This window comes from Rhizobium leguminosarum (genome assembly GCF_019798305.1).
GTDB classification, from domain to species: domain Bacteria; phylum Pseudomonadota; class Alphaproteobacteria; order Rhizobiales; family Rhizobiaceae; genus Rhizobium; species Rhizobium leguminosarum_U.
Genome location: NZ_JAAXDD010000003.1, coordinates 113607 through 228949 on the forward strand (window position 1 = coordinate 113607; position 115343 = coordinate 228949).

The 115343-nt window shown below is 61.7% G+C and carries 99 protein-coding genes and 1 pseudogene (2 of these 100 cut by a window edge); 35 read left to right on the forward strand and 65 right to left on the reverse strand.

Annotated elements, in window-relative coordinates:
* From HFO99_RS06475 to HFO99_RS06520, 10 genes are all read right to left on the reverse strand, one after another.
* A protein-coding gene (locus HFO99_RS06475; RefSeq protein ID WP_003553391.1) for a hypothetical protein crosses the window boundary here: on the reverse strand, positions 1–59 show its 5' portion. Its footprint begins 85 nt before the window's first position; the window shows 59 of its 144 coding nt (coding positions 1–59); the start codon lies at positions 57–59; its stop codon lies off the left edge, out of view.
* 106 nt (positions 60–165) lie between these two features.
* Entirely contained in the window at positions 166–2157 is a 1992-nt protein-coding gene (locus HFO99_RS06480; RefSeq protein ID WP_222360413.1) for a BTAD domain-containing putative transcriptional regulator, read from the reverse strand.
* Between the two features lie 188 nt (positions 2158–2345).
* Positions 2346–3269, reverse strand: a complete 924-nt coding sequence (nadC, locus tag HFO99_RS06485) for a carboxylating nicotinate-nucleotide diphosphorylase (protein WP_222360039.1) — start codon at positions 3267–3269, stop codon at positions 2346–2348.
* Positions 3247–4788: an L-aspartate oxidase gene (locus HFO99_RS06490; RefSeq protein WP_222360041.1), complete on the reverse strand. Its 1542-nt coding sequence runs from the start codon at positions 4786–4788 to the stop codon at positions 3247–3249. The genes nadC and HFO99_RS06490 overlap by 23 nt, the downstream gene beginning before the upstream one ends.
* The gene (nadA, locus tag HFO99_RS06495) at positions 4785–5756 is read right to left on the reverse strand and encodes a quinolinate synthase NadA (protein WP_222360043.1); all 972 of its coding nucleotides are present in this window, start codon (positions 5754–5756) and stop codon (positions 4785–4787) included. Before nadA ends, HFO99_RS06490 begins: the two co-directional genes overlap by 4 nt.
* A 64-nt stretch (positions 5757–5820) precedes the next feature.
* The gene (locus HFO99_RS06500; RefSeq protein WP_222360045.1) at positions 5821–6819 is read right to left on the reverse strand and encodes an NUDIX hydrolase; all 999 of its coding nucleotides are present in this window, start codon (positions 6817–6819) and stop codon (positions 5821–5823) included.
* A 29-nt stretch (positions 6820–6848) separates the two neighbouring features.
* On the reverse strand, positions 6849–7664 hold the full coding sequence (locus tag HFO99_RS06505; protein WP_222360047.1) for a 3-methyl-2-oxobutanoate hydroxymethyltransferase: 816 nt from the start codon (positions 7662–7664) through the stop codon (positions 6849–6851).
* Positions 7665–7689: 25 nt separating this feature from the next.
* Positions 7690–8916 (reverse strand): NAD(P)/FAD-dependent oxidoreductase, encoded by a 1227-nt coding sequence (locus tag HFO99_RS06510; RefSeq protein WP_222360049.1) that lies wholly within the window; start codon positions 8914–8916, stop codon positions 7690–7692.
* Positions 8917–8927: 11 nt separating this feature from the next.
* A complete protein-coding gene (locus HFO99_RS06515; RefSeq protein WP_003548266.1) occupies positions 8928–9242 on the reverse strand; it encodes a MocE family 2Fe-2S type ferredoxin in 315 nt (104 codons plus the stop codon).
* Positions 9243–9263: 21 nt separating this feature from the next.
* Complete coding sequence (locus HFO99_RS06520; RefSeq protein ID WP_222360051.1) at positions 9264–10352, reverse strand: fatty acid desaturase family protein; 1089 nt, start codon at positions 10350–10352, stop codon at positions 9264–9266.
* Between the two features lie 132 nt (positions 10353–10484).
* Between HFO99_RS06520 and HFO99_RS06525 the strand changes: the two genes are divergently transcribed.
* Positions 10485–11513: a LacI family DNA-binding transcriptional regulator gene (locus HFO99_RS06525; protein ID WP_222360054.1), complete on the forward strand. Its 1029-nt coding sequence runs from the start codon at positions 10485–10487 to the stop codon at positions 11511–11513.
* A gap of 161 nt (positions 11514–11674) precedes the next feature.
* Complete coding sequence (locus HFO99_RS06530; RefSeq protein ID WP_222360056.1) at positions 11675–12487, forward strand: TIM barrel protein; 813 nt, start codon at positions 11675–11677, stop codon at positions 12485–12487.
* Between the two features lie 21 nt (positions 12488–12508).
* Here the strand turns inward: HFO99_RS06530 and cobM are convergent, their stop codons facing one another.
* Positions 12509–13267: a precorrin-4 C(11)-methyltransferase gene (gene cobM / locus HFO99_RS06535; RefSeq protein WP_222360058.1), complete on the reverse strand. Its 759-nt coding sequence runs from the start codon at positions 13265–13267 to the stop codon at positions 12509–12511.
* 4 nt (positions 13268–13271) lie between these two features.
* Complete coding sequence (cbiE, locus tag HFO99_RS06540) at positions 13272–14504, reverse strand: precorrin-6y C5,15-methyltransferase (decarboxylating) subunit CbiE (RefSeq protein ID WP_222360060.1); 1233 nt, start codon at positions 14502–14504, stop codon at positions 13272–13274.
* On the opposite strand from cbiE, the gene HFO99_RS06545 reads away from it, so the two are divergent.
* Positions 14503–15273, forward strand: a complete 771-nt coding sequence (locus tag HFO99_RS06545) for a cobalt-precorrin-6A reductase (RefSeq protein ID WP_222360062.1) — start codon at positions 14503–14505, stop codon at positions 15271–15273. The two genes, cbiE and HFO99_RS06545, sit on opposite strands and share 2 nt — an antisense overlap.
* On the opposite strand, the gene HFO99_RS06550 is transcribed toward HFO99_RS06545, so the two are convergent.
* The 5 genes from HFO99_RS06550 to cobF form a co-directional block, all read right to left on the reverse strand.
* The gene (locus HFO99_RS06550) at positions 15237–16001 is read right to left on the reverse strand and encodes a precorrin-3B C(17)-methyltransferase (RefSeq protein ID WP_222360064.1); all 765 of its coding nucleotides are present in this window, start codon (positions 15999–16001) and stop codon (positions 15237–15239) included. The two genes, HFO99_RS06545 and HFO99_RS06550, sit on opposite strands and share 37 nt — an antisense overlap.
* The gene (locus HFO99_RS06555) at positions 15998–16729 is read right to left on the reverse strand and encodes a precorrin-2 C(20)-methyltransferase (RefSeq protein WP_222360066.1); all 732 of its coding nucleotides are present in this window, start codon (positions 16727–16729) and stop codon (positions 15998–16000) included. The genes HFO99_RS06550 and HFO99_RS06555 overlap by 4 nt, the downstream gene beginning before the upstream one ends.
* Positions 16726–17358, reverse strand: coding sequence for a precorrin-8X methylmutase (locus tag HFO99_RS06560; RefSeq protein ID WP_163880975.1), 633 nt, complete (start codon positions 17356–17358; stop codon positions 16726–16728). The genes HFO99_RS06555 and HFO99_RS06560 overlap by 4 nt, the downstream gene beginning before the upstream one ends.
* Positions 17359–17360: 2 nt before the next feature.
* Entirely contained in the window at positions 17361–18740 is a 1380-nt protein-coding gene (gene cobG / locus HFO99_RS06565) for a precorrin-3B synthase (RefSeq protein WP_222360068.1), read from the reverse strand.
* Between the two features lie 71 nt (positions 18741–18811).
* A complete protein-coding gene (cobF, locus tag HFO99_RS06570; protein ID WP_222333825.1) occupies positions 18812–19576 on the reverse strand; it encodes a precorrin-6A synthase (deacetylating) in 765 nt (254 codons plus the stop codon).
* 202 nt (positions 19577–19778) lie between these two features.
* On the opposite strand from cobF, the gene repA reads away from it, so the two are divergent.
* From repA to HFO99_RS06590, 4 genes are all read left to right on the forward strand, one after another.
* Entirely contained in the window at positions 19779–20975 is a 1197-nt protein-coding gene (gene repA / locus HFO99_RS06575) for a plasmid partitioning protein RepA (protein ID WP_222360070.1), read from the forward strand.
* Complete coding sequence (gene repB / locus HFO99_RS06580) at positions 20972–21967, forward strand: plasmid partitioning protein RepB (RefSeq protein ID WP_222333824.1); 996 nt, start codon at positions 20972–20974, stop codon at positions 21965–21967. Before repA ends, repB begins: the two co-directional genes overlap by 4 nt.
* A 154-nt stretch (positions 21968–22121) precedes the next feature.
* Complete coding sequence (repC, locus tag HFO99_RS06585; protein ID WP_222360072.1) at positions 22122–23336, forward strand: plasmid replication protein RepC; 1215 nt, start codon at positions 22122–22124, stop codon at positions 23334–23336.
* 180 nt (positions 23337–23516) lie between these two features.
* Positions 23517–24650 carry an RHE_PE00001 family protein gene (locus HFO99_RS06590; protein WP_222360074.1) on the forward strand — a complete coding sequence of 378 codons (1134 nt, stop codon included), beginning with the start codon at positions 23517–23519 and terminating at the stop codon, positions 24648–24650.
* Between the two features lie 120 nt (positions 24651–24770).
* Here the strand turns inward: HFO99_RS06590 and HFO99_RS06595 are convergent, their stop codons facing one another.
* The 3 genes from HFO99_RS06595 to HFO99_RS06605 are packed head-to-tail and all read right to left on the reverse strand — an operon-like array spanning position 24771 to position 26795.
* Positions 24771–25481: a Bax inhibitor-1/YccA family protein gene (locus tag HFO99_RS06595; RefSeq protein WP_222333820.1), complete on the reverse strand. Its 711-nt coding sequence runs from the start codon at positions 25479–25481 to the stop codon at positions 24771–24773.
* A 20-nt stretch (positions 25482–25501) separates the two neighbouring features.
* Positions 25502–26269: an anti-sigma factor family protein gene (locus HFO99_RS06600; RefSeq protein WP_222360076.1), complete on the reverse strand. Its 768-nt coding sequence runs from the start codon at positions 26267–26269 to the stop codon at positions 25502–25504.
* Positions 26256–26795 carry a sigma-70 family RNA polymerase sigma factor gene (locus HFO99_RS06605; protein ID WP_128412070.1) on the reverse strand — a complete coding sequence of 180 codons (540 nt, stop codon included), beginning with the start codon at positions 26793–26795 and terminating at the stop codon, positions 26256–26258. The genes HFO99_RS06600 and HFO99_RS06605 overlap by 14 nt, the downstream gene beginning before the upstream one ends.
* Before the next feature lie 186 nt (positions 26796–26981).
* Between HFO99_RS06605 and HFO99_RS06610 the strand changes: the two genes are divergently transcribed.
* On the forward strand, positions 26982–27290 hold the full coding sequence (locus HFO99_RS06610; RefSeq protein ID WP_128403586.1) for a hypothetical protein: 309 nt from the start codon (positions 26982–26984) through the stop codon (positions 27288–27290).
* 19 nt (positions 27291–27309) lie between these two features.
* On the opposite strand, the gene cueR is transcribed toward HFO99_RS06610, so the two are convergent.
* The 5 genes from cueR to HFO99_RS06635 all read right to left on the reverse strand — a co-directional run bounded on the left by cueR (position 27310) and on the right by HFO99_RS06635 (position 40597).
* On the reverse strand, positions 27310–27699 hold the full coding sequence (cueR, locus tag HFO99_RS06615; RefSeq protein ID WP_222300661.1) for a Cu(I)-responsive transcriptional regulator: 390 nt from the start codon (positions 27697–27699) through the stop codon (positions 27310–27312).
* Between the two features lie 9 nt (positions 27700–27708).
* A complete protein-coding gene (locus HFO99_RS06620) occupies positions 27709–30234 on the reverse strand; it encodes a heavy metal translocating P-type ATPase (protein WP_222360078.1) in 2526 nt (841 codons plus the stop codon).
* Positions 30235–30339: 105 nt separating this feature from the next.
* The gene (gene treY, locus HFO99_RS06625; RefSeq protein WP_222360080.1) at positions 30340–32949 is read right to left on the reverse strand and encodes a malto-oligosyltrehalose synthase; all 2610 of its coding nucleotides are present in this window, start codon (positions 32947–32949) and stop codon (positions 30340–30342) included.
* Positions 32950–33053: 104 nt separating this feature from the next.
* Positions 33054–35132 carry a penicillin-binding protein 1C gene (pbpC, locus tag HFO99_RS06630; protein WP_222360082.1) on the reverse strand — a complete coding sequence of 693 codons (2079 nt, stop codon included), beginning with the start codon at positions 35130–35132 and terminating at the stop codon, positions 33054–33056.
* Entirely contained in the window at positions 35132–40597 is a 5466-nt protein-coding gene (locus tag HFO99_RS06635; RefSeq protein ID WP_222360084.1) for an alpha-2-macroglobulin family protein, read from the reverse strand. Before HFO99_RS06635 ends, pbpC begins: the two co-directional genes overlap by 1 nt.
* Before the next feature lie 199 nt (positions 40598–40796).
* Between HFO99_RS06635 and msrA the strand changes: the two genes are divergently transcribed.
* Positions 40797–41501 (forward strand): peptide-methionine (S)-S-oxide reductase MsrA, encoded by a 705-nt coding sequence (gene msrA / locus HFO99_RS06640; RefSeq protein WP_222360086.1) that lies wholly within the window; start codon positions 40797–40799, stop codon positions 41499–41501.
* Positions 41502–41732: 231 nt separating this feature from the next.
* Positions 41733–42173, forward strand: coding sequence for a response regulator (locus HFO99_RS06645; RefSeq protein ID WP_222360088.1), 441 nt, complete (start codon positions 41733–41735; stop codon positions 42171–42173).
* A 32-nt stretch (positions 42174–42205) separates the two neighbouring features.
* Here HFO99_RS06645 and HFO99_RS06650 read toward each other — a convergent pair whose 3' ends face one another.
* Positions 42206–42946 (reverse strand): TetR/AcrR family transcriptional regulator, encoded by a 741-nt coding sequence (locus tag HFO99_RS06650; RefSeq protein ID WP_222333807.1) that lies wholly within the window; start codon positions 42944–42946, stop codon positions 42206–42208.
* 268 nt (positions 42947–43214) lie between these two features.
* Between HFO99_RS06650 and HFO99_RS06655 the strand changes: the two genes are divergently transcribed.
* Entirely contained in the window at positions 43215–44414 is a 1200-nt protein-coding gene (locus HFO99_RS06655; protein ID WP_222360090.1) for a multidrug effflux MFS transporter, read from the forward strand.
* 141 nt (positions 44415–44555) lie between these two features.
* Positions 44556–45848 (forward strand): MFS transporter, encoded by a 1293-nt coding sequence (locus HFO99_RS06660; RefSeq protein WP_222360091.1) that lies wholly within the window; start codon positions 44556–44558, stop codon positions 45846–45848.
* A 33-nt stretch (positions 45849–45881) separates the two neighbouring features.
* Here the strand turns inward: HFO99_RS06660 and HFO99_RS06665 are convergent, their stop codons facing one another.
* The 4 genes from HFO99_RS06665 to HFO99_RS06680 all read right to left on the reverse strand — a co-directional run bounded on the left by HFO99_RS06665 (position 45882) and on the right by HFO99_RS06680 (position 51410).
* Positions 45882–46919, reverse strand: coding sequence for a LacI family DNA-binding transcriptional regulator (locus HFO99_RS06665; protein ID WP_222300644.1), 1038 nt, complete (start codon positions 46917–46919; stop codon positions 45882–45884).
* 215 nt (positions 46920–47134) lie between these two features.
* The gene (locus HFO99_RS06670; RefSeq protein WP_222250635.1) at positions 47135–47431 is read right to left on the reverse strand and encodes a hypothetical protein; all 297 of its coding nucleotides are present in this window, start codon (positions 47429–47431) and stop codon (positions 47135–47137) included.
* 178 nt (positions 47432–47609) lie between these two features.
* Positions 47610–49508, reverse strand: a complete 1899-nt coding sequence (locus tag HFO99_RS06675; RefSeq protein ID WP_222300642.1) for an ABC transporter ATP-binding protein — start codon at positions 49506–49508, stop codon at positions 47610–47612.
* Between the two features lie 102 nt (positions 49509–49610).
* Positions 49611–51410: an ABC transporter ATP-binding protein gene (locus HFO99_RS06680; protein ID WP_222300855.1), complete on the reverse strand. Its 1800-nt coding sequence runs from the start codon at positions 51408–51410 to the stop codon at positions 49611–49613.
* Between the two features lie 275 nt (positions 51411–51685).
* Between HFO99_RS06680 and HFO99_RS06685 the strand changes: the two genes are divergently transcribed.
* From HFO99_RS06685 to HFO99_RS06695, 3 genes are all read left to right on the forward strand, one after another.
* Positions 51686–52303 carry a flavodoxin family protein gene (locus HFO99_RS06685; protein ID WP_222360093.1) on the forward strand — a complete coding sequence of 206 codons (618 nt, stop codon included), beginning with the start codon at positions 51686–51688 and terminating at the stop codon, positions 52301–52303.
* 352 nt (positions 52304–52655) lie between these two features.
* Complete coding sequence (locus tag HFO99_RS06690) at positions 52656–54062, forward strand: FAD/NAD(P)-binding protein (protein ID WP_222360096.1); 1407 nt, start codon at positions 52656–52658, stop codon at positions 54060–54062.
* Positions 54063–54132: 70 nt separating this feature from the next.
* On the forward strand, positions 54133–56061 hold the full coding sequence (locus HFO99_RS06695) for a PAS domain-containing sensor histidine kinase (RefSeq protein WP_222360098.1): 1929 nt from the start codon (positions 54133–54135) through the stop codon (positions 56059–56061).
* A 41-nt stretch (positions 56062–56102) separates the two neighbouring features.
* Here the strand turns inward: HFO99_RS06695 and HFO99_RS06700 are convergent.
* From HFO99_RS06700 to cyoA, 5 genes and pseudogenes are all read right to left on the reverse strand, one after another.
* Positions 56103–56902 (reverse strand): annotated as a pseudogene (locus HFO99_RS06700) (SURF1 family protein).
* A complete protein-coding gene (gene cyoD, locus HFO99_RS06705; RefSeq protein WP_164575592.1) occupies positions 56899–57300 on the reverse strand; it encodes a cytochrome o ubiquinol oxidase subunit IV in 402 nt (133 codons plus the stop codon). Before cyoD ends, HFO99_RS06700 begins: the two are co-directional and overlap by 4 nt.
* Positions 57297–57917 (reverse strand): cytochrome o ubiquinol oxidase subunit III, encoded by a 621-nt coding sequence (gene cyoC, locus HFO99_RS06710; RefSeq protein ID WP_222360100.1) that lies wholly within the window; start codon positions 57915–57917, stop codon positions 57297–57299. The genes cyoD and cyoC overlap by 4 nt, the downstream gene beginning before the upstream one ends.
* A 5-nt stretch (positions 57918–57922) precedes the next feature.
* Positions 57923–59926, reverse strand: a complete 2004-nt coding sequence (gene cyoB / locus HFO99_RS06715) for a cytochrome o ubiquinol oxidase subunit I (protein WP_222300633.1) — start codon at positions 59924–59926, stop codon at positions 57923–57925.
* 42 nt (positions 59927–59968) lie between these two features.
* Positions 59969–61153, reverse strand: a complete 1185-nt coding sequence (gene cyoA, locus HFO99_RS06720; protein ID WP_222360102.1) for a ubiquinol oxidase subunit II — start codon at positions 61151–61153, stop codon at positions 59969–59971.
* Positions 61154–61531: 378 nt separating this feature from the next.
* On the opposite strand from cyoA, the gene HFO99_RS06725 reads away from it, so the two are divergent.
* From HFO99_RS06725 to HFO99_RS06735, 3 genes are all read left to right on the forward strand, one after another.
* Positions 61532–62863 carry an MFS transporter gene (locus HFO99_RS06725; RefSeq protein ID WP_017968195.1) on the forward strand — a complete coding sequence of 444 codons (1332 nt, stop codon included), beginning with the start codon at positions 61532–61534 and terminating at the stop codon, positions 62861–62863.
* Between the two features lie 132 nt (positions 62864–62995).
* Entirely contained in the window at positions 62996–63460 is a 465-nt protein-coding gene (locus HFO99_RS06730; RefSeq protein WP_164575596.1) for a hypothetical protein, read from the forward strand.
* Positions 63457–63747 carry a type II toxin-antitoxin system RelE/ParE family toxin gene (locus HFO99_RS06735; RefSeq protein ID WP_222360104.1) on the forward strand — a complete coding sequence of 97 codons (291 nt, stop codon included), beginning with the start codon at positions 63457–63459 and terminating at the stop codon, positions 63745–63747. The genes HFO99_RS06730 and HFO99_RS06735 overlap by 4 nt, the downstream gene beginning before the upstream one ends.
* 7 nt (positions 63748–63754) lie before the next feature.
* Here HFO99_RS06735 and HFO99_RS06740 read toward each other — a convergent pair whose 3' ends face one another.
* From HFO99_RS06740 to HFO99_RS06785, 10 genes are all read right to left on the reverse strand, one after another.
* Positions 63755–64222: a cyclic nucleotide-binding domain-containing protein gene (locus tag HFO99_RS06740; protein WP_027687699.1), complete on the reverse strand. Its 468-nt coding sequence runs from the start codon at positions 64220–64222 to the stop codon at positions 63755–63757.
* Positions 64223–64324: 102 nt separating this feature from the next.
* Positions 64325–67039 (reverse strand): ABC transporter transmembrane domain-containing protein, encoded by a 2715-nt coding sequence (locus HFO99_RS06745; RefSeq protein ID WP_222300625.1) that lies wholly within the window; start codon positions 67037–67039, stop codon positions 64325–64327.
* A gap of 182 nt (positions 67040–67221) precedes the next feature.
* Positions 67222–68367: a glycosyltransferase family protein gene (locus tag HFO99_RS06750; protein ID WP_261316480.1), complete on the reverse strand. Its 1146-nt coding sequence runs from the start codon at positions 68365–68367 to the stop codon at positions 67222–67224.
* Positions 68364–69611, reverse strand: coding sequence for a glycosyltransferase family 4 protein (locus tag HFO99_RS06755; protein ID WP_222300621.1), 1248 nt, complete (start codon positions 69609–69611; stop codon positions 68364–68366). Before HFO99_RS06755 ends, HFO99_RS06750 begins: the two co-directional genes overlap by 4 nt.
* A gap of 8 nt (positions 69612–69619) precedes the next feature.
* Positions 69620–70828: a glycosyltransferase family protein gene (locus HFO99_RS06760; RefSeq protein ID WP_222360106.1), complete on the reverse strand. Its 1209-nt coding sequence runs from the start codon at positions 70826–70828 to the stop codon at positions 69620–69622.
* A gap of 96 nt (positions 70829–70924) precedes the next feature.
* On the reverse strand, positions 70925–72097 hold the full coding sequence (locus HFO99_RS06765) for an ABC transporter permease (RefSeq protein WP_222360108.1): 1173 nt from the start codon (positions 72095–72097) through the stop codon (positions 70925–70927).
* Positions 72097–73095: an ABC transporter permease gene (locus HFO99_RS06770; RefSeq protein ID WP_222300615.1), complete on the reverse strand. Its 999-nt coding sequence runs from the start codon at positions 73093–73095 to the stop codon at positions 72097–72099. The genes HFO99_RS06765 and HFO99_RS06770 overlap by 1 nt, the downstream gene beginning before the upstream one ends.
* A gap of 3 nt (positions 73096–73098) precedes the next feature.
* Entirely contained in the window at positions 73099–75006 is a 1908-nt protein-coding gene (locus HFO99_RS06775) for an ABC transporter substrate-binding protein (RefSeq protein WP_222360110.1), read from the reverse strand.
* Positions 75006–76895: an ABC transporter ATP-binding protein gene (locus HFO99_RS06780; RefSeq protein ID WP_064246781.1), complete on the reverse strand. Its 1890-nt coding sequence runs from the start codon at positions 76893–76895 to the stop codon at positions 75006–75008. Before HFO99_RS06780 ends, HFO99_RS06775 begins: the two co-directional genes overlap by 1 nt.
* A gap of 155 nt (positions 76896–77050) precedes the next feature.
* Positions 77051–78394: an adenylate/guanylate cyclase domain-containing protein gene (locus HFO99_RS06785; RefSeq protein WP_222250666.1), complete on the reverse strand. Its 1344-nt coding sequence runs from the start codon at positions 78392–78394 to the stop codon at positions 77051–77053.
* Positions 78395–78901: 507 nt separating this feature from the next.
* On the opposite strand from HFO99_RS06785, the gene HFO99_RS06790 reads away from it, so the two are divergent.
* A complete protein-coding gene (locus HFO99_RS06790; protein ID WP_222360112.1) occupies positions 78902–80239 on the forward strand; it encodes a nucleotide sugar dehydrogenase in 1338 nt (445 codons plus the stop codon).
* Here the strand turns inward: HFO99_RS06790 and HFO99_RS06795 are convergent.
* Positions 80229–81455 (reverse strand): DUF3095 domain-containing protein, encoded by a 1227-nt coding sequence (locus HFO99_RS06795; protein WP_222360114.1) that lies wholly within the window; start codon positions 81453–81455, stop codon positions 80229–80231. The two genes, HFO99_RS06790 and HFO99_RS06795, sit on opposite strands and share 11 nt — an antisense overlap.
* A gap of 176 nt (positions 81456–81631) precedes the next feature.
* Between HFO99_RS06795 and HFO99_RS06800 the strand changes: the two genes are divergently transcribed.
* Complete coding sequence (locus tag HFO99_RS06800) at positions 81632–82111, forward strand: class I SAM-dependent methyltransferase (RefSeq protein ID WP_222360116.1); 480 nt, start codon at positions 81632–81634, stop codon at positions 82109–82111.
* Between the two features lie 128 nt (positions 82112–82239).
* Here the strand turns inward: HFO99_RS06800 and HFO99_RS06805 are convergent, their stop codons facing one another.
* Both HFO99_RS06805 and HFO99_RS06810 read right to left on the reverse strand, forming a co-directional pair.
* Positions 82240–84030, reverse strand: a complete 1791-nt coding sequence (locus HFO99_RS06805) for an ABC transporter ATP-binding protein (RefSeq protein WP_222360118.1) — start codon at positions 84028–84030, stop codon at positions 82240–82242.
* Between the two features lie 480 nt (positions 84031–84510).
* Positions 84511–84966, reverse strand: a complete 456-nt coding sequence (locus HFO99_RS06810) for an Rrf2 family transcriptional regulator (protein ID WP_064246786.1) — start codon at positions 84964–84966, stop codon at positions 84511–84513.
* Between the two features lie 130 nt (positions 84967–85096).
* On the opposite strand from HFO99_RS06810, the gene HFO99_RS06815 reads away from it, so the two are divergent.
* From HFO99_RS06815 to HFO99_RS06850, 8 genes are all read left to right on the forward strand, one after another.
* On the forward strand, positions 85097–86002 hold the full coding sequence (locus tag HFO99_RS06815) for an NAD(P)/FAD-dependent oxidoreductase (protein ID WP_222360120.1): 906 nt from the start codon (positions 85097–85099) through the stop codon (positions 86000–86002).
* Between the two features lie 250 nt (positions 86003–86252).
* The gene (locus HFO99_RS06820; protein ID WP_222360121.1) at positions 86253–86699 is read left to right on the forward strand and encodes a DUF805 domain-containing protein; all 447 of its coding nucleotides are present in this window, start codon (positions 86253–86255) and stop codon (positions 86697–86699) included.
* Between the two features lie 4 nt (positions 86700–86703).
* On the forward strand, positions 86704–87459 hold the full coding sequence (locus tag HFO99_RS06825) for a hypothetical protein (protein WP_222360415.1): 756 nt from the start codon (positions 86704–86706) through the stop codon (positions 87457–87459).
* The gene (locus HFO99_RS06830; RefSeq protein ID WP_222360123.1) at positions 87452–88738 is read left to right on the forward strand and encodes a hypothetical protein; all 1287 of its coding nucleotides are present in this window, start codon (positions 87452–87454) and stop codon (positions 88736–88738) included. The genes HFO99_RS06825 and HFO99_RS06830 overlap by 8 nt, the downstream gene beginning before the upstream one ends.
* 87 nt (positions 88739–88825) lie before the next feature.
* A complete protein-coding gene (locus HFO99_RS06835) occupies positions 88826–89782 on the forward strand; it encodes an AAA family ATPase (protein WP_222360125.1) in 957 nt (318 codons plus the stop codon).
* Positions 89783–91102, forward strand: coding sequence for a DUF58 domain-containing protein (locus HFO99_RS06840; protein WP_222360127.1), 1320 nt, complete (start codon positions 89783–89785; stop codon positions 91100–91102).
* Positions 91102–92178 carry a stage II sporulation protein M gene (locus HFO99_RS06845; protein WP_222360129.1) on the forward strand — a complete coding sequence of 359 codons (1077 nt, stop codon included), beginning with the start codon at positions 91102–91104 and terminating at the stop codon, positions 92176–92178. The genes HFO99_RS06840 and HFO99_RS06845 overlap by 1 nt, the downstream gene beginning before the upstream one ends.
* A complete protein-coding gene (locus HFO99_RS06850; protein ID WP_222360131.1) occupies positions 92175–93074 on the forward strand; it encodes an RDD family protein in 900 nt (299 codons plus the stop codon). Before HFO99_RS06845 ends, HFO99_RS06850 begins: the two co-directional genes overlap by 4 nt.
* A 159-nt stretch (positions 93075–93233) precedes the next feature.
* Here HFO99_RS06850 and HFO99_RS06855 read toward each other — a convergent pair whose 3' ends face one another.
* From HFO99_RS06855 to HFO99_RS06865, 3 genes are all read right to left on the reverse strand, one after another.
* Positions 93234–94298 carry an acyltransferase family protein gene (locus HFO99_RS06855; protein ID WP_222360133.1) on the reverse strand — a complete coding sequence of 355 codons (1065 nt, stop codon included), beginning with the start codon at positions 94296–94298 and terminating at the stop codon, positions 93234–93236.
* 140 nt (positions 94299–94438) lie between these two features.
* A complete protein-coding gene (locus tag HFO99_RS06860) occupies positions 94439–95317 on the reverse strand; it encodes an FkbM family methyltransferase (protein ID WP_222360135.1) in 879 nt (292 codons plus the stop codon).
* On the reverse strand, positions 95317–97035 hold the full coding sequence (locus tag HFO99_RS06865) for an adenylate/guanylate cyclase domain-containing protein (RefSeq protein WP_222360136.1): 1719 nt from the start codon (positions 97033–97035) through the stop codon (positions 95317–95319). Before HFO99_RS06865 ends, HFO99_RS06860 begins: the two co-directional genes overlap by 1 nt.
* A 183-nt stretch (positions 97036–97218) precedes the next feature.
* Here HFO99_RS06865 and HFO99_RS06870 point away from each other — a divergent pair, with 183 nt between their 5' ends.
* Positions 97219–98307: a glycosyltransferase family 4 protein gene (locus HFO99_RS06870; RefSeq protein WP_222360138.1), complete on the forward strand. Its 1089-nt coding sequence runs from the start codon at positions 97219–97221 to the stop codon at positions 98305–98307.
* Positions 98307–99065: a polysaccharide deacetylase family protein gene (locus tag HFO99_RS06875; protein WP_222360140.1), complete on the forward strand. Its 759-nt coding sequence runs from the start codon at positions 98307–98309 to the stop codon at positions 99063–99065. Before HFO99_RS06870 ends, HFO99_RS06875 begins: the two co-directional genes overlap by 1 nt.
* A gap of 107 nt (positions 99066–99172) precedes the next feature.
* On the opposite strand, the gene HFO99_RS06880 is transcribed toward HFO99_RS06875, so the two are convergent.
* The 4 genes from HFO99_RS06880 to HFO99_RS06895 all read right to left on the reverse strand — a co-directional run bounded on the left by HFO99_RS06880 (position 99173) and on the right by HFO99_RS06895 (position 101842).
* Positions 99173–100042 (reverse strand): alpha/beta fold hydrolase, encoded by an 870-nt coding sequence (locus HFO99_RS06880; protein ID WP_222360142.1) that lies wholly within the window; start codon positions 100040–100042, stop codon positions 99173–99175.
* Positions 100043–100066: 24 nt separating this feature from the next.
* Positions 100067–100441 carry a GFA family protein gene (locus HFO99_RS06885; RefSeq protein ID WP_222360144.1) on the reverse strand — a complete coding sequence of 125 codons (375 nt, stop codon included), beginning with the start codon at positions 100439–100441 and terminating at the stop codon, positions 100067–100069.
* Positions 100442–100599: 158 nt separating this feature from the next.
* A complete protein-coding gene (locus HFO99_RS06890) occupies positions 100600–101430 on the reverse strand; it encodes an MBL fold metallo-hydrolase (protein ID WP_222360146.1) in 831 nt (276 codons plus the stop codon).
* 109 nt (positions 101431–101539) lie between these two features.
* Positions 101540–101842: a hypothetical protein gene (locus HFO99_RS06895; RefSeq protein WP_222360148.1), complete on the reverse strand. Its 303-nt coding sequence runs from the start codon at positions 101840–101842 to the stop codon at positions 101540–101542.
* A gap of 97 nt (positions 101843–101939) precedes the next feature.
* Between HFO99_RS06895 and HFO99_RS06900 the strand changes: the two genes are divergently transcribed.
* On the forward strand, positions 101940–102608 hold the full coding sequence (locus tag HFO99_RS06900; protein WP_222333981.1) for a GntR family transcriptional regulator: 669 nt from the start codon (positions 101940–101942) through the stop codon (positions 102606–102608).
* Between the two features lie 75 nt (positions 102609–102683).
* Entirely contained in the window at positions 102684–103358 is a 675-nt protein-coding gene (locus HFO99_RS06905; protein WP_222360150.1) for a GntR family transcriptional regulator, read from the forward strand.
* Positions 103359–103561: 203 nt separating this feature from the next.
* On the opposite strand, the gene HFO99_RS06910 is transcribed toward HFO99_RS06905, so the two are convergent.
* The 10 genes from HFO99_RS06910 to HFO99_RS06955 all read right to left on the reverse strand — a co-directional run bounded on the left by HFO99_RS06910 (position 103562) and on the right by HFO99_RS06955 (position 113023).
* Positions 103562–103873: a hypothetical protein gene (locus HFO99_RS06910; protein ID WP_222333748.1), complete on the reverse strand. Its 312-nt coding sequence runs from the start codon at positions 103871–103873 to the stop codon at positions 103562–103564.
* A gap of 35 nt (positions 103874–103908) precedes the next feature.
* The gene (gene ccoS / locus HFO99_RS06915; RefSeq protein ID WP_003546179.1) at positions 103909–104067 is read right to left on the reverse strand and encodes a cbb3-type cytochrome oxidase assembly protein CcoS; all 159 of its coding nucleotides are present in this window, start codon (positions 104065–104067) and stop codon (positions 103909–103911) included.
* Positions 104064–106334 carry a heavy metal translocating P-type ATPase gene (locus tag HFO99_RS06920; RefSeq protein WP_222360152.1) on the reverse strand — a complete coding sequence of 757 codons (2271 nt, stop codon included), beginning with the start codon at positions 106332–106334 and terminating at the stop codon, positions 104064–104066. Before HFO99_RS06920 ends, ccoS begins: the two co-directional genes overlap by 4 nt.
* Before the next feature lie 13 nt (positions 106335–106347).
* A complete protein-coding gene (locus tag HFO99_RS06925; RefSeq protein WP_222360154.1) occupies positions 106348–107154 on the reverse strand; it encodes a DUF2189 domain-containing protein in 807 nt (268 codons plus the stop codon).
* Positions 107155–107172: 18 nt separating this feature from the next.
* Complete coding sequence (locus tag HFO99_RS06930) at positions 107173–107364, reverse strand: hypothetical protein (protein WP_128400892.1); 192 nt, start codon at positions 107362–107364, stop codon at positions 107173–107175.
* Positions 107364–108242, reverse strand: a complete 879-nt coding sequence (gene ccoP / locus HFO99_RS06935) for a cytochrome-c oxidase, cbb3-type subunit III (protein WP_222360156.1) — start codon at positions 108240–108242, stop codon at positions 107364–107366. Before ccoP ends, HFO99_RS06930 begins: the two co-directional genes overlap by 1 nt.
* A complete protein-coding gene (locus HFO99_RS06940) occupies positions 108233–108403 on the reverse strand; it encodes a cbb3-type cytochrome c oxidase subunit 3 (protein WP_222360158.1) in 171 nt (56 codons plus the stop codon). Before HFO99_RS06940 ends, ccoP begins: the two co-directional genes overlap by 10 nt.
* 18 nt (positions 108404–108421) lie before the next feature.
* On the reverse strand, positions 108422–109174 hold the full coding sequence (gene ccoO, locus HFO99_RS06945) for a cytochrome-c oxidase, cbb3-type subunit II (protein WP_222360160.1): 753 nt from the start codon (positions 109172–109174) through the stop codon (positions 108422–108424).
* Between the two features lie 3 nt (positions 109175–109177).
* Positions 109178–110821, reverse strand: coding sequence for a cytochrome-c oxidase, cbb3-type subunit I (gene ccoN, locus HFO99_RS06950; protein WP_222360162.1), 1644 nt, complete (start codon positions 110819–110821; stop codon positions 109178–109180).
* 306 nt (positions 110822–111127) lie between these two features.
* The gene (locus HFO99_RS06955; protein ID WP_222360164.1) at positions 111128–113023 is read right to left on the reverse strand and encodes a bifunctional sugar phosphate isomerase/epimerase/4-hydroxyphenylpyruvate dioxygenase family protein; all 1896 of its coding nucleotides are present in this window, start codon (positions 113021–113023) and stop codon (positions 111128–111130) included.
* Between the two features lie 248 nt (positions 113024–113271).
* Between HFO99_RS06955 and HFO99_RS06960 the strand changes: the two genes are divergently transcribed.
* The 3 genes from HFO99_RS06960 to HFO99_RS06970 form a co-directional block, all read left to right on the forward strand.
* Entirely contained in the window at positions 113272–114102 is an 831-nt protein-coding gene (locus HFO99_RS06960) for a transporter substrate-binding domain-containing protein (protein WP_222333734.1), read from the forward strand.
* A 322-nt stretch (positions 114103–114424) separates the two neighbouring features.
* On the forward strand, positions 114425–114868 hold the full coding sequence (locus HFO99_RS06965) for a type II 3-dehydroquinate dehydratase (protein ID WP_222300557.1): 444 nt from the start codon (positions 114425–114427) through the stop codon (positions 114866–114868).
* Positions 114869–114899: 31 nt separating this feature from the next.
* Positions 114900–115343 carry the 5' portion of an amino acid ABC transporter permease gene (locus HFO99_RS06970; RefSeq protein WP_017991876.1) on the forward strand. 225 nt of this gene lie beyond the right edge of the window, so the window shows 444 of its 669 coding nt (coding positions 1–444); the start codon lies at positions 114900–114902; its stop codon lies off the right edge, out of view.

Consider the following 115343-nt stretch of genomic DNA (forward strand, 5'->3'; position numbering starts at 1 on the left):
GCAGCAGAAAAGCGCAGCGACTGTGTCTGAGCTGCAGTGGTTTCAGCATTCGTCTTCATGTTCCATCTCCGATTGGTTGGGCAGCGCCTTGCTGCCGTTAACCATCGGAAAGAAACATTGCCTCCGTCATTTAAGCGTTACAGGCTTCGTTAAAAGGCCGTGCAATCAGGGAAGACCAGCAAGTTGCAGGCCTTTTATCAGCGGTTCCGTATAGGCGGGATCGCGATCGGGGACGAAATGACGGATATCCTCGCTGCGGAAATCGGGGAAGTTTTCCAGCACCACCCTGGCGTAATTCCTGGCTTTGCCCGTATCGCCTGCCATGGCATGCGAGGCGGCGAGCAGTCGGGCTGTTGCCTGCTTCGCCTTCACCGGCTCCAGCGCCTCGATCGCCATTTCATATTCTTCGCGCATGAAGTGGATGCCGCCGAGGTTCCAGTAATAATAGTCCGGCGGCAGCGGATTGAGTTTGAAGGCCGCGCGGCTGAGCTCCAGCGCTCGATCGAAATCGCCATCATGGGAAAGGGCATCGGCGAAATCGGCGAGGATGTCGGCGTCGTTGGGATTGAGATCCTGGGCCTGCTGGAAATATTCGAGGCTTTCGTCGAAACGGCGGCGATAAAGCGCCACGAAGCCGAGCTCGCGGTAGGCCCGGCCGCTGTTTGGGTCGGACTGCTGGGCCTGCCGGGCAGCACCGTTCGCCTCGTCGAGCAGTTCCTTGTCCCGCATGCCGCGGATCAGCCATTCCATGCCGAGCGCGCGCGACATGCCGGCATGGGCGGCAGAGAAATGTTCGTAACGATTGAGCGAGGATTTGAACCATTTGCGCGCCTGGCGCAGATGCTGCAGATCGGTCTGGGCAATCAGCCGTTTGCCTTCAAGGTAGAGACGGTAGGCGGACGGCGGCGCCTCGCCGATCGGCATGGCCAGCTCGTGGCGTTCGATCGTGTCGGCGAGCGAGGAGACGATCCGGCGCGTCAGATGCGCGAAGGATTCGCTGATCTTCTGCATGACCAGCGGCAGTTCGATGGCCCAGATTACCTCCGATGTCGTTGTCCGCGTCAGCCGGCAGGTCGCAAAGACATCCTCGTCGCGGCCCTGGATGGTGACGTAGACCGCATAGTCGAAGCTGAGGTCGAGCGGACCGGGCACTGCACGCGACGGATCGATCGAACGGCTGAGGATCTCCAGGCTCGTATGCGCCGCGATTACCTTGAAGCCGCGCTGCTGGCTAAGGCCGATGGTGACGTCTTCGAGAAGGGCCCTTCCGACGCGCTCCATCAGCGGATCGGTGAAGATGCTTTCGGGCGGCAGAATGATGATGCGCGGCTGGCCGACCGGATTGACGGAAAGGTTAAGCGCCGACTGTGGATGTCCCGACGTCGCCTGTGCTGCCGGCGCCAGGTTGAGTTCGCGGGCAAGAGCAGTGGTGCTTTCTTCCGGCTCGGTGTCGAAGTCGTCCTTCAGCTGGCTCTTGCACTTCAGATAGGCCTGACGCGCCGCTGCCGGGTCGTTCATCCTGACATAGGTGCGCATCAAGGCGCGATAGGCTGTCTCGCTGGCAGGGTCGAGTTCCAGCAGGCGCCTGGCAAGCGTGACCTGCTCTTCATCCGATCTTTCTTCTGATGTCTCGACCAGCCGGGTGAGATGGGCGGAGCGCAGTTCATCGACACGCTGGCGCTCAAAGGTCAGCCAGTCCTCGGCGCCCTGCGTCGGCGATTTGACGCCTTCGAGCAATTCGCCGTTCAGGAGGCCACCGTCTTCGGGTGCGAGCGGCCCTTTCTGTTTCAGTATATGAACGTCGACCTCCCAGCCATCAGCAAGGCCGATATGGGTACGGGTCGCGGCAAGCAGCTGTGGAAGGCCAGCGGGAACGCTCTGCTCGATGCGCGCGAGCAGCTGGCGCAGGCTGCCGGCCCGTTTTTCCGGCAGCTCCGATTGCCAGAGCTGTCGCCTGACGGTTTCGCGGTCAAGTTCGAAATTGGGTTCGGCGGCGAGCATGGCGAGGAGAAAATAAGACTTCTCCGGCAAGGGGAGTTCCTTCCCCGCCGCCAGCAATCGCGGTCTTCCGAGCAGGCACAACCTGTTCGTCAGCATCTGCCGGATGTCCGTCGCATCTCGGTTCTCACCCCTGAAAGCCAAGGCGCACAAGCGCACGGCCAATCAAAATCATGTTAGAGCTATAAGAGCCCGGCGCATAGCGGCTTTGCTTAAAAAAGAAGAAATTTCATCGAATATTTGCATATTCGCGCCGCACACGGGCAGGTAATGCTTTGTCAACACTTGCTTGAGGCGCGGTTTTCGTTCGGCCGAAGGCTATTTACGCCGTGAATAGGCCTGAGGGGTCAAAGCACCTGTGCAATCCGTCTCGGGCTTACTTCCGTAGCGGTTGTGGCCTCTACGAAATCAAGCCCGATATCCAGAACCGGCGCGCTGTGTGTCAGCCAGCCGACGGAAATGAGATCGACACCGGAAGCCGCGATGGCCGCGGCCGTTGCCGGAGTGACGCGGCCGGACGCTTCGGTGATGGCCCGGCCGGCGACGATGGCGACGGCCTCGCGCAGCTGATCCGGTGTCATATTGTCGAGCAGCACGCCATCGACGCCGGTCTCCATCGCTTCACGCAGCTGATCGAGGGTGTCCACTTCGACCTCAATCTTCACCATATGGCCGACGCCAGCCCGCGCCCGACGGATCGCTTCAGCGACCCCACCGGCGATGGCGACGTGATTATCCTTGATCAGCACCGCGTCATAAAGCGCGAAACGGTGGTTCATACCGCCACCGGCCCGCACTGCATATTTTTCCAGCGCCCTCAGCCCTGGCGTCGTCTTGCGCGTGCAGGCGACGGAAGCCCTGGTGCCGCGGATGGCGGCGGCAATCTCAGCCGTCACAGTCGCAATGCCGGAGAGGTGGCCGACGAAATTCAGCGCGGTGCGCTCGCCGCTCAGCAGGCCACGTGACGGACCTTCGATGGTGGCGATCACATCGCCGGGCTTGACCGCATCGCCATCCTGGAGGTGGCGGCGCATGACGATCTCGGGATCGACGAGGGCGAAAGCGAGTTCGGCGGCATCGAGACCGGCGATCACGCCCGGCTGGCGGGCCGCCATCACCACCGTCGAACGGTGATCGCGAGGAATGACCGAGGCCGAGGTGATGTCACCGGCAAGACCCAGATCTTCGAGCAGGGCGGCCCGCACCAAAGGTTCGACGATCAGGCGCGGAAGGGGAACGAGGCTCATCTCAGGCACTCCTTGCAAGGGCATAGGGCGGCGTCGCGCGGGCGATCTCCAGAACATCGGAAAGGCACATCCGGCGCCGGTTGGCATTGGCGAGCTTCAGCGGAAAATCGGTGCGGGCTTGGGCGCCGCGCGATTCCATCCGCAGGCTGGCAAAGACGGCGATCAGCAGCGCGACGATGGCCGGATCGGCGGCAGGGCCGTTGCCTTCGGCAAGCGGCAGCAGTGCGGCGATCGCGCCCTGAATGGCGCCGGCATTGCGCAGCACGCCGAGATGGCGCGAGACGATCGGTCGGACGAGCGATGCATCGGCCGGCGCCGGCAGTCTCTCGGCGAAGACGGTGCCGGTACCACTCGCCGGCATACCTGATATGTCGCGTGCCGCCCGCATGCCCATGACAGCCGCCTCCAGCAGCGAATTGCTGGCAAGCCGGTTTGCGCCGTGCAGGCCGGTCGAGGCCGCCTCACCGGCGACCCAGAGGCCGGGAACCGAGCTGCGGCCATTTGCATCCGTGGCGACACCGCCCATGTGATAGTGAACGGCCGGGCGCACAGGAATGAGGTCTTTCGCCGGATCGATGCCGGCTTCACCGCAAAGGCTCGAGATGACAGGAAAACGGGCGGCGAAGCGGCTGCCCAGAGCAGCGCGGGCATCGAGGAAGACCCTGCAGCCGCGGGCGATTTCGGCGCTGATCGCCCGCGCCACCACGTCACGCGCTGCAAGTTCGGCGCCTGATATGCGGGCCATGAACCGTTCGCCGCGTTCGTTGACGAGCAAAGCCCCCTCGCCGCGCACCGCCTCGCTGATGAGCGCCAGCGGCCTGCGGCGTGAATCGAGCGCCGTTGGATGGAACTGCACGAATTCCATATCGGCGAGCGCGGCGCCGGCCCTTGCCGCGAGCGCGATCCCCTGGCCGAAATTGCCGATCGGATTGGTGGTTGCGTCGTAAAGCCCGCCAATGCCGCCGGTGGCGAGCACCACCCTTGAAGTCGGCAGAATGGCGGCGCCATTCGAGGTCGCGCAAAGCAGGCCGGCGACCTGCTCTCCGTCCATCAGAATCCGCCGCGCCTCGAAACCTTCGAGCACTGATATAGCTGGCGTTTCCATCACCGCCTTGATCAGCGCGGCGATGATCGCAGCACCCGAGCCATCGCCTTCGGCGTGGACGATACGACGGCGATTATGGGCTGCTTCCAGCCCGAGCGAGAGGTCTCCTGCGGCATTCCTGTCGAAGCGGACGCCGGCTTGCTCCAGCGCGGCGATCGCCGCCGGCGCCTCGGCGATGATGCCGGCGGCAATGGCCGGATCGCAGAGCCCGTCGCCGGCCGCAAGCGTATCGGCAAGATGCAGCGCTGCGCTGTCGTCGGCGCCCATGCTGGCGGCGATGCCACCCTGCGCCCAGGCGCTCGATGTCTCCGCGCCAATGGCCGCGCGGGTGACGATGATGGAGGGTTCAGGCGCCAGGGTCAGCGCGGTCATCAGCCCCGCAAGTCCGCTACCGACGATCACCGTGCGCCCAGTGAGATGTTCGAGAATCTTGGTCATATCGCCAACATCCTCTCGACGGCGCGGCGCGCGGCCACGGCAATTGCCGGATCGATGGTGACCTCGTGGCGGTTTTCTTCGAGGGCCGCGCGGATATTGGCCAGCGTGATGCGCTTCATATGCGGGCAGAGATTACAGGGGCGAATGAACTCGACATCGGGATGGTGCACGGCGACATTGTCGCTCATCGAGCATTCGGTGAGCAGCACGACACGCGCCGGTTTCTGCCTGCCGACATAATCCGACATGACAGCGGTGGAGCCGGCGAAATCGGCTTCGGCCACCACTTCGGGCGGGCATTCGGGATGGGCGAGTACTGTGACGCCTGGATGGTTTTCACGCAGCTGGCGCACATCCTCGGCGGTGAAGAGTTCGTGCACCTCGCAATGCCCATGCCAGGCGATGATCTCGACGTCAGTCTCGCGGGCGACGTTGCGCGCCAGATATTCGTCCGGGATCATCAGCACCTTCGGCACACCGAGCGATTCCACCACTTGTTTTGCATTGCCCGAGGTGCAGCAGATGTCGGAGGCAGCCTTCACCGCGGCGGACGTATTGACATAAGTGACGATGGGCACGCCGGGGTGGGTCTGGCGCAGCAGCGCGATATCCTCGGGCGTGATCGAATCCGCCAGCGAACAACCAGCGCCGAGATCCGGGATCAATACTGTTTTCTCAGGGTTCAGCAGCTTGGCGGTTTCGGCCATGAAATGCACGCCGGCAAGCACGATGACATCGGCGTCGACCTCGATCGCCTTGCGGGCGAGTGCCAGACTGTCGCCGACAATATCGGCCACGCCATGGAAGATCTCCGGTGTCTGATAGTTATGCGCGAGAATGACGGCGTTGCGGCGGCGCTTGAGTTCGAGGATCGCGTCGACGTCATTCTCGAACGTCATCCATTCGGCTTTGGGAATGACGCGGCTGACGCGCTCGTAGAGCGAGGATGCGGAAACAGGATAATTCATGACCGGCTCCTAATTATGCTCTCTTTGAGCATATCCAAAGAGATATTCTCGCGATGAGCATATGTCAATTGCGGGAGAGCGGTAATTTCGTTCCTGCCAGCGCCCGTTCTTCGAGCACGGTGTGGCGAAAGCGGAAAAGCTTGGCTGGCCGGCCGCCGGTTTCACTTTCGGTTCCGCCGGTTTCCTCGACCAGTTCCTGCTGTTCGATGAGGCGGCGAAAATTCTGCTTGTGCATCGTCAGCCCCGCGAGCGCCTCGATGGTGCGCTGCAGCCTCAGCAGCGTGAAGTTCTCCGGCATCAGCTCGAAGACGACAGGGCGGTATTTGATCTTGGCGCGCAGCCGGGCGATCCCGGTTGCGAGAATCCGGCGGTGATCGGCAAACATCGCGCGGCCGAGATTGGCCTCCGCCACGCATCCGGCTTCCGAGACGAGCCCCGCCTCGTAAAGCAGTTCGTAGCGCTGCAACGCCAGATCCTCGTTCCAGCCGCCACCATCGAGGCCGAAAGTGAAATCCGCCCGGCGATGGCGATGGTCGCGTCTTGCCGGATCCGCGTTGGCCCAGCTCTTCAGACGCGCCATGATCGCGTCAAGCACGGCCGGCCGGCCCTGCCGGTGGTCTTCCCAGGGGAAATATTCGTACCAGCCATGCCATCCCGGCCGGCCGGCGCCCGACTGCTCGTTGACGAGGCCAAGATAGCTGATCGAGATCGTCCGCCCGCCAGGGATGTCGTTGTTCCGGTCGCGGTCGGCGAAGGTATAGAGCTGTTCGAGATAGCCGACGGGATGTTCCGTCTGCTCCTGCACCCATTCGCGCAGGCCCGATTGCAGGGTGCGATGCCCCATTTCGAAGGGGCCCGACGGCAGCGCGTTGCCGGAGCGGATGGTCATCACGCGCGGTTCGTCCCCCGTCACCGCGACGAGCACCGCAATCAATTCCGCATGCGCAAAGCCGATCGTCACAGGGGACCGAATACTCCGTTCCGAATGAATCGAACGGATAATTCCTGACACAGGCCGGCACGGAAGCCAATGGAGAGGAAGCGCCTTTGCGGCGCTTCCCACATCATCGAAGCAATAGCGCGCGGTTGCTCTCAGCTATTGCCTGTCTCGCTTTTCAGCCGCTGCAGGAAGATTTCCAGTTCAACGTCGTCGATACCGACGAGATGGCGCTTTTCCGGATAGGCGCCGGTCCTGACATCCTCGGCAAATTCGGTGAAGGCGGCAATGCGCTCGCGCTGCAGCCGGTCGTGTTCGGCGGCGAAGTCGCGATAGATCTTGGCGTGGCGCGGATAGTGGTCGCGATTGGCGCCGAGCACGTCGTCGGCGAAGAGATATTGGGCGTCGCAGCCGCTGCCTGCTCCCATGGAGATCATCAGCATCGATGTGTTGCTGCTGATGGCGGCAGCGACGTCCCCCGGGACGACTTCAATTTCCGCGGCGAAGGCGCCGGCCTCTTCCAGCGCCTTGGTCTGCCGCCAGATCTCGGCGGCACTCGCCGCCGTCTTGCCGACGGCGCGGAAGCCGCCGGTCCATGTCGCCTTCGAAGGGATCAGCCCGAGATGGCCGCAGACCGGGATGCCTTCATCGCGCATGCGCCGGATCGTCTGCAGGCTTGCGGCGCAATAGACCGCATCACCCCCTGCCTTCAGCGCTGCGAAGGCCGCACGCAGATAGTCCTCGGCCGAGACATGATCGCCATATTCGAGCCCCGGAATGGCAAAGGGAGTGGGGGCGATCTCGCGAAAGACTGGCCCGAGCAGCGAGGGCGGCACGGAGACGATGTCGATCCCCGCTTTTTCGGCGGCGTCCGCCTCCTCCAGCGAGGTGACGCGCAGCATTGTGAGCTGGCGCTTGCCTTTTTCCGAAAGCAGATCGGCGACGGTTGCGCGTCTATGTTTTTTCATCATCAATTCCTTTGAAAATATCGGCAGCTCAGGCGGCCAGCAGGGATTTCAGCTTGATCTCGCTGGCTGCCAGCGCTGCCGGGTTCGGATGGGCGCGCGCTGCGATCAGCATTTCGGCGAGCCTGATGTCGCGTGCCACCGCATTGCCCGGCCCGATGCCGCTTGCGGCGATCAATCGACCGTCGGCGTCGAGATGGAAGAGAATGAAGGCGCCTGGGCCGAGATCGCGGCGCTGATGCGTGGCGGCCCCTTCGGCAAGGCCCGATATTTGCAGCGTCAAGTCGTATTGGTCCGACCAGAACCATGGCACTGATGAAACGGCTTGGTTGAGGCCGAGCATGTTGGCCGCGGCCAATGTGCCCTGCTCCTGGGCATTGCGCCAGGATTCGAGCCGCACCCGCCGACCGCCATAGATCGCCAGCGGAAAGGAGCAGCAATCACCAGCCGCGAAGACATCGGGTGCGGAGGTCTGGAGATGGGTGTCGACGGCGATGCCATTGTCGATTGCGAGGCCCGCTCTTTCGGCGATCTCGACATTCGGCCGTGCACCGATGCCGACGAGGACGAGATCGGCTTCGATGACCTCGCCGGTCGACAATTTGATCTGGGCTTTGCCGTTTTCCGCAGTCAGCCCCTCGATGGAGACGCCGCAGCGGATATCGACGCCTTCAGCGCGGTGGCGCGCGGTGAGCAGATGGGCGATCTCCTCCGGTACACCGCGCTTCAGTACGCGTTCCAGCCCCTCGATGACGGTGACATCGGCGCCGAGCAGCCGCGCCGTTGCCGCAAGTTCCAGTCCGATGAAGCCGCCACCAACGATGGCGATATGCCGGCCAGGCTTCATTGCATCGCGCAGCGCCGCCGCATCATGATGCGTCCTCAGCGAGCGAATATGCCGGCTGCCCTCTGGCGCACCGGGGAGCGAACGCGCGGCCGCACCGGTTGCAAGCAGAAGCTTGTGGTAGGAGAGCGCCGTCCCGTCCGAAAGCGTGACAGTCCTGGATGCGGGATCGAAATCCCTGGCCTCGAGGCCGGTCAGCAGCCGGATTCCGTTTTCGATATATTTTTCCGCAGCGGCGATGAATTTCGGATCGCTGGCATCGGCGGGACCGGTCTTCGAAAGCGGCGGCCGCTCGTAAGGGGCAAGGGGCTCGGCGCCAACCAGCGTTACCTCGCCGGCAAAGCCCTTTTCCCGCAGGGCGAAGGCGGCGCGCGCACCGCATTCGCCCGCACCCAGGATGACGAAATGAACCACGCCGGCCTCCCTCAGAGCGAGATGAAGACGGCACCGTCTTCGATCTTGACAGGATAGGTCTTGAGGTTGACGCAGACAGGCGCCCCCTTGGCTTCGCCCGTCTTGTAGTTGAAGCGGCCATTATGCTTTGGACATTCGATGATCTCATCCATGACAAGCCCGTCGGCGAGATGGATATGTTCATGCGTGCAGAGCCCGTCGGTCGCGAAGAACTCGTCGTCCGGGCTGCGATAGACCGCGAAGGTGCGCCCGTCGTGATCGAAGCGGATGACATCTTCTTCGTCGATCTCATCCTTGTCGCAGACCTGGATCCAATTTCCGCTCATCTTGTCCTCCCTGAATTGTAATTATTGCGCGGCCGGGGCCAGCTCGTTGTGGAATTCCTCGCGATAGGGCCGAGCGGTGGCCGGCAGGTCGCGCCTCAGGAAATAATCCTCGTTGCGCAGCTGGCGCAGGAAGGCCGGGATCATCTCGCGATAGCCGGACCAGATGGACGGGTTCGGCGCCGGCAGGTCGTGCTTGATCATCGCGTGCAGCTTGGGCAGCGCGTGGTAGGGCACCATCGGAAACATGTGATGTTCGACGTGATAGTTCATGTTCCAGTAGATGAAGCGGCTGATCGGGTTCATGTAGACCGTGCGGCTGTTCAACCGATGATCGATGACATTGTCGGCAAGGCCGCCATGCTGCAGCAGTCCGGTCAGCACATGGTGCCAGGCGCCGTAGAGGCGCGGCAGGCCGATCAGCATCAGCGGCAGGATCGAGCCCATGGCGATCGCGGTTGCGATCGTCACCAGATAGATCACCAGCCAGATGCGGGCAATGCGGATCGCCTTCGGCTGCTCCATCTCGGGAATGAAAGTCTCTTCCGCCGCGCTGACGACGCCGAAGGCATTGCGCAGCATATCGACGATCGCATGCCAGGCATCGAGGATGCCGAAGAAATTAAGCACCACCCGGAAGAGATCCGGCGGCCGCATCACGGCGATCTCGGGATCACGGCCGACGACGACCGTATCGGTATGATGGCGCGCATGGCTCCAGCGCCATGTCACCGGGTTGCGCATGATCATGAAGCAGGCGATCTGGTAGACGACATCGTTCATCCAGCGTGTCTTGAAGGCGGTGCCGTGACCGCATTCGTGCCAGCGGCTGTCGGTGGCCGAGCCGTAGAGCACGCCATAGGCGAGGAAGAAGGGCACGGCCACCCACGAGCCCCAGAAATAGATGCCAAGCCCGGCAAAGATTGCCATGGCGCCGAGCCAGATGATCGTGTCGCGGATCGCCGGCGCATCGGAGCGCTGCATCAACGCCTTCATCTCCTTGCGCGGAATGTCGGTGTGGTACCATTCGGCTGCCGCAAGCCCCGTCTCGACGGCGGTGCGTCCGCTTTCGCCAAGAAGGTCGTAGTCACGTTTCTTCGTCTGGGTCGCCATTATCCGCTCCCGTTATGCCCTTGCCTGGGAGAATAGGTTGACTTTGGAAGGCGCTCAATGCAGGTTTGATATAATCTATCAAAAGCTATCAAAAATGGCTTGCATTCATGATTGAATCCATCAGGAACGCCGATGCGCCGTCCCACCATATCCGATCTTGCCCGCGCCTCCGGCGTCAGTGTCGCCACCGTCGACCGCGTTCTCAACGCGCGCCACCGGGTGCGCGAGGAGACAGCGCGACGGGTCTATGATGCGGCGCAGTCGATCGGCTATCACGCTGTCGGGCTGATCAAGCAGCGCGTCTTCGAGGATCTGCCGCAATACAGGCTCGCCTTCCTGCTGCAGAAGCCGATGCAACCCTTCTATCAGAGCTTCGTGCGTGAGATCGAAACCGCGGCACGGGCGCTGACGAGCGCGCGCATCCAGACGCAGATCGACTTTCCGTCAGCCGCGACACCGGCTGCCATCGTCGAAAAGATCAAGGCGCTCGGCGCGCGCAACCAGGCCGTTGCTCTCGTTGGCCCGGATTATCCGGCGGTGACGACGGCGGTGGAGGAGTTGAAGGAGCGCGGCATTCCGGTGTTCTCGCTGCTTTCCGATCTCGCCACCGGCGTGCGCGACGCCTATGTCGGCGTCAACAACCGCAAGGTCGGGCGCACCGCCGCCTGGACGATTGCGCGCACGGCCGCCAGGCCCGGAAAGGTCGCCTGTTTCGTCGGCAGCCACCGTTTTCACGGCCATGAGCTCAGAGAAATCGGCTTTCGCTCCTATTTTCGCGAGAATGCGCCTGATTTCGATGTCGTCGACACGCTGATCAATCTCGAGACCGCCGAGATCACCCACGAGGCGACGTTGACGCTGCTGCAGAAACATCCCGATCTCGTCGGCCTCTATGTCTGCGGCGGCGGCATGGAGGGGGCAATTTCGGCATTCCGCGAAGAAGGCGTCGGCGGCAAGATCGTCCTCGTGGTCAACGAACTGACGCCCGACAGCAAAGCCGGTCTTGCCGACGATATCGTCGCCATGGCGATCGGAACCCCCCTGCCCTCCCTCTGTAAGGAGTTGATGGTCTTGATGACGGGCGCCATCGAAAACGGTGAAACGGCTGTTCCCGGGCAACTCTTCCTGCCTTTCGATATCCATATTTCGGAGAACATCTAAGCAATGATGAAATTCCATCATTCCGTTCGAAATTCTCTCAGCAATGAAAGCGGGCGCCGGCGATGACGTATGGATTGCGATGCGAATTCCGATAGAGATTTGCGGACCCATTCACGAGGACCGCTCCGCCCTGATGCGGAGATCAGGAGGAGATGCCGATCATGACTTCGATCCGTTTTGCGCTCAACCATATGGCCGCGCCGTCGCTTGCCATCGGCGATTTCTTCGCGCTGGCCAGATCGCTCGGCATCGATGCCGTCGAGATCCGCAACGACCTTTCCGGCAACGCCATCCTTGATGGCACCAAACCCGAGGTGATCAGGCAAGCGGCCGCCCACCATGGCGTGATGATCATCTCGATCAACGCCCTGCAGCGCTTCAACGAGTGGAACGCGACCCGGGCTGCCGAAGCGCAGGAGCTGATCGATTATGCCAGCGCGTCGGGCGCCAAGGCGCTCGTCCTCGTTCCGAAGAATGACGGCACTGGCTGCGCCGATGGCGAACGGCAGGCCAATCTGCGTCAGTCCCTGGCTGCGCTGAAGCCGATGCTGGAGGAGGCCGGTATTATCGGTCTCGTCGAGCCGCTCGGTTTCGAGATCTGCTCGCTGCGCTCGAAGACCGAGGCGGCCGAGGCCATCAAGGAACTCGGCGCGGAATCGACCTTCAGGCTTGTCCACGACACCTTCCACCATCATCTTGCCGGCGAAGCGGCGACCTTCCCTGAGCTGGCCGGCCTCGTTCACATTTCCGGGGTCAGCGATCCTTCCGTTGCTGTTGCCGATATGCACGATTCTCACCGCGTCCTGGTCGATGCCGACGATCTGCTCGACAATGCCGGGCAGGTCAGGGCGCTGCTGCAGGCGGGTTATGCCGGCCCGGTCTCCTTCGAGCCCTTCGCGGCGGAGGTGCATGCGCTGAAGGATCCGGGCGGCGCGCTGCGCGCCAGCATGGAGTATCTTAGCGCGCGGGTCTAAAAGCCGCGTGGTCGCTTGACGCTACTCTCTGCCTCTGAACCGACGCTGATAGGCCGGATCGTAGAGCGAGCTTTCGCGGAAATCTTCCACTGCCAGTGATGGGCCGACGAAGATGATCGCTGTGCGTTCGATCGGTTCGGCGGCAACCTTTGCCTCGATATCGGCGAGCGTGCCGCGCAGGATGCGCTCGTCCGCCCAGGAGGCCTTGACGACGATTGCGACCGGGCAGTCGGCGCCATAAAGCGGCGTCAATTCTTCGACCACGTGCTTCAGCGCGTGGATGGCCAGATGGATCGCCAGCGTCGCGCCCGTCGCGCCGAACTTCGCCAGTGTCTCGTCGTTCGGCATTGGTGATGCGCGGCCGGAAACGCGGGTCAGCACCAGGCTCTGCGCCACAGCCGGGATCGTCAGCTCTCGACCGAGTGCTGCGGCCGCAGCGGCAAAGGCCGGAACACCAGGCGTCATCGTATAGTCGATGCCATGCTTTTGAAGTCGGCGCACCTGCTCGGCGACTGCACTCCAGACCGAGAGATCGCCGGAATGCAGCCGGGCAACATCCTGGCCGGCCGCGGCGGCGCGAAGATATTCCGCCTCGATCTCGTCGAGCGACATCGGCGCCGTATCGACGATACGTGCGCCCGGCGGACAATATCGCAGCAGTTCGGGCGAGACGATCGAACCGGCATAAAGGCAGACCGGGCATCGGGCGATGAGATCGCGGCCACGCACCGTGATCAGATCTGCAGCACCTGGCCCCGCGCCGATGAAATGCACCGTCATCTCGTCATCCTTTTATCCAGCGCCACTGCGTCACCGGCATCGCCGGCCGCCAGCCGCTCATGCCGCCGACAGGCTGTGCGCGCGATATTTCGATCCGCGTGAGGAAGCCGCCGCGTTTGCCATGTTCGGCGAGCAGCACCGCTTCCATCTCCAGCGTCACGGCATTGGCAACGAGCCGCCCTCCCCGCTTCAGCGCGGCAATCGCGGTATCGACAACACCCGGCTCGCTGCCGCCGCCGCCGAGGAAGATCACATCCGGTTCCGGCAGCGCCTTCAGCGCGAGGGGTGCTGCACCTTCGACGACAGCAAGATGCGGCACGCCGAAGGCGGCTGCGTTGCGGGCGACACGTGCGGCCCGCTCCGGCGATTGTTCGAGGGCGATTGCCTTGAGGCTGGGATCGGCAAGCATCCATTCGATGCCGATCGATCCCGATCCCGCGCCGATATCCCAGAGCAGTTCGCCGTGACGCGGCGCAAGCGCCGAAAGCGTCATCGCCCGGATTTCGCGTTTGGTGATCTGTCCGTCATGCTCGAACAGTTCGTCCTCGAGCCCGGCCGTAAACGGCAGGATGCGAGCCCCCTCCCCTGCCGCGATATCGACGGCGCAGACATTCAGGGGGTCGATGTCCAGGAGGTCGAAATCCGCCGCCGCCACACTTCTTTGCCGTTCCCGAGCGCCGCCAAGCGCCTCGAGCACTGTAAGTCGTGACTGACCGAAGCCAGCGGCAGTCAGCAGCGCAGCCAGGTCGCCGGGCCCCTTCTCGTCCGAAGTCAGCGCCAGGATGCGCCGTCCGGGGTGCAGCTGCGGCCGGATCAGGTCGATCGGCCGTCCATGCAGCGAGATCGTTGCGACCTCCTGCAGCGGCCAGCCAAGGCGGGAGGCAGCAAGGCTGAAGGCCGAGGGTGCGGGGATGGTGCGCATCTCTTCCGCCGCCACATGGCGGGAGAGCGTCGCGCCGACGCCATAGAGGAACGGGTCGCCGGAGGCGAGCACGACAACAGGCGTGCCGCGCCTTTCAAGGACGGCCTCGACCGAGCGCTCGAACGGGCTCTGCCAGGAAAGCCTTTCGCCTGTGATCAGCGAGGCAGCGAGTGCATGATGTCGCGCACCGCCGAAGACGGCGGGTGCAGTCGCGATCAGCCCTTTCGCCTCTTCGCCCAGCCCTTCTGGACCATCTTCGCCGATGCCGATAATAGTCAGCCAGCGCTGGCCGGACGCAGGAGCGACATCAGACATGGGAAGACCCCGCATCCTGATCCTCGGCGGCACCAGCGAGGCGCGGCTGCTGGCCGAGGCGCTGGCGGCGGGTGATGATTGCGATGTTCTGCTGTCGCTTGCCGGCCGCACCGAAAAACCGGCCACGCAGCCTGTTCCGGTTCGCATCGGCGGTTTCGGCGGCGCTGCCGCACTTGCCGATTTCCTGAAGGCCGGCGGATATGACCTGTTGATCGACGCCACACATCCCTTCGCCGAACGGATTTCGGCCAATGCCGCTTTCGCGGCTGAGACCACCGGCATTGCCGCCATCGCTCTGCGCCGTCTCGAATGGCAACGCGTGGCCGGCGATCGCTGGCGGGACGTGCGGAGCATTCCGGCTGCCATCGAAGCGCTCGGCCCCTCCCCCCGCCACGTCTTCCTGGCGACGGGCCGGCAGGGCGCCCATCATGCGGAAGCCGCACCGCAACATCACTATCTCGTCCGCAGCGTCGATCCCGTCGAACCGCCGCTTGCGCTTGATAACGTCGAGTACGTCCTTGATCGGGGCCCGTTCACGCTGGACGGTGAATGCGATCTGCTGAGGCAGCACGACATCGACGTCATCGTCGCCAAGAACAGCGGCGGTGCGGCCACCTATGCGAAGATCGAGGCAGCCCGCCTGCTCGGCATCGAGGTGATGATGGTGACGCGCGCGCCGGCCCCGATCGTCAAGGCGGTCGACACTGTCGAGGCGGCGCTGGCAGTGATCGATCACCTATATCCCCCCGCCATGAAACGCGGCGTATAGACGAGGTCCAGCCGGCCTGGCCGCGTGACGATGCGTGTCTCGGCGGAGCCGATGATGATGCAGGTCGCCATATCGGCAATCGACGCATCTGCCTGCGACAGCTGCTGGACGGCGATACGTTCGTCCGGCCGCCCGGCCGCCCGCCCGAAAATAACCGGCGTTGCTGCAGGCAGATGGTCACGCAACAGCTTGAAGGCCTCGCCGAGCTGCCAGGGCCGCGCCCGGCTGATCGGATTATAAAGCGCGATGACAAAACCCGCCTTTGCCGCCAAGACAAGACGGTTTTCTATTATATTCCAAGGCTTTAGATTGTCAGACAGCGATATGGCGCAGAAGTCGTGGCCAAGCGGAGCGCCTGCTCTTGCCGCTACCGCCAGCATCGCCGTGATGCCGGGCAGGATCATGAGATCGACCGCGCGCCACGCTGCCGGACCGTTCTCGATCGCTTCGCAGACCGCGGCCGCCATGGCGAAGACGCCGGGGTCGCCGCCGGAGACGACGCAGACCTTGGCGCCATCAGCTGCCATGGCGAGTGCTGCCCCTGCTCTGCCGAGCTCCTCGCGATTGTCCGAGGCATGCCGCAGTTGATCGTCGCGGAGCTCCAGCCTGTCGAGATAAGGTCCGTAGCCGAAGAAATCCGTCGCCGCATCGACAGCGGCCAGCGCTTCCGGCGTCATCTGCTCGGGGTTGCCGGGACCGGTGCCGATCACGAAAAGCCTGCCGCTCATCGGCTGCCCTCCCAGCCCGGCACCAGCACGAGCGAAAAATACGGTGCATCGCCGCCGGTCCTGTCGGCAAGCTTTTCCATCGCCGCATTCGCCATGGTGCCGCGCTCGACATAGACGGCTTCCGCAAGCCGGCCGGCGGCCGCCAGTGCCCGGCGGATCTTCGGCAGGTTGCGGCCGACCTTCATGATGACGGCGGCTTGCGTATCGGCAAGGCGGCGCGTCAGCTCGGTCTCGGCCATCGTACCGGGCAGTACGGTAAGCACGTCGTCACCCTGGACGATCGGCATGCCCGCCAGCGACCAGCAGCCCGACATGGCGCTGATGCCTGGGATCACTTCCGTCGAGTAGCGTTTGGAAAGCCTGACATGCAGGTGCATATAGGAGCCGTAGAAGAGCGGATCGCCTTCGCTGAGAACGGCGACAGTCAGCCCGGCATCGAGATGCTCGGCAACAGCTTTGGCAGACAGATCGTAGAATTGGGTGATCAGCCTCTGATAGCGTTCGTCGTTCTTGTCGATTTCGGTCGTCACCGGATAATAGAGCGGCAGCAGCGTCACCCCGGATTTCAGCAGCGGCTCGACGATCGCCTTGCCGTTGCCGCCCCTGCCCTGCTTGGCGAAATAGGCGATCACATCAGCGCCTTCGATGGCGCGGACGGCCTTGATAGTCAGGAGCTCCGGATCGCCGGGACCCGTGCCGACGCCGATGAGACGGCCGCTTGTCATCATAGGCCCGGCCTCGCCAGTGCATTGATGGCGGCTGCGGTCATGGCGCTGCCGCCGAGCCGGCCGCGGACGATGGCAAAGGGGACGCCGTAGGAATTTTCCGCCAATGCATCCTTCGATTCCGCCGCACCGACGAAGCCCACGGGCATGCCGAGGATCGCCGCGGGTTTCGGGGCTCCGTCGCGCAGGAGTTCGAGCAGATGGAAGAGCGCTGTCGGTGCATTGCCGATCGCGACAACGCTTCCGCCGAGCCGATCGAGCCAGAGATGCATGGCGGCGGCCGAGCGCGTATTGCCGGTCTCGCGTGCAAGCTCGGGTGTCGCGGGATCGCGCAGTGTGCAGATCACCTCGTTCTGCGCCGGCAGCCGTGCCCGGGTGACGCCCTGGGATACCATTTCCGCGTCGCAGAAAATCGGCGCGCCACTCTTCAGCGCGTCGCGCGCGGCACTGACGAAATCGGCGGAAAAGACAAAATGCTCCGCCGCCTCGACCAGCCCGCAGGCGTGGATCATGCGCACGGCGATTTCGGCTTGATCGTCGGTGAAGCGCGAAAGATCGGCCTCGGCACGGATAATCGCAAAGGAACGCTCGTAGATCGCATCGCCGCTGCGGATATAATCGTAGTCTGGCATTCCTATTCCTGTCGCAGCGCCTTCGAAACGCCGGTTGCGCCAAGCCGTGTAAGGCAGGCGGCGGTCGATTCGCCAGCGTCTTTGTTGTCTTCGATGGTCCGGGCGAGCCTCTCTATAGCGAAATCGATCCGACCGCCAGAGATCCGTTCGTCCGGCAGATCCGCAGCAAGCCCATTGAGGATGAGGCCATAACCCTCCGCCGAGCCCGTCAGGGTCAGCGCCGGCCGCGCATGAGCGCAGCCCTTAGGACAGCCGGACAGATGCAGTGTCAGCGAACCGTCGAAAAGGGCAGGTGCTACGGCAATGAGCCGGCGCGCCAGGGCTCGCGTCTCGTAAAAGGCGGAGCCGCAGGCGCCGGCGCCGGCGCAGGCGGCGATATGCTCACTGTTCTCGCCGGGCTGGGTGCTGAAGCCATGTCCAGCTGCGGCGATCTGTATAGCCGGCACTGTATCGGCGGAAAGCCCGATGAGGTAGAAACCGCGACCAGGTGCAAGGCGGATGCCGGTTGCGCCACGGGCCTTTGCCAAGTCAAGCAAAGCGACCAGATCGGAGGCTCTCATCTGCCCGAATTCCGGCCTGACGCCGAGTATGGTTTTGCTGTTCTCAAGCCTGTGCAAGCCGGCAAGCGGCCCTGCCGCGCGGGACGCAATGGATCGAATGCCATCCATCGCGGGAAAACGCACCCGCAGAAGCGCCAGATCTATATCCCTTGCCCGCCTGCCCCGCCCGAAGGTCGCCAACAGGCTCAGAATTTCGCCGACGGCCGATATCGCGGCCTCTGCAGGACCGATCGCGACTGGCGTTGCAGTTTCACCGTCGCCATTGATCGCGACAAGCCAATCTGTGTGGGATTGAGCAACGACACGAATATCGGCAGACAGTGCTGACAAGCCGAAGGATCCGCCGCCATCGACGACAAGCGAGAGTTTCGGCGCGAGCCGCGGCGAGGCAAGCAGATCGTGGAGCGTACTGCGCAAGGCCATTTCCATCGCGGCCGGATCGCTTATCTCTTCCGGGTCGATGCCGTGCAGCGGCGATGTCTCGATCGCCGGCCCCTCCGGCACGGTGATCCCGGCGGCATCGATATCGGCGGCAAGCTGTCCGACGGTCTCGGCGCGCAGCCCGCGGATCTGCAGATTGCCGCGCGCGGTGATTTCAAGAATGCCGTTTCCATGGGCCGCGGCCGAGCGAGCAAGGCTTGCGAATTGCGACAGCGTCAACGCGCCATCGGCCGGCCGCAGCCGGACCAGCAAACCGTCGCCGGTCGGCATGGGCGCGGCAAGGGCGGGGCAGGCGCCGCGCCTACGCATCTCCACCACCGGGCGATCATGCAGATCCGCCTCGCCTGTCCTGTCGCTCGCCTTTGCGGCCTTAATGCTCATTTTCGATCCTCTGATCATTTCTTACATGATCGCAGCCGACCCGGCAAAGCTGATGGAAAGGCCTCGAACCGCTATTCCTCGAAATCCCGTCCCTTGCGCAGGAGATAGATGTCCATGATCCAGCCGTGCCGCTGCCTGGCCTCGGTCCTGAGCCTCAGAATGTCGGTGGCGATGTCGCCAAGTCGTCCTGATTTGACGATCTCGTCCTTGGTACCGAGATAGGCGCCCCAGAAGATCTCGGCGTCGGGATCGTCGATCGTCGCAAAAGCCTGTTCGCCGTCAAGCATGACGACAGTGCTGTCGGACAAAAGCCCGTCCCGCGCCAGCCTGCGCCCTGTAGTGATTTCGATCGGTTTGCCGACGAGGTTGACCGGGATTCTGTGGCTGGCCGCCAGTGCCTGAATGCTGGTGATGCCGGGAATGACGCTGTAATTGAAATCCAGGCTGCCTTCCTGGCGGACGCGTTCGATGATGCGGATCGTGCTGTCGTAGAGACTGGGATCACCCCAGACGAGAAAGGCGGCGCTGCCCTCATCCGGGAGACCGGAGATCAGCGCTGCATAGATGCGGGCGATCTCGCCGTGCCAGGCGTCAACGCTTTGCACATAGGTCTTGTCCGCCGTCTGCCTTTGCGGCACCGCGAATTCTGAAATCCTGCCATCCGGCCGCGTGATATAGCGTTCACAGATATCCCGCCGGATCTCGGCGAGCTCTTCCTTGCCGGCGCTCTTGACCGGCAGGAAGACCACGTCGACCGCGTTCATTGCGTTGATCGCCTGTATGGTCAGGTGCTCCGGGTTGCCCGTGCCGATACCGATGATATGGATGTGCTTCAAGCGGATGCTCCCCGGTGAGTCCTGGCGTTTTGCCGAAAAAGCCGGCTCGCCGCAAGGGCGGGACAGGGAGTTGGCCGCGGCCAACCGGGCCGCCCAGCGCACCTTGGGTCCTATTGTTGCTGCAAATCCCGAATCGTGTCACTTTCGATACGCTTTTTGACGCTATGTTGACAGAAAAGCGCATCGAAAAGGATTGGGTGTTTTGGACAACATTAGCGTATCGACGACAGATGTACGGATCGAGCGGCATGCGAACCAGCTTTCGCGGCAACTGAAGCTCCTTCGCGACAAGCTGTTTCCGCCGCTCTCGCAAAAGACGCTACGAACATTCTCCTCCGGCGAGGCGGCCCAGATGATCGGCGTCTCGGACGGCTATCTTCGCCAGCTTTCACTGGATGGCAAGGGACCGCAGCCAGATTTTGCCCAGAATGGCCGGCGTTCCTACACGCTCGGCCAGATCAACGAATTGCGCCAGTATATGGCCAAGCTCAAGCCGAAGGACGCCCTTTCCTATCAGCCTTGGCGTCGCCCTGGTGAAAAGCTGCAGACGGTTGCCGTCACCAATTTCAAGGGCGGCTCAGCCAAGACAACGACGACGCTCTATCTGGCGCAGTATCTGGCGCTGGCGGGTTACCGGGTGCTTGCCATCGATCTCGATCCGCAGGCTTCGCTTTCCTCTATGCTCGGCGTTCAGCCCGAATTCGATCTTTCCGAAGGCGATACGCTCTATGGCGCAATTCGCTATGATGAGGGCCGCAAGCCGCTGAAGGAGATCGTCCGCAAGACCTATTTCGACGGACTGGATCTGGTGCCGGGCAATCTCGAATTGATGGAGTTCGAGCATGAGACGCCACGGGCACTGAACGACCGGCAGCGAGCGGGCGAGCTGTTCTTCCGTCGCGTTGGCGTTGCCATTGCCGAGGTCGAGGCGGATTACGACATCGTGGTGATCGACTGCCCGCCGCAGCTCGGTTACCTCACGCTTGGCGCCGTCTGCGCCGCAACATCGCTGCTCATCACCATCCATCCGCAGATGGTCGACGTCGCTTCCATGTCGCAGTTCCTGCTGATGACTTCGGATCTGCTTTCCGTCGTACGCAAGGCCGGCGGCGACCTGCAGCACGACTTCATCAAATATGTTGTCACTCGTCACGAACCCTTCGATGCGCCGCAGTCGCAGATCGTTGCGCTACTGCGCAGTCTTTTTAGTGATGACGTGTTGACGGCGACCATTCTCAAATCGACGGCGATCGCCGATGTCGGCCTGACCAAGCAGACGCTCTACGAGATCGAGAAGGGGCAGGTGCGCCGCTCGACCTATGACCGGGCGCTGGAATCGGTCAATGCCGCCAACAGCGAGGTTCTCGCCGGTATTCACAAAGCCTGGGGTCGAGCATGAGCAGACGCGATCGCCTGAAAGGTCTTTTCGACGATACGGCGCAGGAGTTGGCCGCGGCCAACTACGAGGAACCATCTTCGCGCGGATCGGCTGGGCCGGTTCGGACGATGGCGCTGACCCTTGGCCGCATGGAGGAAGAGAGCAGGGCGATGCAGGAGGCTTTGCTCTCCGGTGAACGCATCGTCGAGCTCGATCCTGATCTGATCGATTCCTCCTTCGTCCGCGACCGCCTTGTCGACCAGCCCCTCGATATTGAGGACGAGTTGGTGCAGTCGATTGCCGAGAACGGCCAGGAAGTGCCGATCCTCGTTCGCCGCCATCCCAATGATGAGGATCGCTACCAGATCGCCTACGGCCATCGCCGTCTGCAGGCGGTCAAGCTGCTCGGCCTCAAGGTGCAGGCGATCGTCCGCAAGCTCGACGATACCGATGTCGTCATCGCGCAGGGCATCGAGAATTCGGCGCGCCGGAACCTTTCCTATATCGAGCGCGCCGTCTTTGCCCTCAATCTCGAGCTCAAGGGTTTTGAGCGCCCGGTCATCATGAAAGCGCTGTCGACGGACAAGACGGAGCTATCGAAGCTGATATCCGTTGCAAGAGCTATTCCCGCCGAGATCGTCAGGTCGGTCGGAGCCGCACCCGGCATCGGGCGACGCCGGTGGATGGCTCTAGCCCAGGATTGGAATGGGATGACGGCCGCCCGGCTTGCGAAGCTCATTGCCTCGGGAAGTTTCATGGCGGAAGAGAGCGACCGCCGTTTCGAGCTTTTGGTTGCCGAGCTCGCCAAGAAAGAGGCGAAGCCCGAATCCACGGAATTTGACTGGAAGCCGAAGAGCGGCGGCAAGATTGCCGGCCGAATCAAGAGCGCCGGCAATTCCTTCACGATCGCGTTGAAGACCGGCGATGCGCCGGATTTCGGCGCTTACATTTCACGCCGTCTCGATGAGCTTTACGAAGCCTATCGGGCCGGCAAGTTGCAAGCAGGAGAGTAGGCCGCAAAAGAAAAAAGCCTCCGAACGTTGCCGTCGCGGAAGCCTTTCTCATATCTGGACAATCTGAGAATCGCACTTCCTCGAATCACTGTCAAGCGTCTTCGGCATCCCTTTGGGTGGTAGGTTTCTTTTGCCTTGAAAAAAGGTGAGGGACATGGAGCCTCAATATGTATCGACGCCCTTTGGGCGGCGAGCGATGACGCTTGGCATGCTGGCAAGCCAGGAAAACGCCAGCAAGGTCGATCCGGACGCATCGGTCGACAAGTGGAAGATATTTCGTGCGCTCTGCGAAGCAAAGGACATGGTCGGCGTATCGGACCGTGCCCTGGCTGTTCTCAACGCGCTGTTGACCTTCTACCCGAAGAACGAGATTGCCGAGGCCAACGGTTTCGTCGTCTTCCCATCGAATGAGCAGCTGTCGCTGCGTACGCATGGCATGGCCGGCACGACGCTGCGGCGAAACCTGGCGATGCTGGTGGAAGCCGGCCTGATCATCCGGCGAGATAGCCCGAACGGGAAGCGTTTTGCCCGCCGCAATGGCGAGGGCGGGCTTGGTGAGGCCTTTGGCTTCAGCCTGGCGCCGCTCCTGGTGCGCGCTCGCGAGATCGAGGCGCAGGCGGCTCAGGTGATGGCCGCCAAACGCGAATGGAAGCGCCTGAGAGAGCGCCTGACACTTTGCCGGCGTGACATCACCAAGCTCATCGAGATCGCGCTGGAGGAGGAAATTGCCGGCGAATGGATCGACATGCAGAAGCATTTCAATCTGCTTTCCGCTAGCCTGCCGCGCCGCCCGTCGACCGCCGAGATGGAAAGCCTGCTGGCGGATCTCGAAGCTTTCCGGGAATTGATCGTCAAGACGCTGGAATCGAAGTCGAAAACAGAAAAAACAGACGCCAATGATAACCAAAACGGTCGGCACATACATAATTCAAACCCAAACCCCATATCTGAACTTGAACCAAGCTTCGAAACGAAGCAGGGCGCAAAGCTGGAGGAAGAACCGCAGCCGTGGCGGGAGCCGCCGAAATCCTTCCCCCTTGCCATGGTTCTGCAGTCCTGCCCGGAGATCGTCGCTTATGGCCCGGGCGGCGGCATTGGCAGCTGGCGGGATCTGATGGCCGCAGCCGTCCTCGTCCGTTCCACGCTTGGCGTCAGCCCGAGCGCCTATCAACTGGCCTGCGATGTCATGGGGCCGGAAAACGCCGCCACGGTGATCGCCTGCATTCTGGAAAGGGGCGGACATATCAACTCTGCCGGCGGCTACCTGCGTGACCTGACGCGGCGGGCGGAGCGTGGCGAATTCTCGCTCGGCCCGATGCTGATGGCGCTGATGCGGGCAAATGGTCCGACGGCGAGGAAAACCGGATGAACGGCTATGAAAAAGCTTCACGCCAGCTGCGACGGTTAGAAGCATATGCGGCCGGTCGATCAGACGTCTTGACGGCTTCCTTTCCCGCAGTTTTGTTGAACGACACTGTTAACCATGTCATACATGGCGGAAGGAAACATTCGGTTTGCTTCCATTTGTGAAAAACTGTAAAGCTTAACAATGGGCTACGATATTGACAGTGCAATGCTTCAAACCTTGCTTTCAGCCATTGCCGCGGCGGAGGATGCGGTGGCGCGGCTGGACGAACGTGTGTTGCGCTCGCCGGTCGGCGAGGGATTTGCCGAACGCAGCCATTTCTTCGACGCCGCCGGCGCGCTCTGGGTGGCCGGCGAACTCGTTCATGTCGAGGACCTCGTTTTACATGATGCGCATATGGATAGCCGCGCTCCTACCCACGAACTGACGATCGCCCATTCCGTGCTGCGGGCACGTCGGCGCATCTGGACCGGCGAACCCTCCTGGGCACTCGGTGTCGCGGGTCTTGCGACGCTGACTGCGCCCGGCGGGGAAGGGGAGGGGAAAGTGCCAGACGCGACGAGCCCCGCAGGTCCGGTCGACACCGACGAGGAGGGCGAGCATGAAGACGGGCCGCTCGCTGCCGAGATGGCGGAGATCGATGCGCTTCTTGCCCGCTCGCAGAAGCTGCTCGATATCCATACGGGGAAAACGCCGCCAAGCGAGACGGCTGCCCTTACCCCGGCAAGGCGCAACGAAGATCCTCTCGGCTTGCTCGGTGACGACGAGTGGGACGAGGAACAGCGGCTCGCGGAGTGGCGAAGCGTCCAGCCATTGGCCGATAGCTTGCCGCCGGTTCTCGGCGCCATCATCCTCTTCGAAGCCTGGGAAAGGATCGAGCCGTTGCGGCGGCAGCACTGGCTGGGCGGTCTTCTGGTCGCAAGCCATCTACGCGCCCGCGGCAAGGTCGCCTCGCATCTGTTTTCTTTTTACGGCGGGCTGAAGCTGGTGCGCCATGAGCGTCGTCGAGCACGCGATCGCGTCACGCGGCTGCAAGCCTTTCTGGAGGCGATGCACCTGGGCGCTGTGGCCGGCCTCAAGGAAATCGACCGCTTGACCTTGGCGCGCACGCAAATGGAGTTGCGCTTCCGTGGCCGCCGTTCGAACAGCAGCCTGCCGGAACTTGCCGATTTCGTCTTGTCGCGGCCAATGGTCTCGGCGGCGATGATCGCCCGTCATCTGCGCATCACACCGCGCGGTGCGCTGAACCTCGTCAATGAGATCGGCATTCGTGAAATCACCGGCCGGGGGCGCTACCGCGCCTGGGGCATTATTTGAAACGAAAACGGCCGGGCGTTGGCCCGGCCGTTTCCTTTGGGTGAGCACCCAGTCCGCCATCCTGTCACAGACTGCAGACCAGGCGCTCTTGCGCTTCCTTTGCCCCCAGAAGCGCAGTCCCTATTCCCGCTCGCCCGTGAAGTTGAGCAGAAGCTGGAAGATGTTGACGAAGTTCAGGTAGAGCGAGAGCGCACCGAAGACGGCGAGCTTCTGGTTCGATTCCTGATCGTAGTTTTCCGAATACTGTTCCTTGATGTTCTGCGTGTCATAAGCGGTGAGGCCGACGAAGACGACGATGCCGATCACCGAGATCGCAAATTGCAGGGCGCTCGAACCCAGGAAGATGTTGACGACAGCGGCGATGATGACGCCGAAGAGGCCCATCATCAGGAACGAGCCCATGCGCGAGAGATCGCGCTTCGTTGCATAGCCGTAGAGGCTGGTGGCGCCGAACATCGTCGCGGTAATGAAGAAGGTCCGCGCGATGCTCGCCCCGGTGAAGACCAGGAAGACGGAAGCGAGCGACAGGCCCATCACGGCGCAGAAGGCCCAGAAGGTGATCTGGGCGGTGCCGGCCGACATCGTCTGGATCTTGAACGAGAAGAAGAAGACGAAGGCGAGCGGGGCGAGCATCACCACCCACTTCAGCGGAGAGCCGAAGATCGGGACGTAGAGTGCCGGCGTCGAGCCGACGACAAAGGCGACGAGGCCCGTTATGACGAGTCCGAGAGCCATATAGTTGTAGACGCGCAGCATATGCTGGCGCAGGCCTTCGTCGAAGAGGGCCTGGGAGCCGGCGACGGCGCCATAGCGGGGATTGATCGGGTTCATGCTGATCTCCTCGGTTTGAATTAGTAGAGCGAGCGGGCGAGCCGTTCGGCCGCCTGGTCGAGATTGAGGCCGCTATCGTCGGCGATCAGCGCATAAGCGACCTCGCCGATCTGCCAATAGGCGGCTTCTGCTTTTTCCAGCGTGAGATGACTGACCGGCTTGACCTCGAAGGCGCCCGGACGGACGGCAAAAAGCGACAGTTGCTTTCCATCTGCTTGCTCGATCGCCATCTCGACGCTGGGGCCGAAGTCGGACGGGAAGATCTGCACGTCGGCGACCTTCCAATCCCTGGGCAGTTCGGGCATCACGATCGCGGTGGCGGCGCGAATATCGTCGGCGCTATAGGTGGCAGGCGTCTGCGGAGGCATCGATTGGCGGAGAGCCGCGGTCTGATAGGCGCGGACGGCATCCTCGACATAGGCGGGCGCTGGAACCGATGCCGCCACCTCAGTCGCCGAGAAGGCGCCGAAGGAATTGTGCGCCACCCAGCCGGCGGCGATCAGAATGCCGACGGCGGCAACGCGCTGCATCGAATGGAAGATACGGCCATAGGAAAGGCCACGTTCCAGCCGGCGGGCGGCATCGCGGGTCTCGGGGCGGCCAAAGGCACTTTCGCCGGCCAGCGCCAGACGCAGTTCGCCCCTCACGCTGAGGTCGGCCATGACCTTGGCGGCAATCGCCGGATTCTCGGAAAGATAGGATTCCACCTGGATGCGACGGGCGATATCGAGCTCGCCATCGACATAGGCGTTAAGGTCGGCATCGAGGATCGGATCAATTGCTTTCATTGCCGTTCCCTCCGATGATTCTCAGATGCGAAACCCGCGGCGTCTTCTCCTCGAATTCGCGCAGTTGAGCGCGCGCGCGGGAGATGCGCGACATCAGCGTCCCAACAGGAATGCCGAGCGCCTGGGCGGCTTCCTGGTAGGAAAGGTCTTCGATCGCGACGAGATGCAGCGCCTCACGTTGTTCCTCCGGCAGGTCGAAGAAGGCGTTGCGCACCTGCTGCAGGCGCACGGCATGTTCCTGGCCGGCCGGCAGTGACTGCTCGGCTTCGACAGCCGCCTCATCGTGGCGGCGCGTCAGCGATCGGTGCCGGCGAAGACGATCGATATGGGCATTGTGCAGAATGGAGAGCAGCCAGGTGCGCAGGTTGCCGCCGCTGCGGAAGCTCTTTCGCTTTTCGAAGGCGCGCACCAGCGCATCATGCACCAGATCCTCCGCCTCATCCGAATTGCGCACCAGCGAGCGAGCGTAGCGCCTCAGCGCTGCAAGCTGTCCGATGACGTCGAAGGGGCGTTCTTTGCGTTCCATGCTTGAGTATACGCGCGTGCGGCGGGTTTTATTCCCGCGGACGTAAAAAAATCATGCGGGCCGAAGATCTTGGCCGGATCATCATCAAAATAGTCTTCTCAAGCGGCAGGCGCCTCAAATCCCCAATTGTTTATGACAATTACATGACAGATCATGACGCCGCTGATTTGCAGGGGACAATAAAGAATGAAGGAAAAGAAGCGGGTCTACGAAGCTCTCGTGGACGGCGCCATGGAAGGGCTGACGGATGATGCACTTTATGATTTCGTCAAGGCGCGTTGTCCGAAGGCCACCAGCAAGAAGATCGTCCGGGCCTCGCTTCTCGCCCTGATGGATCCTCATCTCAGAGACCGCAATATTCTCGACGTGATCTACGCGCTGGCGATCAAGCATCGGCTGGATGACGGGGTGCTGGACGACGGCGAAGACGAGGAGCCCGACGAGCGGGCTCAACCGGCGCAGGCAGCCAACCAGAACATGCCACAGCTGTCCTGATGCAGGTCGCCTGAAATGGTCAGCCGCCGTCCGAAAGCTCTTCGAGGATCGGACAGTCCGGCCTGTCGTTGCCGTGACAGGCATGCACGAGGTGCTCCAGCGTCCGGCGCAGTTCCGTCAGCTCGCGGATCTTGCGGTCGATCTCGGTAAGCTTTGTCTGAGCGATATCCTTGACGTCGGCACTCGCCCGGTCCTTGTCCTCATAAAGCGCCAGCAATTGCCGGCATTCTTCGACGGAAAAGCCGAGACCGCGCGAGCGCTGCAGGAAGCGCAGCTTGTGGACGTCGGTTGCGGCATAGTCGCGATAGCCGTTTCCGCCCCTTTCGGGGCGGATGAGGCCGATATCCTCGTAGTAGCGGATGGTCTTCGAAGGCAGGCCGGACCGTTCCGATGCTTCGCCAATATTCATCGCCATCTCCTATAATTTTGCAAAGCGCAGTCTCAGCGCATTTGATATGACCGAAACGGACGAGAGGCTCATTGCTGCTGCGGCGATCATCGGCGAAAGCAGCAGCCCGAAGATCGGATAGAGCACGCCGGCCGCGATCGGCACGCCGAGCGCATTATAGCCGAAGGCGAAGCCGAGATTCTGGCGGATGTTTTGCATCGTCGCCTCCGCCAGCCGTCGCGCCCTGACGATGCCGTTCAGGTCACCCTTCACCAATGTGATGCCGGCGCTTTCCATCGCGACGTCGGCGCCGGTCCCCATGGCGATGCCGACATCGGCGGCGGCGAGCGCCGGCGCGTCGTTGACGCCGTCGCCGGCCATGGCGATGATCGCGCCCTTGGCACGCAACTCGTCGATCAGCGCCTTCTTGCCTTCCGGAAGCACATCGGCGCGCACCTCGTCGATACCGAGGCTCTTTGCCACCGCACGTGCCGTGCGCTCGTTGTCGCCGGTCGCCATGATGATCTTCAACCCGCTGTTGTGCAGCGCCTTGATGGCGGCTGTTGTCGTCGGCTTGATGCGGTCGGCAACGGCGACGAGACCGGCAAGCGCGCCGTCGAAGACCACGAACATCACCGTCTTGCCGTCGCCGCGCAGGGCTTCGGTCTTCTCGGCAAGCGCGGCTGGATCAATGCCGAGATCGGTGAGCATCGCGGTATTACCGAGCGCTACCGTCGTATCGCCGGCACGGCCCTGAACGCCCTTGCCGGTCTTTGCCTCGAAACCGGTGACCTCGACGAAGGGGACGCCGCGCTCCTCGGCGCCGGAAACGATCGCTTCGGCCAGCGGATGTTCGGAGCCGCGCTCCAGGCTTGCCGCCAGCGACAGCAGACGGTCTTCCCCGACGCCACCGAAGGCGACGACGTCGGTAAGCTTCGGCTTGCCTTCAGTCAGCGTGCCGGTCTTGTCGACGATCAGCGTGTCGACCTTGGAAAAGCGCTCCAGCGCTTCGGCATCCTTGATCAGCACGCCTTCCTGGGCGCCGCGCCCCGTGGCGATCATGATCGACATCGGCGTCGCAAGGCCGAGCGCACAGGGGCAGGCGATGATCAGAACGGCGACGGCGGCAAGCAGTGCATTCGCCATGCGCGGCTCGGGCCCGATCGCGGCCCAGACGAGGAAGGCAAGGATGGCAGCAGCGACCACCGCCGGCACGAAGACGGCCGACACCCGGTCGACCGCGCCCTGGATCGGCGCTCGCGAGCGCTGCGCCTTGGCGACCATGTCGACGATGCGCGACAGCACCATGTCTGCGCCGACCTTTTCGGCAGCCATGACGAAGGTGCCGTTCTTGTTGATCGTGCCACCGGTCAGCGGGTCGCCTTTCGACTTCTCCAGAGGCAAGGGCTCGCCTGATATCATCGATTCGTCGACGATCGACTGGCCTTTGAGGACGGAGCCATCCACCGGCACCCGCTCGCCAGGGCGAACGCGCAGCCGGTCACCGGCCTGAATATCGTCCACCGGCACGTCATTTTCGCTGCCGTCGGCATCGATGCGCCGCGCCGTCTTCGGCGCAAGATCGAGCAAAGCGCGAATTGCCGAGCCGGTGCGTTCGCGCGCTTTCAATTCCAGCACCTGACCGACGAAGACGAGCGCGACGATGACGGCCGCCGCCTCGAAATAGACTGGCACGGCCGCGCCATGGCCATGGAAGCTCATCGGGAAGATGCCTGGTACAAGCGTGGCGACGACGCTGTAGACATAGGCGGTGCCGACGCCGAGACCGATCAGCGTCCACATATTCGGGCTGCGGTTGACGAGAGACGCCCATGCGCGGCGGAAGAACGGCAGGGCCGCCCAGAGCACCACCGGCGTTGCCAGCAGCAGTTCGATGTAGCTCGCCTGCGGCTCGCCGATCGTTTCGCGAAGCGGCAGGCCGAACATCGGCCCCATGCTCAGCGCCAGCAGCGGCACGGCAAGGGTGGCGCTGATCCAGAGCCGCCTGACGAAATCGACGAGTTCCGGGTTCGGACCTTCGTCAGCGGGCGGAAAGCCCATCGGCTCCAGCGCCATGCCGCATTTCGGGCAGTCGCCGGGACGGTCGCTGACGACTTCGGGATGCATCGGGCAGGTATAGAGCGTGCCCTTAGGTGCCGGCTTTGCCGGCGGGCGCTTGCCGTCGCGATAGGCTGAAGGATCGGCTTCGAACTTCGCTTGGCAAGCGGCCGAGCAGAAGTAGAATTTCTCACCGTCGACTTTCAGAAAGTGCTTCGTCGTCGAGCGATCGACGGTCATGCCGCAGACGGGGTCCTTCGCGGTCAGATAATCCTCGGGTGCCGCCGCAAACTTCGTCCGGCAGCCCTCGGAGCAGAAATGATAGGTGCGGCCCTCATGCTCGAGCGAGGGCTTGCCGGCCTGCGGATCGATGGTCATGCCGCAGACAGGATCACGGATCATGACATCGGCAGCCTTCTCCTGATCATGTCCGCAATGGCAATGATCGTCGCCATCGGCGTGGCTGTGATGGTGATCGTGTTCGTGCTTGATATCCATGACTATCTCCTGTGCCCGGAGGGCCGTTCGATAGGCTTATCCACCTTCCAGCGACTGGAAGGTCAAGCACTATTTTCATGGATTCGATTTTGCGACGGCTAATCCTCAGATCGGGATGATCAGCCCAACGGGCTGGCTCCCGAGCAGGGCGGCGACCGAAATGCTGCCCCCGGGCTCGATCGTCTTTCCGGTCAGCAGATCCGCCTTCAGACCGTGAAGCGGGGAGGGGACGGCGATCGCCGTATCCTCCCAGAATTCCGGGCCGGCAAATAGCACGCCGGGATCGAGCCATCCGAACATCAGCCGCGGGGCTGCGATGATTGCGAAATCGCTCTTTTGCACCCGGGCAAAAGCAAGCACATGGTCGCGCCGGGCGCCCGTCACCTTCAGCGGCAGATAGTCGCCTCCAGCAAAGAGCTCCGCCTGCCGCTGGCGCAGCTGCAGGCCGATCCCGACGAGGCGCTGCTTCAGCGCCGCCGCCTGCAGCTTGGCGATCGGTCCGGCTTCATCAAGCCATGCCTTCAGCCGCTCATGATCGACCGGTCGGCGGTTGTCTGGATCGACGAGGCTGAAGTCGAAGCTTTCGGCACCCTGGTAGATATCGGGAATGCCGGGAGATGTCAGCTTGAGCAGCGTCTGCGACAGGCTGTTGAGGTAACCCGCCGCGACGAAAGGCTGCAGCACCCTTTCGAAATCCTCGAGAAAGAGGTTATTCTCAGGCGAGACCAGCGCCGCGGCATAGGCTGCGACCGCTTCCTCGTAAGCGGCATCCTGCTCTGTCCAGCCGCTGCGTAATTTCGCCTCTCGCACCGCCTTGACCGCGTAATCGGTGAAGCGTTCGCGGAGTTCTTCCGTTTGTCCTCTGTCGAAATCTTCCGGCCAGATGCCGGCCAGCGCCTGATAGAGCATCCATTCGACATTGGGTTCCGGCGCGGCACCCTCCGGCAGATCCTTAAGCCACGGCCCGTTCATCTCGCGCCACCGCCCGACCGCCTGTGCAAAAACATCCGCGCCCTCGCTCAGCGCATAAAGTCTTGCACGCGCATCCTCGCCGCGTTTGGTGTCGTGGGTGGCGCTTGCCGAAAGCCCATGCGGCTGCAGCCGCGCTCGCTCGGCCATGCGGCGGTGGAATTCCTCCGGGCCGCCAGGCGCCTTGCCCGGTTCGCCGCCCACTTCGTTTGCGGCAAGCAGCCTGTTGTAGCGATAAAACAGCGTATCCTCGGTCGCTTTGGCCATCACCGGCCCGCTCAATTGCTGGAAGCGGATGCGGAACTCGTGGGCCGCATCACCTTCGACCTTGCCTTCGAGCAGCTTCAGCACATGGTCGCATGCACGTCGATCATCGAGCCGCGCCATGGCTTGCGAGGCGGTCGCCGCAAGGACCGCTGAATCCTGCCAGGAAAGCGGGCCGCCATCGCCATAGGTGCGGTAGACGGGAAAGGTGATCAGCAGTTCGCTGAGCGCGGTGGCGATCTCGTCTGTTTTTAGCTCGGGAAAGATGCCTGCCGCAATCGACACCAGCCTGCCGGTCTCGCCAGCGAAATTGCGGTCGACCATCAGTTGCTTGGCAATTCGCCGGCCCGCCTCGAGATCACCCGTCTCGCCGGCGATGCTGCGATAGGCATCGTCCAATATGCGCAGGCCGCCGGCGTCGATGAACAGCTCGCTTAGTGCGGCGATGAATTCATATCCCGTGGTACCGGCAACCGGCCAGCTCTCCGGCAGGACCTCGCTAGCCCCAAGGATCTTTTCGACGACGATATAGGTGTCCGGTCCCACCGCCTCCCGCAACCTGTCGAGATAGGCCTTAGGCTCGGCGAGCCCATCGACATGGTCGATGCGCAGGCCCTGCACCTTGCCATGGCGCACCAGCTCGATCACTAGTCGGTGCATGTCGTCGAACACAGGGGGATCTTCGACGCGGGTGCCGACCAGTCCGGTCACCTCGAAAAAACGGCGATAGCTCAGATGTCGCGCCGCCGCTTTCCAGTGGATCAGTCGCCAATGCTGTGCCTCATGCAGGCTTCTCATGAAATCGCGATCGGCCGAGACGTCATCGAGCTTCTGCTGGAGGACTGCCCGATCGCCGCCTTCGAAGAGGATATCGCGCATCGCGCAGTTGAAATTCTCGCCGGAGGTGACGGCCGCAGCTTCCGCCATTCTGGTGGCAACCGGATCGTCGAGCCGGTTTGCGATCGCTTCGTAGCTTCCGGGGTTCATGGGCAGCAGCGTCTCGAAATAACCGAACGCGAAGTTACCGTGCGTTTCGTCGAGCGCGATGCGCAGCTCGCCACCGGCGAGTGCTCCCTCGAAATCCTGACCGAGCTGCGGCAGGGTCAGCGGTTCGCTCCAGTCGATGTCGAAGTGGCTGAAATAGGCGCTCTGCCGGCCAAATATCAGTACGTCGCGCCACCAGCCGTTTTCCGGCGAGGCCGCCATGTGGTTCGGCACGATGTCGAGGATCAGTCCCATGCCTGAGGAGGCGAGGCTTTCCGTCAGCCGCTCGAATCCGGCCCGGCCGCCGAGCGCCGGGTCGACCTCGTTGGCGTCTGTCACGTCATAGCCGTGGGTCGAACCGCTGACGGCGGTGAAGATCGGCGAGGCGTAGAGGTGGCTGATGCCGAGTGTCTTGAGATAGGGGACGAGGCCGCAGGCGCGATCGAAGGTCATGCCGTTGCGGAATTGGATCCGGTAGGTCGCTGTCGGAAGTGTCATGGGGCCGTCTGACGTTGGAAGGAGATTGTCCCCAACGGTTGCAGCGCGGCTTTTGTTCCCTTACCGGCAGGGCATCTCTATTCAGACACGCAAAGAACGATGCTTCAATCGATGAAAACGCCGACGCTTGCGGCGCGTCCGGCCGAGTCGATGACGGTCAGTTTCGAGTAGCCGCCACCGTCGGGCAGCCATTGCTGGATGCGCCGGCGGGAGAGGTCGGGCAGCGGCTTGCCGTTGGCAAGCCAGCGGAAGGGGGCGCGGCCGCCCTGGAGCTTCAGCATCAGCGGGGACAGGTTGCCTTGCCCAGCGCCAAGATCGACATGAGCGCCCTCGGGCGGATAGATGATCTGCGGCGCGGCCTCGCGGCCGGAGGTGAGTAGGCCGCTGGCATTGAGGGCGAAACGCCGCTGGCTGATCGGCAGATCGGACTGGGCGATGCGTACGGCGCCCGCAGGCGGGCGGGGCAGCGGCGTCGTCGCGATGCCTGACTTGGCGAACCCTTCGAACAGGATGGGCGCGGCGGTACCATAGCCGGTCAATCCCGGCACGGCGCTATTGTCAGGCCGTCCGACCCAGACGCCGAGCACATAGCGCCCGTCATAGCCGACCGACCAGGCGTCGCGATAGCCATAGCTGGTGCCGGTCTTGTAGGCGATGCCACGTTGTGGCGCGCCGGCGGGAGGAATGACGCCGGAGAGAATATCGGCGACGTTCCAGACCGCGACCGGTTCCAGCAGCGGTTCGCCGTCGAGCTTGCCCGGTGCACCGGTGACGCCGTCGCCGAGCCTTGCCGGCTGGCCGCGATTGGCGAGCGCCGTATAGAGCTGCACCAGATCCTTCAGGGTGATGCCGACGCCGCCAAGCCCGATCGCAAGCCCCGCCGTCTCATTCGGCGGCAGGACCGGGCGGACCTCGGCGCGGCGGAAGCGCGCCATCAGCCGTGACGGCCCGACGGCATCGAGCAGCTTGACGGCAGGCACATTTAGCGAAAGCTGCAGCGCCTCGCGCACGGTGACGTCGCCCTGGTAGCTCATGTCGAAATTGCGCGGCCGGTAGCCGAAGAAATCGGCGGGCCGGTCTTCGATGATCGTCTCCTGCGATACCAGGCCCTGCTCGAAGGCCAGCCCATAGATGAAGGGCTTCAGCGTCGAGCCCGGCGAGCGGTTGACGCGCGTCATGTCGATCCAGCCGGAGCGGCTGGCATCGAAATAATCGGCCGAGCCGACCTCACCGACGATCGCGCCGGTCTGGGCATCCGCCATCACCATGGCAAGCGAAAGCTTCGGCCCGAGCTTGAATGCCGCTGCCCGCGCAACCGCCTCCAGCCCCTGCTGCACCTGTTTCTTCAACGTCGTGTGATGCTTGAGGACATCAGGCTCCTTGCGCAGTGCTGCTTCGGCGACATGGGCGGCAAGTGCCGGCAATTGCATACGCTGGGGCGGGACCGCGACGCCTTCGGCCCGTTCGGCTTCGCCGTCACCAACGGCTCTAGCGACCGCCACCCGATCGAGCACACGCTTGCGTGCGGCCTCGGCTGCCTTGAGATTGCGATCCGGCCGGCGCCGTTCCGGCAATTGCGGCAGGGCGACGAGCAGGGCTGCCTCGGCGACCGTGAGGCGGCGCGGTTCCTTGCCGAAATAGGCAAGGCTTGCGGCGCGCACGCCTTCCAGGTTGCCGCCATAGGGCGCGTGCGTCAGATAGAGGTCGAGGATCTCTTCCTTCGACAGCCGTCGTTCGATCTGCACCGCGCGCGCCAGTTGCAGGAGCTTTGCCGAAAGCGAGCGTCCTTCGCGCGGCTCGATCAGCCGCGCCACCTGCATCGAAAGCGTCGAGGCGCCGGAGACGATACGGCCGTTGCTGACCAGTTGCACGGCAGCGCGCCCGAGCGCCCAGAGGTCGACGCCGCCGTGGTCGTAGAAGCGCTGGTCCTCATAGGCGATCAACATGCGCAGGAATTGCGGATCGACGTCGGAGACCGCCGTCTTCAGCCGCCAGCGGCCTTCCGACGTCGCAAACGCACGTAACAATTGCCCATCGGCATCGAGCACTTCGACGGACACGGCATTCGCCCCGTCCAGAGGCGGCGGAAAGGCTTTGTCGGCGGCATCGAGCGCGAAGAAAGCCGCGCCGGCAAGAACGATGCCGGCTGCGGACCCGATCGCAAACTTGTGCCACCGCCTCATTATTGCGCCGTCACGACCTCCATCTTGCCGGTTGCCGTGCGGGCCGAAAGCTCCGGCCGGTACATGTCCTCGACGTTTGCGGCCGGATGGTCGTAAGTGCCCGGGGTGACGGCGCGCACGACATAGGCGACGTTGAATTCGCGCTCGTCGCCTTCTGCGCGGTTGAAGGCGGCCACGAAGCGGTCGTAACGGAATTCGGTATGGGCGGCGGAGATCTCGCCGATCCAGTCGAAATTCGTCATCTGCGCGCTGTCGACGAGGTTCGGATTGTCGATCTCGAAGCCGGCCGGCAGAAGATCGGTGATGACGATGCGCGAAGGCCAGGTGTTGGTTTCGCGCACATGGATGACGACGACGTAGCGCTCGTTCTGCTTCGCCTCGCTGACATTCGCCTCTTCGCCGTCGAGTGTGTAATAGGTGCGCTCGATGGTAAAGCCGTCGCCGCCGGCCGGCAACGGCACGGTGGGCGCGGCAACTGTGGTGACGACGGCCGAAACCGCGTCACCTGTCTGGTTGGTCAGCGTCAGCGGATGGTCGCTCAGCGCATCACCTGATATCTTCGCCATGTAGGCACCGGTGTGCGGCGCGCCGTTGACATCGACCTTGAGGCCGTCGTCACCGCCCTGGATGGCGCGGGCGGCGAGCAGCATCCAGGCCTCTTCCTGGGTGCTCTTATATTTGCTGCGGCCCCATTCCTTGGTGACGGCCTTGGCAAGCTCCGGAATGACCGGCGGTACCGGCCGGCTTTCGGCAGCAAGCGCCAGGATCGCCGCGCCATCGCGCAGGATCGTGCCGTAGTCGGTGCGCGACAGGTTCACGCGCGACACCATCGACTGCTCCGACATCTGCAGCGCGTCGAGGAAAATATTCTTCGAACGCTGCGCATCACCATAGAGCGCCAGTGCGGCGGCGATATGCGCCTTGGCGAGCGGCGTCGGGAAGTCGTTGATCATCGTATCGGCATAGTAGCGCAGATCGCTGATCGCAGCCTTCTTGTTGCGGGCGAGGACGTAGATGGCATAGGCGATCTGGTCGCCCTGGCCCTTGATGTCGGTTGTGTAGGACAACGTGTTCTGCAGGTTTTCAAGCGCCTGCACGAAGGCCCTTTCCGGCACGTCGTATTTCATTTCGCGGGCCCGCGTCAGGAAATCGGTGACGTAGGAATCGAGCCAGACATCGCCCGAATCCGGTCCCCAGAGGCCGAAGCTGCCGGCCGAGGCCTGATAGGAGAGGACGCGGTAGATCGCATCCTGCACGCGCTTCTTCACATCGTCGTCGTTTTCCATGCCCGCCTGCTTGGCCACTTCGGCGAGATAGAGCAGCGGCAGCGCCCGGCTGGTGGTCTGCTCGGCGCAGCCGAAGGGATAGCGGTCGAGCGTCATCAGCAGGGCTGGGATATCGAAGGCGGCCGAACGGGTGACATTGACGCTGATCGAGGCGCCGGGCAGCACGCTGTCGGCGAGCAGGTTCTTGTCGACGGTGAGCTTTGCCCCGGGCTTTAGCGCCAGCACCCGCCGTTCGGTGATCGGCAAGGAGGCCGGGCGCACCGGCACGTCGACCGTCTGGTCGAGCGAAAGGCCGGAAGCGTCGGAGAGGTTGATCGAGACGCTGCCGGCGCCCGGCTGTTTACCGATGAGCGAAAGCGTCAGTTCGGATTTCGCGCCGGCCTCGAGGCGGATCGTCTGCGAGGCGGACGCTTCCTCGATGCCGACCGAATCATTGCCTGTCAGTTGCAGCTTGTAGTCGCCAGCCGGCGCATCGGTGTTGGCGATGTCGAGGCGCAGATTGGCCTTGTCGCCGGGGGCGAGGAACTTCGGCAGGCTTGCGGTCACCACGACGGGATCGCGGATGATGACATCCTTAACGCCGTGGCCGACGCCTGATTTCGACCAGGCGACTGCCATGACGCGCGCCGTGCCGTTGAATTGCGGAATGTCGAAGGAGACATTGGCCTTGCCTTCGGCGTCGAGCTTCACCGGCCCGGAGAAGAAAGCGACGAGCTTCTGCGTCGGCGGGCTTGCTTGCAGCGCAATGGCGCCGCCATCACCGCCGGTCCTGAGCTTGCCGGTCGCACCCAGCGAGCCGTCGATCAGGCGGCCATAGAGGTCCCGGATTTCGAGGCCGAGCTGGCGCTGGCCGAAATACCAGTCTTCCGGGTTCGGCGGTTCGTAGCGCGTCAGGTTGAGAATGCCGACATCGACGGCAGCAACCGTCACATAGGCGTCCTCGTTGGCGCCGGCGCCCGCCACCTGCAGGCCGATAGCCAACGGTCCGCGCGGCAGCATCTTTTCGGGTGTTGCGAGCGTCACCTGCAGCGCGCGCTGTTCAGGATCGACCTTCAGCCATTTGATGCCGATCGAGCGCATCGGCATGTGGCTGTCCTGGGCGTCGCCGGGGCGGAAGAGCGTGGCGGTCACATAGGCACCGGCACCCCAGTCTGATGTAACGGGGATGTCGACCTCGCCGCCGGTCTCGCCGATCGTGGCGTTCTGTACGGCAACCAGCTTTTCGGTTCCGGCCGTCACCATCAGCTCGCCGCTATAGCGCGAGGTGACTTTCAGCTTGGCGGTTTCGCCGATCTTGTAGCTGTCCTTGTCGAGGGCGATCTCAAGCCCGTCGGGCGTTTCGGTCGAGGTCGAGGTCACGAACCAGCCGGCGTCGAATTCGACGCTGGAAGTCGGGCCGTCGGCATCGGGGCTTTCCACTTCGAGACGATAGCGGCCCCAGGTCACCGGCACGGAGATCTTGCCGCCGTCCATCGTCGCGTCGACGCTGCCGTTGGAGACCTGCTCGGCGGTGTAGACCGGCTCGTATTTCCAGGCCATTCCCTCGCGATACCACTGATATTCGCGGTTGAGGCTATAGAATTTCCAGCGCAGGCCCTTCGTCTCCTGCTTCTGTCCATCGGCCTTGACGCTGATCACCGTGAAGTTGGCGATCGCGTTCTCCGGCAGATCGTCGGAAAATTCCGGCTTGATGCCGATCGAAGCGCCCTGGTTCTTCACCGGAATGGTCAAGGAGCGCTCGATGGCGCGGCCGCCTGCCTCCTGCATGCGCATATAGACGGTGGCGTTGAGCAACTGTGTCGTTGCCGGCAGGTCGCTGATGGTCAAGTCGGTCGAGGCTTCGCCGTTCTCGTCGAGTTCCGGCAGGCCGTCGATCGGCAGGCGCGAATCCTCGCTCGCTTCTTCGTCGGCGAGGCCGAAGAGGAAGCCCTTGTAGGCCGCACTCTCGCGCGTCGGCTTGACGACGACGTCGCCTTCAAGCGTCAGGCCGGCGGCCGGGGCGCCGTAGAGATATTTGCCCGAAACCGTAATCGTCGCTGGCGTGTCCGGACCGACTTTCCTGGCCTCGGTCTTGATCTCCATGTCGGTGCGATCAGGGACGAAATCATCGACGAGGAAACTCTTGGTGGCGATCGCGCTGCCCTTGGGATCGGTATAGATGTTCATCGTCCAGGTGCCGCGCATGGCGTTTTCCTGGGTCGGGAAATCGATGGTATAGCCGCCGAGATTGCTGGTCTGGCTGACGATCCGCCGGTCTTCGACACCATCTGGACGACTGAAGATGAAGGTGAGCGGCAGGTTCTCGATGGCGTTGCCATCAGTGTCGCGGGCAAGTGCCTGAGCATGAACCGTTTCGCCGGCTCGGTAGATGCCGCGTTCGGTAAACGTCAGCACGTCGATCGCGCCGGGTGCTGCGCGGCCCGTCACGCCTCGGTCGGAGAGGTCGAAGCCGGCGCGCGTCATGTCGAGGAAGACATAGTCCGACGTGCCGTTTTTGGCGGTAATGACGGCCGGCGTCAGCGCCGCCATGCCGCGGATCAGGCCTGCGGTGAAGGTGGCGCGGCCGTTTTCGTCGGTGGTGGCGGTGCCGAGCACTTCATTGTTCTTGGCGAGCAGCTGCAGTTCGACGCCGGCGATCGGCTTTGCCGAGGCGAGCGAGCGGGTGAAGACGTTGAGCCCGTCCGTGCCGGCATAGGTGGTAACGCCGATATCGGAGACCAGGAACCATTGCGTCGCCTGCGAATCCCACTCCTGCGCGGGGCCGGTTGCCGCCGTTGCGGTCATCACGTAGATGCCGGGCTTGCGCTCGGGCAGCGCCTCGTCGACCGGGAAGCTCGTGACGATGTCCTTGTTGAGTTCGTTGGCGATGTCGATCGAGCCCTGCCAGACGAGTTCGCCGCTCTGGTCCTCAATGTTCTGGGCGCTGTAGCCGTCGAGCTGGGACAGGAACTGCGAATTGGTCAGCAGCGGCGCTATAGCGCGATCGCCGATACGGTAGAGTTTCAAGTTGGCCGAGGTCATATTGACCGAGACGATCGGGATGCCGCGGCGCGCCGTCGAGGGCAGCACGAAGCTGTCGCCGGTGAAACGCACCATCTGGCTGCGGTCCTTGATGTAGACGTCGACGCTGACAGGTGCTTCCAGCACCTCGTCGACGGCCGACGGCAGGCCGGTGCGCAAGGCGATCTTGTAGGTCTGGCCATGCGTCAGCCCCTCGACGCAGATCTGCTTGTCCTTGGTTTCGAGTGCCTTTGGTGCTTCGCCGTTCAGCGTCACGAAGGGTGTGTAGTCGGTGGTTTTGACCAGCGCCTCGGAGAAGGTGACGCAGGCACGCGGCGTGGCGCTGTCGGCATCGACAGTGTGTTCGGTGACGCGGAAGCCCTGCGTCGATTTCAGCTGCAGGTAGGCCGCCTGCACATCCTTGGCGCCGACAAGCGCCAGGCTCGCCTTATAGGCGTCGAGCGCCGGGCGGTAGTTGGCATTCCGCTCCAGCGCAGTGGCGAGCACGGCCAAGGCCTCGGCGCGTTTGGCGGTGGTGCGCGTCAGCTCGTAGCCGTTCAGCGCGTCGAGCACGGCCTGGCCGGTTGTGTTGCTTTCGGCGCTGCCAAGCGACGCTGCGGCGCGGGCGGTTTCGAGCCAGAGATCGGCGTCGTCAGGTGTGATCGACAGCGCCCCATGGAAGGACTTCAGCGAGTCGGCCAGGTTGTTGGCAGTGAGGTCGAGGCGGGCATTGGCCGTCAGGCTGTCGACGCCCTGGCCCTGCTGGTCGTCAGCGAGTTCGAGATTGTCCTTGAAATCATGGGCCTGCTGGATGAGGTCGCTGCTCAGGAAGGTGAGGCGCGGCGCAGCCCCGATATCCGGCTCCTGCTGGCCGGCCGTTTCGACGATCTTGCCGGCGATGGCGCCGGGGAAGGCGTTCATCGTCTTGAAATCGGATTTCAGGAAGCACCATTTCACCTTGGGATTGTAGGTGAAGGCCTTGCAGCTCTTGTCGCCGATGCAGGAGGTTTTGCACTGATCGAGCGAGACGTTCTGTTCGGTGCGAAGATCGAAGCCGAAGAAATCGGCGTCCTTGATCGTCTGGATGTCGCGCTTGGTGTCCGCAGCGGCGGCGGGAAAGCTGATGGCGATCGTGGAAAATGCGAGTGTCGCGAAAACAAAGAACGAGCGCACGGACATAGTTTCCCCCCGGAAATGCTGGCTCTGACCGGCGGGCACTGTCCTCACTCCTCGCGAGATTGTCAACTCAAGTCGAGCGCTGTTTCATCTTCACACAGGCGCTTTCGTCTGGCTGTCACATTGGCGTGAGTGACCGCCTTGTGATTTGCGGCTTTTGCACGGATGAGCAAGGATTTGGACCATCGCAGGAGGTAGCGCCATGTCCCCGTCTTCCCACCGCAGGAGCCTTGCCGTGCTCCTTGCAACCATTTTTTTCTCGCTCGGTACGTGTGCCGTAGGCGCGGCCGAAGATGCCGTCGCCGTTCCGCCGCCGGCCGTTGACGAGGCCGCCGGGCCAGGCACCGAGACGGCCATTTTCGCTGGCGGCTGTTTCTGGGGTGTCCAGGGTGTCTTCCAGCACGTGAAGGGCGTCGAGAGCGCCGTCTCCGGTTATGCCGGCGGCGACGCCAAAACGGCGCAGTACGAAACCGTCAGCACCGGCTCGACAGGTCACGCCGAAGCCGTGCAGGTGAAGTTCGATCCGAAACAGGTAAGCTACGGCAAGTTGCTGCAGATCTTCTTCTCGGTGGCGCACAACCCGACGCAGCTGAATTTCCAGGGTCCGGACCAGGGAACGCAGTACCGTTCGGCGCTGTTCGTTGCCGATCCAGAGCAGCGTAAGGTTGCCGAGAGCTATATCAGCCAGCTCGACAAGGCGCATGTCTTCTCGAAGCCGATCGTCACCAAGGTGTCTGAAGCCACAGGTTTCTATCCGGCCGAAGCCTATCATCAGGATTTCCTGACGCTCAATCCGACCTATCCCTATATCGTCTACAACGACCTGCCGAAGATCGAGAACCTGAAGTCGCTGTTTCCGGCCGACTACCGCGGCAAACCGATCCTCGTGCTGAAGGCCAAGGGCTGATTAACCCTATCGGTGCAGGCATTATCGGGGCGGCCATGTTGCCGCCTTTTTTGCGCCAAGTCTGTGCACTTAAGAATTTATCAACGTTAACAATATCTTAAATGCAAGAAACGGCGTTCCACCGCGGAACATATCGTCGAGTTGCCCGTTACCGCCATGAGTTTCGCATCGGGATAGGCTGCCGGAGCGGATCCCTTTTTCGAAGTATAGGCGTAACCAAGGGGACGTATCATGGCCACCAATGTCGTGCGGCGCTGGCAACGAGATGATCTCATGAAACAGAGAGTATTGATTGTCGAGGATGAATTCCTGATCGCCTTGGATCTCGAGGCGACCGTGAAAGGCATGGGGATGCAGGTTGCGGGCCTTGCGAATGATTGCGAACAGGCGCTGCGGCTGGCGCCGCTTGCCGATATTGCTTTTGTCGACGTCAATCTCGCCGACGGCCCGACCGGGCCTGAGATCGGCCGGCGGCTGGCGCAGGAGCATGGGATTGCGGTCGTCTTCATGACCGGCAATCCCGAAGTGGTGGCTGACGGCGTCAAGGGCGCGGTCGGCGTGGTCCAGAAGCCGGTCATGCCTTCGGTAGTCGAACAGTTGGTGAAATATCTTGCCGCGCGCCGCGTCGGCATGTTCGCGGTCGTACCCTCACAAATGACGGTCTTTGCCTGATCGGATGGGAGCCTGATCGTACAAGAGCCTGATCAGCCGGATATGGCTGCGAGCTGCGGCGGTTGGCCGGCCTTTTCCACCTCCGGCTTGCCATAGGCTTTGAGAAAGGTATGGACGGCGTTCCGCGCCGCCTTTTCCAGCTCTTCATCGGTGGGCGTGGCGCCGAGAAGGATCATCATCTGCAGATCGGCATTGCCGAGCGCCACGAACTGCCGGGCGGCGACATCGAAATCGTCGATGACGAGCGCTTGCTTGTGGGCAAGCCTCCCCAGAAGTGCGGAAAGTGCGGTAGTCAGCTTGCCCGGCCCCTGCTGGCGCCAGCTTTCGAAGAGGTGCGGATATCGCTCGCCTTCGGTCTGCACCAGTTTGCGCAGGAATTTACCGTCGTGGTTGCAGATGCAGTTCTTGTTGAGGCGCACGGCGAAGGCCGTCAGCTCGTCTTCCAGATCATCGGCGCGATCCGGAAAGGTCGACAGCACGGAGAAGAGCATGGCGTTGGCGCGGTTCATGACGTCTTCGACGACGGCGACGAACAGCGTTTCCTTCTCGCGGTAGTGATTGTAGATCGTCTGGCGCGAGACACAGGCGACGGCGGCGATCTCGTCGATGCTGGCGCCGGCAAAGCCCTGGCGGCAGAATACGTCGGCCGCGGCATCAAGGATCGACATGCGCTTGGCGCATTGTCCACGCTGCGTATGCCCCGTCATCCGGACTGCCGGTGTCATGCGATCTTTCATGAGATCGAAGATAAGACGTCTTGACGTTTTAGACAATGGCGTCTAGTTTTACATCCGTGTCCAAATTTGTTGACACTCCTGGTTCCACCGAGATATGAGCTCCCAACTTCATCTTCGCGCGAACGATTATCATTTAACGGCGCATTGGCCCGAAAATCGGAACCGATTTTCGGAAAGCACGGTGCGTACATTTAAAGTCTTAGAGCGTCCCTTGTGCCTCCGAGAGGACGCACGGCGCCCTCAGAGCAATGCGGCGAAGCGACAATCCGGTACCTCCGCTGCGCTATTATGAAAGATCACCATTATGACGGCTCCCTTCTTTCGCATTGCCCTCATTCTCGGCCTTCTGTCGGCCATCGGGCCTTTCGCCATCGACATGTATCTGCCAGCGCTGCCGTCCATCGGCCAGGACCTCCACGCCGATAACAACGTCACCCAGCTTACCCTTCTTGCCTTCTTCATCTCCTTTGCGCTCGCCCAGCTCGTCTATGGTCCGCTGTCGGATATGTGGGGCCGCAAGCTGCCACTCTATCTCGGCATCGGCCTCTTCGCCATAGCCTCGATCGGCTGTGCGCTGGCGACCGATATCGAAACGCTGATCGCCTTCCGTTTCGTTCAGGGTATCGGCGGTGCCGCCGGCATGGTCATTCCGCGCGCCATCGTCCGCGACATGCACACCGGCGTGCAGGCCGCGCGCCTGATGTCGCTGCTGATGCTGGTCTTCTCGATCTCGCCGATCCTCGCGCCGCTGACAGGCAGCGCCGTCATCGAGTTCTACGGCTGGCGCGGCGTATTCTGGGCCGTGACGATCGCCGCCTTCATCGGCCTCGTCCTGCTCGCCACCCAGCTTGACGAAACCCGTTCGGCGAACGAACGCAACGGCAGCGGTCTGAAGAGCGCCATGGCGGCTTACCGCCTTCTGCTAACCGACCGCAATTTCCTGACGCTGACTTTCATCGGCGGCCTCGGCATTTCGAGCTTTCTCGTCTATCTCGCCAACTCGCCCTTCGTCCTGATCCAGCATTACGGGCTGACGCCGACACAATACAGTTTCGCCTTCTCGATCAACGCCGTGTCCTTCTTCGCGGTATCGCAGGCCACGGGCTGGCTCGGCGAGCGTTTCGGCCTCGTGCGCGTCATGCGGATTGCGGTCAGCGCTTACGCGCTTGCGATGGTCGTGATGGCGGTGGTGATGGCCTCCGGCTTCAACCAGCTGCCTGTCCTGGCGACCTTCCTGTTCATCGGCTACGGCTTCCTCGGCCTCGTCATCCCGACGAGCGCAGTGCTTGCGCTTGAGGATCACGGCGAGATCGCCGGCACCGCCTCGTCACTGATGGGCACGCTGCATTTCGTGATCGCCGCCGTCGCCATGGTCATATCGAGCGTCTTTTTCGACGGAACAGCCGTTCCGATGGCCGCCGGCATTGCGCTCTGCGCCTTCTCAGCCTTCGTGCTGACGCAGATAACGATCGGCCGCCGCGCCGCCGTCGCCGCTGCCGAATGATCTCAAGACAGGTCGCACCCGGTGTCCGGGTGCGACCCAATGATCGGTCGCGGCCCCCGGAGAAAATGCAACGCGCAATTGATTATCGGCAGGCCGCGCTATCTACGCCATGACGAAGCATGGTCATACCGGAGGATACGCATGGTCGACGAGAAGCGGCTGATCTCGAAAATCACTTGGAAGCTGATGCCCTTTCTCGGCATTCTTTATCTCATCGCCTATATCGACCGGCAGAACGTCAGTTTCGCCAAGCTGCAGATGGTCGATGCCCTCGGCATGAGCGAATATGCCTATGGTCTCGGCGCTTCGCTGTTCTTCATCGGCTATTTTCTTTTCGAGGTGCCGAGCAACCTCTTCCTTGACAGGCTCGGCGCCCGTGTCTGGTTCGCACGCATCCTGGTCTCCTGGGGCATCGTCACCATCGCGCTCGCCTTCACGCAAAACGCGACGATGTTCTATATCCTGCGTTTCCTGCTCGGTGTCTGCGAAGCCGGCTTCTTTCCCGGCGTTCTCTATCTGCTGACGCTGTGGTTCCCTTCAGTCTATCGCGGCAGGATGGTCGGGCTGTTCATGATCTTCAGCGCGATCGCCAATGCCGTCGGTGCGCCGCTCGGCGGCGTGCTGCTCGATCTCGACGGTCTTTACGGCTTTGCCGGCTGGGAGTGGGTGTTCATGGCGACGGGTGTTCCGGCTGTCATTGCCGGCATTGTCACCTTCTTCTATCTTCCTGGCCGGCCTGAAAGTGCGAGCTTCCTGAGCGGCGAAGAGAAGCAGTGGCTCGAACGCAGGCTCGCCTCGGAAAATGCCGGCATGGGCGAGAATGCCGGAAACGGCTTCAAGGCGCTCATCGACCCACGCGTGCTGCTGATGGCGCTCTGCTATATCGCCTTTCCGCTTTCGGCCTATGGTCTCAGCTACTGGCTGCCGACCATCGTCAAGGCCTTCGGCGTCAGCAACACGGTGAACGGTTTCCTCAACATCATTCCCTGGGTGCTGGTCGCGATCGCGCTTTATGTCGTTCCCGCCATGGCCGACAAGGCGCAATCGAAGACGCCCTATATCGTCATTCCCGCTTTCATCGGCGCCGCCTGCCTGCTGCTCTCGGCGCTGATCCCGAACCACACTTTGCAATTCGCCTTCCTCTGCGTCGCCGCTGCAGGGATCTTCGCACCCCAACCGGTGTTCTGGAGCCTGCCCTCCCGTTTCCTCAAGGGCGCGGGGGCTGCGGCGGGCCTTGCCGCCATCAATTCGGTTGGAAATCTCGGCGGCTTCGTCGCCCAGAACGTCGTGCCCTGGATCAAGGATGAGAGCGGCAGCACGATCGCGCCGATGTTCTTTCTCTCGGCCTGTCTTGCAGTCGGCGCCCTGCTGGTCTTCGTCGTCACGCGTCAGCTGTCACAGAGGGAGCATCAGGCGGCTCCAAGCCGAGTCTGATGCAGATACCCAAAAGTATCTGCGCGATGGGCTTCAGGTTGGCAGCGTGAAAGCGTCGCTTTCGCCTGGAACGAGTTCCAGCGGCCAGATCCTGTTGCGGGCACCTTGCGGATAATGATCGGCATAGGCCGGCATGGTGGCGAGCAGGGTTTCGCCGAGCTGCGCGCCTAGATCGCGCAGCGACATGCGGAAGGAGGTCAGCGTCGGCTGCAGGAAAAGCGTCCGCGGCTCCTCGCGGAAACCGACGACGGCGAGGTCACGGCCGGGCACGACGCCGGCCTCGGCAAGCCGGCGGTAAAGCCCGATCGCCATCAGTTCATGGATCAGGATGATCGCAGTTGGACGCGGCGCGATCATCAGCAATTCATGGCCGGCCTGATAACCGCCCTGTTCGCTCGACTTGACACGGATGACGAGGGCCGGGTCGTAGGGGATGCCGTGCCGTTGCAGTGCCTGGCGGTAGGCGTCAAAGAAGAGGTAGCCGAGATTGATGTCGGAGGAGGGGACAGCCACGGCGATCCGTCGGTGACCTTTGGCGACCAGCCGGTCGACGCCGCGCGTCGCCACGCCCTCGAAATCGAGATCCACCCAGGTGTAGCTGCCGCCCGACGCGCTGCGGCCGAGCGCTACAAAGGGGATGCGGGCCTTTTCCAGAAGCTCGATGCGCCGATCGGTGCGTCGTGTCGCAGAGATGATCAGCGCGTCGACAAGCCGGCGCGCCACCATGCGTTTCAGATATTCGTGCGGGTCCTCGTCATCGGGGCAGGGCAGCATGACGAGATCGAGCTTGTGGCGGGAAAGAACGCTCTGCAGCCCGTCAGTGACGCCAAGGAAGAAATCGTCGCTGTTTTCGACCGTCTCGCGGCTCACCTCGAGCATCAGCCCGATGACGTTGGTCATGCCCTGGCGAAGGCTGCGGCCCGACTGGTTTGCGACGTAACCGAGCTCCTCGGCGGCGGCGAGCACGCGCCGGCGCGTTTCGTCGTTGACGTCGGGCTTGCCGTTCAGCGCACGGGACACCGTTCCGATCGAAATGTCGAGATGCTCGGCGAGCTGGCGGATTCCCTTCATCTGCGTCGAACTTCCTCCCGGGTCACGCGTCAACCCTTCTTGCCACAGGATGGCGCCTGCGAAAAGCCGTGGGAAGGGGTCAGGAACTACAGGGAGTGACTGCGAACCAGCCGCATTCGAAATCGAGGCTGCGGTATGCAGCCTCGATTGAGGAGCAAAACTCAGCGACGACGATGAAAATGGACCACGCCGCCGTGCGAGGGCACGGCCCGCCGCTACTCGCAGACCCGCACGGTTTCGGTATGATAACCGCCGTCGTAGCGATTGCGGACATCGCGGTCCTCATACCAGCACCTCGGCGCGGGTTCGACATAACGCGGACCATCGACGTAACGAGGGCCGCTGTTGGCGATCGCGCCACCGATCAGACCGCCGACGACACCTGCGGCGACACCGCCGGCAATAGCTCGGCCAGTGTCGTTGTGGTGATGGCGATCACGTGCGGCAGCGGGCTGAATGGCCGATCCAACAAGGGCCGTCGCGATCAACAGGCTGCTAATAACTCTCTTCATGACATTCTCCTCAGTGGCACTCGTCCCCCGATAGGAGATAAATGCGGCAGCAAGTCGTTTGTTCGTTCAAACTTTGCGACAGGCATTCATGCATGCCCGAGATTATACCGCCGTGCGTCCCCCCGGACGCCAAAGGACGCTCCAACGCTTCTGTGATTCGAAGAAAAACGAATATGCGCTAGGTCGCCGAGTGGGCAGCCGTCGTCTCTTCCAGCACATCCTCGGGAATGTCGTCGAAGGACGCGTAGTTGAGATTATAGAGCCTCGAATAGAGCTTGCCATTCTTCATCAACTGGTGATGGTTGCCGCTTTCGATGACTTCGCCGTTCTGCAGCACGATGATGCGATCCGCCTCGCGGATTGTCGCGAGGCGATGGGCGATGACGAGGCCGGTGCGGTTTTCGAGGAGCTTCACCAGTGCCTTCTGGATCAGCATCTCGGTATAGCTGTCGATATTGGCCGTCGCTTCGTCGAGCACGAGGATCTTCGCATCCGCCACCAGCGCACGGGCAAAGCTTAAAAGCTGGCGCTGGCCGAGCGAGAGATTGCCGCCGCGCTCGCCGAGAACGCTGTCGTAGCCCTCCGGCAGGCGCATGATGAACTCGTGCGCGCCAACGGCCGTCGCCGCCTCGATCACCTGTTCGCGCGTGGCCTCGCGCATGTGGTAGCGAATGTTCTCGAAGACCGTTCCGGTGAAGAGGAAGGGTTCCTGCAGCACCATGGCGATCTGCGCTCCGAGCGAATCCTGCGTCAGATCACGCACATCATGGCCACCGACCAGCACCTGGCCCTGCTGCACATCATAAAAGCGGTGGATCAGCGACATGCAGCTCGATTTGCCGGACCCCGTCGGCCCGACCAGCGCCACCGTCTCGCCCGGATTGACCTTGAAGCTCACATGCTTCAGCACCGGATGCTTCGGATTGTAGCCGAAGACGACGTCCTTGAATTCGACCGAGCCGTCCATGTCGCGCGACAGCGCCGTGGCACCGGGTGCATCTTTGATGTCGACGGGCACGTCGAGCACCTCGGTCAGCCGCTGGCCGGACGCCATGGCGCGCTGCATCACCGAATATTGCAGGGTCAGCGAACGGATCGGGTCGAAGAAACGCTGGATATAGAACAGGAAGGCGACGAGCACGCCGACATCGAGCGCCTGATTGAGCACCCGCGCGCCACCGACGACGATGACGAGCGCCATCGCCACGCCCGTCAGGCTGTCGACGATCGGCACCATCACCTGCGCATAACGCGCCGCCGTCAGATGCGTCTCGAGGTTGGCATGCGCCTTGTCGTCGTAGAGCGTGAAGTTGACGCCCTGCCTGTCCATGCTCTGGACGGCACGCACACCGTGGATCGCTTCGGCGAGGGCGCCGGCGGCAATCGAATTGGTCTCGTGCGCCGCCATGAAGGATTTGCGTGCCAACGGCAGCCAGAACAGCCGGACGATGAACAGCACCGGCAGGACCGAGAGCGTCAACAGTCCTAATTTGAAATCGAGATAGAGCATCACGAAGACGATGCCGAAGAGCAGCATGATGTCGCCGACGGAGAGCACCGAGGTTTCGAGGAATTCCTGCATCGAGTTGACGTCGCCCTGCAGGCGCGACATCAACCGTCCCACTTCGGTCTTGTCCATGAAGGACAGCGAGACGCGCTGCAGATGCGAAAACATCGCCTTGCGGATATCGAAGAGCACGTCTTCCGCCACGCCTCCGACCAGCGTCTCCTGCGCATAGCTTGCCGCATAGTTGATTGATATGGCGATGGTGAAGGCGACGATCGACCAGATCAGCGCCGAGTGATCGCCGCCTGGCGACATGCCGTGGTCGATGGCATAGCGGATGATCAATGGGATAACGAGCTGCATCATCGTGAAGGTCAAAACGGCGACGACCGACCAGAGGACCTGCCGGCGATAGGGGCTGACGAAGACCCAGATGCGCTTGACGATGTTGCCGTCGAAGGCATTGCCGAACATCTCCTCTTCGACGCGATGTGAACCGACGACCGCCCGTGGCGGGCGGCGTCCATCCTCGCGAACGTCGGGACGCTCGGTTTCCAGTTCCTCGGCCATGTCATTCCTCCCGCGGCCAACACTTCAGGTGGCCTGCATAGTCACTAACCGTTCCCCTCTTCCAACTCAGGGGAAGAGGGGAATATGCTGTCTGCTAGGCGCTCAAGCCTCGTCGCCCGGTCGCACCTGAAGGTCGTAGAGCGCCTTGTAACGCCCGCCGAGCGAAAGCAGCGCCGCGTGCGTGCCGCGTTCGACGATCTGGCCGTCTTCGACGAACAGGATCTGGTCGGCATGCATCAGCGAACTCAGGCGATGGGCGACGATGATCGTTACGCGGTCTGCGGCGTAGCGGCGCATGGCGCTGCGAATCCGCTGTTCGGTGGCCGCATCGATCGCCGCCGTCGAATCGTCGAACACCATCACCGCAGGTCTCAGCATCAGCGCGCGGGCGATCGAAAGTCGCTGCCGCTGGCCGCCGGAAAGCGAAACGCCGCGCTCGCCGACGACGGTGCCGTAACCTGTGGGCAGTCCGAGCACGTAGTTGTGCAGCTGGGCGCTTTCGCTGGCGCGCTCGATGCGGCCTTCCTTCGCCCATGGGTCGCCATAGGCGATGTTGTTCTCGATCGTCGTCGTGAACAGGAAGGAATCCTGCTGCACGACGGCCACCGCCCGGCGCAGCGATTGCAGCGTCGCCTTGCGGATGTCCTGGCCGTCGATCGTGACCTTGCCGCTGCTGACGTCGTAGAAGCGGGGAATGAGATGGGCGATCGTCGACTTGCCGCTGCCCGGAGGCCCGACAATGCCGATCGTCTGGCCGCGCCGGGCTTCAAAGGAGACATCCTGGAGCACGGTGCGCTTTTCGGAACCCGGATAGGCGAAGCTGACATTCTCGAAGCGCAACACGCCGTCGGTGAGGTTGAGCTCCTTCGCATCCGGCGCATCCTTGATCGCGATGTCGAGGTCGAGAAGGGCGAAGAGCCGCGAGCCGCAAGTGGAGGCGCGGGCAAAGGCGTTGACCATCAGGCCGAGCTGGCGCACCGGCATCTGCAGGATGGTCATGAAGGTCAGGAACGAAGCCAGCGTGCCGACGGTGATCTCGCCCGACATCACCTTGCCGCCGCCGATCCAGAGCACCAGGCCCATCGCCGCGAAGAAGGAGAAGGTCATGGCGCTGGTATTGGTAACGCGGATGCCGACGCGCTGGTGTGCAAGCGCCAATGCGCTCTTCGACGCGGCCTCGAATTTCGAAATCTCGTGTTCGTGGGCGGCGAAAGCACGCACGACGCGGATGCCGCCGAGATTCTCCTCCATGATGCGGGTCAGCACCGAAAGCCGCTCCTGCAGGTCGAGCCAGGTGGCGCGTAGCCGCAGCTGCGTTACCGAGGAGCGCCAGCCGACGAAGGGCACGAAGCTCAGCGCCAGCAGGCCGAGCACGACATCGGTCGACAGCAGCATATAGGCGCCGATGCCGATCAGGATCGACAGCAGGATCATCCGGACGAGTGCCGTCGAGAAATACATGCGCACACCTTCGAGATCGAGCAGGCCGACTGTGATCAGGTCGCCGGAATGCACGGTGTCGTGAAAGCTGAAAGAGAGACGCTGGATTTTCTCGTAGCAGGCCAGCCGCAGCTCGTAGCCGATGTGATGGCCGACGGCTTCGCTGTAATAATTCTGGACCATGGTGAAGAGGCCGCGCAGCACGCTGGCGCCCAGCAGCAGCAGCGCCGTGGTCAGAAGCGCGTCCTGTGCCACCTGGCCCGCCGCACCGCCGCTCATCGCCATCTGCGTGTGGTCGACGGCCCGGCCGAGAAGGCGCGGGATCATCAGCTGGAAGGTGGAGGCAACAAGCGTGGCGCCGATCGCGAAGCCGGATTGCCAGGGGTGACGGAAGGCCATCATGGTGATGCGCACCAATGTGAAGAGGCCTCGGCCCCAGCCTGCCGCAGTTGCAAGCGCCATCGAAGCCGAAGGCTTCGTCGCGCGTATTAACGCATCGCTGCTCACGGTATTTTTCCAATAGATGTGTGGTCGGACGCTGGCCCGAAAAGACGGCAAAATCCATGAAGGGATTGATAGCACCTTCACTTTTGCCGATTCCATTTGGGGGTTCAAGTAAAGAATTCACCAGTTGGTTATTTTTACGTGAGGTCTGTTCGCATCCCGGCGGGAACAATCTGTGCGCGAACGGGTTGCAGCAGGCGAATGCCAACCGCCGACCGCTACCGGAGAGAGCTATGCCGCTCAAAGCCCTCGCCCTCAACGCCACGCTGAAGACCAGCGACGCCAAGCACGCGTCCTCGACCGACCGGATGATCGGTCTGATCGACAAGGCGATGTCCGCTCACGGCGTCGTGACCGAAGTGCTTCGCCTCGCCGATTTCAACGTCAAGCCGGGCGTCACCTCCGACGAAGGCGCCGGCGATGACTGGCCTGATATTCGCGCCAAGGTGCTGGACGCCGATATCCTGCTGATGGCGACGCCGATCTGGCTCGGGCAGCCATCTAGCGTCTGCAAGCGGGCGCTGGAGCGCATGGACGCTTTCCTCGAGGAGGCCGACGATGAGGGGCGTATGGTCTCCTATGGCAGGGTCGCGGCCGCTGCTGTCGTCGGCAATGAGGACGGCGCCCATCATGTGTCGGCCGAACTCTTCCAGGCGCTGAACGACGTCGGCTTCACCATTCCGGCGAATGCGGTCGCTTACTGGGTCGGCGAGGCAATGGATTCCACCAATTTCGTCGATCTCGACAGGGTGCCGAAGGTTGTGGCCAAAGCCGTCGACATGCTGGCCCGCAACACGGCGCATCTGGCGAGCCTGCTGAAGGCAAAACAATATCCGGGCGAGGGTAGCTAGGGTAGCTGTCGACCTTACGTTTTCAGCGATCAAATCGAAGTTCGGGTGCAAAACTCGGCAGACTTCCACGGGATACGTCTAGATTGCATTACATTTCAATAACTTGAATTGAGGCGGCAACAAACCTCTTGCCACCTGCGCCATTTAGCGCTTTCATACACTACTAGTTTGATAGACTATGGACGAGTCTGATGGCTCCCCTGGTTCTCTTGCGGGGCCGGCTGGTTCGGACCCCGATGCCGCGGCAGATGTTGTGAATGGCCGCATGAACCTCATCAACGCGTGAACCGCTGTTTTATGCGTTGAAACCTCGATCGACCCATGGTGCGGATGAAGCCGCAAAGGAGTTGCGATGACGGTTCAGGGACTTTTTTCCGCCAGAGCCAATGCGGCGGCACAGATATCAGCCGTACCACGCATTGCGATCGTCGGGCGCGGCTTTTCCGGCATGATGACGGCCATCGCGCTGATGAAGACGGTGCGCGCGCCCTTCCACCTGCAGCTGTTCGATCCGAATTCGTCGGTCAGCGGTGGGCAGGCGCTGGCCTCAGTCCGCTCCTCGACGATCCTCAACACCCGCGTGCGGGATCTCTCGGTCGCGGTCGGCGACAATGACGATTTCAACGACTGGCTCTGCAGCAACGCCGCCTTCCGCGCCGCCGTGCCGGCCGCCATCCCCGGATTCCGGCAGATCTTTGTGCCGAAGGAAATCTTCAGCGATTATGTCTACCAGCGCTTTTCGGAAGCGCTGGCCGCGCGCAGGGACATCACCGTCCAGGTCTGCAACGATCCGGTCGTGGCGATCCGCAGGAGCCACGGCAACCGCTTCCTGCTCGAAAGCGCCAATCCCGCCAATCCGCTGTTCGATACCGTGATCCTCGCCACCGGCTACGGCCTGGCTGCGCCGAATGCCGGCGGTGAGGACGCTTCGCCGGTCAGGGCTCAGCGCCTCGTCGCGCGGCCGCATGCGGTGCTGCTCGGCAGCGGCATCCGTGTCGTCGACCAGCTGCTGCAGCTGCGCGATTCGGGTTACGCGGGCCAGGTGACCATCATTTCCCGGCGCGGCTTCCTGCCTCAGAGCCATACACCGAATTCTGCCGATCCGGTGTTCCCGGCCGAAGCTCTTCCGCAGAGCCTGCCGGAGATCGTGCGCTTCATCCGTGAAGCCTGTCGCGAAGCGGAGGAGACGGGGCGAAGCTGGCAATCGGTGATGAACGGCCTCAGAAAACATGCCCGCTCGCTCTGGCGCTCGCTGCCGGCCCGCGACAAACATCAGTTCAACCGGCACCTCAGGGCAATCTACGACAGCCATCGCAACCGCCTGCCGGAGGCCATGCACCTGCGCCTGAAACGCGAGCTCGCCGAAGGCCGCACGGTGCTGCGCCGCGGCCGGGCCGGCCGCCGGGGCCTGAGCGGCCTGTTCTTCACGCCGGCCGGTTCCGCCGCAGAAGAGGTCATCCATGCCGAGCGCATCATCGATTGCCGCTGCCAGGCGCCGGATCTTTCAGCGCCGCTGATGCAGAGCCTGCTTTCCGCCGACCTTGCCATGCCGGACGAGCTCTCGCTCGGGCTAGCCGTCAATGCGCGCGGCGAGCCCTTCCTCGATGACGGTTCGACTGTCTCCGGCCTCTTTGCCGTCGGCCCGCTCGGCCTCGGCAGCCTGCCTGATATCGATCTCGTGCCCGAGATCGTCTCACAGGCCTATGCCGCTGCCGAGCGGATCAGTGAGCGGTTCTACCCGCAGGTCAAGGCCGTCTGAAAATTTCAGGCCATTTCGGAACCATCCGTCCGCCGCGGCGTTATAAAGCGCTGGTGACGTAGAGGGGCCAATGGAAGTGCTGAATCGACATGATCCGTCTCTGGACGAAGAGGGACGCTTCCGCCTTCTGGTCGATGCCATCACCGACTACGCTATCTATATGCTGAGCCCCGAAGGCATCGTCACCAGCTGGAACACCGGTGCTCAGCGCTTCAAGGGTTACAAGCCTTCCGAAATTCTCGGCGAGCATTTTTCCCGTTTCTATCTGGATGAGGACCGCGCCGCGGGGGTGCCCGCGCGCGCGTTGGCCACGGCGGAGGAGGACGGCCGGTTCGAGGGAGAAGGCTGGCGCCGGCGCAAGGACGGCAGCCGCTTCTGGGCGCATGTGGTCATTGACCCGATCCGCCGTTCTTCCGGCGAGCTCATCGGCTATGCCAAGATCACCCGCGACCTGACCGAACGCAGGGCGGCCGAAAAGGCGATCCGCCAGAGCGAGGAACAATTCCGCCGGCTCGTCCAGGGCGTCTCGGACTATGCGATCTACATGCTCGATCCAAACGGCAATGTCAGCAGTTGGAATTTCGGCGCCGAGCGGATCAAGGGCTATCGGCCGCAAGAAATCATCGGCAGGCATTTCTCGACCTTCTATACCCCCGAGGACCGTGAAGCCGGCCTGCCGGAGACCGCGCTCGGCATCGCGCGCGCCGAGGGCCGGTTCGAAAGGGAAGGCTGGCGCGTTCGCAAGGACGGCACCCGTTTCTGGGCCAGCATCGTCATCGATGCCATCCGGGACGACGAAGGCGATGTGCTCGGTTTCGCGAAGATCACCCGCGATATCACCGAGAAGATGGAGACCCAGCGGGCGCTGGAACAGGCGCGCGAAGAGCTCTTCCAGTCGCAGAAGATGGAGGCGATCGGTCAATTGACCGGCGGTATCGCCCATGATTTCAACAATCTGCTGATGGCTGTCCTCGGCAGTCTCGAAATCCTGAAGAAACGCATGCCGCAGGATCTTTCACTGACATCGCTGGTTGACAATGCCATGCAGGGGGCCCAGCGGGGTGCTGCGCTGACGCAGCGCATGCTGGCCTTTTCTCGCCGGCAGGAGCTGCACATGGAGCCGATCGACGTCTCCGGCCTGGTCCGTGGCATGATGGATATGCTGAGCCGTTCGCTCGGCCCGCTCACCGTGATCGAGACCTCTTTCCCCGTCAGGCTGCCGACGATCCTGACCGATCCGAACCAGCTGGAGATGGCGATCCTGAACCTCGTCGTCAACGCCCGCGACGCCATGCCGTCCGGCGGCCGGATCATGCTTCGCGCATCCGAAGAGTCGCTGCCATCAGGCAAGGGTCCGCTGTCGCCCGGCCGCTATGTCCGCATCGCGGTGATCGACGAAGGCGAGGGCATGGATGCCAAGACGCTGGAGCAGGCGATCACGCCGTTCTTTACCACCAAGGGTGTCGGCAAGGGCACCGGGCTCGGCCTTTCCATGGTGCAGGGCCTTGCGTCCCAGTCCGGCGGCCGCCTTATCATGAAGAGCAGCCTCGGCGAAGGCACGACGGCCGAATTGTGGTTTCCGGTCGCAAGTGTCGAACAGGCGACCGAGGCCGCTGCCGACCGGCCGCAGCAGGAGGACAATGCGGCGCGCCGGCTGCGCATCGTCGCCGTCGACGACGATGGTCTGGTCCTGATGAATACGACGCTGATGCTGGAGGATCTCGGCCATACCGTGTTTGAGGCGATGGCCGGTCCCGAGGCACTCGACATCCTGCGCAAGCAGCAGGTCGACCTGGTGATTTGCGACCATGCCATGCCGCGCATGACGGGCTCGCAGCTCGCAGACGCGATCCGCAGCGAATGGCCCGAGATGCCGATCATCCTGGCAACCGGTTACGCCGAGATTCCCGAAGGGGCCGGAATCGCCAATTTGCCCCGCCTAGGCAAGCCCTTCTCACAGGCGCAGCTCGCCGAGGCGATCAGCCGGATTGCTTCATAAGGATCGCCTGCGAGATTAGGTGCCTGCATGAGCGCCGTGGATTATGCACGGGCCCTCTCGTTACGAAGAATGAACACCAGCAATGCCAGCACCATCGCCGCCAGCCCGTACCAGGTGACCGCGTAAACGAGATGGTTGTTGGGGAAAGCGATGACCGTCAGGCCGCCGACAGGCAGGCCGCCCGGATTGGCAGTGGCATCGGCATCGATGAAATAGGGCGCGACCGTATTAACGCCGCGCTTTTCAGCGATCGCTGCGACATCGCGCGAATACCAGCGGTCGGCGGCGGGGTCATTGGATTGCAGCAGCGATCCCGTCGGCTCCGTCATCCGCATCAGCCCGGTGATCTCGACCGGGCCAGACAATGCGGCCTCGCGGCGCGAGGCAGGGTCGCGTCTCTCGGTCGGCACGAAGCCGCGATTGACGAGGATTGCTATCCCATCCGCAAGCGTCAGCGGCGTCATCACCCAATAACCCGGACCGAGCATCGTGGAGGCATAGACCAGCGTCTCCTTGTCGTTCGCCAGCGTCCCCACTGCGGTCACCCGGCGATATTCGTCATCAGTGGCATTGACCTTGTCCCAGTCGGCGCGTGCCGGTGCCGGCATGGGTGCGGCATGCACACGCTGATCGACGCGGGCGATGAGGTCGCGTTTCCAGGCCAGGCGCTCAACCTGCCAGGTGCCGAGTGCGGCGAGTGCCGCGGCAAGTAGTATCAGGCAGACGGCGAAGATCGCGCGTTTGACCTGATAACGCCGTTTTTCCGATTTTTCCGAGTGAGCCTCGCTCATGAGCTGACCCGCTGCGGGCGGCGTTGCCGCCGCCCCTTCGTCATCGTCACGGCATGTTCTTCATCATCTCGGGGCTCATCGGCATCATGTTGGTATTGAGATGATGCATGACCCAGAGCGAGCCGGAGAGCGCAATGGCAACGATGATCAGAGTGAAGATCAGCGCCATGATCGTCCAGCCGCCCTCGCTCCTGGTATTCATATGCAGGAAGAAGACCATGTGGACGATGATCTGGATCGCCCCGAGGCCCATCACCAGCACCGCCGTCACCGCCGGGCTGTCGAACACGCCTGACATGACCAACCAGAAGGGAATGGCGGTCAGGATGACGGAGAGCACGAAGCCCGTCATATAGCTGCGGAACGTGCCATGGCCGGCCTGATGGCCGTGGCTGTGGCCGTGATGAGCCTCGTGGGCATCCTCATGTGCAGGTGCTTGCGAACTCATCCGAGAACTCCCAGCAGATAGACGAAGGAAAAGACGCCGATCCAGACGACGTCGAGGAAGTGCCAGAACATCGAAAGGCACATCAGGCGGCGGCGGTTGGCCTCGATCAGCCCGTGCATCGACACCTGTACCATCAGGGTGATCAGCCAGATGATGCCGAAGGTGACGTGCAGTCCGTGGGTGCCGACCAGGGTGAAGAAGGAGGAGAGGAAGGCGCTGCGCGTCGGCCCGGCGCCCTCATGGATCAGGTGGATGAACTCGTAGAGTTCGAGCCCGATGAAAGCTGCGCCGAAGAAGCCGGTCACAGCAAGCCAGAACAGCGTTTCCGCCTTTGCGTTCCGCTCCATCTGCAGCATCGCGAAGCCGTAGGTGATCGAGGAGAAGAGCAGCATCGAGGTGTTGAGGGCTACGATCGGCAGATCGAAGAGATCGGCGGGCGACGGGCCGGCGGCATAGTTGCGGCCGAGCACGCCATGCGTTGCAAACAGCACAGCGAATATCAGGCAGTCGCTCATCAGGTAGAGCCAGAAGCCGAGATTGGTGCTGTTTTCCGGATGATGGTCTTCCGTCAGGTAGAATTCAGGCTTTTCGGCCGTGTCGATAGTCTGATCGCTCATGGTCATCACACCTGCTCGGCAAGCAACGCAGTGCGCTTGCCTTCCGTTTCGGTCACCTCTTCGGCGGGGATGTGGAAATCACGTCTGTAGTTGAAGGTATGGCCGATCGCCACAGCAAGCATGGCGACGAAGGAAACAACCACCAGCCACCACATATACCAGATCAGGCCGAAGGCGAGGGCGACGCTGATGGCCGAGAGGATCGCGCCTGTGCCGGTGTTCTTTGGCATATGGATCGGCCGGAAGCCTTCCAGCGGACGCGCATAACCACGGCTCTTCATGTCGTACCAGCCGTCATGATCGTGCACGACAGGCGTCAGGGCGAAGTTGTATTCCGGCGGGGGCGAGGAGGTCGACCATTCCAGCGTGCGGCCGTCCCAGGGATCGCCGCTGTCGTCGCGCAATTCCTCGCGCTTCATGAAGCTGACGACGATCTGGATCAGGAAGGCGGCAATGCCAAGCGCGATCAGGCAGACGCCGAAAGCGGCGATGATGAACCAGATCTGTATCGACGGGTCCTCGAACTGGCTCATGCGGCGGGTGACGCCCATCAGGCCCAGCACATAGAGCGGCATGAAGGCGAACCAGAAGCCGATCTGCCAGAACCAGAAGCTCATCTTGCCCCAGAAAGGATCGAGCTTGAAGCCGAAGGCCTTCGGGAACCAGTAGTTCACGCCGGCGAACATGCCGAAGAGTACGCCGCCGATGATGACGTTGTGGAAATGGGCGATGAGGAACAGCGAATTGTGCAGCACGAAATCGGCCGGCGGCACGGCCAGCATGACACCCGTCATGCCGCCGATGACGAAGGTCACCATGAAACCGACCGTCCACAGCATCGGCACCTCATAGCGGATGCGGCCGCGATACATGGTGAAGAGCCAGTTGAACATCTTCGCCCCGGTCGGGATCGAGATGATCATCGTGGTGATGCCGAAGAAGGAATTGACGCTGGCGCCCGAGCCCATCGTGAAGAAGTGGTGCAGCCACACGATGTAGGACAGGATCATGATAACGCAGGTGGCGTAGACCATCGAGGCGTAGCCGAAGAGGCGTTTGCCGGAGAAGGTAGCGACGACTTCGGAGAAGATGCCGAAGGCCGGCAGCACGAGGATGTAGACCTCCGGATGACCCCAGATCCAGATGAGGTTGATGTACATCATCGGATTGCCGCCAAGGTCGTTGGTGAAGAAGTTCGTGCCGGCGTAGCGGTCGAGCGACAGAAGCGCGAGCGTTGCCGTCAGGATCGGGAAGGAGGCAACGATCAGTACGTTGGTGCAAAGCGCCGTCCAGGTGAAGACCGGCATCTTCATGAAGGTCATGCCCGGAGCACGCATCTTGACGATGGTGGCGATCAGGTTGATGCCCGAAAGCGTCGTTCCCACCCCGGCCACCTGCAGGCCCCAGATATAATAATCGACGCCGACGCCCGGACTGTAGGCAGCGCCCGACAGCGGCGGGTAGGCGAGCCAGCCGGTCTGGGCGAATTCGCCGATGAACAGCGACAGCATGATGATGATCGCGCCGGCGGTGGTCATCCAGAAAGAGAAGTTGTTGAGGAAGGGGAACGAGACGTCGCGCGCGCCGATCTGCAGCGGCACTACGAAGTTCATCAAACCGGTAACGAAGGGCATCGCCACGAAGAAGATCATGATGACGCCGTGGGCGGTGAAGATCTGGTCGTAATGCTGCGGCGGCAACGGGCCTTCATTGCCGTTGAAGGCGACCGCCTGCTGGACACGCATCAGGATCGCGTCGGAGAAGCCGCGCAACAGCATGATAACGGCGAGGATCACATACATGATGCCGATCTTCTTGTGATCGACGCTAGAGATCCAGTCCCGCCAGAGCGGACCCCAGAACTTGAAATAGGTGATGATGCCGAGCACCGCGATGGCGCCGATGACGACGCCGATGAAGGTCACGACAAGGATCGGCTCGTGATAGGGGATGGCATCGAGGGTCAACCGGCCGAAGACGAACTTCAGGAGGTCAGGATTGGAAAACATGGAACAACCCGTTCATTATGTCTTGCGACGCAAAGCGCCAGGTTAATTGTTGTTGTTGAGCTGCGCCGGCGCCGGATCGGCGCCATTGCTCATGCCGGGCATGGAATGACCCTCATGCTGCATGTCCATTCCAGGCGTGCTGGGCATGCCAGGCATGTCGTGCTGCATGCTGTTGCCGTCGGTCCGCTCGGCGGGCTCGCTTCGGGCCGGAGCACCCGTCGCCGGCACGGTGGCGGCGGGCGCCACGATGCCTTCGTCGGCATGACGGTCGTCATATCGCAGCTTCTCGCGGTTCTCCGCACTTTCCTTGCCGCCGCCGCCCATCATGTCGATGTGCATCATCTCGTTCATGCACATCTTGCCTGGCGTCGCGCAGAGGTTGAGGATGGCGTTGTAAAGATCGGCATCGGCGCCGGCATAATAACGCACCGGTTCCTTCTCGCTCGGCTTCTCGAGCTTCAGATAGGCGTCGCGGTTGAGCATCGTGCCCTGCTGCTTGACCTGCGCCACCCAGGCGTCAAACCCGTCTTGGGTAAGGCCGTGGAACTTGAAGCGCATGTGCGAGAAGCCGGCGCCGCTGTAATTGGCGGAGAAGCCCTCGTATTCGCCTTCCCGGTTGATGACGGCGTGCATCTTCGTCTCCATGCCCGGCATGGCATAGATCTGGCCGGCAAGGGCAGGGATGTAGAAGGAGTTCATCACCGAGGAGGCGGTGATCTTGAAATTGATCGGCCTGTCCACAGGGGCAGCGAGTTCGTTGACTGTGGCAATGCCGAGCTCGGGATAGAAGAACAACCATTTCCAGTCGAGCGCCACGACCTCGACGTTCAATGGCTTGGTATTGGCCGGAATGGCGCGCTCCGCATCGAGGCGGTCGAGCGGGCGGTAGGGATCGAGCTTATGGGTGGAAATCCAGGTCACGGCTCCGAGCGCGATGATGATTGCCAGCGGTGCCGCCCAGATCACGATTTCGAGACGGGTCGAATGGTGCCATTCCGGCGCGTAGGTTGCCGCCGTATTGGAGCGGCGATAGCGCCAGGCGAAAAACAGCGTCAGGAAGATCACCGGTATGATGATCAAAAGCATCAGCACCGTCGAGACGACGATGAGATCGCGCTGTTGCATGGCGATGTCGCCGGAAGGCGCCATGACCACCATGTTGCATCCTGCCAGGAAAAGCAGCGGCAAGACGGATAGAAGGCGGGAAAACTTCGCGAGTTTTGGCACGTCTCTAAGCTCTTGTTGTTTCGTTTGTTCGCGACTAACGCACTGGATCCGATAGCGACATGAGGTGTTTGGTCGCAGCGCAGCAATCATGCCGCACTGCGGCAAGAATCATATTGCACTACAGCTTTGAAATCCTGATGAAATCAAGAAGGATTCATCCGCCGGCGCATGTTTCCAATCAATATATCCGCCAGAACCGAGCAGGCCAGCATCCCATCGGAAAATCGCGGTCCGGATCACGCTGTTTTTTCCGTCCGCGCCTCATTTTGAGCCGCCATGATGAACTATTTAGGTCTTACGGACTTGATAAGCCTGCAGGTTTGATCAAGATCAGGCTGAGGCGCCTTGGCGAAAGCGCTTCAACGAGGGAGGCGTTTCATGGCTACAACATCGCATTACGGACCGTCATCGTCGTCGCTGGAACGCGACGCGCGGCGCATTCACGACGACAAACCGGTTTCGCCGGGCAGCATCGCCATCGGCGTGGTGATCGGCCGCATGTCGGAATTCTTCGATTTCTTCGTCTATGGCCTCGCCTCGGTCCTGGTCTTTCCACAGCTGATCTTCCCCTTCGCGCCGGACAGGCTGACGGGAACGCTCTATTCCTTCGCCATCTTCTCGCTGGCCTTCCTGGCCCGCCCGGTCGGCTCCGTCGTCTTCATGACGATCGACCGGCTGTATGGCCGCGGCACCAAGCTGACGATCGCGCTCTTCCTGCTCGGCGGCTCCACGGCCTCGATCGCCTTCCTGCCGGGTTATGACGAGATCGGCGTCTGGTCGATCGCGTTGCTGGCGCTCTTCCGTCTCGGCCAGGGCTTCGCGCTTGGCGGTGCCTGGGACGGCCTTGCCTCGCTGCTCGCGCTCAATGCGCCGGCCAAGCACCGCGGCTGGTATGCGATGATCCCGCAGCTCGGCGCGCCGATCGGCTTTGCGCTGGCGAGCACCCTGTTCGGTTATTTCGTCGCCAATCTTTCCAGTGAGGATTTCCTCTCCTGGGGCTGGCGCTATCCTTTCTTCGTCGCCTTCGCGATCAATGTCGTGGCGCTGTTTGCGCGTTTGCGCCTGGTCATGACCAAGGAATTCGGCACGCTGCTGGAACAGCACGAGCTGGAAGCCGCCCCCATCCTCGACGTGCTGCGCGTTCATGGCCGTGACATCCTGATCGGCGCCTTCGTGCCGCTCGCGAGTTTTGCCATGTTCCACCTGGTCACCATTTTCCCGCTCGGCTGGATGAGCCTTTACGGCAACCAGCCGATCGGCGCCTTCATGGTGGTGCAGGTGGTCGGCGCCATGGTCGGCATTGTCACCATCATCGCCTCGGGCCTGATTGCCGACCGGATCGGCCGGCGCGCCCAGCTTGCCATTTGCGCCGTCATCATCGCTATCTTCAGCTTCGTCGGGCCGATCCTGATCGCGTCCGGCAACAGCGGTCATGACGCTTTCGTCATCATCGGCTTCGGCGTGCTCGGCCTGTCCTTCGGCCAGGCCACGGGCTCGATCTCGTCGCGCTTCGGCCGCGGTTACCGCTATACCGGCGCCGCCTTCACTTCGGACCTCGCCTGGCTGATCGGCGCGGGTTTTGCGCCGCTGGTGGCGCTCAGCCTGTCGAGCCGCTTCGGGCTGACTTTCGTCGGCTACTACCTGCTCTCCGGCGCTATCTGCACGCTTGCGGCCCTCGCCTTCAGCAGGGCGCTGGAGCAGCGCGAATAGACGGACTTGAACACACGGGCCTGCATGGGAAACCATGCAGGCTTTCGTTTCAGGCAGCGCAATTCTAATTATTGAATGCATTGCAATCTATAATTAAATGCATATTCTTGTCGGCCTGAACGAGGATATGCCATGACCGCGGAAACCATCGATCATTCGACCCTTTCCCGCCTTGTCGAAGCAGGGGCGGTCGAGGCGGCTCATGTCGTCGGCAAGACCGGTGGCTGGTCCGTCGTCATCCGCTATGGCAAGGCCGAGCGCCCGCTCGCCGCCCAACGCAGCCGGCAGGTGCGCGTGTTCAAGCGCATGGATACCCTGGTGTCTTATCTCAAGGACGTCGGCATCTCGCAGTTCGATGTCGATGCAGTCGATTACGCTCCGGGGACGGCATCGCGGCCGGATCGGGCCGCAGCTCTGCGTCGTACCCATGAGGCGGCGGAATACGACACGTGGTTCCGCGAACAGGTCGAGGAAGCGATCCGGGAGGCCGATGATCCGAACGCGGTGTGGATCAGCGCGCAGGATGCCGAAGAGCGAATGGACAAGCTTCGGGCCGAACTGCTCGCGCAGCTGGAATCCGGAGATAAGGCTTCTTGATCGTCAAATGGCTGCAACAGGCTCTTCTGGATCGGGAAGGTCAGATCCGGCACGTCTTCGCTCAAAATCCAAAGGCTGCCATCGCATTGGATGATGTTATCCGACATCAGGCCAAAATGCTCGCCGATCACCCCGAAGCAGGACGCGGCGGCCGTCTTGACGGAACCCGGGAATTGGTCATTCCGCGTACCACATTTCTGCTGATCTATCGCATCGACAGAAAAGCACAGAGGGTGGAAATACTGCGCCTTCTAAATGGCGCGCAGCAATGGCCGCCGAAACGCTGAATGCGTTTTACTGCGCCATCTGCGGCTGCTTCGCCGCGCGGGCCGCGGTCAGCTCCGCGGTGGTGTGGTTGAGGCGGTCGGCGAGCACCCGCATGATTTCCACCGCCATCTCCGGGAAATCGCTGAGTAGCTTCAGGAAGTGCTCCTTGCTGATGCGCAGCACCTCGAGCGGCGAGGTGGCGCGTACCGTTGCCGTGCGCGAGACATCGCAGAGGATGGCGATTTCGCCGACGATGGAATTCGGTTCGACGTCGGCGACCTTGATCTCGCCGGCCGGCGAGGAGACGACGATATCGGCGGTACCCGAGAGAATGACATAGGCGGCATCACCGACATCGCCCTGATGGAAGAGATTTTGCCCGGCTTTGTAGGTCATGCGATCGGAGGTAAAGGCCAAAAGCTTGAGCTTTGCTGGCGCGATCCTTGAAAAGATCGGCACCCGTCGCAGCATTTCGACTTCGTCTCTCAACAGCATGAGCGTTTCAATCCCCTGACGCAGGGTCCATAAGACCAGGCATCTTCAAACTCCGAGGCGCTCCCCATCGGGAACACCCACCATCGCCGCCCCTATAGAATATTACGATAACAGTTCCTTGAACATCCCGTTTTTCTCGGAAAGTTCCGGATAGTTTCCGGCTTCCGCCAATCCCCCGCGATCGAAGAGCAGAATCCGGTCGAACATTTCTGCCAGCCGGGCATTGGAGAGCACCCAGATGATCGCGGGCCGATGGCCCTCCTCGTGCAGGCCTTCGATGATATTGCGGGTGATCTGATCCTGAACGCGTTGGTCGAGCGCCGACAGCGGCCGGTTGAAGATGAAATAGTCCGAGCGCTTCAACAGGGCGCGGGCCAGGTTCAGCTTCTGCCGCTGCACCATGGTCAATCGCTTGCCGCCGGAGCCGACATCGAATTCGAGGCCGATCGACAGCACGTCGTCATAAAGGTCGAGCGCATCGAAGAGCTCGCCCATGATGCCTCGGATGCGGTCGGAGGCGTCGGCCTGCTGATAGGCGATACGGCCGAAGAGCACGTTGTCCATCAGGCTTGCCGACGGGGTGAAACGCTCGGCGTCGTAGCGCTCGATCAGCTCGGCGAGATCGGCCGGAATATGCTCGTGGAACTGTTTGCGGGCACTGACGATCTTGTCCATGAGCTCGTTCGTCAACAAGCCGAAGCGGTGGCGCGGCTCGATATAGGCAAAACTCAGCCGGATGATGGCCGAACGTTCCTCGGGCGTGGCGTCCTCGAAACGGCGGCTTTGCAGCTTCTGCAGCAGCGCCTGATAGGTCGGGATGTCATCCGCCGTCATGAAGGTCAGCTGCTGGAAGAAAGGATGATCCGGCGGCAGGTCGTGGAAGAGTTCCACGGCGTTCTCGGCGATCTCGAGGCCCATGTCGTAGAGATCGGTGCTGAGGCCGGTCTCACGGAAGAGCTGCTGGAAATAGGGATGCGCGGCAAGCCTGCGATTGGTCATCAAAGGCCGCTTCATCGTGCCGAAGAGCAGGTTCTCGCCAACCGTCGCCTGGGCGTTGTAGGCCTCGAAATCGAAAGGCACGACGATCGTGTCGAGCCCCTCGTCGCGCAGCCGGTCGCGCAGCGAGGCGCGCAGCGCGACGACGTGGTCGCCGAGCGCCACATGCACGTTGGTGTTGACGGTCGAGCGCAGCGCCAGATCGAGGATGTCCTGCGAGATCAGGACGGCGTCGAGCACCGGGCGAATCGCTTTCAGAATGTCCTCGGGCCCGCTGGCGCCGGCGGCCTTGTAGTCCACCCAGTCGCTGTTGAGGTCGAGCGTCGGATTGCCGGCCTTCTCCGCCTCGGCAGAATGCCATTTATACTCCAGCGCTTCCCGCTCGTCGTAAACCGGATCGGTCATCGGCGCATGTTTCAGGCCGTAGAGCAGATTGCTGGCAAGCGTGCCGTGGAAGAAGAAGGTGTCGGACGAGGCATAGGAGATCCGCCGGCCGGTGATCGATTCCGGCATCTCCAGGAGATCGCGGCCGTCGATGGTGATGCGGCCGGAGTCCGGCCAGACCATGCGGCCGAGCGCTTCGGCGAAGGCTTCCGCGCCGCTGCCGTTCGGCCCGACGATCGCAACCGTCTCGTTCGGCTTGATCTCGACGGAGACGTGGTCGACGAGGCGGGCGCCGCTGTCGTCGGAGAGCGACAGGTTGGTGACGACGAAGGCGCCCGTCAGCGCGCCGACCGGGGCGGTTGCCAGTTCCTGGATGCGGCTGTCGATCAGCGGCTCGACATTGAACTGCTCGTAGACCTGCTGGTACTTCACCTGCACGTCCTGGCGCATCTGGTCCCAGTCGATCAGTTCCTTCAGCGGACCGGGCAGGTCCTTGTAGGCTGATATGACGGCGACGAGCTGGCCGATGTCGAGCCTGCCCTGCAGCGCCAGGTAGCCACCGATCGCGTAAAACAGGAAAGGCGTGACCTGGGCCAGGAAATTGTTGATGAACTTCACCAGGAACTTCCACTGGTAAAGGTCGTAGCGGATCGAGAAGATCCGGCCGAGCCGCGAGGCGATGTCGGCGCGTTCGAGGTTCGATGTGTCGTTGCCGTGGATCGTACCGATGCCGTCGACGATTTCGCCGACGCGGCCGGAGAGTTCGCGTGCCGTCAGCTGCCGCTGCCGACCGAGATCCAGCAGGCGCTTGCGCATGCGGGGAATGACGAGCGCCTGCACGCCGACGATGCCGGCCGCGATCATGCCAAGCCAGAAATTCTGCACGATGATGAAGGCGAGCGCCGTAATCGCCTGGCCGCCGAGAAGGGCAGGGGAGACGAAGGCATCACCGGTGAAGCCGCCCATCGGCTCTACCTCGTCCTTTATCATGGTGGCGATTTCGGCCGATTTTACCCGCTTGAAATGGATGGGCGGAAACCGCAGCACCCGGTCGATGAGCTCGAAGCGGATACGGCGCAGCATGCGTTCGCCGAGCCGGCCCTTATAGGTGTTGATATAGAACTTGAAGAGGCCGTTCAGCACCACGAGTGCCAGAAACACCAGGCTGAGGGCCATCAACATCTGGAATCGGTTGAGCTGCAACCCTTGAAAGAATTCGACATGTCCGATCAGCGGAATGTCGTAGGCAATATGCATGAAGGTCTGCCTTGCGCCCGGACCTTCGAACCCGTCTCCCTGGATCGGTCCGTTGACGATCTGCTTCGGCAGGTCGAAGGACAGGAAATAGGGCACCATAGAGGCGGCGACGACAGCCAGAATCCACAGCTGCTGCAGCCGCGTGTTCTTCCAGATGTAGCGGGCGAGGCTTTTTTCCATGGCTAACCGTCAGCTTGCTGGGAAATTCCGGGGGCGCGATCCGGGCGCCGGGACGGGGAGGAATTCTGAGAAGAGGATCATGCAGCCGGACCGCCGATATCGCAATGAAAACAAGGCGAAGCGACCGGCTGCAAAAGTGCCGATTCTCGCCGGAACATTGCTTATACCACAGGAATTTTGGATTAGGCGAGGGATTCGGCAATCATGGAGCGAATGATGAGGGCGGTTTTCTCCGCCCCGTCAAGGTCGAGCAAGACCGATCCCCTTGGCTGTGCGGCGAGCGCCTTTTCGACGGCCTCTTTCACATGGCCCGACGTCAGTCCGTTTTCCGGCAGAATATCGGCGAGGCCGAGCGCCTGCAGCCGTTCGGCGCGCACCGTCTGCTCGGTCTCGCCGCCGGCGACGAAGGGGATGAGGATCGCCCGGCACTCGGTGCGCAGGAGATCGCCGACCGTGTTGTAGCCTGCTTGCGAGATCGAGACCTTGGCGCCACGCAGCAGCGAGGGAAAATCCTTGCGGAAACGCACCAGCGTCACATTCGGGGCCGCGTCCTCAGACAGCGCGGCGAAATCTGCCTCCGGCAGGTTCGGACCGGCGACCAGCAGCCAGCGAAGATCGTCCGGCAGCAGCGCTGCCGCCTCTTTCGCCGCGCCGATCAGCTCGGCGCCGACCGCGCCGCCGCCCGCCGATGCGATGATGTCGAATGTCTCCGTCGGTTCCGGCGCCGGTGGGGGTGCGACGAGGCCGGTATAAAGCAGCCTATCGGCGATCTCGGATGTCAGCGGAAAGGTGTCCTCAAGCCTGACGAAACCGGGATCGCCGTGGACGAGCACAGCATCGAAATGGTCCTTGACCAGCGTGACGGTCTCCGCGTCGCGGCCGGCCTTGCGGTTTTCCTGCAGGATGTCGCGCACCGAGCTCAAGAGTTTCGGCCGGGGTTCGGCCCTTTCGATCGCCTCGAGCAGGGGCAGGAGTTCGAAGCGCATCTGTCGCCGGCCGAAGGGGAAGGCTTCGGTGATGACGACATCGGGCCTTGCGGCATGAAAGGCATCGAGCAGCAGCTGGCAGCGGTCATGGAGGAAATCCTCGCCCGCTGGCCGGCCATCGGCATCGGCGAGGCCGGAGAAACCGGCATTGCTGGCGACGACTGCCGGCAAGGCCACGGTCTTCACGCCTTCGCCCGGAAAGCCCGGCACCGGCAGGCCGCCGGTCACGACAGTCACGTCAAAACCGTCCTTGACCAGCGCATTGGCGATGCGGCTGGCGCGGGCTATGTGGCCGATGCCGAGCAGGTGCTGGACATAGAAGAAAATACGCGGTGCCGTCATGACGCCTTCTGCCATTCGGCCTCGAACAGGCCTGTGAGCTGTCGGATGCTGGAGTGATAGTCGAAATGTTCGCGCACCTGGCTTTCGGCGGCGTCGCCGAGGCGCTTGCGCAGTGCCGGGTCACGGATCGCCGCCTCCAGCGCGCTGGCCAGCCGCGCCGGGTCATCGGGCGGCACGACGAGACCGTTTTCACCGTTTCTCAGGAGCTCCGGCACGCCGGATACTTCGGTCGAGAGGCAGACGAGCCGCTGGCTCGAAGCTTCGACCAGGACGTTCGGCAGGCCGTCGCGGTCGCCGTTGGCGGCGATGCGGCAGGCAAGGGCGAAGAGGTCGGCGCGGCGGTAGTGATCGAGCACGTCTTCCTGCGCCATGGCGCCCTTCCAGACGATGCGGCCGGAGATACCGAGCTCGCTGGCCAGCGCTTTGAGCTTCGCAAGCTCCTCGCCGCCGCCGATATGGTCCATGCGCCAGTGAAGGTCGGCAGGCAGCAGCGCAAGCGCGCGCAGCAGCACGTCGTAGCCCTTCTTCTCGACGGCGCGGCCGACGCTGAGGATGAAGGCCGGATCGTCGGGGTCGCTGCCGGTCCTGTTCGAACGCTCGCCGGCAAAATGGCCGAAACGGGCGAGATCAAGACCGTGGTAGCTCAAGTGCACGGCCTCCTTGCGTGATGTCAGCGTGCGCATGTGGTCATAGCCCGTCCTGGTGCAGGTGACGGTCCAGCGGGCGCTGCCGAGTTTCTCGTTCAGCTCCCAGTCGGGCGACGTCCATATGTCCTTGGCGTGCGCCGAACAGGTCCAGGGCGTGTCCGTGAGGATGCTCGCATATTCCGTCACCGAGGCCGGCGTGTGGATGAAATGGGCATGCAGCCATTCGCCCTCGTCCGGCCATTCACGCCCCAGCACCAGCGCCTGGCCGAGACGGCGGAAGCGATTGCGGGAGAGGTCGCGCTTGAGGTCGGCGAAGAAGCGTTTCATCAGCGCCTTGAAGCCGGGTTTGGAGAAACCGGCGATGAGGCCCTTCAGTACGCGGATCGCCTCGTCGTGCAGATATTCCGGCAGATAGACGACACGCGCCCGGATCTCGTCATGCACGGGATGGCGCTTCTTGTCGGTCGGCCGGCGCATCGAAATCAGCGTGAGGTCGAAGCCGGCCCTTTCGAGGCCCAGCAGCTCCTGGGCGATGAAGGTTTCCGAAAGGCGGGGATAGCCTTTCAGCACGACGAGGATCTTGCGGCGTGGCGGCAAGGCTTTTCCTATTCCGCGCCGACGAGGGAAAGGTGGCTGCCGCGGCTGTCGATCCACCGGCCGACGGTCTGTGAGATATGGTCCAGCCCTTCAAGACGCATATTTCCGCCGCTCTTTGACGGCGGCTGGCGGAAGGGCAGACGCTTCAGCGCTTCCGCCATGATTGTGGGGTCGACCGACTGTTCCGGCAGCAGCATGTCGACGAGCCCGAGCTCGCTTGCCCGCTTCGCGCGCAGCAGCTGTTCCTCGCGTGGCTTGACACGCGGCACGATGAGGGCCGGTTTGTCGAACGAGAGGATCTCGCAATAGGTGTTGTAGCCGCCCATGGCAACGACGCCGGTGGCGCTGTCGATCAGCTCTTCCATGTGATTGTCGAACTCGATCACCTCGATATAGGGAATGGCTTCCCCCTTCTGCACCAACTTGGCGCGCTCGGCGGCCGGCATATAGGGCCCGAGCACCACGAGTGCCTTCTGCGTCAAGGTCGGGTCCGCCTCGTAGGCGTTCATGACGTCGTGGACGAGATCGGAGCCGTCGCCGCCGCCGCCTGTCGTGACGAGGATGTAATTGTCCTTGCGGGCGTTGATCGAGGTCTTGCCCCTGGAGACGCTGCGCTGCAGGAAGCCGACGAAATCCATCTTCCGGCGCAGGCTGGCCGGCACGTCGAGGCCGATCAGCGGATCGTAGAAATCCGGCGGGCCGTAGACCCAGACGCTATCGTAATATTGGTCGATCTTCTGCATGATGCTGTTCTTCTTCCACTCGGCCTCGAGCAGATGCGGCGCGTCCATGATCTCGCGAAGCCCCAGCACCAGGACGGTGCCGCGGGCCTTGAGATAGGCGAGCGTATCCTCGACTTCGCCCTTCAGTCCCATCGGTTCCTTGTCGACGATGAAGATATCGGGCTGGAAGGTCTCGGCGGTGTGGCGAATGCTCGATTCGCGCATCTTCAGCGTCTCGTGCAGGTCGATATGGCTGGCGAGCGACGTATATTCGCCGTTGCGCAGCTTGATGACGCTCGGGATCTTCACGAAGTCGACGCGGGCGCGGTAGTCGAAGGCGCCGGCGATCGTGGCACCCGAAATGATCAGAATATTCAGGCCGCGATAATCCTCGACCAGCGCATGGGCGATGGCGCGACAGCGGCGCAGATGGCCGAGACCGAAGGTGTCGTGGCTGTACATGAGGATGCGCGCATCTTCGAGACGTCTGGACATGGGCATCCCTTCTGGGGTGAGCAACATACTTAGTACCCCCACCGTCCGGAGGGCAAGAGGTGGGGGCGGTGCCGAGATGGGCCGCCGCGTTTCCTGCTATTTGTAGGGATCTGCCGCATCACGCAAGCCGTCTCCCAGAAAGTTGAACGCCAAAATGACAAGAACAACAGGAATGATCGGATAGAGCAGCCACGGATAGAAGGCGATGACGCTGACGCTTTTTGCCTCGGTCAGCAGAATGCCCCAGCTGGTGATCGGCGGACGAAGGCCGAGGCCGAGAAAGGAGAGCGCGGTCTCTCCAAGGATCATGCCGGGGATTGAAATCGTCGCCGAAGCAATGAGATGCGACATGAAGCCCGGCACCAGATGCCGGCCGATGATGCGCGGCGTGCTGGCGCCCATCAGCTGTGCGGCCTGGACATAATCCTCCTCGCGCAGCGCCAGGAGCTTGGAGCGCACGGCACGCGCCAGCCCCGTCCAGTCGATGATGCCGAGGATGACGGTGATGCCGAAATAGATGACGATCGGGCTCCACGTCACCGGCATGATGGCGGCCAGCGCCATCCACAGCGGCAGGCTCGGCAGCGATTGCAGCACTTCGATCAGGCGCTGGACGATGAGATCGAAAAAACCGCCGCGATAACCGGCAAGGCCGCCGATGACGATGCCGAGCACGAAGCTGATCGAAATGCCGATCAGACCGATGGTCAGTGATATCCGCGCGCCGTAGAGGATGCGCGACAGCACGTCACGGCCGAGCCGGTCGGTGCCGAGCAGGAACATCTGGCCGCCGATCGCCGGGCAGACGAGGTGATAGTTCGAGGCGACAGCGCCCCAGAATTTATAGGCATCGCCGCGGCAGAAGAAACGGATCGGCTGCACGTCGTTCGTCTTGTCGGAATAGACGCGGTGCAGCGTGTCGATATCGAGCGTCATGCTGCGGCCGTAGACGAAGGGACCGACGAAGCTGCCCTTGTCGAAAAAGTGGATGGTTTGCGGCGGCGCGTGGATGAAATCGACATTGCGCGTGTGCAGGCCGTAAGGCGCCAGGAACTCGACGATCAGGATCATCAGGTAGACGGCGGCGAGAAAGATGCCGGAGATCAAGGCCAGCTTGTGCTGCTTGAACTTCCACCACATCAGCTGCTTCTGCGAGGCGAGATGGATGCGCGATTGCGCCGAAGTCATGCTTTCGGTCGCCAAGGGATCGAAAGGCGCGGTCGAGACGTAGTGCGGCAGCGGCGCGCCGGGTGCGGGAAGGGGCGACATTATTTGGTGCTCCTGCCTTGCAGACGGATGCGGGGATCGAGGAAGCCGAGCGCGATGTCCGAGATCAGCACCCCGATGACGTTGAGGAAGGCGAGGAACATCAGGAAGGAGCCGGCAAGATACATGTCCTGGCTCTGCAGCGCCTTGATGAGCATCGGCCCCGTCGTCTCCAGCGACAGCACGATCGCGACGATCTCGGCGCCCGAGATGATCGACGGCAGGATCGAGCCGATATCGGCGACGAAGAAGTTGAGCGCCATGCGCAACGGGTATTTGAGCAGCGCCTTCAGCGGCGGCAGGCCCTTGGCGCGGGCGGTGACGACATACTGCTTCTGCATCTCGTCGAGCAGGTTGGCGCGCAACCGTCGGATCATGCCGGCCGTGCCGGCCGTGCCGACGATGATGACGGGGATCCAGAGATGGGCGAGGATCGACTGCGCCTTCGCCCAGCTCATCGGCGCCGAGAAATATTGCTGGTCCATCAGATGGCCGATCGAGATGCCGAACCAGATATTGGCGAAATACATCAGGATCAGCGCCAGCATGAAGTTTGGAATGGCGATGCCCATCAGGCCGAGGAAGGTCAGCCCGTAATCACCCCAGCTGTACTGGTGCGTGGCCGAATAGATGCCGATTGGAAAGGCGATCAGCCAGGTAAGCAGGATCGTCGTGAAGGAGACGAGGATGGTCAGCCACAGGCGGTCGCCGACCACGTCGGAGACCGGCAGCTGGTATTCGAAGGAATAGCCGAAATCGCCATGCAGCATGCCGCCGACCCAGTAGAAATAGCGCACGATCTCCGGCTTGTCGAAGCCGTATTGCTGGCGCATCTCCTCGATTTCCTGGAGGTTGGCAGTCTCGCCGGAGGCGCGCAGCTCGGCGATCTGGCTCTCGAAGAAGTCGCCCGGCGGCAGCTCGATGATGGTGAAGACCAGCGCCGAAATGACGAAGAGCGTCGGCACCATGGCGGCGATGCGCCAGAGAATGTATCTGAGCACGCCTCAGACCTCCTTGTACCAGAATGTATCCGGCATATAGACGCCGAGATAGGAGGTGGGATCGAAGCCGTAGAGCGCTTTCTCCGGCAGGTTCTGCAGCTTGGCAGCGCGAAGGATCGGCTGCAGCGTGCTGTTGATGAGGCCGATCGAGAACACCTGCTGCGTATAGAGCGACAGCATCTTGTGCCAGATCACCTGGCGCTCCTCGAATTTCGCCGTCGAGCCCCATTGGCCAAGCAGGTCGATCAGTTCGGCGGCCGCCGGCAGGTCGGGTGCGACGCCCTCCTGGCCGGCGGAGAGGTAATGCATGCCCCAGAGCGGCCATTGCAGCTGATCGTCGAGTGTCGGCGCGAGACCCGAGGGCGACATGTCGGCCGTCGGCACGCCATTGTCGAGGCCGTACCAGATCGACATCATGATCGAACCGCTCATGGCGCGGTTGCGGAAGACGTCGCGCTGCGAGGTGCGGGTATAGAGCGCAAGGCCGATATTCGCCCAATGGTCGTGCACCAGCTCCAGCACGTCGGTATCGAGATTGCTCTCGCCGGCGGTCTCGACGGTGATCTCGGCGCGCCGTCCGTCGGGCAGCAGCCGGATGCCGTCGTCGTCGCGTTTGGTCAAGCCGAGCTCGTCAAGCAGGCGGTTGGCCTCGTCGGGATCGAACTTGACGAAGGCGTCGGCATATTCCTGCTTGAAGAGCGGACTGTCGGGCAGGACCGTATCGGCGCTTGGCGTGCCAAGGCCGTAGAAGGCCACCATGTTGACCTCGTGCCGGTCGATCGCCAGCGACAGCGCCCGGCGCAGGCGCACGTCGCGGAAGAGGCCGCGCCACACCTCGTCGGCGCAGTTGAGGTTCGGCAGCAGCGTGATGCGCGAGCCGCGCGCGAGCTTCCAGAGATTGACCTTCACCGGGAAGCGCTGCTCGGACTCCTTCAGAAAGGTGTAGTCGTTGAAATCGATGCCGGTCACCTGCAGGTCGGCTTCGCCTGCACCCGCCTTGGCGGCGATGATCGACGAGGAGGAGACGTTGAGGATGAAACGGTCGAGATAGGGAAGCTGCCTGCCGGTCTCGTCGATGCGGTGGAAGAACGGGTTGCGCTCGAAGACGAACTGCTCGGACGGCAGCGGCGTCGTATTGCGCCAGGGATCGAGCGTCGGCAGGTTCGGATTTTCCGGACGATAGGAACGCGCCATCTTGATGTGCAGATCCTGCCATTTCTTGACGCGGTAGGTCTTCATCAGCTCGTCCATCTTCGCCTGGTCCGGCTGGAATTTCTTGTGGAACTGCTTGAGATAATGACCAGGGCCGAAGATGACGAGCGGCTGTGGGCCTGCCAATGACGGCAGGAACATCGGGTTGGGTTTTTCCCAGGTGTAGCGCACGGTCAGCGCATCGAGCATCTCGAAGCGCGGCAGGCTGCCGTGCGGACGAAGCTCCAGCGCGCCGCCGCCGGGTGTCAGCTTGTCGTTCAGGATGACGTCTTCCCACCAGTAGCGGAAATCGTCGGCCGTGAACGGCTGGCCGTCGGACCATTTATGGCCCTCGCGCAGCGTGAAGGTGAAGACCGTGTCCTCCTCGGACTGGAAGGCGGCCAGGATATCCGGCTGGAACTGCAGGTGCTTGTTGTAGCCGACCAGGCGCGCATAGCCGTAGATCGTCATGAAGCGGATATCGCGCTGGCCGCCGATGATGGTGCGCACCGTGCCGCCATAGACACCGGGTTCCAGCCCCATTTCCTTCAGGTTGACGATGCGCGGGCGGGCGGGAATGCGCTCGGCCATCGGCGGCAGGCTGCCTGATGTCAGCCGCTCCTTCAGGAATTCCGGTTCGGCGGCTTGTTGCGCCCTCACCACTGCGGGCGCGATCGCCGCACCGACGAGGCCGCCAAGGAATATGCGACGCGTCACCATCAGCGCAACTCCTTGGCATCGGCGCCCTTGCGGGCGCGCACCAGATGGCCGTCGCCGAGGTCGGCATAGGCGAGTTCGGAAGCGTCGTCATGCTCGGCGGTGAAGGTCACGCCCCAGTTCTGCTTGTCGGCGGCGCCGTTTTCCCTGAGCGCTTTGAAATCGAGCGGCCGGTCGAGATCGGGGAAGGGGACGGCGGCGAGCAGCGATTTCGTATAGGGGTGCACCGGATCGCGCAGGATGATCTCGCGCGGCGCGATCTCGACGATGCGGCCCTTGCACATCACCGCGATGCGGTCGGCCATGTAATCGACGACGGCGAGATTGTGCGAAATGAAGAGATAGGTAAGCCCCAGCTCCTTCTGCAGGTCCTTCAACAGGTTGAGGATCTGCGCCTGCACGGAGACGTCGAGGGCCGAAACCGGCTCGTCGAGGATGACGAGCTTCGGGCCGAGCGCGAGAGCCCGTGCGATACCGATGCGCTGGCGCTGGCCGCCCGAAAAACTGTGCGGGTAGCGGCTGAGATAGCGTTTGTCGAGGCCGATTGCCGCCATCAACCCCTCGACCTTGCGCTTGCGCTCGTCACTGTCGCCGCGGTCATGGATCTCGAGCGGTTCACTCAGGATGTTGCGCACCGTCATGCGCGGCGAGAGCGAGGAGACCGGATCCTGGAACACCATCTGGATCTTAGTCCGCATGTCCTGCAGTTCGGAGCCTTTGACGGAGAGGACATCGACGACCTCCTTGCCGTCGTTGAACACCACCGCGCCGCTGTCCGGCGTGATGGCGCGCATCAGGATCTTGCTGAGCGTCGTCTTGCCGCAGCCGGATTCCCCGACAAGGCCAAGACATTCGCCGCGGCGTATGTCGAAGCTGACGTCGTCGACGGCGCGCAGGACGGTGGCTTCGTGCTTACCGAAGAAACTGCGCTTGCGCGTCTTGTAGGTCTTCGAGAGATTGGCGACGGAAAGCAGGATGCCCGGCGTCTCTGCTTGGAGCGGCTTCTTCTTGCCGACGAGGGACTCGAGATTGACCGTTACCTCGCGCAGCGCTTTCAGCCGCTCGCCGGGTTTCATGTCGAAATGCGGTACGGCGGCCATCAGGCCTTTGAGATAAGGATGTTGCGGATTACGGAAGATAGCCTCGACGGGTCCCGCTTCCATGATCTCGCCGTGATAGATGACGACCACCTCGTCGGCCATGTTGGCGACGATGCCGAGATCGTGGGTGATGAGCAGCACCGCCATGCCGAGCTTGGCCTGCAGCTCGCGGAGCAGTTCCAGTATCTGCGCCTGGATCGTCACGTCGAGCGCCGTCGTCGGCTCGTCGGCGATCAACAGAGCCGGCTTGCAGATCAGCGCCATGGCGATCATCGCCCGCTGGCGCATGCCGCCGGACAGTTCGAACGGATACATGTCGTAAGTGCGATGGGGGTTGGAAAAGCCGACCAGGCCGAGCATCTCCTCGGTCCTTTCACGGGCTTCCTGCTTGTCGACCTCGGTATGGATCAGCAGCACTTCGCTGATCTGATTGCCGATCGTATGCAGCGGCGAGAGCGAGGTCATCGGCTCCTGAAAGATCGTCGCCATGCGCCGGCCGCGCAGGTCGCGCATTTCCTCGCTGTCGCGCGGAAAGGACAGGATATCGGTCGTGCTGCCGTCGAGCGGATCGGTGAAGAGGATACGGCCGGAGGCCTTGGCCGGATTGGGCAGGATGCCCATGACCGACTGGCTGATCACCGATTTTCCGGAGCCGGATTCACCGACCAGAGCGGTGACTTTGCCGGGAAGGATGCGAAGATTGGCTTCTTTTACGACGCGTAACCGGTCACCGAAAACCGAGAAGGAGACGTCGAGATTTTCAATACGCAACAGATCGGCTGCAGACGCCATACCAATGAAATTCCCCAGTCTTCTATGTTCCCGTTAAGGCACACTATCGTACCGCAAACGGGGTGTCTAGCTGATGACAATCATAGAAAAACCGCCGCCCCCCGCCGAAGTTCCCCCGGGCGAGATGCGCAGATTACGGCAGGGGTTCTAAGCTCTTACTGGATGAATTTCTCCATGCTGGTGCGCTTCACCTGTTTCTTGGCGTCGCGATGCAGGAGAATGACCTGCTCGGCTTCTGAAAGTCCGTTCTGCACGGCCTCGCGGAAGCTTTCGTCGACATTGATTGCGGGCGCCGGCGCGCGCGGCTGCAGCACCGTCACCTTCTGGCGGACGCCGCGCAGCTTCTCCTCGCCGAGCGTCGTCCATTCGCCGCCGCAGTAACCGGCGAAGGCCTGGCTGGCGACGACCTCGCGGCCGTATTTCTTGGTTAGGATCTGCAGACGTTGGACCTCGTTGACCGCCGAGCCGAAGGCGGAGAAGGTCAGGCGGTCCTTGAGGCCGACATTGCCGAACATGACGTTGCCGACATGAAGGCCGATGCCGTAGCCGACCCTGGTCAGGCCCTTCTGCTCGCGGTCCCTGTTGAGTTCGGCGACCCGCGCCTGCGCCTGATGCACCGCCGAAAGCGCCGCCTCGCAGGCAATTTTCGATGGGTCCTTGTGGCGCCCGCAAGGATAGACGGCGAGAAAGCCATCGCCGAGGAAACTCAGGATCTCGCCGCCATTGCGGTTGAAGGGGGCAGCGATCGCGTCGAAGAACTGGTTCAGCGTGTCGATATAGGCCTGCCGGCCCTCCTTTTCGGCATATATGGTGGATTCGCGCATATCGCCCATGACGAGGGCTGCGCGGATCGTCTCACCGTCGCCGCGGCGGATCTGGCCGTTCAGCACCCGCTTGCCGGCATCGCCGCCGAGATAGGTGGTCAGCATGTTGTTGGCGAGCTTGCCGAGCACCGCCATCTTGGCGGCCACTGCCAGATGGTTCTGCATCCTCAGCAGCGCATCGATCATGTCGTCGGAAAAACCGCTATGGTAGTCGGTCGACCAGGAGCCCATCATGCCCTGCACCGAACCGTCGCCAAAGGGCTGCACGAAGGCGAGGTAGTCGGTGATGCTGTCCTTGCGCAGGTCCTCGAAGATCGGGAATTCGGCCGGGCCTTCTTGGGTCAGTCGGCGGCGGATGTGCTGCAGGTTGTTGTCGAGCAGGTAATAATAGGGGCTCTGCAGGAAGCGGTCCGGCTTCTGCCCGGCCGGCATGCGAAAACCTTCGATGGTGACGCCGCTGGCGCGCCGCCAGGTAAAACTCAGCGCATCGTAGAGCGGATGCAGCATCGAAAAGGTCAGGTGCACGCGCGCGATCGGCAGGCCGGCGGCCGCAAGCCTTTCGCAGAAGCCGCGGACGATGTTTTCAAGCTCGTCTCCGGCCAGCGAAGAGTTCGTCAGCCATTCAGCGACCCGGTCCAACAGGATGGAGGAGACGCTGGTTTCGATCGTGCTCATTCTCGGTATGATCCTCATAAGGCACGCCATCCCCAAGAGCCAAAAATTCCCTTGGCCGCCGCATTTTCATGCGCAGGTCATAGGGAAATCAGGATGTACGAGCGGTAATATAGTGTCAACGGATCTGCCGAAAGCCGGCAGTGGCGCCCCTTAGCTCCCCATATCGGGGATCGGACGGGTTGTCCTTTCGCAGTGGTTCATTGTCAAAAGTCAAAATAGGGATGCTGCAAATGCGAAACAATGGGAGCTCTAATTTTTTGTGCGCTGAAGTTGCAGCAAACGGCGAGGCCTGGGTCATTTCCGCCACACCCGGCTAAGGGATTGGGTATCAATGCCACGCGACATCCCGGCCCAGAAGATCGGCGAGAGGGTTAGGTTGAGGGGCAGCCATCGGCGAGAACCGGACGGCCGGGCCGCCGGAAAGACGAGGAAGATCCGCGCCCGGGTTTAATTTGCCTGGATCATGCATTAGATCAGCCTTCTCTTCCCCGTTTGAAAGATCCCGCCTTGGCCACCTCCACCTTCGATACGCTTTTGCAGAAGATCGAAACCCGCGCGGCCCGCGCCGGCATCATCGGGCTTGGCTATGTCGGCCTGCCGCTGGCGATGGCGGTGGCGCGCAGCGGCTTTGCGGTCACGGGCTTCGACATCGATCCGGGCAAGATGGTGGCTCTCGATGCTCGCCGCTCCTATATCGACGCGGTGAGCGACGAAGTGCTTTCCGCCGAGATCGATGCGGGCCGCTTCAAGTCGACGACCGATTTCGCCGGCCTTGCCGAGTGCGACGTCATCATCATCTGCGTGCCGACGCCGCTCACCAAGCATCGCGATCCCGACCTTTCCTTCGTCGAGGCGACGTCACGCTCGATCGCCGCGCATTTGCGCCCCGGTCAGCTCGTCGTGCTGGAATCGACCACCTATCCCGGCACGACCGACGACGTGGTAAAGGTCATTCTCGAAGGCACCGGGCTGAAATCCGGCTCGGACTTCTTCGTCGGCTTCTCGCCGGAGCGCGAGGATCCCGGCAACCAGCATTATCATACCGCCACCATCCCGAAGGTCGTCGCCGGCGACGGGCCTGAGGCGCTGGCACTGATGAAGGCCTTCTATGGTGCGGCGGTATCATCCGTCGTTCCGGTTTCTTCGAATGCGACGGCCGAGGCGGTGAAGCTCACCGAAAACATCTTCCGCTCGGTCAACATCGCCCTCGTCAACGAGCTGAAGACCGTCTATGCGGCGATGGGTATCGACGTCTGGGAAGTCATCGACGCTGCTAAGACCAAGCCCTTCGGCTACATGCCGTTTTATCCCGGCCCCGGTCTTGGCGGCCATTGCATCCCGATCGATCCCTTCTACCTCACCTGGAAATCGCGCGAATACGAGCTGCCGACCCGCTTCATCGAGCTCGCCGGCGAGATCAATTCGGCGATGCCGCGTTTGGTCGTCGGCAAGCTTGCCGAAGCGCTCGACATCCGCGCCGGCAAGGCGCTGAGCCGCAGCCGGGTGCTGGTGCTCGGGCTTGCCTACAAGAAGAACGTCGCCGATATAAGAGAGAGCCCGTCGCTGCGGCTGATCGAGATAATCGAGGAGCGTGGCGGACGGGCGGATTATCACGATCCCTTCGTCGCCGAGATCCCGCCGACGCGCGAATACCAGGCGCTGAAGGGCCGCAAATCGGTGACGCTGACGCCGGATACCATTGCCGGCTACGATGCAGTGCTGGTGGCGACCGACCACGACAAGGTCGATTATGCGGCGCTCGCAAAAAACGCCTCGCTGATCATCGACACGCGCAACGTCTTCAACCGGCTCGGGCTTGCGGCCGATCACGTCATCAAGGCGTGACGGAAACAGCCGAAAGCGACTTGCCGGTGATCTGGCTCGCGGCCACCGCATAACCGCCGGCGGCGCCATCGATGAAATGGATGTGATCGCGCGCGATCGGCGTCGGCACGAAGCAGGTCATCAGCGCTGAGGATTGCCGATGCAGGCCGTAGCGGGCCACACCCTTGGCCTGCGCCTGCTGCAGCAGGGTCTCGATGCGCTTCAGGTGTTCGGCGTCGACGTCGATTGTCATCTTCAGCCCGTCGTCGAACTTGCGGAAATCGGAATTGTCGGCGACGTCGCGCTTGTAGCGGCGGGCATCGAAGCGGCCGAGCGGAATGCCGAGCCTGTAGCACGCGACCGTGATGCCGAGCTGCAGGAAGATGAAGAGCTTCTGCCACAACCGCCGGCGCGGTGGCGCGGTGGCCTTGGCCTCGCGATTGATGCCATGCAGCGAGAAGGCAAGGTTCGGACCATCGGCCGGTACCGGATGGCTGTCTCGGTTCTGCTCGGTGGTGATGGCGACGATGCCGCTGACGAGCTCTTGAAATTCCCGGCCTGGCCGGCCTTCGCCGGGCACGGCGATAATCGAGACGATCTCGCCGTTTCTAGCATCGATCGGGCTCCAGCGGCAGGAGAGACCGGTGAGATCCGGGCGGGTTCCAGCGGGCGCGCGGGCGATGCCGTACCGGCCGAGCTTCATCTGTCTTTCCGCCCAACTGGTGCCGCCGCCCCAGAACATCGCATAGGTCACGTAGGGGCTTGCGGAGTAACGCGCGACACGGACGTCGAGGCCCTCGGCACGGGTGTCGGCGACCGGCACGATGGCGATGCGCAGCATCAGGTTCAGATCTTCCTCGACCCAGATCTGAGCGGCGGCAAGGGCGTCGCGCGCCGCCGCCTCCAGCGAACCCGGAAGTGCGATCAGCGCGCCGTCGCCGCCGAAGACGAAGGGATAATCGCCCTTGCCGACGGAATTCAACACCGCTGAAATGACGCTTGCGCCCGCCATGTTGACGTCCTTGTAACGGCCGGCGCCGATCGCCTGCGTCGAACCGACGATGTCGGCGAGCGCCAGCACCCATCCGTCCGGCAGCGGCCGGTAGTTGGAGGCGTCGGTCACGCCCTCGAATTCGCTGAAGAGCGGCACTTCGGCAAAGAAATCTTCGTCGGTCACGGTTTTCATGTCATCGAGCTTAGCACAGACCCATGTTGCCACCGCAACGCCAATTCCCATTTACGGCAATCGACTTGCCAAGGTTTCATGTGTTACAGCATTTTCCTGCTTTTTCGGACGCACGGAAATGCTCTATCTTTTTGTTTTTACGCAATTCCGGACGCAAAACCGCTCTCGCACTTTTTTGCTGGAATTGCTCCAGGACCGCTAACGATTTCATGACGGATACGGATTAGATGAGCCGCCTCGACAGCTTCATTCGCCGGTTGACGGCCCAACGCGACATTCTGAACTCGATCATCGATCTGGTGGGGGAAATTGAAGGGCCGGTGCTGGAGTTCGGCCTCGGCAACGGCCGCACCTATGATCATCTGCGCGAGAATTTTCCCGGCCGGCGCATTGTCGCCTTCGACTGGGAATTGCGCTCCTATTCGGCCTCGACACCGGAGCCAGAAGACATGGTGACCGGCAATATCCGCGAGTCCGGCCAGGCCTTCGTCGGCATCGGCGCAGCCCTTGCCCATGCCGATATCGGCACCGGCCACGACGAGATCGATGCGGTGACGCTGACCTGGCTGCCGCAGCTGATGGCCGGCGTGCTCGCCCATAACGGCATCGCCGTCAGCGGGCTGCCGCTGGAGCACCCCGAGCTGGCGGCGCTGCCGCTGCCTGATGGCATCAAGGAAGGCCGTTATTTCCTCTACCGGCGGACGTAAAGGATAGCATTGGCCCTACTGCATAATTCCTGAAACCGGAATCGATTTAAGGATAAAATTATGCAGCAATTCAAAGTGCTACAGCGCCGCGGCTCTCGAAAAGACGCGCGACGCTGTAGTGTTTCGGTTCACGCCACCAGACCCTTGGTCAGCTCCAGCGCCTGCCGTTCGAACAGCCGGCGATAGATACCGTTATTAAGCCGGATCAGTGCCTGATGGTCGCCTTCTTCAACGATATTTCCCTTGTCGAAAACCAGCAGCCGGTCCAGCGCGCGCACCGTGGACAGCCGGTGGGCGATCACCAGCGTCGTGCGGCCGTTCATCAGGCGTTCCATGGCCTGCTGGATCTGCACTTCGCTCTCGCTGTCGAGGCTCGATGTCGCTTCGTCCAGGATCAGCACCGGCGCATCCGCCAGGAAGGCACGGGCAATGGCGACACGCTGCCGCTCGCCGCCCGACAGCTTGACGCCGCGTTCCCCCACCATCGTCTCATAGCCCTTGGGAAGGTCCATGATGAAGTCGTGGGCGCTCGCCTGTTTCGCCGCCTGCTCGATCTCGCGCCGCGAGGCGTTCGGCCTGCTGTAGGCGATGTTTTCCGCCAGCGTGCGGTGGAACAGGATGGGCTCCTGCTGCACGATGGCGATCTGGCCGCGCAGGCTTGATTGCTTGACCCCTGCGATATCCTGCCCGTCGATGCGGATCGCGCCCGAGTTCACGTCATAGAGGCGCTGGATGAGCTTGACGAAGGTCGTCTTGCCCGAGCCCGAATGCCCCACCAGGCCCACGCGTTCGCCCGGCTTGATGGTGACCGAAAAACCCTCGTAAAGCGGAGTGGGATGAGCGCCGTACTGGAAGGTGATGCGATCGAAGACGATCTCGCCCTCGCTGATCTTGATCGGCCTGGCGTTGGGCTTGTCCTCGATATCAAGCGGCATCTTGTCGAGCAGCACCAGTTCTTCCAGGTCGTTGACGGCACGCTGCAGGTTGCGGATGTCCTGGCCGACATTGCGCAGATAGCCTTGCAGAACGAAGAACATGGCCAGCACGAAGGTGATGTCGCCAGGCGTAGCCAGCCCCTGCTGCCACATGATCAGGCCCGTTCCCAAGATACCTGCCTGCATGGAAACCATCAGGAAGCCCTGGATCGTACCGCTCAATGTGCCGCGCTTCCACGTCCGTCGCGTGCGGCTGTCCCATCTGGCCATCACCTGGCGCAGGCGTACCTCCTCGCGGTTCTCGGCTCCGAAGGCCTTGACCACCGAATTGCAGCTGATGGCATCCGCCGTTGCGCCACCAAGCTTGGTGTCCCAGGCATTGGCAAGCCGCGCTGCCGGCGACACGAAGCCCATGGATAGTGCCACGGTCACCCCGATATAGATGAGCGACCCCGCAGCCACGATCAGGCCCATGATCGGCCAGTAGCTGCCGAGCACGATACTGGCGCCGACCAGCATGACGATGGACGGCAAAAGGGCGACCAACAGCAGGTCGTTGAGCGAATCGAGCGCCCACATGCCGCGGGTGATCTTGCGCACTGTCGAACCGGCAAAGCTGTTGGCGTGCCAGTCGGTCGAAAACCGCTGCACCTTGTGGAAACCGTTGTTCGTCACATCCGCCATGATGCGCAGCGTCAACCGGATGATGCCGTTGAAGATGAACCAGCGCAGTGCCACGCTGGTCAGGCCCAGTGCCACGACGATAACGAAGGCGCGCAGCGCCCGGTCAGCCGCATTGCTACCGGCAATGGCATCGACGATCTGGCCGGAAAACACCGGCACCATCACTTCGGCCAGCGTGCTTGCTATCACCAACACGATGATAATGCCCACCAATGCCGGCCGATGGCGCCAATGATGGAAAACAAAGCCGAGCACATGGCGATAGGCATCGGCGCGGAAATCGAGCTTCTTGCGAGTCATTTTAATCGCTCGGCGCCATGTTCGGCAACCGGTCCTCAAAATAGAGAGTTAGATGGCACAGCCCAAACGGGAGACGAAATGATCCCGTTAGATCAATCGGGCTATGAATTAAGGGAAAACGCATGTCGGGCGCGCTTGAGGCGGGCCGCGAATGGAAATGTCCTAGTGTCGGGACATTCCGCAGGGGAAGGTTTCGATGATTGCTAGCATACAACGCCTCCCTTGTGTTCGAACTAAAGCGGTGAGCGTTTTGTACCGAAGCAATTCGCCATTGCCAAGCGGATATTTGCAACCTTACAGAAAGTGATGCTGAAACGACACACCTTGTGCGCTTGCGAATAGACGGTTCGACCGGCCTGCTCGCCCACACGGCAGCGCCTTTAGTGGTCTGCCGCGGGACCATCCTGCGCTTCTGCCTTCTGCTCCTCGATGACATCAAGGACGGCCGTTATTTTCTCTACCGTAGGACGTAATGCCCACTCAGGAGGCGCAGGAATAGGATGTGGCCGACAGCGCGGTCAGTTTTGTCTCGAAGTCGGCCGCGATTTTGTCCAGCGTTACGCTGTCCAATCGTCGCAGCAGCAGGGCCTGGGCCTCCTTCATCGCGTCGCCGAGGGCGATATTCACCGCCTGTTCCACGAGGCATTGCGGCTGATCGTCGGCTGGGCCGATGGCGAAGAGATGCGGCTCGCCGATGGCGCGGTAGACGTCGAGCAGGGTGATCTCGGACAGCGGACGCACCAGTGTCCAGCCGCCGCCATGGCCTTTTTCGGAGCGGACGTAGCCCTGTTCGCGAAGGCCGGCCATGGTGCGGCGGACGACGACGGGATTGGTGTTCAGCATCTTTGCAATCATGTCGGAGGTCGCCGATTGCTGGTGCTTATCCATGTGGATCAGCACGTGCAGCATGCGTGAAAGGCGGCTGTCATTGCGCATCGGTCTCTTCCTTTCGATCGGCGGGTCATTATCGCAACAGGATCGTAACAAGACAAGTAACATGATGCTTGACGGTACCGCTTCATGTAACTTATGTTGAGTCATGAGTTCGATATCCAGGGAGAGTTCCATGTCGTTCGAAGCCATCGTCATCGGCGGAAATTTTGCCGGCCTTTCGGCCGCCATGCAGCTAGCCAGGGCGCGGCGGCGGGTGCTGCTCGTTGACGCCGGCGCGCCGCGCAATCGGTTTTCTGAAGCCTCGCATGGGTTCCTGGGCCAGGACGGCCAGACGCCGGCGGCGATCATGCGGGAGGGAAAACGGCAACTCTCGCTCTATCCGACCGTCACCATCCGCCAGGGGAAAGTCGTCCGGGCGCAGAGCGATGGTGATGCGTTCATTGTCGGCACCGAAGACGGCAGCGAAGAACGAGCCGCGCGCATCCTGCTTGCAACCGGCGTCAGCGACACGCTGCCGGAAATCCCGGGCCTCAAGCAGCGATGGGGCCGCTCCGCGCTGCACTGCCCCTATTGCCACGGTTTTGAGGTCGGCGGCGGCACGCTCGGCGTTCTCGCAAACCATCCGCATTCGGCCCATGCGGCCATGATGATCCCGGACTGGGGCGCAACGACCTTTTTCACCCAGGCGCTGTTCGAGCCCGATGAAGAGCAATTGGTGAAGCTGACGGCCCGTGGCGTCCGCATCGAACGCAGCCCTATCGTCGAATTGTTGGGCGACGATCCGAAGCTTGAGGCCGTTCGCCTCGCTGATGGCCGCGTCGTGCCGCTCGATGCCGTCTTCGTCGCGCCGAAAACTTCGATGGCAAGCCCGGTTGCCGAGCAGCTCGGCTGCGACTTCGACGACGGCCCGTTCGGGCCAGTCATCCGGACTGGTGAGAATAAGGAAACCACTATCAAGGGTGTCTTTGCCGCCGGCGATGCGGCAAGCGCCATGCATAATGCCACGCTCGCTTCCGCCTCAGGCGTGCTCGCCGGCGTGCATTGCCATCAATCGCTTGTCATGCAGTCGGTCGCATAAGGCGAAACAGCAAGATAAACGGGGTTGAATTCTTCCCCCAGCAGGTCGGGACCTTTCACGTCCACCTCGTCACCGAGGTGAAAATCTCAAGACGTTAATCATTGCTTTTAAAATAATGAGCCGATGCAACCGACTTATTGCAATTTCTACGTTTGAATTGTAGCTGTTTTCATCTGAATGACTATCAAGCAAGACGATGGTGAGACCGTAGATCACCGCGCTTGCTGCAAGCTGAAATGGGGGCATTTCAATGGGGTTTACCGAAGCTGTTCGGACTGTTCTGAAGCAGAAATATGCTACCTTTTCCGGCAGGGCTTCCCGGTCGGAATATTGGTGGTTCATGCTATTCTATGTGCTGGCGGTGTTCGCCATTTCATTTGTAGCCGGTCTGACCGGGGCCTTTTCCGGTCTCCCAGGTGGAATTTCCGCCCTGGCTACCGTTTTCCTGGTTATCGGCGGATTGTTCATAGTCGCGCTTATTTTGCCGCTGATATCCCTGCAGGTTCGCCGCTTCCATGATCGCAACATGTCCGGATGGTGGTATCTCGCGTTGGTTATCTTGGGCATGGTTCCCTATGTCGGTCTCATTGCAAGCCTCGCGATCTTGGTTATTAACTTGCTTCCAGGCACAGAAGGCCCAAACAAGTTCGGGCCGGATCCGCTGCGTCCGGAAATAAGAGCAGAGATCTTTGCCTAAGAGCATGACCATCCGCAATCTCGGCCTGCTGGCGGCTCTGTTGCTCGCCGCCTCGGCTCAGTTTCCGCCCGCACAAGCGCAAGACAGCGACAGTCAGCAGGTTGGGCGCGGCGATCATCAAAAGAGCGCCGTCGGAGCCGAATATGCCGCGCAGTGCCAGCAGAACGGATTGCGCTGCACGCTCGTCTATGGCGACGCCTCTGCAAAGGTCGAACCGGCATCGAATACGACAAAATCGTCACCACAACGCAGGCCGTTGATGATCCCGCGGGAGCCGGTCGTCAGCGGGTCTCTGGCGGTTGCCATCGTGCTTGTCGGTCTCATCGTGGCCGTCGGCTTGTGGATACGCTTCGGAAATGGCGGTGTCTTGCTGTCGTCTGCCCCACGCGACATGAAGCGGCAGGGGGAGGCGCCGGAAAGTTGGCGCACGTCAGCAGCCGAGGCCGAGGAAAAGCCGAGCGACTTTCTGCAGCGCATTGCCGCCATGGCGGATCGCAGGCAGGCGCTTGTCCTCCTGCTCAGACATTGCCTGCTTCATGCAGCAGATATGACGGGAACACGGCTTTTCCGCTCGGATACGGAACGGGCCGTTTTCGCCCGTCTACCGAGCAGTATGCCCGAACGCGACAGGCTTGAAAATTTTCTGACGGCAGTGGAGCTCGTTCATTACGGCGGCCGCACGCTTGCGGAAAGCCATTTCGGCGTCCTTCTGACGACGGCGCGCGGCTTGCTGTCATCAGGCAGAGTGGCCAATGCGTAACTCGGGGCCTCTTCTGTTGCTGGGGTTGTTGCTTGCGCTGGCGGCTTTGGCAGTCTTCGCGCTTTCGCGCGGCAGCGATTTCGACCGCTCGCCGCTTGGCAACAAGGGCTTGGAAACGTGGCTGCAAGCCAAGGGTATCCCTGTCGTACGATCCGACCCTCATGTCGCTCGGGCGCGTTCGGAAATCTCGCTGCGCATCATTCCCCTGGCGATACGCCAAGCCGAGGCCGTCGCACCTCAGGCAAACGAGGAAGCCGATGATGCAGGCCCGGAAAGCCCGATCCGGGAGTCAAACCGATATGCGCTGCCGACGCTGATCGTTTTGCCGAAATGGCGCGGTAGCGTCTCAACGGATGGTGTTGCCGGCAAATCCGGACTGGTCGATCTCGCCGATATCGGCGGCGAACTCGACAAGATCGGTTATTCAGATTTCGGCTTTGCCCGTAGCAGCACCGATTTTGAAGAGGCGCAGCCACAGCTGAAACCGGGCCAGCCCATCAAGATCACCCTCTATCAGGCGCAGACCTTCGAACGATCTAGCCTCCCGAGCGGCTGCAAGGAGCTCGCGGGCACGCCGTCGGGTGCGCTGCTCCTGCGTTGCACGGACGACCCGAACATCTATCTGCTGTCGGATCCGGACCTGTTGAACAATCACGGACTGGCTCTGGCCGATAACGCCTCCTTTGCCGTGTCGCTCATCACGCTGCTGCGCGGCGCGGGCGAGAAGCGGCCAGTCTATCTGGATACGGCCGGCCTGCCTCTGGATAGCAAGAAACCGGCGGATGAGGGCCGCACCTACGAGCGCTCTGCCTCCGATTTCAAGCGGTTTGTCGCCTATCCACTGTCCGTCATCTGGGGAGTACTGCTCGTCGTTGCAGCGATTTGTTTCTGGCGCGGTGCCTATCGCTTCGGGCCTGCTTTGCCCGAGACATCCGGAAACATCGAGCTGTCGAAGACCGCCGCGATCGACGCGACGGCGCGTCTGCTGCGCCTTTCGGGCAATGATGGCCGGATGACCGGACAGTTCGTGCTCCATCTGCTTGCGGACAGGGCGCAACAGGTCTTCGGCCCCGGAGCCGGAAACGAGTCGGGCATAGAGCGGCTGTTTCAACGCCTGGCGCGCCGCGATCAGGCGGCGGCGAAGGCATTGCATTCGTCAGCGCAGGCGTTGATCGATCGTGGGCATCGGATGACACGGGCGGACCTGCACCGCAATCTCGAAATTTTTAGAAAATCGCTGGAACAGGATGATTTTAGGCCAGGTCGGCCTAAAATCTGAATCCTGTTCCAAATTAAAGAGTTAGAGCATGATGTCGTCCGAAAACCGCTTACACTTTTCGGCATCATGCTCCAGGGAGCATTGACCTTGGATCTAGGTGAATTTCGCAATCTTATCGCTGCGGTTCGTGGCGAAATCGGCAAAGCCGTGCAGGGGCAGGATGCGATCATCGATCTCGTCCTGATCTCGATCTTTGCCGGCGGGCACTGCCTCGTCGAAGGTCCGCCCGGCACAGCCAAAACCTTGCTTGCCCGGTCGGTCTCCGCCGCCATGGCGCTGCAATATCGTCGCATCCAGTTCACGCCCGACCTGATGCCCGGCGATGTTCTGGGCGTCAATCTCTTCAATTTCCAGACCAATCAGTTCCACCTGACCAAGGGCCCGGTCTTTACCGACATTCTGCTCGCCGATGAGATCAATCGCGCCCCCCCGAAGACGCAATCGGCTTTGCTGCAGGCGATGAACGAGCGGATGGTCACGCTTGACGGAACCGATTATTCCCTGGGACCGGATTTCTTCGTGCTTGCCACGCAAAACCCGATCGAGCAGCAGGGCACCTATCCCTTGCCCGAAGCACAGCTCGATCGCTTCCTGTTCAAGCTTGTCGTCGATTTTCCCGGCCGCGATACGGAAATTGCCATCCTCTCCAAACACGCGACGCAGGCGCTGAAATCAGACCTGCGCAATGCCGGCATCCGTCCGCTTGTCACAAGTGCCGCACTTGCCGAGGGGCGGGCGCTGATCGATGCGATCCATCTGGACAACACGATCCTGACCTACATCGTCGACCTGGTGCGCGCCACGCGCTCCGATCCCGATATTCTCTACGGCGCATCCACCCGCGCGGCCGACGCGGTTGCATCGGCCGTGCGCGTGCGCGCGGCTTTCGAGGGAAGGGATTACGGTTTGCCGGATGATGTCCAGGCGTTGCTGGTGCCTGCCTTGCGCCATCGCATCGTGCTTTCGCCCTCGGCGGAAATTGACGGGCGCACGCCGGACGAGGTGCTGCGCAATATCATGAACCGCGTCGATGCGCCCCGTTAAATGCGGCCATCCTCCACTCTGATCGCGCTCGTTCTTATTTCCGCCGCGGTGACGGTCTTCACCAGCGTGTGGTGGCGCGACATGAGCTACCTTTTGCTCCTCATGTGGCTTGCGCTTGCAGCCCTGACCGTCGCCGATCTGGTCATCTCCAATTTGGCGGGCAGGATGACGGTCGATTTCGATCTGCCGCCGCAGGGCTTTGTCGGCCACACCGCCGCGTTCGCGGTCGGCATCCGGCCGCAGAAAAGCGCGCTGCCCCGGAAAATCGAAATCCGGCTCGATCTCGCTCCCGAGCTGGTCGTCGACGAAATCAGATGGCTCAACCCTGCATCGGGTGCCGGAGTAGGAGAGGTCAAGGCCTCTCTGGACCTTCATCTGACCCGGCGGGGCCGATACGCGGTCCACGAGTTGTGGCTGAAGTGGTCTTCGCGATTGAAGCTGCTCGAGATCATCGCGAAGATGCCCGTCGGGCAAGAGATCGCCGTCCAGCCCGACATATCGCCGGTGCTGTCTGGAGCGATCAAGACCCAGATCCTGCCGCTGGAGGCCGGCCAGAAGGATTTGCGGTTGCGCGGCGAGGGATCGGAATTCCACCAACTGCGTGAATTTGTAAGCGGGATGGATCCGCGCAGCATCGATTGGAAGCGGTCGGCGCGCATGCGCAGTCTCGTCGTGCGCGAGATGAGGGCCGAACGAAACCACCAGATCATCCTGTGCGTCGATTCCGGGCGGCTGATGGCCGAACAGCTTGCCGGCTTCACGAAGCTCGATCGCGCCATCAATGCGGCGCTCGCCATGTGCTGGGGCGCAGGCCTTGCCGGCGATCTCGTCGGCTTCTACAGCTTCGACAGCCGTCCGCGTCTGTTCGTGCCGGCCTTGCCCGGACGAGCAGCCTTTCCGCGGCTGCAGACGGTTTGCGCCGGGCTCCGTTACGAAACCCAGGAGACCAACCATACGCTGGGACTGACCCACCTGTCGGGACGCCTGAAGCGACGTTCGCTGGTTGTAATATTCTCCGATTTCGTCGACACCATCACGGCGGAGCTGATGATCGAGAACATGCAGGTGCTCGCCCGGCATCACTTCGTCGTCTATGTCGCCTTGCGCGATCCGATGCTGGCCAAGCTCATCGAACCCGAGGAAACGACGCTCGATGCCGTCGCTCGCTCGGTTGCGGCGCGCCAGATCCTTCAGGAGAGGCGCGCCGTCATGGAAAAGCTGGCGCGTCTCGGGGTGCTTTGCCTCGACAGCACGCCGGAGGCACTGACTTCGGATCTCATTGCGCGCTACATCGAAATCAAATCCCGTGAGATGATATGATGGATATCGGTATCGACGGCAGGATGGATAGGGGCGCGACAGTCAATGTCGGCGCCGTTCAGAACGATACGCTTCGTTCGGCCCGCTTCCGGCTGGAGCGCGAGGCACACTGGCGTCAATTGGACGAACTCGTGACGCGTGCCGAGAAAGGGGGCGCAGCCGCGCTCGGCTATGATGAGGTCCGCAATCTTGCCACCGGATACAGGCAGGCGATGAACTCGCTGAGCGTGGCGCGCGATATTTCTCTCGATCGCGCCCTGATCGCCTATCTGGAGAGCCTCTGCGCCCGGGCCTATCTCGTCGTCTATGCCCCGCAGGAAAGCCTGGGCGGCCTGATGTCGCGCCTGCTGTTGCACGGCATTCCCCAGGCCGTGCGTCGTTCGGCCCTGCCTTTGTTCATCGGCTTCCTGGCGCTCATTTTAGGGGCGCTGGCGGGTTACAGGCTCTGCGCCAACGACCCGAGCTGGTTCTATACCTTGGTGCCGCCGGAGATGGCCGACCAGCGCACGCCTGATGCCTCGACCGACTACCTCCGCTCGACCATCTATGGCGATGAAGGGCATGACAGCGACCGGCTGGCCGCATTTTCCGCCTTTCTCTTTTCCCACAACACCACCATCGTCATCCTGATCTTCACCCTTGGTGTGTTCGTGTCGGTGCCGAGCTTCATCCTGACCTTTTACAATGGACTGATCCTCGGCGCGTTCTTCGCGATGTTTTATCGCAGAGGGCTCGGCTACGACGTCTTCGCCTGGCTCTCGATCCACGGCGTGACCGAGCTTGCGGCCATCGCCATTGCCTGCGCGGGTGGGGCAAGGCTCGGACTTGCCGTTCTTCTTCCCGGTGCCAGAACGCGAAAGGAAGCCCTGCGTCACCAGGCGCATGATGCCGTCAAGCTCGCCATCCTGGCGGCGTTGATGCTCGTCGTGGCAGCCTTCATCGAAGGGTTCCTGCGTCAGCTGATCCAGGATCCGCTCTGGCGAATCGTCATCGGGTGGGGGATGGGCGTCTTCTGGGTAAGCTGGCTGTTGTTTGGAGGCCGCGAAAGCAAGACTTCGCGCGAGGCCATGCGATGAGCCAGTCAGTGACGGATGGCAAGCGCGTCCAGCAGTTCATCCCGCCGGAGGGCGTCCCGATCACCTTCGCCATCGCCTCGCTCGGAACTCGTTTCGGCGCACAATTCCTCGACATCGTCTTCAGCTCAATCATCATGTTCATCTGCGCCGCCGCCGTCCTCTTTACAGGCGTGCTGCCTGCGAGCGCGGAGGCGATGCTGACGGTGCTGCTCGGTTTTTTGGTGCAGGTCCCCTATTACATTCTCTCGGAGCTCATCTGGAACGGACGCACGCTCGGAAAAAGAATAACGGGCATCCGCGTCGTCAACATGGATGGACGGCGGCTCACTCCGCACCAGGTTACCGCACGCAACCTGATGAAACAGGTGGAAATTTTCGCACCCATGGGGCTTTTGGCTTCGGTCGGCACGCAGTCAGCTTGGGAAAACGGTCTGACGAGCCTCTGGCTTCTGGTGGTGGTCGTCTTCCCATTCACCAACCGACGCCGGCAAAGGCTTGGCGACATCATCGCCGGCACCCTGGTGGTCGACACTCCGCGTTCCGTGCTCTTGTCCGACCTCGCCCTGTCTGCCCCCCCCGCCGCATCGACGCAGGCGGAATTCGAATTCCTGCCGGAGCACCTCGATGTCTACGGCAAGTATGAGCTGCAGACACTGGAGGACGTGCTTCGCGACTCGACGAAGACGTCCAACTATAAGGAAATCCAACAGATCGTGCGAACCATTACCCGAAGGATCCGGTATGAAGACACCGTGAAGGCCGGCCGGGAGCTGCACTTCCTCAATGAGTTCTATCGCGCCCAGCGCGAGCATCTGGAGAGCTTGAAGCTTTTTGGTACGCTTCGCGAAAACAAATATCATGAGCATTCGCGATCAGAGGCGAAGAAACTTGTTTGAGATGGGGCGACCGACGGCTCACCGGCCGTAACGGATCGATGGCGACCTTCCGTTTTCGACTGCGTGGTCGACAACGACCTGCGTCCCGTGTTCTTTGGCCACTGCTGGTTGGCGGCGAGGACGAACTCCAGCCGGTTTGATAAGGATCAATCCAGTAGCTCATGCGGTGATCTTGGCCTGCGTCGCCTTTTGGCGACCGGCCCCCCATTTCTGGATCGGCCGTTCGATGAATTCCCAGCTTAGGGCGGAAAAGGCGACTGTCGGGATCGCAACGACGACCAGTTGGATGATCCCCCGCTCCAGCGGATAATGGAACAGCCGCCACATAATATGCATCATCAGCCAAAGCATCGGAAAGTGGTAGAGATAGCATCCGTAGCTGATGCGGCCGAGATAGGCCAAAGGCCGGGCTCCAAGTATGCGATTGATAATCGGGCTTGACCCTGATGCCGTTATGGCAATCAGGATTGCCATCGGCAGAAGCGGAAGAATTTGTAGAAGGAAATCGACGACCAACAGCAACCGTGGACGGCCATCCGTCTCAACGAGTTGCAGGGCACCCCACAGCGCTGCCGGCAGGATTGCCGCAAGGAGGCGTGTTCGGACCGGGCGTGCCAGCATGCCCGAATGGAAGAAGGCCAAGGCTCCCACGCCGAATGCATCAAGCGAGAAGGGAGACCATAAGACCACGTTGTCGGGGTAATAGCCGGTGACATAACATCCGAGCCAGAATGCCAGCGCAATGGCGATGGCGCCCGCGGCGACCAGCGCCACTGATCTATTTGCGCAGCTGAGGACAACGAGCGGCCAAATGAGATAGAACTGCCATTCGACGGACAGGGTCCAGATATGGGCAAGCACCCATGGGTGCCAATTCATGCTCATCGCGAACCAGACGTTTGACAGAAAGGCGAGATGATAAAAAAGCCCACCCCGGATCGTGACGAGGCCGATCGCGGCGAGGGCCAGGACCATGGCGTAATATGTCGGCAGGAGCCTGAGCGCCCTTCGCGTGTAGAAAGATCGCAGCGCCGCAAAACTGAACCCTTCGGCGTCGCGCAACGCGACCAGTTTGGCGGTAATCAGGAAGGCACTCAAAATGAAGAACGTTCGCACGGCCAGGTCGCCGAGCAAAGAATCTCCGTCGACGAAATGCGTATAGAACACGCCAAGGATGGCAATAGCCCTGATGCCATCAAGGCCTCTTATCCGATCCGCCTCCATTCCCCACCCGTTCCTTCGCCCCGGTGGTCATACTCCGCCATGCCCCGGCCGGGCGCAAGAGGACGAAGCCGTACTTCGAGGTCGTCCTCAACCTCACGACTGAAAGCGCGGCAAGCGAATCTGAAAGATCGCGACCCAGCTTAGGGCAAGAACAGCACGTCGTACTGATCAACATCGCTCGGCAGGTCGCGAACCTTCATCTCCACCTCGCGATCCTCGAAGAGGACGAGGCAATCCTCGTAGAAGCTGGACAGCATCGATATGAAGGCTTTCGTTCCCTCCGGGCCGTAGAAGAGCGGCGTGAATTCCATGTAGAGCGGCACGCGGCGGGCAAGCAGCGGCTGCATCGACCGGCAGGCGACCGGCTCGTAGCCCTCGATATCCATCCAGACGAGGCCGATCGCGACCGGATCGACCGAAAGTCCGGCAAGGATCTCGGAAACCGGCTTCACCGGCACGCTGATCTTCTTGTCTGTCGGGCTCTGGCGGATGGCGCTGCTCTTGCCGTGATTTTTGAGGTTGAGGAAAAAGTCGATCTCGCCTTCGCTCTCGCCCGCAGCGCACTGGACGAGCCGGACCTTCTCCTCCAGCCGGTTCTGGCGAATGTTGAGGGCAAGCAGCGGGAAGTTGCGCGGATCGGGCTCGATGCTGACGATCTGGGCGTAGGTGTCGCTGAGGGCGAAATAGACGGTCTGGGTGCCGATATTGCCGCCGATCTCGAGCAGTGTTGCGTCCTTTCGCAAGAGGCCCCGCTCGCGCAGGATGACGATCAGCCGGTCGACGGCCTCGCGCTCGAAATGGCCCTTCCTGAAGACCTTGCGGCCGATATAGTCGGCGGGCGAGAAGGTCATCAGGTGGTCGCCGGCATCGACCGTCATCGAGACGACGCGCGGGCCGATATTCTCGATCAGCAGGCGGCGGCCGAAGCGGGTGTCGAAGAAGCGCGAAGCGGCGGCATTGCGCGCCTTGCGCATCCGGCGGCTCCAGTATTTGGCGGTCAGCCAGGGCTTGCCGGGCATCAGTCTTTTCCTTCGAGCGGTTCTGCCGCTTTCTCTCTCGGAATGACGTAGACTTTCAAGGGCAGGGCCCGGCCGCGTACACTGATTTCACGGCTTTCGATGCCGGCGAGATCGGCACCGGAGAGGTTCGCCACCGGTTCGGAGATGACGATCGCCGCCTCGAACTCCTTGGCAGCGCTTTCCAACCGGCTCGCGACATTCACGGTATCGCCGATCGCCGTCATGCTGCGCACTCGGCCGTATCCCATCGTGCCGACGACGGCGGGGCCGGTGTGAATACCGATCGCGATGCGCAGCGGCAGCGCCAGTTCGTCGGCGAGTTCTGCGGCGAGTTTCTCGATCTCGGCGACGATTGCTGCTGCTGCATTGAGCGCCTGGCGGCAGGCTTCCTCCGGCGTGGTATTGAGGCCGAAGAGCGCCATGGCGCCGTCACCGATGAACTTGTCGAGCCGTCCGCCCGCCTGCTCCACCGCCTTGCCGATGATGGCGAAATAGCGGTTCAGCAGGAAGACGACGTCGAAGGGCAGCCGGGTTTCCGTCAGCGTGGTGAAATGGCGGATATCGACGAAAAGCACGGCGATCTCGCGCTCGCGGCCGGGGCTCGTTTCCTGGCTGTTGGCAGGAAGGGCTGCCTCGGTCGCCGGCACGAGAAGCGGCGCGACCGCAACGTCGCGGTTCGGGCGAAGCTGGCAGGCGAGCCGGATATCCGGGCCGGCATTGATGCGCCTGAGTGTCGTCTGTTCCATCTTGTCAGGGTCAGGCAGGCTGTCGTAGTCGCCAAGGATCTGCACGCGGCAGGTGGAGCACTGACCCTTGCCGCCGCAGACGGAATAATGCGGCAGGCCGCCGAGCCGGCTTGCTTCCAGCACGGAGAAACCGCGCGGCACGCGGATCACCTCGCCGCCCGGATAATTCACGGCGACCTGGTCAAGCCGCTCCTTCAGCTTGCGCCGAGCGCGGGCAGCGACGACGATGAGCAGAGAGGCCGAGAAGGCGCCGTAGAGGCCGGCGCGGATCATGGCCACCTGACGGTGAACTTCCGGGTTAGAGGCGTAACGGGTGTTGATGCCCTCCTTGTAGGCGCTGATGGTCATTGCCTGCTGGTAGGAGGGATCGGCGAGCGTGCGGCCCATTTCGACGAAGCCGAGCAGCGAGAGCACCGGCACGAGGATCGCAAGCGCCAGCAGCAGTGGCGCAAAGTCTGGATACCAGGAACGGTAGCGCAGCCAGAAATGGATGCCGATGCAGCCGTGGATCCAGACGGCGACGACACCGAACACCTGCCGCACGCCGTTTGTCGGGTTCCTGATCCAGAGCGTACTGACGACCGTCTCGTAGTCATCGATGTAGCCGTAGAACTCGTGGGCGATGCGCGTGCCGATGACATGATCCATAAGCAGCGGCGGGATCATCAAGCCGAGCACGATCTGCGCCATTTCCCCCTTCGGCATGACGAGGCTGCGGCGCATGTAGATGGCGCGCAGCACCAGCGCGATATGGGTGAGAACCGACGAATAGAAGATGGCGGTCCCCAATGGATTGCGCCAGATCGCCAGGAAGAGGTGGGCAGCTTTATCGGCGGCGGTGACGGAAATCAGGCCAATCGCATGGTTCGACAAATGCAAGAGGACGAAGATGAAAATGACGAGGCCGGAACCGAGCCTCGCCCTTCTGATCGTACGCTCCGAAAAAATCCCTGTGGCCGAGACCGTCGTCATTCATTCCCGTTCTTGCCGATGTAACCGCAGGCCCATAGAGATTGAGAAAGAGGCAGAATTGCTTCGATCGCGATCACATTCCATATGCTTATGCGCAAGTTTTAATGAAGGGGACAATAGCGGAATTTTCGTCATAGGCACGAGTGCACGTTGTAAACAGTCTGTCTTACCTGAGGTGTCCCAATGCGGGTGGCTTTCTACGCGCCGATGAAATCGCCGAACCATCCGGTGCCGTCGGGCGACCGGCTGATGGCGCGGCTGTTGATCCGGGCGCTGGAACTTGGCGGGCATCAGGTCGACGTCGTTTCCGAATTCCGCACCCATGCCTCGACACCGGAGGCGGCAGCAGCGGTCGAACCCGCCATCGGCGCCGAGATGGAGCGGCTGCGGCTGACATGGAAATCCGCGCCGCGACCGGAACTCTGGTTCTGCTATCATCCCTATTATAAATCGCCCGATCCCTTCGGGCCGGCGATATCAGCCGAATTTGCCATTCCCTATGTCACCGCCGAAGCCTCCTACGCGGCTAAACGCGACCGGACCGGCTGGGCAGCATCACAGAAGCGCGTGGGCGAGGCGATCATGCAGGCGGCGGTCAATATCAGCTTCACCGAACGCGACCAGGCCGGGCTTGCAGCCGCTTTTCCCCAGGCGCGGCTTGCCGGGCTGAAACCCTTCATCGACACGGCGCTGTTCGAGAAGGTGTCGCCGGCCCCCGATCCGCGCCGGCTGATGACGGTCGCGATGATGCGGGCCGGCGACAAGATGGACAGTTATGTCATGCTCGCAAAAGCATTGCGGCTGATCGAAGACCGGCCCTGGACGCTTGCCGTCATCGGCGATGGTCCGATGCGCCAAGAGGTGCAGGGTCTGTTTGCCGGCCTTGCCGGCCGCATCGAATGGCTGGGCGAGCGGAATGCCGTCGAGATCGCCGAACTGCTCGGGCATGGCGGCCTTTATGTCTGGCCCGGTTGCGGCGAGGCCTATGGCCTTGCCTATCTGGAAGCCCAGGCCGCCGGCCTGCCCGTCGTCGCGCAGGAAACGGCAGGCGTGCCAGCAGTGGTCGAGGCTGGGGTGACCGGCCTGCTGACGCCTGATGGCGATGTCACCGCCTATGCCGAGGTCGTGGCTGCCCTGCTTGACGACAGGCAAAGGCGCGACGCCATGGGGCAGGCGGCGCGGCGTTTCGTGCTTGGGCAACGTTCGCTTGTGATGGCGGCGCAGGTATTGAACGGAATTTTGCGGGACAACGCAGGAATAGGAGTGACGTGATGACCAACGGGATGGCCTGGGACCCTCTGCGCCGCGAGCTTGACCGCTGGCAGGCTGCCGGCCGCGTGGCGCGGTTCTGGCTGCGGGATGACGATGCTGTCGAGCCGACCCTGGCGCTGGAGATGCTGATGGCGCTGGCTGGCGAAAACGAGGTTCCGCTGATGCTTGCGGTCATTCCCGGCCCGACCGGCGAAGCACTGGCCGCACGCCTGGGGGAGGAAGCAGCCGTCACGGTTGCGGTGCACGGCTGGTCTCATACGAACCATGCCGGGCCGGAGGCGAAGAAGCAGGAACTCGGCGGTGAGCGGCCGGCGGAGGTCGTCCTCGGCGAGTTGGGTGAGGGGTTCCGGCTGCTAGAACGGCTGCATCCGGCCAGCTTCCTGCCAGTGTTGGTGCCGCCGTGGAACCGGATCGATGCGGACCTCATCCCGGCGCTACCGGCGCTTGGATTTGCAGCACTTTCGGTCTACGGGCGGGCAAAGCAGGGCGGTCCGATGCCGCTTCTCAACACCCATGTCGACATCATCGACTGGCACGGCACGCGCGGCGGACGCAGCGAGGCGGAATTGGTGACCGAACTGGTGGCGGAGCTTCGCGACCGGTTTGTCGGCAGCGACGAGCCTATCGGCGTGCTCACCCACCATCTGGTGCATGACGCGGCCGCATGGGACTTCCTGTCGGCCTTGTTTGCAGTGACGGGCGGGCATCCGGCCGTCCGCTGGTCATCGGCGTCGGAACTGCTAGAGCATGTCGCGTAAAAGTGCGCCGCGGTTTTGCGATAACGACATGCGCAAAAGCAAGACATAAAGCGCGAGGAGCGAATCTGAAAGATCGCGACGCGCTTTAGGGCCTTAGACATTGCCGATCAGGCGGCGTGAACGCGTCCGAGGAAGTCTCGCATGAGTGCGACGACGTCATCGAGATGCGTCTCGAGCAACCAGTGGCCGCCGCCGAGCAGATGCAGTTCGGCATCCGGCAGATCGCGCAGATAGGCTCGCGCCGATTTTTCCGGCATGTAGTGGTCGTTCGGCCCCCAGACGATCAAGGTCGGAGGCTGGCATTCCCGCAAGTATTTCCGGTGTTCCGGGAACCAGCTCCGGTTCTCCTTCAGTCCGGCGATCAGGTCTATGGCGATTTCCTGGCGCCGCGGCGTGATCAGCGACCAATGCAGCTTCCAGAGATCTGGCGGGATGGTGTCGGACAGAGAGGGCGGCAGATCGTTGAGGAATTCCTCTTTGAAGGCCTCCTCGCTGACCGCTTCCGCCAGCACCTTCCTCATCTCCGATTCCGGAAGCGTCCACGTCGCCTCGATATCCGCGTACTTCGGCCCGAGGGCATCTTCATAGGGGATATCGCCATTCTGGATGATCAGCGCCACGATCCGCCGGGGGTCTCTGATCGCCAAGCGCGCACCGATAGGCGATCCGAAGTCGTGGAGGTAGAGGACGAACCGGTCGACATTCATCGCGCTGACGAAGGCCTCCAGCCAGGCAGCGTATCCACTAAAGCTGTAGTCGAAATCATCAGGCGTGCCGCTGTAGCCCGCACCGGGGAAATCCGGCGCAATCAGGCGCCAATGGTCGGCAAGGCGCGGCATGAGATTGCGAAATTCATAGGATGAGCAGGGATATCCGTGCGGCAGCAACAAGACCGGAGCATCTTCTCGGCCGGCCTCGCGGTAGAAAGTCTCGACCCCTGCAACCGTCATCCAGCGATGTCGGACGAGAGAGGTCATGGACAAGCTCCTCAGAACCGTTCTTCACTTTCGGTCTTCGTCATACTGCTCTGCGCCTTCCACCGGTCGCAGCCACGGCTCGCGTCTTTTGATCCAGAGTTCGTAGCTCGGCACCAGAGGCGTCGGCGCCTCGGAGAGGATGCCAAGCTTGATTTCGGCCTCCTGGTCATCGGCGGAAAACAGCCGCGAGCCGCAACCGGTGCAGAAATGCCGACCTTGGAACGCGCTGGTTTCCCCTGAATGTTCGAACTGGTTAGCGGGCCAGATCCCATAGAAGGTAAAGGCCGAACCGCTTTCTTGCCGACAGTCGGTGCAATGACAGATTCCAACGCGCAAGGGTTCGCCCCGGACAGAAATATGCACCTGCCCGCAGAGACACTTTCCGGAAAGCACGGTCATGACGGATCCCTGTTTCGTTGATTTTGCGTTGCCGGGAAAACGGTCTGGCCCAGCATCTGTTCCGTCGTGACGTCGCAGGCCTTGCTCGGCTCGACGGATAGGCTCTCTGTCGAAGAGCTTCAGACTGCACAAGATGAAGGCGGCCTTCAGCGGACCTGCTAGATCACCACGACCTGATTGTCGCGGGCGGCAAAGGATTCGGGGAAGGCGGCCTGCGCCTGCATTTCCATCTGCCCCAGCTGTTCGTCCGTGCGGGAAGGGGCGTGGTGGAAGAGCGCGAAGCGCTTGGCGCCTGCGATCTTCGCGAGCTCGGTGCCGTGCTGCCAGGTCGAATGGCCGAAGCCCTTGAAACGCTGCATCTCGTCTTCATTGTAGGTACAATCGTAGACGACGAGATCGGCGTCCCGCATCATCTCCAGCGAAACCGGATCGTACCTGCCTGGAATATGCTCGATGTCATAGACGAGAGCGACCGAACGGCCCTGCCATTCGATGCGGTAGCCGATGGCACCGCCCGGATGGTTCAGCATGAAGGTCTTGATCTCGATGCCCGCATGGGGCGTCAGCACCTGGCCGGCATGGAAATCGCGGAAGTTCATCGTCGCCTGGCAGATGTCGGTCTTGACCGGAAACCAGGGCGGGCTGATGAACTGCTCGACCATTTCCCGCGTGCTCATCTTGCCATCGAGATGGCCGGACCAGATGTTGACGTTGATCGAGGGGTAATAGATCGCCTTGAAGAAGGGCAGGCCGATGATGTGGTCGTAGTGACAGTGGCTGAAGAACAGGTCGACGTCGCTGATACTGTCGGCGAGCAGCGAGAGCCCGGCCTCGCGCAGTCCGGAGCCTGCGTCGAAGATCATCCGATGTTCTCCGCAGCGAATTTCGATGCAGGAAGTGTTACCGCCGTAGCGATCGAACTCGGGGCCCGACACGGGAATACTGCCGCGGACGCCCCAAAATTTTACCTGAAACAAATCTGTCGTCATCGTTCTTCAAACCGGCCTTCCCACGTCGCCATCGTAGTCTTTGTTCATCCCGATGCGAAGCAGTAGAATTCCACGGGTTTGCCTGCGGCCCCTTTCATTCTCCTAACCGCTAGCGGAAGAAGAAGTAGATTTTCCTAAGCAATCGGCTTTCGCTTCGGAAAGCAACCCAGTATGGTTCGTTTTCAGTATACGGGCTGCTGAGGTCGGGGACATTTTCCCGTAAGTCATGACTATTAGATGGTTGCGCGCGATTGAAAAAACAATTGCCGCCCTGTTGAGCCGCAAAACCCAGTTTTTTGAGCAGTACGAAAGCCGCGCCAAAGGGTTTGGCCCAACAGGCATGGGGCACGCGTATTGTGGTCAGGCCCTGCTCGACCCGGTCGCTCGCGTTCTCCCGAAAAACCAGCATCATATGAGAAAATTCTAATTCCCATTCTGCGAATGCTTCCTTGATTGAGAATGCCAGAAAGAGATATATCCGACGAAACAGAAAATATAAGAGACTCGCCATGCTGCAGCCGGTTATCAACGAGACCATTGCCGAGAGCAGCTACAGGCGCATTCGGGCCGACATCATTTTTGGTCGGCTGGCGCCAGCACAAAAGTTGAAGCTGGAAAGCCTGAAGGAGTCCTACGAGACCAGCATCAGTACACTTCGAGAGGTGCTGAATCGGCTGTCCTCCGAGGGGCTTGTCGTTGCCGAGGGACAAAAAGGTTTCGAAGTGTCTCCGGTGTCCGTTTCGGATCTCAAGGAGACAGCGGCACTCAGGCTTCTGCTGGAAACACATGCGCTGGAGCAGTCGTTCGTGCACGGCGACGTGGAGTGGGAGGCTCCGCTCGTATCGGCGCATTACAAATTGGCGCGGATGGAACAGGTGATGGCATCCGGCGACACCAGCAGGGCAGAGGACTGGAAGCGTTACGACTGGGAGTTTCACCAAGCGCTGATATCCGCCTGCGGCTCGAAACTGCTGATGGAGACGCACTCGGTGATCTTCGACAGATATCTGAGATATCAGATGGTTGCCTTGTCCTATCGAGGCGATGTCGCAGCCAATGAACATCAGCAGCTTTTGGATGCGGCATTGCGACGTGACGCAGAGACGGCCAAGCGGGTGCTTGTGCTGCATATCCAAGGCGGGGTCGAACATGCGCTGGCAAGAGGAACGCTGAAATAGAAATGATCCGGAGGTTTCTCTTCGAGCTTTAGGTCCACCAACGCAGATGACATTTCGGCAAAACCAGGAAAAGCCATGCTCAAGCAAGTCCACGATCCGGCTGAAACAGTAAGCGATGTCGTCTTCCGGCAGATCCGCCAGGATATCATATCCGGGACATTGCCGCCGGGGACGAAGATCAAGCTGGAGCAGGCAAAGGAGCGTTACTCTATCGGCATTTCATCGCTGCGCGAAATCCTGAGCCGCCTGACCACGGAAAACCTCGTTGTCGCTGAGGGACAGCGTGGTTTTGAAGTCAGCCCTGCTTCGCGCCGCGAACTTCTGGAGCTCGCCGACCTCCGGATTGTTCTTGAAACGCATGCGATCGGCCTTGCCTTTGCCGCGGGAAATCTTGAATGGGAGGGGCGCATCGTCGCTGCCCATCACCGGCTGGCTGCCGCCGAACGCAAGCTCCTTGCGGGCGACGTGTCGCGGACAGTCGACTGGGTCCGATACGACTGGGAGTTCCATCAGGCGATCGTCTCCGCCTGCAATTCGGCGACGCTGATGGCGACATTGTCGTCTGTCTTCGACCGCTTTCTTCGTTACCACATGCTGGCCGAGAGTTTTCGCGGCAAGCCAGTCGTTGATGACCACAGGCTTTTGTTTGAACTTTCCATTCAGCGCGACGTCGCTGGTGCATCCGAGGTCGTCAAACGGCACGTTCAAAGCGGCGTGCAGCATGTGCTCAAGAGCGGCCGCATTCTCTAATTCTCTAGGGTCAGGACCTATTAATCTGGGATAAACTGCCAAGAGCCATCGCTCTCGAAATGGGCCCCGAACGGCAACTTCCGCCATCTTGAGATTTAGACCAAGGCCTCAAAAGCGTGGCACCCATGCCGCGCATTTGCCTCGGTCACAGAACCCCTTCTTCAATTCCGACTTACTCGTACCGCGAAAACGGATTGACCTCTTTAGCTCTTTCCATCCCGGCGGGCGGGTATCGTCACTCCCCTAATTACCCCGAAAATCGCTCCAAACATTCCGCCAATGACGATCCCTGCGGAACCTCCCGCCAACGCCGCAATAAAGCAGTCGACGATCCAAGAGCCAACGCTGGATGCATCGCCCAGGAGCACCGTGAATACCACCCCGATCACCGCACCAAGGATGCCAAACACAATGCCCACCCCGGTAACGGACTCCGAGGGGTCGATGGTGCGAATACGCGAGCTTTGTGTGGTGCCGGAGGCACTTAACGGAGACTGATGATCCGTGTCTTCCATTCGAACCTCCTTCAGAGTGTTTTACAATTGTGTTTTCAGCCGCCGAGAGGCTTGTCGTCCTTCTCGAACAGTATCCTCTCTGCTGCGCCATCCAGATCGTCGTATTGGCCGGTGCGCAAACACCAAAGAAAAGCGCCAAGCCCGGCGATACCCATCAGGAGGGCTACGGGAATGAGAAACGACAACGTGCTCACTGTCTTGCTCCTACCAACCCACTTATCCGGCCCAAGTTCCGCTCTGGTGGCGTTCTGTCGATCTCAAGCCTCATTGCATTCGCGACGACCAGTATGGACGACGAGGACATCGCTATCGCGGCGATGAGCGGGTTTACATAGCCGAGCAATGCGAGCGGGATGCTGCAAGCATTATAGACAATAGCCAAAGCAAAATTCTGACGGACCAGTGCAGCCGCGCGCCCTGCCGTTGTTATGGCGATCTCGACCCCGTCCATGCCTCCACTGAGCAGAATGAAGTCGGCGGCACTTCGACCGATGTCGCTTCCCGACGCCGGAGCCATGGCAACATGGGCGGCCTTGAGCGCCACCGCGTCGTTTATTCCGTCACCGATCATCAGGGCCTTGCGTCCACTGTCGCGTAACGCTTCGATTGTCTTCGCCTTATCCTTAGGAAGGGCGGCTGATCTTACGGTGTCGATTCCAACCTCCTTTGCCACCGCACGAGCCGCTTCCGGGGCGTCGCCCGTCAACATCTGGACGGCGATGCCGCGGCTCTTCAGGAACTGCACCGCTTGCGCCGACCCCACCCGGAGGCTCTCTCCGAAAACGAAGGAAGCGAGGATTTCTGCCTGTCGCGTCAGGACGACGGTGGAAGCTGCGGCAGTCCAATCCTCTCCCTGGCCGCCCGTCGCCCAAGCCGCTCGTCCGAGTCGATAGATTTGCCCATCGAAAGATGCCTCGAGACCGCTGCCCGGAACCTCTCTGACATCGTCGAGCGCGAGGGCTTGCGGCTCGCGTCGTGAGGCGTAGGCCGCAATCGCAGTCGACATCGGATGACTGGAGTAGCGCGCCAGCGAAGCTGCCAATGAAAACTCCAACGGTCCGACCCAGTTCCCGCTCAACAGCGTCGGCTCGCATTGCGTCAGGGTGCCGGTCTTGTCGAACACGACGGTGTCGATTTCCGCCAGGCGTTCCAACGCAGCACCGTCCCGCGCCACGACGCCGTGCTTGAACAACTTACGGGCGGCGACGACCTGGACCATCGGAACCGCGAGCCCGAGAGCGCAAGGGCAAGCTATGATCAGGACGGAGATCGAGGTCGTCAGCGCGAGGTGGACGTCTCTCGTCATCACGAACCACTGAATGAATGTCAGAACCGAGAGACTATGGACAATTGGAGCATAGAGGCGCGCTGCCCTGTCCACGAGCAGCCGATATTGGGATCGACCGCCCTCGACGGCTTCGAGCATCCCATGTATCTCGGCGAGGATCGAATCTGCAGGCATTGCGGTGGCTTCGACAGTCAGGGGACGGCCAACGTTCAACTCGCCCGCGCGAACCTTTTCGCCTGGTCCGACGCTCGTCCATCGGCTCTCTCCCGTCAGCAACGAGCGGTCAAGCTCCGTGAGGCCGGAGAGAATGGTGCCGTCAGCCGGAATTCTGTCGCCGGCGGCAATCAGAGTGTGGGTTCCGGGCGCGATTTCGTTCAGCGGAACATACTCGATCCGTCCGTCCGCGCGTATCACATTCGCGCCTTTCGGCATCATCTCGGCCAGCGCCGTCGCCGCCGAGTGTGCCTTCCTTCGCATCAGATGATCCAGCGTGCGTCCGACGAGCAAAACGAAGAGTAGCGAGGTACTGGCCTCGAAGTAGGCTTGCCGTCCTTCGGCGAACGTGTCGTATACGCTGAGACCGAACGAGAGCAGGACGCCGATGCTGACCGGCACATCCATGTTGGCCCGACCGTGCACGAGCGCCCGCCACGCCGACCGGTAGAATGTCGCCCCGGAGTAGATCACGGCCGGTAGTGCGAGCGCGGCCGACATCAGGTGGAGCGTCTGACGTGTTGCCGGGTCCGCACCCGCCCAGACCGATACCGACAGCACCATGATGTTCATTGAGCAAAAGCCGGCGACTGCCAGCGCGCGCAGCAGGCCTGACACCTCACCGTCCGGTTGATCGCGGCCTTCCGCCGGCAAGACGGCCGTGTAACCGATCGTTCCGATCAGAGCGGCAAAATCGGGTGGCGAACCATTTTCCGCTTGCCAATGGATGGTTACACGCTTTGCCGTCAGATTGGCGCGCGCCATGTGAACTTCGGGGTGCCTGCCAAGGGTCGATTCCAGAAGTGCCATACATGCACCGCATCGCATGTCCGGAACGGACAAGGTGATCTGCCTGAGACCATTGCCCAAATCCCTGCTTGCCAACGCGATCTCGTCCACACCCGGCCTTCTTGGTCCGGGCTCGTGGAGCGACGACGCAATGAACGCACAGCAGGTCATTGTCCGTTCCTCGCTACCTCATTGCCCTATAGGCATGCCATGTGGCGTGGCCGAGCAAAGGAAAAACGACGATCAGTCCGACAAGTCCCGTCAGCAGGCTGGCGAGGAAGAGGGCGAGCACAATCGCACCCCAGACCATTGACGGTCCCATGTTGTTCCAGACCATGACAACGCTAACGCCCATCGCCGTGAAGGCGTCTATGCGCTCATCCAGAAGCATCGGGATTGAGAAGACCCCGATTGCAAAAGCGAATCCAGCGAACAATGCGCCCACACACAAGCCGACGATCAGCATGCCCCAGCCCGAGGGGGTGGTGACCAATAGCCTTGCTACGCCATCAAGGCCGGGGAACGGATTAACGCCGAAAAAGAGCGCGTAGATAATAACCGCCGCCCTCATCCAGAGCAGCATCACCATGCACAGCAGCATCCCCGTGAAAAACACCTGCCCTCCAGCTCTCGGCCGGACGAATAACATCTCACGAAACGTGGTGCGTTCCCCGTTCGCCAAACTCCTGCTCTTGACATAGAGCCCTGCGGCAAAGAGCGGGGCGACGATCAATATGCCCGCCAATGCGGGAAAGAGAAGATAGTCGCTATCGAGCCGAAACAGCATGACGGTGGCCACCAGCGCGAGTAAGAACACCACGAACCCATAGGCCAGACTTGGCCAGGGTTGCCGGATCAAGTCCTGCCAGCCTTGGCCAAGCCAACCGAGAGGAGCGCCGAGGGGCAGATGCCGCTGCCACTCGGGATTCATCGTCTCCTGTATCCCCGATACCTCGCTCCGATATCGGCCGGAAGTGTCGTCCTGCGGCATCTGATCCTCCTCGTGCGTTCAGCAAGCTGAAGCGGCGGCCCTGAATTGGTTGGGTTGCTGGCCTTTTTCCTTGATATGCTCGATGCAGGCGGGCTGGGTGGCGATCGCCATGTAAACAAAATGGGCGTTAGCGCCGACAAAGATCGCCCCGGTCAGCCCGATCAGCAGCCACTTGAAAACGCGTGGTATAGGTCTCTTCGCTTCGGACATCACTGTTGACCCCCACCCAGCTTGTTCACATAAAGCGCGAGTATCTTTATCTCAGTTGGACTTAGACGTTCGTCCCAGGTGGGCATATGTCCCTGCCGTCCGCCATGGATCGACTGGACGATCCGTTCGATGCCCCCGCCGTAAATCCAGCGGCCATCGGTCAGGTTCGGCGCACCGACATCCTGTTTGCCTTTGGCGTCTTCGCCGTGGCATGCCACGCAGCTAGCCATGAACACCTCGCGGCCCGCAGCTATCTGGCTGGCGTCTGCGGCTTCGGTGGACGAATTGCTCAACGAATAGACATAGGCGGCGACATCGCTCACCTGTTTTCGGTTGAGCATTTCGTCTGTTCCGAACGCAGGCATCTGCGACACGCGGCTTTGCGAGTGCGTCGTATTGACCCCCACCGTCATGGTCTGGACGATCTTTTCTGGTCCTCCACCCCAAAGCCAGTCGTCATCGGTAAGATCGGGGAAGTCTCGTCCGCCCTTGCCGTCCCTTCCATGACAGGCGGCGCAATTGTCTCCGAATAACTGATGGCCGCTGGAGGCCACCTTCGCCATCAGCTTTTCGTCGGCACGGATTTCATCAAAGGAACCGGTCTCGATCTTCTCGATCCAGGGCGAGCGCGAAGCATCGGCTTCTATGATCTTTCGCTCTACCGCCTGCTTTTGACCCGTGCCGATCAGGCCTCTCGTATACGTGCTTCCAAGCGGCCAGGTCGGATAGAGTATCCACCAGAGAGCGGCGAACAGGTGGGTGATGATGAGGAAGAGCAGAACCCCGCGCGGTACAGGAGTATCGAGCTCCTTGATGCCGTTCCAAATGTGGCCCGTCGTCTTCCGGCCTGTTACGGGATCGACTTCCTCTATCGCCATGGGGTGTCGTCCTTAACGAATATGTCCGTTTCCGCCCGATCGAAACGCGCCTTGTTGGAAGGCCAGAAGGTGTAGATGATCACTCCGATCGAAAACAGAATGAGATAGAACAGGCCCCAAACCTTGGACAGTTCCAACATGGTTTCGTGGGTAAGATCCATTTCGAATCCCCTAAGCAATCAATTGTTGGGGTTCGGCACCTGCTCCGGTGCCGCAGTGTTCTGATAGGCAGCCTTCGTGAGCCGACCAAGCACCTGCAGATAGGCGACCATGGCGTCCATTTCCGTCACGCTGGTTTTTACACCGTCGAACGCAGAGACCTGCGTGTCTTGCCCATAGCGTTCCGTGACGCCTGAGGACTGTTCGCTGTCCGGATTGGCTTGGCCGAAGGCATCAGCAGATGCGTTTGCGACCATGTCGTCCGTATAAGGCACTCCCACGGTTCTCAGCGCCGCCAGCTGGTCGCGCAGATCGGCCAGATCGAGCGGGGTTGTCGCCAACCATTGATAGGACGGCATGTTCGATTCCGGGACGACCTCGCGAGGGTTGATCAAATGGGCCACGTGCCAGAGATCGGAATACTTCCCGCCGATGCGCGCCAGATCGGGACCCGTGCGCTTTGACCCCCACAACATGGGATGGTCATACTTGGATTCGACCGCAAGAGAATAAGGACCGTACCGCTCGACCTCGTCCCGCAGCGTTCTGATCATCTGGCTGTGGCAGGCGTAACAGCCTTCTCGGACATAGATGTTCCGGCCCGCCGCCTCGAGGGGTGTGTACACTCTCATGTCGGGGGCGTCCTCGACCGTCTCGTGGATCGTGAACAGCGGGGCGATCTCGACAAGCCCGCCGACGCTTCCCGCTACAACGACAGCTAGCATAAACCCGACGGCCGTCCGTTCCAGTCTTCCGTGCAGAGGTTCGCTCATCTCTCACTCCGCCGGCGCGTTTTCGAGAAGGCCAGAAGTCAGGGGCGTGTCGTGAACTGCTCCCACGGCGGGAGCCGTTCGGACGGTCATCCAGATATTGAAGCTCGCCACGATCGCCCCAAGGAGGAAAAGCAGCCCTCCGAAAGCGCGTGCGATGTAGTAGGGATACATCGCCAGCAGACTGTCGACGAATGAATAAACCAAGGTGTTGTCGGCTGAATATGTGCGCCACATCAAGCCCTGGATGATGCCGGAATTCCACATGGCGAAGACGTAGATGAGCGTGCCTGCAAGCGCCAACCAGAAGTGGACTTCGACCAGGGCTGCAGAATACATCCTTTCGCGTTTCCAGATCGATGGAACGAGTGTGTAGAACGCGCCGAACGTTATCATGGCAACCCAGCCCAGCGCACCGGCATGAACGTGTCCGACCGTCCAATCGGTATAATGAGACAGTGAGTTGACGGGTCTGATTGCCATGAAAGACCCTTCGAATGTCGACAGACCGTAGAAGAACGCCGCCATCATGATGAAGCGAAGAGTGGCATCGTCACGCACGCGATGCCAAGCCCCGTTCAACGTGAGCAACGCGTTCCCGGCCGACGCCCACGACGGAACGAGCAGCATGACCGAGAACGTCATTCCAAGGTTTTGCACCCAGATAGGCAGCGCGGTGTAATGGAGATGGTGGGACCCCGCCCACATGTAGAAGAAGGTGATCCCCCAGAAGCTGAGAATGGACAATCGATAGGAAAAAATCGGCCGCTCAGCGCGGATCGGCAGATAATAGTAGAGCATCCCCAGGAAGCCCGACGTCAGAAAAAACGCCACGGCGTTGTGCCCGTACCACCACTGGACCATCGCATCCTGTACACCGGGCCAGACCGTGTAGCTTTTGGCGTGTCCGAACGATACCGGCACTGCCAGGTTGTTGACGATATGGAGGATCGCCACCACGATAATGAAGGCGAGATAATACCAGTTTGCCACGTAGATGTGGGGTTCCTTGCGCCGCGCCAAGGTGCGTACGAACAGCGCGAAATAGGCGATCCAAACGATCACGAGCCAGAGGTCGGCATACCATTCCGCTTCCGCGTATTCCTTGGACTGGGTAACGCCCATGAAATACCCGCTGACCGCGATCAGACAGAAAAGATTGAAGCCGAAGATCACGAACCACGGCGAGAGTTGATCGGCCAGCCTTGCGCGCGATGTTCGCTGAACGACATGGAATGATGTCGCGATCAAGGCGTTTCCGCCGAAGCCGAAGATCACCCCCGTCGTGTGGGCGGGCCGTATACGACCGAAGCTCGACCACGCCGTATCGAAATTCAGGCTCGGCCAGGCAAGCTGTGCGGCTGCCCAGACGCCGATGAACATGCCAAAGACCGCCCACGCCAGTGTGAGGGCCACGCCGACCTTGATCGGATCGTCATAGTAGCTGGAAAAGCGCGAAACATCCGGTTCTTCGCTGAAAGCCGAAGTCAGGATGTAGCAGAACAACGCGCCGCAATACACAAGGACGATAGCGCCGTGTATGCCGATGGGATCAAAGCGGCCAGCGGCCGCCATGGTGACACCGACAACCATCAAAGCGATAAGTATAGCTGCCGCGAACCCCCGCTCCGCGCTCGTGAGCTGTCCCATTGTTCCCCGTCCTCCAGGCCGCGCGGAATATGCTGCGCCATAAAGTTACGAAAGGCAATCAGTTCTGCGAGCCTACAAATCCCGCCAACATAGAGAGAGAGATCATCTATCGAGCCTCTGGATCACGTTCTATACGAAACGACTAATCTGGCCCGCGCGGAGCTTACGGGCTATTCGGATTACGCCGCGCGAGTCCTATGACGGCTTCTCCCGGCGGGCAGTTGCCGTTCGTGGCCTATTCCGAAAGCGATAGCTCTTGGCAGTTGATGCCAGTTAATAGGTCCTGACCCCAGCTAAACCAGGACCTCAAAAGGCGTCTTTCGGAATTCCCTCCGGTCGCATCTGTTTCTTCAAAGCGGCGATCCGGAAAATTGCGTTCGGTGCGCCGTAGCCGCGGTAGCCGCGGCGTTCGACGATCTCGAAGAAAAACCCCTCTCCATAGGTTCCGCTATAGAGCTGGAAATATTCGCCATGCTCATCGCGATCATAGAGGATGTTTTCCGCCTTCAGCCGCTCGGTCATTACAGGATCGAGACCGAAGCGTGCTTCGACGTCGTCGTAGTAGTTCGGCGAAATGTGCAGCGATCTGAAACCGCAAACACGAAGGCTTTCGGCGGTTGCAAAGATGTCGTCGGTCAAGAACGCCAGGTGCTGTATGCCGGCCCCGAATTTTTCGGCAATGAAATGTCCGGCCAGCGTGCGGCGATTTTCGGCGCCGTTCATGGTAATGCGCAGCGCGCCGGTGTCGTTCTCGACGACTTGGCTGCGGACCACCCCGGCCGGATCGATGATATCGACCATCGGAGTCTTCCGCGTCTCGAAAATCGAGGTGTAGAACAGAAGCCAGGTGAGCATTTCATCATAGCCGACCGTCTGGGCGACGTGATCAATGCGCAAAAGCCCTGCAGACGGCGCGTCGCTGTCGTCCGTGACCGGCTGAAAGTCGATTTCGGAGAAGCGACCCAATGCGCTCTTGTCGTCGATGAGATAGATGATCCCACCCCCCACACCCCGAATGGCAGGCAGCTCGAGCTCACCCTCCGCGACAGGCTGGATGAAAGGCTCTGCATCCAAGGCGAGCGCGCGCTCATAGGCCTTGACGGCATCGTCCACGATCAGGGCCATGGCATATGCAAAAGTCCCGTGAACGGCGTAGGCCGCGTTTGCAAATCCTGCCTGATCGACATTGACGAGGATCCGGATCTCGCCCTGCTCGAAGAGGGAGACCTTTTTCGTGCGATGGACCGCCGTCTTTTTGAATCCGAGGGTGCGCAGCAAGGCAACCAGCTCGACTTCGTCTTCCTCGTCCGTGGCAAACTCGACGAAGCCGACGCCCTTGACGGAAGGCCTTTTCGGCATCGCCGCCCCGGTCATGCTGCTGATGCCGAGATGGCGGCGCACCTGATCGCCAAGATAGATCAGCGAGCGGTGGCCGTCGGCGGCAATCGCCCGCGACAAACCACCTCGAAACTGATCGTTGAAGATCTCCAGGGAGAAATACCCGTCATAACCTGTTGCCGCGACGGCTTCGGTGAACGCCGTGACGGGTAGGTCGCCTTCACCCGGCATATTTCGGAAGTGGCGGCTCCAATAGAGCAGGTCCATGTCGATCAGCGGAGCATCGGCAAGCTGGACGATGAAGATTTTCTCTTTGGGAATCGAGCGGATGGAATTGACGTCGATCTTGCGCGACAAGGTGTGGAAGCTGTCGAGGATAAGACCGACGTTCGGATGATCGGCGCGACGGACGATCTCCCAGGCGTCGCGGTGGTCGCTGATATGGCGGCCCCAAGCAAGCGCCTCGTAGCCCACCCTCAGACCCCGCCGGGCGGCACGCTCGCCGAGTTCCCGGAAGTCTTCTGCTGCCCGGTCGATGCCGCCGATAGCGGCCGGCGAGACGTTGGAGCAGACGAGCACCAGATCCGTTCCGAGCTGCTGCATGACGTCGAACTTCCGTTCCGCTCGGTCAAACGTGCGGCTTCGCAGCGGCTCCGGCATGCCTTCGAAATCACGGAACGGCTGAAACAGGGTGATCTCCAGGCCATGGTCGCGGACGAGTTTTCCGACATCAGCCGGGCTCCCGTCGAAGGCGAGGAAGTCATTCTCGAAGATCTCGACGCCGTCGAAGCCCGCTCGGGCGATCGCCTCGAGCTTCTCCGGGAGTTCGCCGCTGATCGTGACAGTCGCAATCGAGGTCCTCATGTCAAAGCCCTTCCGATATCCCTGCGAGATTAAACGAGCGCTGAACACAACGATGTGTCCCTGAAATCGCTCGCTACTATTATGGCAAATGTCGTGAGGAATTCAAATAGCGTGTCTTATCATAAATTCTCATATGATTTGGAAAAACTCTGTTGATGTGAGCGCTGGTCTCTGGCAATCATTCATCTCACAGTCAAAAGGTGAGGTGGCTGTCCGGTCGAATGACCGCCAATGGAGGAGGAATTACTATGTTCAAGTCTTTGCTAACGCGCCGAAACGCGATGCTCGGAGCCGCGGCCCTGGTGGCTGCCGTCACTCTGGCGCAACCGGCCGCCGCCATCACGCCTGATGAAATCAAGGCTCGCGGCAAGATCATCGTCGGGATTCAGGGTGACAATCCGCCCTGGGGCTTTGTGACCAGCGGCGGCAAACAGGACGGCCTCGACGCCGACATCGCAACGCTGTTTGCCAAGGAACTGGGCGTTTCCGTCGAGTTCGTGCCGCTTGAAGTCAACAACCGCATTCCCGCACTGACGGCCGGCCGTGTCGACGTTCTGTTTGCCACGATGGCGATGCTGCCGGATCGCGCAAAGGCCGTGCAGTTCAGCAAGCCCTATGTTGCCAATGCCATCGTTCTGATTGGTCCGAAATCGGCCGAGATCAAGACGAATGCCGACATGGCCAAGTTCACAGTCGGCGTTGCCAAGGGTGCAGCTCAGGACACGCAGGTCACCAAGAACGCGCCGCCGAGCACCACCATCCGCCGCTATGATGGCGACGCCGCGAGCGTTCAGGCCCTGGTGTCGGGCCAGGTCGAGACGCTTGGTGGCAACATCTTCTACATGGACCGGGTGGAGAAGGCCCGTCCGGGCGAATTCGAAAACAAGCTTGAGTTCCAGAAGCTCTACAATGGTGCTTGCACGCGTCTCGGCGAAAAGGAAATCAATGCGGCGATCAACACCTTTATCGACAAGATCAAGGCCAACGGCGAACTCAAGGCCGTCTATGACAAGTGGATGAAGGTTCCGGTCCCGGAATTCCCGGAAAAGCTGGAAGGCATTCCGTTCGCGGCGAACTGAGCCAACGGTAAAGGATGGCTGCCCCTCACCCTAACCTGCCGGGGTCGAGCCACTCGTCTCGACCCATCCTTCGGACCCTAGTAAAAACGGGGAGAGGGGACGTGCCCCGCGAGGAGTGCGCGAGGGACGGAGAGGTCGCAGCTTGTCCCTTCTCCCCGCGCGCGGGGAGAAGGTGGCGGCAGCCGGATGAGGGGCAGGCGGCAATCGCCTTAGGGCGGGGATTTTGACGTCCAGACGAAGCTCTTACCAATGAAGGCGGGCAGCCATGCCCGTCAACGCAACCGCCATGCCAAAGGCTCTACCCCGTTTGAGGTGCGCGATCATGAACAAGCCAATCTTTGTGCTCAACGGGCCGAATCTCAATCTTCTCGGTCAGCGCGAGCCGGCAATCTATGGAACCACGACGCTTGCCGACATCAGGAAACGGTGCGTGACCAAGGCAAAGGCGCTGGGATTCGACGTCGAGTTTCGGCAGACCAATTTCGAGGGCGAACTGGTCGAGAGCGTGCATCAGGCCAGGACCGACGCCTGTGGCATCATCATCAATCCTGCCGGTTATACGTTCACATCGATCGCTCTTCTGGATGCGTTGAAAATGTTCGACCCGCCGAAGATCGAGCTGCACATTTCGAATGTTCATGCGCGTGAGAGCATCTACCACAATTCGCTGATCTCACGCATCGCCACCGCCATCATGATCGGCTTTGGAGCCGACGGCTACGAACTCGCTATCCAGGCGATGGCTGGAATGGTCAAGCGGGACTGAACTTTCAGGAAGACGGACCGGAAGGATCGCCATGAACTATAAGTTGGATTTCACCCCGGTCATAGATGGCCTGCCGAGCCTTTTGCTTGGCTGTCTCGGGACATTCTTGCTTGCCATTTGTGGGATGCTGCTGGCGATCATCATCGGAATTGGCGGCGTTGCGCTGCGCGACTCTGCGCTCAAGCCGGCGCGATGGCTAGTCATCGCCTTCGTCGAGTTGATCCGCAACACGCCGTTCCTGGTCCAGATCTTCTTCATCTATTTTGCGCTTCCGCTTACGGGCATCAGGCTAGATCCGACGCCGACGGCGATTATCGCGCTCGGCATCAACGGTGGTGCCTACGCCATCGAAATCATTCGCGGCGGCGTTCAGTCGATCCCGAAGGGACAGATGGAAGCGGGGCTCGCCCTTGGTCTGCACAAGGCTCAGGTCTTCCGGCTGATCATTCTCAAGCCGGCATTGCGGGCGATTTAT

Coding starts and splice junctions, on each gene's coding strand:
- nadC (WP_222360039.1), bottom strand. CDS start 3,269: ATGCCCTTGCAAGGAGTGCCTGAGATGAGCCTCGTTCCCCTTCCGCGC.
- HFO99_RS06490 (WP_222360041.1), bottom strand. CDS start 4,788: ATGACCAAGATTCTCGAACATCTCACTGGGCGCACGGTGATCGTCGGT.
- nadA (WP_222360043.1), bottom strand. CDS start 5,756: ATGAATTATCCTGTTTCCGCATCCTCGCTCTACGAGCGCGTCAGCCGC.
- HFO99_RS06505 (WP_222360047.1), bottom strand. CDS start 7,664: ATGATGAAAAAACATAGACGCGCAACCGTCGCCGATCTGCTTTCGGAA.
- HFO99_RS06515 (WP_003548266.1), bottom strand. CDS start 9,242: ATGAGCGGAAATTGGATCCAGGTCTGCGACAAGGATGAGATCGACGAA.
- HFO99_RS06520 (WP_222360051.1), bottom strand. CDS start 10,352: ATGGCGACCCAGACGAAGAAACGTGACTACGACCTTCTTGGCGAAAGC.
- HFO99_RS06525 (WP_222360054.1), top strand. CDS start 10,485: ATGCGCCGTCCCACCATATCCGATCTTGCCCGCGCCTCCGGCGTCAGT.
- HFO99_RS06530 (WP_222360056.1), top strand. CDS start 11,675: ATGACTTCGATCCGTTTTGCGCTCAACCATATGGCCGCGCCGTCGCTT.
- cobM (WP_222360058.1), bottom strand. CDS start 13,267: ATGACGGTGCATTTCATCGGCGCGGGGCCAGGTGCTGCAGATCTGATC.
- HFO99_RS06545 (WP_222360062.1), top strand. CDS start 14,503: ATGGGAAGACCCCGCATCCTGATCCTCGGCGGCACCAGCGAGGCGCGG.
- cbiE (WP_222360060.1), bottom strand. CDS start 14,504: ATGTCTGATGTCGCTCCTGCGTCCGGCCAGCGCTGGCTGACTATTATC.
- HFO99_RS06550 (WP_222360064.1), bottom strand. CDS start 16,001: ATGAGCGGCAGGCTTTTCGTGATCGGCACCGGTCCCGGCAACCCCGAG.
- HFO99_RS06555 (WP_222360066.1), bottom strand. CDS start 16,729: ATGATGACAAGCGGCCGTCTCATCGGCGTCGGCACGGGTCCCGGCGAT.
- HFO99_RS06560 (WP_163880975.1), bottom strand. CDS start 17,358: ATGCCAGACTACGATTATATCCGCAGCGGCGATGCGATCTACGAGCGT.
- cobG (WP_222360068.1), bottom strand. CDS start 18,740: ATGAGCATTAAGGCCGCAAAGGCGAGCGACAGGACAGGCGAGGCGGAT.
- repB (WP_222333824.1), top strand. CDS start 20,972: ATGAGCAGACGCGATCGCCTGAAAGGTCTTTTCGACGATACGGCGCAG.
- repC (WP_222360072.1), top strand. CDS start 22,122: ATGGAGCCTCAATATGTATCGACGCCCTTTGGGCGGCGAGCGATGACG.
- HFO99_RS06590 (WP_222360074.1), top strand. CDS start 23,517: ATGGGCTACGATATTGACAGTGCAATGCTTCAAACCTTGCTTTCAGCC.
- HFO99_RS06595 (WP_222333820.1), bottom strand. CDS start 25,481: ATGAACCCGATCAATCCCCGCTATGGCGCCGTCGCCGGCTCCCAGGCC.
- HFO99_RS06600 (WP_222360076.1), bottom strand. CDS start 26,269: ATGAAAGCAATTGATCCGATCCTCGATGCCGACCTTAACGCCTATGTC.
- HFO99_RS06605 (WP_128412070.1), bottom strand. CDS start 26,795: ATGGAACGCAAAGAACGCCCCTTCGACGTCATCGGACAGCTTGCAGCG.
- HFO99_RS06610 (WP_128403586.1), top strand. CDS start 26,982: ATGAAGGAAAAGAAGCGGGTCTACGAAGCTCTCGTGGACGGCGCCATG.
- cueR (WP_222300661.1), bottom strand. CDS start 27,699: ATGAATATTGGCGAAGCATCGGAACGGTCCGGCCTGCCTTCGAAGACC.
- HFO99_RS06620 (WP_222360078.1), bottom strand. CDS start 30,234: ATGGATATCAAGCACGAACACGATCACCATCACAGCCACGCCGATGGC.
- treY (WP_222360080.1), bottom strand. CDS start 32,949: ATGACACTTCCGACAGCGACCTACCGGATCCAATTCCGCAACGGCATG.
- pbpC (WP_222360082.1), bottom strand. CDS start 35,132: ATGAGGCGGTGGCACAAGTTTGCGATCGGGTCCGCAGCCGGCATCGTT.
- HFO99_RS06635 (WP_222360084.1), bottom strand. CDS start 40,597: ATGTCCGTGCGCTCGTTCTTTGTTTTCGCGACACTCGCATTTTCCACG.
- msrA (WP_222360086.1), top strand. CDS start 40,797: ATGTCCCCGTCTTCCCACCGCAGGAGCCTTGCCGTGCTCCTTGCAACC.
- HFO99_RS06645 (WP_222360088.1), top strand. CDS start 41,733: ATGGCCACCAATGTCGTGCGGCGCTGGCAACGAGATGATCTCATGAAA.
- HFO99_RS06655 (WP_222360090.1), top strand. CDS start 43,215: ATGACGGCTCCCTTCTTTCGCATTGCCCTCATTCTCGGCCTTCTGTCG.
- HFO99_RS06660 (WP_222360091.1), top strand. CDS start 44,556: ATGGTCGACGAGAAGCGGCTGATCTCGAAAATCACTTGGAAGCTGATG.
- HFO99_RS06665 (WP_222300644.1), bottom strand. CDS start 46,919: ATGAAGGGAATCCGCCAGCTCGCCGAGCATCTCGACATTTCGATCGGA.
- HFO99_RS06670 (WP_222250635.1), bottom strand. CDS start 47,431: ATGAAGAGAGTTATTAGCAGCCTGTTGATCGCGACGGCCCTTGTTGGA.
- HFO99_RS06675 (WP_222300642.1), bottom strand. CDS start 49,508: ATGGCCGAGGAACTGGAAACCGAGCGTCCCGACGTTCGCGAGGATGGA.
- HFO99_RS06680 (WP_222300855.1), bottom strand. CDS start 51,410: ATGGCGCTTGCAACTGCGGCAGGCTGGGGCCGAGGCCTCTTCACATTG.
- HFO99_RS06685 (WP_222360093.1), top strand. CDS start 51,686: ATGCCGCTCAAAGCCCTCGCCCTCAACGCCACGCTGAAGACCAGCGAC.
- HFO99_RS06690 (WP_222360096.1), top strand. CDS start 52,656: ATGACGGTTCAGGGACTTTTTTCCGCCAGAGCCAATGCGGCGGCACAG.
- HFO99_RS06695 (WP_222360098.1), top strand. CDS start 54,133: ATGGAAGTGCTGAATCGACATGATCCGTCTCTGGACGAAGAGGGACGC.
- cyoD (WP_164575592.1), bottom strand. CDS start 57,300: ATGAGTTCGCAAGCACCTGCACATGAGGATGCCCACGAGGCTCATCAC.
- cyoC (WP_222360100.1), bottom strand. CDS start 57,917: ATGAGCGATCAGACTATCGACACGGCCGAAAAGCCTGAATTCTACCTG.
- cyoB (WP_222300633.1), bottom strand. CDS start 59,926: ATGTTTTCCAATCCTGACCTCCTGAAGTTCGTCTTCGGCCGGTTGACC.
- HFO99_RS06725 (WP_017968195.1), top strand. CDS start 61,532: ATGGCTACAACATCGCATTACGGACCGTCATCGTCGTCGCTGGAACGC.
- HFO99_RS06730 (WP_164575596.1), top strand. CDS start 62,996: ATGACCGCGGAAACCATCGATCATTCGACCCTTTCCCGCCTTGTCGAA.
- HFO99_RS06740 (WP_027687699.1), bottom strand. CDS start 64,222: ATGCTGTTGAGAGACGAAGTCGAAATGCTGCGACGGGTGCCGATCTTT.
- HFO99_RS06745 (WP_222300625.1), bottom strand. CDS start 67,039: ATGGAAAAAAGCCTCGCCCGCTACATCTGGAAGAACACGCGGCTGCAG.
- HFO99_RS06750 (WP_261316480.1), bottom strand. CDS start 68,367: ATGACGGCACCGCGTATTTTCTTCTATGTCCAGCACCTGCTCGGCATC.
- HFO99_RS06760 (WP_222360106.1), bottom strand. CDS start 70,828: ATGTCCAGACGTCTCGAAGATGCGCGCATCCTCATGTACAGCCACGAC.
- HFO99_RS06765 (WP_222360108.1), bottom strand. CDS start 72,097: ATGTCGCCCCTTCCCGCACCCGGCGCGCCGCTGCCGCACTACGTCTCG.
- HFO99_RS06775 (WP_222360110.1), bottom strand. CDS start 75,006: ATGGTGACGCGTCGCATATTCCTTGGCGGCCTCGTCGGTGCGGCGATC.
- HFO99_RS06780 (WP_064246781.1), bottom strand. CDS start 76,895: ATGGCGTCTGCAGCCGATCTGTTGCGTATTGAAAATCTCGACGTCTCC.
- HFO99_RS06785 (WP_222250666.1), bottom strand. CDS start 78,394: ATGAGCACGATCGAAACCAGCGTCTCCTCCATCCTGTTGGACCGGGTC.
- HFO99_RS06795 (WP_222360114.1), bottom strand. CDS start 81,455: ATGGGAATTGGCGTTGCGGTGGCAACATGGGTCTGTGCTAAGCTCGAT.
- HFO99_RS06800 (WP_222360116.1), top strand. CDS start 81,632: ATGAGCCGCCTCGACAGCTTCATTCGCCGGTTGACGGCCCAACGCGAC.
- HFO99_RS06805 (WP_222360118.1), bottom strand. CDS start 84,030: ATGACTCGCAAGAAGCTCGATTTCCGCGCCGATGCCTATCGCCATGTG.
- HFO99_RS06810 (WP_064246786.1), bottom strand. CDS start 84,966: ATGCGCAATGACAGCCGCCTTTCACGCATGCTGCACGTGCTGATCCAC.
- HFO99_RS06815 (WP_222360120.1), top strand. CDS start 85,097: ATGTCGTTCGAAGCCATCGTCATCGGCGGAAATTTTGCCGGCCTTTCG.
- HFO99_RS06820 (WP_222360121.1), top strand. CDS start 86,253: ATGGGGTTTACCGAAGCTGTTCGGACTGTTCTGAAGCAGAAATATGCT.
- HFO99_RS06825 (WP_222360415.1), top strand. CDS start 86,704: ATGACCATCCGCAATCTCGGCCTGCTGGCGGCTCTGTTGCTCGCCGCC.
- HFO99_RS06830 (WP_222360123.1), top strand. CDS start 87,452: ATGCGTAACTCGGGGCCTCTTCTGTTGCTGGGGTTGTTGCTTGCGCTG.
- HFO99_RS06840 (WP_222360127.1), top strand. CDS start 89,783: ATGCGGCCATCCTCCACTCTGATCGCGCTCGTTCTTATTTCCGCCGCG.
- HFO99_RS06845 (WP_222360129.1), top strand. CDS start 91,102: ATGGATATCGGTATCGACGGCAGGATGGATAGGGGCGCGACAGTCAAT.
- HFO99_RS06850 (WP_222360131.1), top strand. CDS start 92,175: ATGAGCCAGTCAGTGACGGATGGCAAGCGCGTCCAGCAGTTCATCCCG.
- HFO99_RS06855 (WP_222360133.1), bottom strand. CDS start 94,298: ATGGAGGCGGATCGGATAAGAGGCCTTGATGGCATCAGGGCTATTGCC.
- HFO99_RS06860 (WP_222360135.1), bottom strand. CDS start 95,317: ATGCCCGGCAAGCCCTGGCTGACCGCCAAATACTGGAGCCGCCGGATG.
- HFO99_RS06865 (WP_222360136.1), bottom strand. CDS start 97,035: ATGACGACGGTCTCGGCCACAGGGATTTTTTCGGAGCGTACGATCAGA.
- HFO99_RS06870 (WP_222360138.1), top strand. CDS start 97,219: ATGCGGGTGGCTTTCTACGCGCCGATGAAATCGCCGAACCATCCGGTG.
- HFO99_RS06875 (WP_222360140.1), top strand. CDS start 98,307: ATGACCAACGGGATGGCCTGGGACCCTCTGCGCCGCGAGCTTGACCGC.
- HFO99_RS06880 (WP_222360142.1), bottom strand. CDS start 100,042: ATGACCTCTCTCGTCCGACATCGCTGGATGACGGTTGCAGGGGTCGAG.
- HFO99_RS06885 (WP_222360144.1), bottom strand. CDS start 100,441: ATGACCGTGCTTTCCGGAAAGTGTCTCTGCGGGCAGGTGCATATTTCT.
- HFO99_RS06890 (WP_222360146.1), bottom strand. CDS start 101,430: ATGACGACAGATTTGTTTCAGGTAAAATTTTGGGGCGTCCGCGGCAGT.
- HFO99_RS06895 (WP_222360148.1), bottom strand. CDS start 101,842: ATGATGCTGGTTTTTCGGGAGAACGCGAGCGACCGGGTCGAGCAGGGC.
- HFO99_RS06900 (WP_222333981.1), top strand. CDS start 101,940: ATGCTGCAGCCGGTTATCAACGAGACCATTGCCGAGAGCAGCTACAGG.
- HFO99_RS06905 (WP_222360150.1), top strand. CDS start 102,684: ATGCTCAAGCAAGTCCACGATCCGGCTGAAACAGTAAGCGATGTCGTC.
- HFO99_RS06910 (WP_222333748.1), bottom strand. CDS start 103,873: ATGGAAGACACGGATCATCAGTCTCCGTTAAGTGCCTCCGGCACCACA.
- HFO99_RS06920 (WP_222360152.1), bottom strand. CDS start 106,334: ATGACCTGCTGTGCGTTCATTGCGTCGTCGCTCCACGAGCCCGGACCA.
- HFO99_RS06925 (WP_222360154.1), bottom strand. CDS start 107,154: ATGCCGCAGGACGACACTTCCGGCCGATATCGGAGCGAGGTATCGGGG.
- HFO99_RS06930 (WP_128400892.1), bottom strand. CDS start 107,364: ATGTCCGAAGCGAAGAGACCTATACCACGCGTTTTCAAGTGGCTGCTG.
- ccoP (WP_222360156.1), bottom strand. CDS start 108,242: ATGGCGATAGAGGAAGTCGATCCCGTAACAGGCCGGAAGACGACGGGC.
- HFO99_RS06940 (WP_222360158.1), bottom strand. CDS start 108,403: ATGGATCTTACCCACGAAACCATGTTGGAACTGTCCAAGGTTTGGGGC.
- ccoO (WP_222360160.1), bottom strand. CDS start 109,174: ATGAGCGAACCTCTGCACGGAAGACTGGAACGGACGGCCGTCGGGTTT.
- ccoN (WP_222360162.1), bottom strand. CDS start 110,821: ATGGGACAGCTCACGAGCGCGGAGCGGGGGTTCGCGGCAGCTATACTT.
- HFO99_RS06955 (WP_222360164.1), bottom strand. CDS start 113,023: ATGAGGACCTCGATTGCGACTGTCACGATCAGCGGCGAACTCCCGGAG.
- HFO99_RS06960 (WP_222333734.1), top strand. CDS start 113,272: ATGTTCAAGTCTTTGCTAACGCGCCGAAACGCGATGCTCGGAGCCGCG.
- HFO99_RS06965 (WP_222300557.1), top strand. CDS start 114,425: ATGAACAAGCCAATCTTTGTGCTCAACGGGCCGAATCTCAATCTTCTC.